General features: G+C 57.6%; 97 protein-coding genes, 3 tRNA genes and 1 pseudogene (2 of these 101 cut by a window edge). 54 read left to right on the top strand and 47 right to left on the bottom strand.

Features of this window, described 5'->3' with window-relative positions:
* The 3 genes in view from ACR1XV_RS15300 to ACR1XV_RS15290 are tightly spaced (each overlapping or abutting the next) and all read right to left on the bottom strand, a layout consistent with a single transcriptional unit that may run on beyond the window.
* A protein-coding gene (locus ACR1XV_RS15300) for a mandelate racemase/muconate lactonizing enzyme family protein (RefSeq protein WP_480532820.1) crosses the window boundary here: on the bottom strand, window positions 1-620 show its 5' portion. The gene continues 493 nt to the left of window position 1, outside the view; the window shows 620 of its 1,113 coding nt (coding positions 1-620); the start codon lies at window positions 618-620; its stop codon lies off the left edge, out of view.
* Entirely contained in the window at window positions 617-1,699 is a 1,083-nt protein-coding gene (locus ACR1XV_RS15295; RefSeq protein ID WP_480532818.1) for an alcohol dehydrogenase family protein, read from the bottom strand. Before ACR1XV_RS15295 ends, ACR1XV_RS15300 begins: the two co-directional genes overlap by 4 nt.
* Window positions 1,696-4,149 carry an FAD-dependent oxidoreductase gene (locus tag ACR1XV_RS15290; protein ID WP_480532816.1) on the bottom strand — a complete coding sequence of 818 codons (2,454 nt, stop codon included), beginning with the start codon at window positions 4,147-4,149 and terminating at the stop codon, window positions 1,696-1,698. Before ACR1XV_RS15290 ends, ACR1XV_RS15295 begins: the two co-directional genes overlap by 4 nt.
* A 65-nt stretch (window positions 4,150-4,214) precedes the next feature.
* On the opposite strand from ACR1XV_RS15290, the gene ACR1XV_RS15285 reads away from it, so the two are divergent.
* From ACR1XV_RS15285 to ACR1XV_RS15265, 5 genes are all read left to right on the top strand, one after another.
* Window positions 4,215-5,102 (top strand): MurR/RpiR family transcriptional regulator, encoded by an 888-nt coding sequence (locus ACR1XV_RS15285; RefSeq protein ID WP_480532814.1) that lies wholly within the window; start codon window positions 4,215-4,217, stop codon window positions 5,100-5,102.
* Complete coding sequence (locus ACR1XV_RS15280; protein WP_480532812.1) at window positions 5,099-6,199, top strand: aromatic ring-hydroxylating oxygenase subunit alpha; 1,101 nt, start codon at window positions 5,099-5,101, stop codon at window positions 6,197-6,199. The genes ACR1XV_RS15285 and ACR1XV_RS15280 overlap by 4 nt, the downstream gene beginning before the upstream one ends.
* On the top strand, window positions 6,196-6,585 hold the full coding sequence (locus ACR1XV_RS15275) for a carboxymuconolactone decarboxylase family protein (RefSeq protein WP_480532810.1): 390 nt from the start codon (window positions 6,196-6,198) through the stop codon (window positions 6,583-6,585). Before ACR1XV_RS15280 ends, ACR1XV_RS15275 begins: the two co-directional genes overlap by 4 nt.
* 81 nt (window positions 6,586-6,666) lie before the next feature.
* The gene (locus tag ACR1XV_RS15270; protein ID WP_480532808.1) at window positions 6,667-7,131 is read left to right on the top strand and encodes a hypothetical protein; all 465 of its coding nucleotides are present in this window, start codon (window positions 6,667-6,669) and stop codon (window positions 7,129-7,131) included.
* A 137-nt stretch (window positions 7,132-7,268) separates the two neighbouring features.
* On the top strand, window positions 7,269-7,790 hold the full coding sequence (locus tag ACR1XV_RS15265) for a 2'-5' RNA ligase family protein (protein WP_480532806.1): 522 nt from the start codon (window positions 7,269-7,271) through the stop codon (window positions 7,788-7,790).
* Between the two features lie 87 nt (window positions 7,791-7,877).
* On the opposite strand, the gene rplT is transcribed toward ACR1XV_RS15265, so the two are convergent.
* The 5 genes from rplT to pyk all read right to left on the bottom strand — a co-directional run bounded on the left by rplT (window position 7,878) and on the right by pyk (window position 12,336).
* Window positions 7,878-8,243 (bottom strand): 50S ribosomal protein L20, encoded by a 366-nt coding sequence (gene rplT, locus ACR1XV_RS15260; RefSeq protein WP_170658380.1) that lies wholly within the window; start codon window positions 8,241-8,243, stop codon window positions 7,878-7,880.
* Window positions 8,244-8,258: 15 nt separating this feature from the next.
* Window positions 8,259-8,459: a 50S ribosomal protein L35 gene (rpmI, locus tag ACR1XV_RS15255; RefSeq protein WP_010443552.1), complete on the bottom strand. Its 201-nt coding sequence runs from the start codon at window positions 8,457-8,459 to the stop codon at window positions 8,259-8,261.
* A 182-nt stretch (window positions 8,460-8,641) separates the two neighbouring features.
* A complete protein-coding gene (locus ACR1XV_RS15250; protein ID WP_480532804.1) occupies window positions 8,642-10,192 on the bottom strand; it encodes an alanine/glycine:cation symporter family protein in 1,551 nt (516 codons plus the stop codon).
* A 14-nt stretch (window positions 10,193-10,206) separates the two neighbouring features.
* Entirely contained in the window at window positions 10,207-10,644 is a 438-nt protein-coding gene (locus ACR1XV_RS15245) for a universal stress protein (protein WP_480532802.1), read from the bottom strand.
* A gap of 246 nt (window positions 10,645-10,890) precedes the next feature.
* On the bottom strand, window positions 10,891-12,336 hold the full coding sequence (pyk, locus tag ACR1XV_RS15240; RefSeq protein WP_480532800.1) for a pyruvate kinase: 1,446 nt from the start codon (window positions 12,334-12,336) through the stop codon (window positions 10,891-10,893).
* Between the two features lie 117 nt (window positions 12,337-12,453).
* Here pyk and ACR1XV_RS15235 point away from each other — a divergent pair, with 117 nt between their 5' ends.
* The 3 genes from ACR1XV_RS15235 (at window position 12,454) to ACR1XV_RS15225 (ending at window position 14,788) form a co-directional block, all read left to right on the top strand.
* Complete coding sequence (locus ACR1XV_RS15235) at window positions 12,454-13,191, top strand: N-formylglutamate amidohydrolase (RefSeq protein WP_480532798.1); 738 nt, start codon at window positions 12,454-12,456, stop codon at window positions 13,189-13,191.
* Window positions 13,192-13,264: 73 nt separating this feature from the next.
* The gene (locus tag ACR1XV_RS15230; protein ID WP_480532796.1) at window positions 13,265-13,579 is read left to right on the top strand and encodes a DUF1244 domain-containing protein; all 315 of its coding nucleotides are present in this window, start codon (window positions 13,265-13,267) and stop codon (window positions 13,577-13,579) included.
* Between the two features lie 90 nt (window positions 13,580-13,669).
* Window positions 13,670-14,788, top strand: a complete 1,119-nt coding sequence (locus ACR1XV_RS15225; RefSeq protein ID WP_480532794.1) for an ATP-binding protein — start codon at window positions 13,670-13,672, stop codon at window positions 14,786-14,788.
* On the opposite strand, the gene ACR1XV_RS15220 is transcribed toward ACR1XV_RS15225, so the two are convergent.
* From ACR1XV_RS15220 to dgcN, 3 genes are all read right to left on the bottom strand, one after another.
* Window positions 14,785-15,645, bottom strand: a complete 861-nt coding sequence (locus tag ACR1XV_RS15220) for a D-amino-acid transaminase (RefSeq protein ID WP_480532792.1) — start codon at window positions 15,643-15,645, stop codon at window positions 14,785-14,787. The genes ACR1XV_RS15225 and ACR1XV_RS15220 overlap by 4 nt on opposite strands.
* Window positions 15,646-15,655: 10 nt before the next feature.
* Window positions 15,656-16,621, bottom strand: coding sequence for an N-acetyl-D-Glu racemase DgcA (dgcA, locus tag ACR1XV_RS15215; RefSeq protein ID WP_480532790.1), 966 nt, complete (start codon window positions 16,619-16,621; stop codon window positions 15,656-15,658).
* Between the two features lie 88 nt (window positions 16,622-16,709).
* Complete coding sequence (gene dgcN / locus ACR1XV_RS15210) at window positions 16,710-17,711, bottom strand: N-acetyltransferase DgcN (RefSeq protein WP_480532788.1); 1,002 nt, start codon at window positions 17,709-17,711, stop codon at window positions 16,710-16,712.
* A gap of 294 nt (window positions 17,712-18,005) precedes the next feature.
* On the opposite strand from dgcN, the gene ACR1XV_RS15205 reads away from it, so the two are divergent.
* A complete protein-coding gene (locus tag ACR1XV_RS15205) occupies window positions 18,006-18,968 on the top strand; it encodes an L-malyl-CoA/beta-methylmalyl-CoA lyase (RefSeq protein ID WP_480532786.1) in 963 nt (320 codons plus the stop codon).
* 49 nt (window positions 18,969-19,017) lie between these two features.
* On the opposite strand, the gene ACR1XV_RS15200 is transcribed toward ACR1XV_RS15205, so the two are convergent.
* Together ACR1XV_RS15200 and ACR1XV_RS15195 are read right to left on the bottom strand one after the other, a co-directional pair.
* Window positions 19,018-19,596, bottom strand: coding sequence for a PA14 domain-containing protein (locus tag ACR1XV_RS15200; protein ID WP_480532784.1), 579 nt, complete (start codon window positions 19,594-19,596; stop codon window positions 19,018-19,020).
* A 109-nt stretch (window positions 19,597-19,705) separates the two neighbouring features.
* On the bottom strand, window positions 19,706-20,158 hold the full coding sequence (locus ACR1XV_RS15195) for an Lrp/AsnC family transcriptional regulator (protein ID WP_480532782.1): 453 nt from the start codon (window positions 20,156-20,158) through the stop codon (window positions 19,706-19,708).
* A gap of 72 nt (window positions 20,159-20,230) precedes the next feature.
* Here ACR1XV_RS15195 and ACR1XV_RS15190 point away from each other — a divergent pair, with 72 nt between their 5' ends.
* Window positions 20,231-20,824 (top strand): LysE family translocator, encoded by a 594-nt coding sequence (locus ACR1XV_RS15190; RefSeq protein ID WP_480532780.1) that lies wholly within the window; start codon window positions 20,231-20,233, stop codon window positions 20,822-20,824.
* Window position 20,825: 1 nt separating this feature from the next.
* On the opposite strand, the gene ACR1XV_RS15185 is transcribed toward ACR1XV_RS15190, so the two are convergent.
* Entirely contained in the window at window positions 20,826-21,659 is an 834-nt protein-coding gene (locus ACR1XV_RS15185; RefSeq protein ID WP_480532778.1) for an AraC family transcriptional regulator, read from the bottom strand.
* Window positions 21,660-21,782: 123 nt separating this feature from the next.
* On the opposite strand from ACR1XV_RS15185, the gene ACR1XV_RS15180 reads away from it, so the two are divergent.
* Complete coding sequence (locus ACR1XV_RS15180) at window positions 21,783-22,745, top strand: acetyl-CoA carboxylase carboxyltransferase subunit alpha (RefSeq protein WP_480532776.1); 963 nt, start codon at window positions 21,783-21,785, stop codon at window positions 22,743-22,745.
* Window positions 22,746-22,749: 4 nt separating this feature from the next.
* On the opposite strand, the gene ACR1XV_RS15175 is transcribed toward ACR1XV_RS15180, so the two are convergent.
* From ACR1XV_RS15175 to ACR1XV_RS15165, 3 genes are all read right to left on the bottom strand, one after another.
* Window positions 22,750-23,880: a lytic murein transglycosylase gene (locus ACR1XV_RS15175; protein WP_480532774.1), complete on the bottom strand. Its 1,131-nt coding sequence runs from the start codon at window positions 23,878-23,880 to the stop codon at window positions 22,750-22,752.
* Window positions 23,881-23,992: 112 nt separating this feature from the next.
* Window positions 23,993-24,640 carry a GntR family transcriptional regulator gene (locus ACR1XV_RS15170; protein ID WP_480532772.1) on the bottom strand — a complete coding sequence of 216 codons (648 nt, stop codon included), beginning with the start codon at window positions 24,638-24,640 and terminating at the stop codon, window positions 23,993-23,995.
* Window positions 24,641-24,670: 30 nt separating this feature from the next.
* The gene (locus ACR1XV_RS15165) at window positions 24,671-25,363 is read right to left on the bottom strand and encodes a M48 family metallopeptidase (RefSeq protein WP_480532770.1); all 693 of its coding nucleotides are present in this window, start codon (window positions 25,361-25,363) and stop codon (window positions 24,671-24,673) included.
* Window positions 25,364-25,463: 100 nt separating this feature from the next.
* Here ACR1XV_RS15165 and ACR1XV_RS15160 point away from each other — a divergent pair, with 100 nt between their 5' ends.
* The 6 genes from ACR1XV_RS15160 to ACR1XV_RS15135 all read left to right on the top strand — a co-directional run bounded on the left by ACR1XV_RS15160 (window position 25,464) and on the right by ACR1XV_RS15135 (window position 35,434).
* Window positions 25,464-25,790 (top strand): TIGR02300 family protein, encoded by a 327-nt coding sequence (locus ACR1XV_RS15160; RefSeq protein WP_480532768.1) that lies wholly within the window; start codon window positions 25,464-25,466, stop codon window positions 25,788-25,790.
* 138 nt (window positions 25,791-25,928) lie between these two features.
* Window positions 25,929-26,004: transfer RNA gene (locus ACR1XV_RS15155), tRNA-Ala, on the top strand.
* A 572-nt stretch (window positions 26,005-26,576) separates the two neighbouring features.
* A complete protein-coding gene (locus ACR1XV_RS15150; protein WP_480532766.1) occupies window positions 26,577-27,941 on the top strand; it encodes a hypothetical protein in 1,365 nt (454 codons plus the stop codon).
* A gap of 75 nt (window positions 27,942-28,016) precedes the next feature.
* On the top strand, window positions 28,017-30,188 hold the full coding sequence (locus ACR1XV_RS15145; RefSeq protein ID WP_480532764.1) for a KAP family P-loop NTPase fold protein: 2,172 nt from the start codon (window positions 28,017-28,019) through the stop codon (window positions 30,186-30,188).
* A gap of 124 nt (window positions 30,189-30,312) precedes the next feature.
* A complete protein-coding gene (locus ACR1XV_RS15140; RefSeq protein ID WP_480532762.1) occupies window positions 30,313-34,161 on the top strand; it encodes a hypothetical protein in 3,849 nt (1,282 codons plus the stop codon).
* A gap of 214 nt (window positions 34,162-34,375) precedes the next feature.
* Window positions 34,376-35,434, top strand: a complete 1,059-nt coding sequence (locus tag ACR1XV_RS15135) for an IS110 family RNA-guided transposase (RefSeq protein ID WP_480532760.1) — start codon at window positions 34,376-34,378, stop codon at window positions 35,432-35,434.
* Window positions 35,435-35,877: 443 nt separating this feature from the next.
* Here ACR1XV_RS15135 and ACR1XV_RS15130 read toward each other — a convergent pair whose 3' ends face one another.
* The 5 genes from ACR1XV_RS15130 to ACR1XV_RS15110 form a co-directional block, all read right to left on the bottom strand.
* A complete protein-coding gene (locus tag ACR1XV_RS15130) occupies window positions 35,878-36,003 on the bottom strand; it encodes a hypothetical protein (protein ID WP_480532758.1) in 126 nt (41 codons plus the stop codon).
* Window positions 36,004-36,517: 514 nt separating this feature from the next.
* Window positions 36,518-37,705, bottom strand: a complete 1,188-nt coding sequence (locus ACR1XV_RS15125) for a hypothetical protein (RefSeq protein ID WP_480532756.1) — start codon at window positions 37,703-37,705, stop codon at window positions 36,518-36,520.
* 16 nt (window positions 37,706-37,721) lie between these two features.
* Window positions 37,722-39,311, bottom strand: a complete 1,590-nt coding sequence (locus ACR1XV_RS15120) for a sensor histidine kinase (protein ID WP_480532754.1) — start codon at window positions 39,309-39,311, stop codon at window positions 37,722-37,724.
* A 610-nt stretch (window positions 39,312-39,921) separates the two neighbouring features.
* Window positions 39,922-42,435 carry an endonuclease gene (locus tag ACR1XV_RS15115; RefSeq protein WP_480532752.1) on the bottom strand — a complete coding sequence of 838 codons (2,514 nt, stop codon included), beginning with the start codon at window positions 42,433-42,435 and terminating at the stop codon, window positions 39,922-39,924.
* 114 nt (window positions 42,436-42,549) lie between these two features.
* Window positions 42,550-43,521: an endonuclease/exonuclease/phosphatase family protein gene (locus tag ACR1XV_RS15110; RefSeq protein WP_480532750.1), complete on the bottom strand. Its 972-nt coding sequence runs from the start codon at window positions 43,519-43,521 to the stop codon at window positions 42,550-42,552.
* Window positions 43,522-44,711: 1,190 nt separating this feature from the next.
* Here ACR1XV_RS15110 and ACR1XV_RS15105 point away from each other — a divergent pair.
* The 3 genes from ACR1XV_RS15105 to ACR1XV_RS15095 all read left to right on the top strand — a co-directional run bounded on the left by ACR1XV_RS15105 (window position 44,712) and on the right by ACR1XV_RS15095 (window position 54,750).
* On the top strand, window positions 44,712-45,245 hold the full coding sequence (locus ACR1XV_RS15105) for a GNAT family N-acetyltransferase (RefSeq protein ID WP_480532748.1): 534 nt from the start codon (window positions 44,712-44,714) through the stop codon (window positions 45,243-45,245).
* 99 nt (window positions 45,246-45,344) lie between these two features.
* Complete coding sequence (locus ACR1XV_RS15100; RefSeq protein WP_480532746.1) at window positions 45,345-46,151, top strand: hypothetical protein; 807 nt, start codon at window positions 45,345-45,347, stop codon at window positions 46,149-46,151.
* A gap of 142 nt (window positions 46,152-46,293) precedes the next feature.
* Window positions 46,294-54,750, top strand: a complete 8,457-nt coding sequence (locus ACR1XV_RS15095; protein ID WP_480532744.1) for a beta strand repeat-containing protein — start codon at window positions 46,294-46,296, stop codon at window positions 54,748-54,750.
* Window positions 54,751-55,207: 457 nt separating this feature from the next.
* Here ACR1XV_RS15095 and ACR1XV_RS15090 read toward each other — a convergent pair whose 3' ends face one another.
* The 3 genes from ACR1XV_RS15090 to ACR1XV_RS15080 form a co-directional block, all read right to left on the bottom strand.
* A complete protein-coding gene (locus tag ACR1XV_RS15090; protein ID WP_480532742.1) occupies window positions 55,208-55,405 on the bottom strand; it encodes a hypothetical protein in 198 nt (65 codons plus the stop codon).
* A gap of 78 nt (window positions 55,406-55,483) precedes the next feature.
* Window positions 55,484-55,792 carry a hypothetical protein gene (locus ACR1XV_RS15085; RefSeq protein WP_480532740.1) on the bottom strand — a complete coding sequence of 103 codons (309 nt, stop codon included), beginning with the start codon at window positions 55,790-55,792 and terminating at the stop codon, window positions 55,484-55,486.
* On the bottom strand, window positions 55,792-56,229 hold the full coding sequence (locus tag ACR1XV_RS15080) for a helix-turn-helix domain-containing protein (protein WP_480532738.1): 438 nt from the start codon (window positions 56,227-56,229) through the stop codon (window positions 55,792-55,794). The genes ACR1XV_RS15085 and ACR1XV_RS15080 overlap by 1 nt, the downstream gene beginning before the upstream one ends.
* Before the next feature lie 166 nt (window positions 56,230-56,395).
* Between ACR1XV_RS15080 and ACR1XV_RS15075 the strand changes: the two genes are divergently transcribed.
* The 5 genes from ACR1XV_RS15075 to ACR1XV_RS15055 all read left to right on the top strand — a co-directional run bounded on the left by ACR1XV_RS15075 (window position 56,396) and on the right by ACR1XV_RS15055 (window position 62,102).
* Window positions 56,396-56,617, top strand: coding sequence for a hypothetical protein (locus tag ACR1XV_RS15075; protein ID WP_480532736.1), 222 nt, complete (start codon window positions 56,396-56,398; stop codon window positions 56,615-56,617).
* Window positions 56,618-56,943: 326 nt separating this feature from the next.
* Window positions 56,944-57,351 carry a Tn7 transposase TnsA N-terminal domain-containing protein gene (locus ACR1XV_RS15070; RefSeq protein WP_480532734.1) on the top strand — a complete coding sequence of 136 codons (408 nt, stop codon included), beginning with the start codon at window positions 56,944-56,946 and terminating at the stop codon, window positions 57,349-57,351.
* On the top strand, window positions 57,351-59,474 hold the full coding sequence (locus ACR1XV_RS15065) for a Mu transposase C-terminal domain-containing protein (protein WP_480532732.1): 2,124 nt from the start codon (window positions 57,351-57,353) through the stop codon (window positions 59,472-59,474). The genes ACR1XV_RS15070 and ACR1XV_RS15065 overlap by 1 nt, the downstream gene beginning before the upstream one ends.
* Entirely contained in the window at window positions 59,467-60,432 is a 966-nt protein-coding gene (locus ACR1XV_RS15060) for an ATP-binding protein (RefSeq protein ID WP_480532730.1), read from the top strand. Before ACR1XV_RS15065 ends, ACR1XV_RS15060 begins: the two co-directional genes overlap by 8 nt.
* Entirely contained in the window at window positions 60,432-62,102 is a 1,671-nt protein-coding gene (locus ACR1XV_RS15055) for a TniQ family protein (RefSeq protein ID WP_480532728.1), read from the top strand. Before ACR1XV_RS15060 ends, ACR1XV_RS15055 begins: the two co-directional genes overlap by 1 nt.
* Before the next feature lie 716 nt (window positions 62,103-62,818).
* Here the strand turns inward: ACR1XV_RS15055 and ACR1XV_RS15050 are convergent.
* From ACR1XV_RS15050 to ACR1XV_RS15025, 6 genes are all read right to left on the bottom strand, one after another.
* A complete protein-coding gene (locus ACR1XV_RS15050; protein ID WP_480532726.1) occupies window positions 62,819-63,160 on the bottom strand; it encodes a hypothetical protein in 342 nt (113 codons plus the stop codon).
* Window positions 63,161-63,424: 264 nt separating this feature from the next.
* Window positions 63,425-65,059, bottom strand: a complete 1,635-nt coding sequence (locus tag ACR1XV_RS15045; protein ID WP_480532724.1) for an AAA family ATPase — start codon at window positions 65,057-65,059, stop codon at window positions 63,425-63,427.
* A gap of 8 nt (window positions 65,060-65,067) precedes the next feature.
* Window positions 65,068-65,841 (bottom strand): pentapeptide repeat-containing protein, encoded by a 774-nt coding sequence (locus tag ACR1XV_RS15040; protein ID WP_480532722.1) that lies wholly within the window; start codon window positions 65,839-65,841, stop codon window positions 65,068-65,070.
* Window positions 65,838-66,596 (bottom strand): hypothetical protein, encoded by a 759-nt coding sequence (locus ACR1XV_RS15035; protein ID WP_480532720.1) that lies wholly within the window; start codon window positions 66,594-66,596, stop codon window positions 65,838-65,840. The genes ACR1XV_RS15040 and ACR1XV_RS15035 overlap by 4 nt, the downstream gene beginning before the upstream one ends.
* Window positions 66,597-66,733: 137 nt before the next feature.
* Entirely contained in the window at window positions 66,734-67,003 is a 270-nt protein-coding gene (locus ACR1XV_RS15030; protein WP_480532718.1) for a hypothetical protein, read from the bottom strand.
* 191 nt (window positions 67,004-67,194) lie between these two features.
* Window positions 67,195-67,830 carry a recombinase family protein gene (locus tag ACR1XV_RS15025; protein WP_480532716.1) on the bottom strand — a complete coding sequence of 212 codons (636 nt, stop codon included), beginning with the start codon at window positions 67,828-67,830 and terminating at the stop codon, window positions 67,195-67,197.
* 222 nt (window positions 67,831-68,052) lie between these two features.
* On the opposite strand from ACR1XV_RS15025, the gene ACR1XV_RS15020 reads away from it, so the two are divergent.
* Complete coding sequence (locus tag ACR1XV_RS15020) at window positions 68,053-68,247, top strand: hypothetical protein (RefSeq protein ID WP_480532714.1); 195 nt, start codon at window positions 68,053-68,055, stop codon at window positions 68,245-68,247.
* A 635-nt stretch (window positions 68,248-68,882) separates the two neighbouring features.
* On the opposite strand, the gene ACR1XV_RS15015 is transcribed toward ACR1XV_RS15020, so the two are convergent.
* The 5 genes from ACR1XV_RS15015 to ACR1XV_RS14995 form a co-directional block, all read right to left on the bottom strand.
* Window positions 68,883-69,344: a BRO-N domain-containing protein gene (locus ACR1XV_RS15015; protein ID WP_480532878.1), complete on the bottom strand. Its 462-nt coding sequence runs from the start codon at window positions 69,342-69,344 to the stop codon at window positions 68,883-68,885.
* A gap of 959 nt (window positions 69,345-70,303) precedes the next feature.
* Window positions 70,304-73,894, bottom strand: a complete 3,591-nt coding sequence (locus ACR1XV_RS15010; RefSeq protein ID WP_480532712.1) for a hypothetical protein — start codon at window positions 73,892-73,894, stop codon at window positions 70,304-70,306.
* Window positions 73,895-74,048: 154 nt separating this feature from the next.
* Window positions 74,049-74,609 (bottom strand): hypothetical protein, encoded by a 561-nt coding sequence (locus ACR1XV_RS15005; RefSeq protein WP_480532710.1) that lies wholly within the window; start codon window positions 74,607-74,609, stop codon window positions 74,049-74,051.
* Between the two features lie 58 nt (window positions 74,610-74,667).
* Window positions 74,668-76,290, bottom strand: coding sequence for a DUF6538 domain-containing protein (locus ACR1XV_RS15000; protein ID WP_480532876.1), 1,623 nt, complete (start codon window positions 76,288-76,290; stop codon window positions 74,668-74,670).
* Between the two features lie 88 nt (window positions 76,291-76,378).
* Window positions 76,379-76,453 (bottom strand) — tRNA-Thr (locus tag ACR1XV_RS14995).
* A gap of 83 nt (window positions 76,454-76,536) precedes the next feature.
* Here ACR1XV_RS14995 and ACR1XV_RS14990 point away from each other — a divergent pair.
* The 15 genes from ACR1XV_RS14990 (at window position 76,537) to ACR1XV_RS14920 (ending at window position 85,573) form a co-directional block, all read left to right on the top strand.
* A complete protein-coding gene (locus ACR1XV_RS14990; RefSeq protein WP_480532708.1) occupies window positions 76,537-76,686 on the top strand; it encodes a hypothetical protein in 150 nt (49 codons plus the stop codon).
* 6 nt (window positions 76,687-76,692) lie between these two features.
* Entirely contained in the window at window positions 76,693-77,961 is a 1,269-nt protein-coding gene (gene murA / locus ACR1XV_RS14985) for a UDP-N-acetylglucosamine 1-carboxyvinyltransferase (protein ID WP_480532706.1), read from the top strand.
* Window positions 77,958-78,434 carry a DUF2948 family protein gene (locus ACR1XV_RS14980; RefSeq protein WP_480532704.1) on the top strand — a complete coding sequence of 159 codons (477 nt, stop codon included), beginning with the start codon at window positions 77,958-77,960 and terminating at the stop codon, window positions 78,432-78,434. The genes murA and ACR1XV_RS14980 overlap by 4 nt, the downstream gene beginning before the upstream one ends.
* Window positions 78,431-78,952 carry a GNAT family N-acetyltransferase gene (locus tag ACR1XV_RS14975; protein WP_480532702.1) on the top strand — a complete coding sequence of 174 codons (522 nt, stop codon included), beginning with the start codon at window positions 78,431-78,433 and terminating at the stop codon, window positions 78,950-78,952. The genes ACR1XV_RS14980 and ACR1XV_RS14975 overlap by 4 nt, the downstream gene beginning before the upstream one ends.
* A 60-nt stretch (window positions 78,953-79,012) precedes the next feature.
* Complete coding sequence (gene hisD, locus ACR1XV_RS14970; RefSeq protein ID WP_480532700.1) at window positions 79,013-80,314, top strand: histidinol dehydrogenase; 1,302 nt, start codon at window positions 79,013-79,015, stop codon at window positions 80,312-80,314.
* Window positions 80,315-80,411: 97 nt separating this feature from the next.
* Complete coding sequence (locus tag ACR1XV_RS14965; protein ID WP_480532698.1) at window positions 80,412-80,891, top strand: UPF0262 family protein; 480 nt, start codon at window positions 80,412-80,414, stop codon at window positions 80,889-80,891.
* 3 nt (window positions 80,892-80,894) lie between these two features.
* Window positions 80,895-81,353, top strand: a complete 459-nt coding sequence (locus tag ACR1XV_RS14960) for an arsenate-mycothiol transferase ArsC (protein WP_480532696.1) — start codon at window positions 80,895-80,897, stop codon at window positions 81,351-81,353.
* On the top strand, window positions 81,350-81,748 hold the full coding sequence (locus ACR1XV_RS14955) for a ketosteroid isomerase-related protein (RefSeq protein WP_480532694.1): 399 nt from the start codon (window positions 81,350-81,352) through the stop codon (window positions 81,746-81,748). Before ACR1XV_RS14960 ends, ACR1XV_RS14955 begins: the two co-directional genes overlap by 4 nt.
* The gene (locus tag ACR1XV_RS14950) at window positions 81,741-82,334 is read left to right on the top strand and encodes a GNAT family N-acetyltransferase (RefSeq protein ID WP_480532692.1); all 594 of its coding nucleotides are present in this window, start codon (window positions 81,741-81,743) and stop codon (window positions 82,332-82,334) included. The genes ACR1XV_RS14955 and ACR1XV_RS14950 overlap by 8 nt, the downstream gene beginning before the upstream one ends.
* Before the next feature lie 123 nt (window positions 82,335-82,457).
* Window positions 82,458-83,333, top strand: coding sequence for a carbon-nitrogen hydrolase family protein (locus tag ACR1XV_RS14945; protein WP_480532690.1), 876 nt, complete (start codon window positions 82,458-82,460; stop codon window positions 83,331-83,333).
* 92 nt (window positions 83,334-83,425) lie between these two features.
* Window positions 83,426-83,644 (top strand): translation initiation factor IF-1, encoded by a 219-nt coding sequence (gene infA, locus ACR1XV_RS14940; RefSeq protein ID WP_005978431.1) that lies wholly within the window; start codon window positions 83,426-83,428, stop codon window positions 83,642-83,644.
* A 10-nt stretch (window positions 83,645-83,654) separates the two neighbouring features.
* Entirely contained in the window at window positions 83,655-84,233 is a 579-nt protein-coding gene (locus ACR1XV_RS14935; RefSeq protein ID WP_480532688.1) for a Maf family protein, read from the top strand.
* Window positions 84,230-85,252, top strand: a complete 1,023-nt coding sequence (locus tag ACR1XV_RS14930; RefSeq protein ID WP_480532686.1) for a ribonuclease E/G — start codon at window positions 84,230-84,232, stop codon at window positions 85,250-85,252. The genes ACR1XV_RS14935 and ACR1XV_RS14930 overlap by 4 nt, the downstream gene beginning before the upstream one ends.
* Window positions 85,249-85,419, top strand: a complete 171-nt coding sequence (locus ACR1XV_RS14925) for a DNA gyrase inhibitor YacG (protein WP_480532684.1) — start codon at window positions 85,249-85,251, stop codon at window positions 85,417-85,419. The genes ACR1XV_RS14930 and ACR1XV_RS14925 overlap by 4 nt, the downstream gene beginning before the upstream one ends.
* Before the next feature lie 79 nt (window positions 85,420-85,498).
* Window positions 85,499-85,573 (top strand) — tRNA-Phe (locus ACR1XV_RS14920).
* A gap of 58 nt (window positions 85,574-85,631) precedes the next feature.
* On the opposite strand, the gene ACR1XV_RS14915 is transcribed toward ACR1XV_RS14920, so the two are convergent.
* The 4 genes from ACR1XV_RS14915 to ACR1XV_RS14900 all read right to left on the bottom strand — a co-directional run bounded on the left by ACR1XV_RS14915 (window position 85,632) and on the right by ACR1XV_RS14900 (window position 92,576).
* A complete protein-coding gene (locus ACR1XV_RS14915) occupies window positions 85,632-87,488 on the bottom strand; it encodes an SLC13 family permease (RefSeq protein WP_480532874.1) in 1,857 nt (618 codons plus the stop codon).
* 143 nt (window positions 87,489-87,631) lie between these two features.
* Window positions 87,632-89,314 carry a D-lactate dehydrogenase gene (gene dld, locus ACR1XV_RS14910; RefSeq protein ID WP_480532682.1) on the bottom strand — a complete coding sequence of 561 codons (1,683 nt, stop codon included), beginning with the start codon at window positions 89,312-89,314 and terminating at the stop codon, window positions 87,632-87,634.
* Between the two features lie 14 nt (window positions 89,315-89,328).
* The gene (locus ACR1XV_RS14905; RefSeq protein ID WP_480532680.1) at window positions 89,329-91,395 is read right to left on the bottom strand and encodes a TRAP transporter large permease subunit; all 2,067 of its coding nucleotides are present in this window, start codon (window positions 91,393-91,395) and stop codon (window positions 89,329-89,331) included.
* Window positions 91,396-91,523: 128 nt separating this feature from the next.
* Entirely contained in the window at window positions 91,524-92,576 is a 1,053-nt protein-coding gene (locus tag ACR1XV_RS14900; protein ID WP_480532678.1) for a TRAP transporter substrate-binding protein, read from the bottom strand.
* Between the two features lie 334 nt (window positions 92,577-92,910).
* Here ACR1XV_RS14900 and ACR1XV_RS14895 point away from each other — a divergent pair, with 334 nt between their 5' ends.
* Window positions 92,911-93,684, top strand: a complete 774-nt coding sequence (locus ACR1XV_RS14895) for a FadR/GntR family transcriptional regulator (RefSeq protein WP_480532676.1) — start codon at window positions 92,911-92,913, stop codon at window positions 93,682-93,684.
* 15 nt (window positions 93,685-93,699) lie between these two features.
* Here ACR1XV_RS14895 and ACR1XV_RS14890 read toward each other — a convergent pair whose 3' ends face one another.
* The 5 genes from ACR1XV_RS14890 to cobS all read right to left on the bottom strand — a co-directional run bounded on the left by ACR1XV_RS14890 (window position 93,700) and on the right by cobS (window position 99,400).
* Window positions 93,700-94,107 carry a DUF333 domain-containing protein gene (locus ACR1XV_RS14890; protein WP_480532674.1) on the bottom strand — a complete coding sequence of 136 codons (408 nt, stop codon included), beginning with the start codon at window positions 94,105-94,107 and terminating at the stop codon, window positions 93,700-93,702.
* A gap of 33 nt (window positions 94,108-94,140) precedes the next feature.
* Window positions 94,141-94,485, bottom strand: coding sequence for a DUF427 domain-containing protein (locus tag ACR1XV_RS14885; RefSeq protein ID WP_480532672.1), 345 nt, complete (start codon window positions 94,483-94,485; stop codon window positions 94,141-94,143).
* Window positions 94,486-94,549: 64 nt separating this feature from the next.
* Window positions 94,550-96,340, bottom strand: a complete 1,791-nt coding sequence (locus ACR1XV_RS14880; RefSeq protein ID WP_480532670.1) for an aminopeptidase P family protein — start codon at window positions 96,338-96,340, stop codon at window positions 94,550-94,552.
* Window positions 96,341-96,415: 75 nt separating this feature from the next.
* On the bottom strand, window positions 96,416-98,293 hold the full coding sequence (gene cobT, locus ACR1XV_RS14875) for a cobaltochelatase subunit CobT (RefSeq protein WP_480532668.1): 1,878 nt from the start codon (window positions 98,291-98,293) through the stop codon (window positions 96,416-96,418).
* A 120-nt stretch (window positions 98,294-98,413) separates the two neighbouring features.
* Entirely contained in the window at window positions 98,414-99,400 is a 987-nt protein-coding gene (gene cobS / locus ACR1XV_RS14870; protein WP_480532666.1) for a cobaltochelatase subunit CobS, read from the bottom strand.
* Window positions 99,401-99,663: 263 nt separating this feature from the next.
* Between cobS and ACR1XV_RS14865 the strand changes: the two are divergent.
* Both ACR1XV_RS14865 and ACR1XV_RS14860 read left to right on the top strand, forming a co-directional pair.
* Window positions 99,664-100,356, top strand: a pseudogene (locus ACR1XV_RS14865) (glycosyltransferase family 39 protein); the annotation flags it as partial.
* 51 nt (window positions 100,357-100,407) lie between these two features.
* On the top strand, window positions 100,408-101,151 hold the full coding sequence (locus ACR1XV_RS14860; protein ID WP_480532880.1) for a hypothetical protein: 744 nt from the start codon (window positions 100,408-100,410) through the stop codon (window positions 101,149-101,151).
* Between the two features lie 77 nt (window positions 101,152-101,228).
* Here the strand turns inward: ACR1XV_RS14860 and ACR1XV_RS14855 are convergent, their stop codons facing one another.
* Window positions 101,229-101,852 carry a DnaJ domain-containing protein gene (locus ACR1XV_RS14855; RefSeq protein ID WP_480532664.1) on the bottom strand — a complete coding sequence of 208 codons (624 nt, stop codon included), beginning with the start codon at window positions 101,850-101,852 and terminating at the stop codon, window positions 101,229-101,231.
* Window positions 101,853-101,959: 107 nt separating this feature from the next.
* Between ACR1XV_RS14855 and ACR1XV_RS14850 the strand changes: the two genes are divergently transcribed.
* The 10 genes from ACR1XV_RS14850 to ACR1XV_RS14805 all read left to right on the top strand — a co-directional run bounded on the left by ACR1XV_RS14850 (window position 101,960) and on the right by ACR1XV_RS14805 (window position 115,151).
* Window positions 101,960-102,214 (top strand): BolA family protein, encoded by a 255-nt coding sequence (locus ACR1XV_RS14850; RefSeq protein WP_480532662.1) that lies wholly within the window; start codon window positions 101,960-101,962, stop codon window positions 102,212-102,214.
* Between the two features lie 91 nt (window positions 102,215-102,305).
* Window positions 102,306-104,519: a hybrid sensor histidine kinase/response regulator gene (locus tag ACR1XV_RS14845; protein ID WP_480532660.1), complete on the top strand. Its 2,214-nt coding sequence runs from the start codon at window positions 102,306-102,308 to the stop codon at window positions 104,517-104,519.
* A 138-nt stretch (window positions 104,520-104,657) separates the two neighbouring features.
* Window positions 104,658-105,764: a cytochrome-c peroxidase gene (locus tag ACR1XV_RS14840; protein WP_480532658.1), complete on the top strand. Its 1,107-nt coding sequence runs from the start codon at window positions 104,658-104,660 to the stop codon at window positions 105,762-105,764.
* 11 nt (window positions 105,765-105,775) lie between these two features.
* Window positions 105,776-106,960, top strand: coding sequence for a cytochrome-c peroxidase (locus ACR1XV_RS14835; RefSeq protein WP_480532656.1), 1,185 nt, complete (start codon window positions 105,776-105,778; stop codon window positions 106,958-106,960).
* 5 nt (window positions 106,961-106,965) lie between these two features.
* Complete coding sequence (locus ACR1XV_RS14830) at window positions 106,966-107,535, top strand: arsenate reductase (azurin) small subunit (RefSeq protein ID WP_480532654.1); 570 nt, start codon at window positions 106,966-106,968, stop codon at window positions 107,533-107,535.
* Window positions 107,536-107,548: 13 nt separating this feature from the next.
* Complete coding sequence (locus ACR1XV_RS14825) at window positions 107,549-110,230, top strand: arsenate reductase (azurin) large subunit (protein WP_480532652.1); 2,682 nt, start codon at window positions 107,549-107,551, stop codon at window positions 110,228-110,230.
* Window positions 110,231-110,374: 144 nt separating this feature from the next.
* Entirely contained in the window at window positions 110,375-112,582 is a 2,208-nt protein-coding gene (locus ACR1XV_RS14820; protein WP_480532650.1) for a HEAT repeat domain-containing protein, read from the top strand.
* 15 nt (window positions 112,583-112,597) lie between these two features.
* Window positions 112,598-113,083, top strand: coding sequence for a plastocyanin/azurin family copper-binding protein (locus tag ACR1XV_RS14815; RefSeq protein WP_480522035.1), 486 nt, complete (start codon window positions 112,598-112,600; stop codon window positions 113,081-113,083).
* Window positions 113,076-114,320, top strand: coding sequence for a molybdopterin molybdotransferase MoeA (locus ACR1XV_RS14810; protein WP_480532648.1), 1,245 nt, complete (start codon window positions 113,076-113,078; stop codon window positions 114,318-114,320). The genes ACR1XV_RS14815 and ACR1XV_RS14810 overlap by 8 nt, the downstream gene beginning before the upstream one ends.
* A gap of 105 nt (window positions 114,321-114,425) precedes the next feature.
* A complete protein-coding gene (locus tag ACR1XV_RS14805) occupies window positions 114,426-115,151 on the top strand; it encodes a response regulator (RefSeq protein WP_480532646.1) in 726 nt (241 codons plus the stop codon).
* On the opposite strand, the gene ACR1XV_RS14800 is transcribed toward ACR1XV_RS14805, so the two are convergent.
* Window positions 115,148-115,343, bottom strand: the end of a protein-coding gene (locus ACR1XV_RS14800; protein ID WP_480532644.1) for an N-acetyltransferase family protein. The gene runs 323 nt beyond the window's last position; 196 of the gene's 519 nt are visible here — the last part of the coding sequence; its start codon lies beyond the right edge, outside the window; the stop codon is at window positions 115,148-115,150. The genes ACR1XV_RS14805 and ACR1XV_RS14800 overlap by 4 nt on opposite strands.

Raw genomic sequence — 115,343 nt, 5'->3', positions numbered from 1 at the left:
GCCACTCGGATCGCATTGTCGACGCGCCAGCCCTGATTGGCATCCGCCATCGCCGTTTCCCCGGCGTTCAGCAGCGGCACGGTTGCGCGTATCCGGTCGATATCGGCCGCCCAATCGCCGCCGACCTTGATCTGGAACTGGCGATAGCCCTGATCGCGATAGGCATTCATCTCGGCGATGGTTTCATCCGTCGTTTTCTGCGGTGCGACCCGATACATCGGCGCGCCGTCGGTCAGCTTGCCCCCCAGCAGCATCCAAACCGGCTGGTCGCAGGCCTGCCCGAGGATATCCCAGCAGGCCGCATCAAACGGAGCCTTGGCGTAGCCGTGGCCCTGCACCAGGTGATCCATCAGCTGCTCGATCCGTGCGACCTGTCGCGGGTCTTCGCCCAGCAGGTCGGGGGCGATCAGTTTTGCCAGCGCCGGAACACCCTGAGAGTGGGCGATCATGTAGTTTTCACCGCAGGGCGTGAACTCACCACTGCCTTGCAGACCCGCGTCGGTGTCGATGACTACCACCGAGGCTGTCGCCGTTTCGATCGCATTTTCCGCGCCCCAGACATATGCGCCGCCCACATAGGGCAACGCGGTCTGGTATATGCGGATGCGGGTGATTTTCATGGGATGACCACGATGTTGCCGGTGTGTTTTTTGGCGATGAACGCGGATTGCGCTTGGTGCAGATCGCGCAGCGGATAGGTCGCGGCGAGGGCGGGTTTGACCTCGCCCGCCTCGATGTATCGCACGAGGTTCTGCATGACCTCGGGGTCGATCACGGTCGAGCCGGTGAAGGTCAGATCGCGCAGATAGAAGGTGCGCAGGTCAAAGTCGACCATCGGCCCGGCGATTGCGCCAGAGCAGGTATAGCGCCCGCCGCGTTCGAGGATGTCGATGAGTTGCGGCCAGTACGGCCCGCCCACGACATCTGCGAGGACGGTGACCTTTTCATCGCCCAACGCGGCGCGCAGGTCATCGGGCGCGCGGGGCAGAATGCGGTCGGGGCCGAGCTTGGCAACGTCGGCGTGTTTGGCCTCGGACGCCATGGCGATCACCCGCGCGCCGCGGCGTTTGGCCAGTTGCACTAACGCGCCGCCCACGCCACCCGACGCGCCGGGGACCAGAACCGTGTCGGTTTCCCTGACATTTGCGCGGGTCAGCATGCCTTCGGCTGTCGAATACGAGCAGGAGAATGTTGCCAGTTCCGCATCCGACAGGGGGGATTGGATCGCAATGGCGTTGCGTGCCGGGATGGTGGTGTATTGCGCGAACCCACCGTCTCGTTCCGAGCCGAAATAGCCGGTCTTGTCTTTGTTCTGGGGGTCCGCCGGATCGCGCAGCCAGCAATCGGTGATCACCCGCTCGCCGATGCGGTTTGGATCGACGCCTTCGCCAATGGCGACGATCTGGCCGCAGACATCCGCGCCCTGAATGTGCGGGAAAACCAGAGGCGCGCCGCCCCATGTCGGGTCATCTTTGCCCACGTCGTCGAATGCGCCTCCGGTCGTGGCATCGCTGACGGTTTTCGAATACCAGCCGGATCGCGTGTTCACGTCGGTGTTGTTCAGCCCGCAGGCCCCGACTTTGATCAGCACTTCGCCCGGGGCGGGGGTGGGGCAGGGCCATTCCTCGTGCCAGACCATCTGATCCAGATCGCCGTGGCCCATCGTGACCATGGCTTGCATGGTCGCGGGTTGCGTCATTGCGCAGCCTCCAGCACGGTGTCGGTACGGGGCAGCAGGCTTTGTGGGTCATAAGCGGGTTCGGACAGGACGCGCGCGGCGCGAGGGGTGCCGTGGATAATGACCTGCAGTTCGGTGCCTGCCGCAGTAGCTTCGGGTTTGATGTAGGCAAAGGCGAGGATTTTTCCGACCGTGTGCCCATAGGCCACGGATGCAATCGAACCGACGACGCGCCCGTCCAGCAGTACCGCTTCGCCGCCATGTCCGTCGATCTCTCCGTCCGGTTCGATTTCGAGATAAGCGCAGATCCATGGCAGGTTGGTGTTCAGGGTTTTGTCCTTGCCCAGATAGTCTTTGTCGGTTCGGGCAAAACGCAAAACGTCGGCCTCGGCGAGCGTCACCTCGTTGGTCAATTCTCCGGCGCCTTTGAAGCCTTTCTCCATCCGCATGACATTCATCGCGAAGCTGCCGTAATCGGCGATCCCATGCGCCTCACCTGCAGCCCAGAGCGCGTTGTAGACGTCCAGACAGGCGTCATTGGGCATGTGCAGTTCCCAGCCAAGCTCTCCGGCATAGGACATCCGGAAGGCCCAAATGTCGTGACCCGCGATCTTGATCTGCTGCGCTGAAAGCCAGCGAAAACCGGCATTGCTAAGGTCAGCATCTGTGCAAGCGCCCAACACGTCGCGCGACCTTGGCCCGTTCAGGGACAAGGCCGACCAATCGGCGGAAAGCGCGGTGATCGTGACATCTTCTTCGTTACGCTGTTGCGCCAGATGATCCAACAGGCGTTGTTCGAAGAATGCCGCACAGACGAGGTAATAGCGGTCCTGCGCCATACGCACGACGGTCGTTTCCAACTCAATCCGACCCCGGCGGTTCAGCATATGGGTCAGGGTGATCGAGCCGTCTTTTTGCGGCATCCGGTTCGCGGTCAGACGATCCAGCAGATCATAGGCATCCGGGCCCGAAACCTCGACCTTGGTGAAGGCGGTGACGTCCATGATGCCGACCCGTTCGCGCACCGCCTGAACCTCTTGCGCGACCATGTCGTCGGCTGGCGTTCGGCGGAAGGAATAATGATCCTGCTGTGCCACCCCGTCGCGGGCGAACCAGCGCGGGCGCTCGAAGCCGTAGACTTCTTCATGCACAGCGCCCTTGGATTTCAGCACCTCATGCAGCGGCGACGGTTTGATCGGACGACCCGCCAACCGGTTGAAGTGTGGGAAGGGGATTTCGTGACGCAGGCAGTAGTCCTCCTCGGCCTTGATCACCTGCCAATCCTTGGTGGCATAGCTGCCAAACCGGCGCGGATCATATTCGCGCATCGAGATATCGGCGGCCCCATGCACCATCCATCGCGCCAACTCGCGCGTCAGGCCCGGCCCCCAGCCGATCCCGATCTGCGTGCCGCAGCAGCACCAGTAGTTGCGCACACCCGGCGCAGGACCGATCAGCGGGTTGCCATCGGGTGGATGGCTGATTGCGCCGTGTACCTCGCGCTGAATGCCCAGTTCCGCAAAGATCGGCATCCGGTTCAGGCTTTCCTCGAGCCACGGCATCACCCGGTCGTAATCCGCATCGAACAGCCAGTTCTCGTAATCCCACGGGCAATGGTCGTGCCAGACCGAGTTCGGGTTCTCTTTCTCGTAAATCCCGATCAGGCCACGCTTTTGTTCCATCCGTATGTAGCCCGACACCTTTTTGTCGTCGCGGATCACCGGCAGTTCCTTGTCCAGAGCCTCGAATTCGGGCACCGGTTCCGTCACAAAGTAATGGTGCGTCATCGAGGTCATCGGCAGTTGCAGGCCCGACCACTCGCCCATCTGCCGCGCATAGGTGCCGCCGGCGTTGACCACATGCTCGCAGGTGATCGTGCCTTTCGGTGTTTCAACAACCCATTCGCCGCTTTCGGCCTGCGTGATGTTCGTCGCCTGACAATGCCGGATGATCCGAACGCCTTTCTGACGCGCGCCTGCAGCCATCGCCATCGTCACATTGGTCGGGTCCACGTGGCCGTCGTCGGGCGTGTGCAGCGCGCCGAGCACACCGTCCAGATTGTAGAAGGGATGCAACTCAGCCACGCGATCCGGGCCGACAAGCTCTATGTTGAAACCCAGCGAGCGGCCCACGGACAGGGTATGGCGCAGCCAGTCCATCTCATCCTTGGTATAGGCCAGCCGGAAAGAGCCGCAGCCATGCCATGTCACGGCCTGTCCGGTCTCGGCCTCCAACGCACCGGAATAGAGGCCGATATTATAATCGACGCATTTTCCCAGACCAAAGCTCGAGGTCGAATGGGTGATCTGCCCCGCCGCATGCCACGTGCTGCCGCTGGTCAGTTCGGCCTTTTCCAGCAGCACGGTCTCTGCGCCCCAGCCTTCGTGCCCAAGGTGGTAGGCAAGGCCCACGCCCATCACTCCGCCACCCACAATAACCACGCGTGCGTGGGTCGGGAAATCAGATGCCATCGGATCACTCCTCTGAGTCGATTTTGTCTCGACAGCGTAAGCAAACAAAAGTACCATCGTCAATCATGAATGGGACAAATGTATCAAGATCGATTCTCGAACGGTTGGCGGATGAACTGTCCGAGCTGACGCCCGAGGCGCGCAAAGCCGCCACCTACGTGCTGGAAAACCCCCGTGACGTGGGGGTTTCTACCGTGCGCGAGATTGCTGAGGCCGCGAATGTGAAGCCCAACACCATCGTCCGCATGGCGCGGCAGGTGGGGTTCGAAGGGTACGAGGATTTCCGCGTGCCATTCCGCGACGCGATCCGGCGCGGGCAGGCTGATTTCCCCGACCGCGCCCGCTGGCTGCAGGACATTCGCAAGTCCGGCAATATGGGTGGGCTTTATGCCGATATGGTTCAGGACGCCCTGCGCAATGTCGAGGAGACCTTTGCCAATATCTCGTCCGAACAGTTGAAAGCTGCCGCCGAGGATATCTGGAACTCGCGCAATGTGTTTGTGCTGGGCGTGGGTGTGAACAACTCGAACGCGCGGAATTTTGTCTATCTGGCCTCGACCGGAATGGTGCAGTTCCATGCCATCCCACGCCCCGGATCAAATCCGATCGATGATCTGGCATGGGCGGACAAGCGCGATGTCCTGATCGCCATGACCTGCAAACCCTATCGCAACGAGGTGGTCGAGGCGGTGCAGGTCGCGCGCGAGCAGGGGTTAAAGATCGTCGGCCTATCGGACAGCCCGGCCAGCCCGATCCTGCGCGCGGCGGATCATGGCTTTGTCATCTCGGCTGATACGCCGCAATTCTTCCCATCCTCGGTCAGCACGGTTGCCCTACTGGAAACGCTGCTGTCCTTCGTGATCGCCGTTGCCAGCGATGAGATCGTCGAGCGGGTCGAGACCTTTCACAAACGCCGCCATCAGCTTGGCCTTTACCACTCGGAGGACACGTGACAGCTCCCATCCAATCCCTCGCAGCCCGGTATTACACAGATCCCGCCGTGTTCCGCATGGAAACCGAGGGGTTGCTGGCCCGTACATGGCAATTCGGCTGCCACGCCTCTGAACTTGCCGAACCGGGCGCATACGTCGCGTTTGAAGTCGCCGGACAGGACCTGTTTGCCATCCGGGGCCGCGATGACAAAATCCGCGTGTTCTACAATGTCTGCCAACACCGCGCGCACCAACTGGTCGAAGGCACCGGGACGACGCGCGTCGTCGTCTGCCCCTACCACGCCTGGACCTATGAGTTGACAGGAGAGCTACGGGCCGGGCCGAACCTGAAGGCGGTTGAAGGGTTCGACAAATCCTCGGTCTGCCTGAACGAGGTGCGCAGCGAAGAGTTTCTGGGTTTTGTTTTCGTCAATCTCGACCCCGATGCCGCGCCGATGGACGATTGGTTCCCGAACGCGCGCGCCGAGCTTGAGGAATGGGTGCCCAACTGGGCCGATCTGAAGCCGCTGGAATGGGTCGAGATACCCGAGCTTTGCAACTGGAAGGTGTCGGTCGAGAACTACTCGGAATGCTACCACTGTTCGCTCAACCATCCGACCTTTGCGAACGGAGTGGTGAAGCCTGAAACCTATGACATCCAACCTCAGGGCATGTGCCTGCGTCATACGACCGAATGCCAGAGCCTTGAGAACATGACCTACGACATTCAGTCGGGCTTTAAACACTTCGATGAATATTCCAGTTGGTTCCTCTGGCCGATGTTCTCATTCCAAGTCTATCCGGGGAACGTGCTGAATACTTATCACTGGCGCGCCGTGGACGCCGATCATGTGGTGGTCTGGCGCGGCTGGTACACGGTGGGCGGCGTGGACGATCAAAAGATACGCCAACTCGCGGCGCAGGATCGGGCAACCACGGTGGAAGAAGATATCCGGCTGGTCGAATCCGTACAGCGCGGCCTGCATTCACGCGGCTATCGCCCCGGCCCGCTGGTGATTGACCCCAAGGGCGGAGTGAATTCAGAACACCCCGTCATGCATTTGCAAAAATGGATGCGCGACGCCATCGACGAACAGCCTCAGAGGACCGGATCATGAGCACATTTGACGAAGACCTGTTCCTGAAAGGTCTTGAGCAGCGCAAGGCGACGCTGGGCGCGGAATACGTGGAAAAGAACCTCGCAGCTGCCGACGATTTCACCCGCCCGTTTCAAGAGGCGATGACCGCCTGGTGCTGGGGCTTCGGCTGGGGAGATGACGTGATCGACGCGAAGACACGGTCGATGATGAACCTGTCGATGATCGGCGCGCTGGGCAAGATGCACGAATGGGAGATCCATTGCCGAGGTGCGATCAACAACGGCGTCTCCACCGAGGAAATCCGCGCCATCATCCACGTGATCGGCATCTATTGCGGCGTGCCGCAGGCGCTGGAATGTTTCCGCGTGGCGCGCAAGGTGCTGGAACAGGCACCCGACACCTGACGCGGGAAAACCCCACGCTTGCCTAATCCGAACGGGTCGTTAGCCTGAGACCACCCCCTCGCGTCAAAGGAGACCCGCGCCATGTTCCGCCACCTCGCCCGTGCCCTGACCCTTGCTCTGGCCATGACCGTCGCCCCCGCCGCCTATGCCGACGACGGCGGCGGTTTCCCGCAGATTGTCGGCACTTGGCATGGCACCTATCTGGTGGCCTTCGCCAAGTCGAACCCCAACCACGAAAAGGGCCTGCTGAAAACCGAGATGGAGCTTGAGATCACCAAGCTCGACGGCAACCTGATCACCGCCACCAACCGCTGGCGACGGATCGGCGACACAGACTGGATCGTCGAAGAGGCCATGGGTACTTTCGCGCTCGACGATCCCACCCGCTTTGTTCTGGCCGAGGCAGGGATTTCCGGCGATGACGTGTCCTCGGGCATCTTCAACGGCGTGTATCTGGATGACGTCCTGATGGTTACTTATGCCGGGCCAGGCACCGGCGTGGCGTTTGCTGCGCAGTTGGTGAAGAAGGACGATGCCAAGAAGTAGCACCAGCTAGGTCTATGCTGCGACGGTCAGCAGCTAATCTTGCTTTCTAACGGAACGCTGAGGCTGATGCCTACAATGTCGGTATTGCGGACTTTGTTGCCGTTGAGTATTTGAAATCAACGCGTCAGTATCCCGCAATGATATACGTCTTAGCTTATCCAGAGTTCGAACCATCTTGCGCTGGCCGCATTCGAGGCTTCCGGGCGAGACATGAGCCTCAAAGATCTAAAATTGTTCCACCGCACATCACCTTGGTGTTTGGAGTTAAGGGCGAGTACTTACAGACCATTACTGAGTTGGTCGAGGCCGCTTCGAGACAAACACACGAATTCCCTATCGCGTTCGACGGCCACGCAATCGAGTTTGACCCCTTTGAACAGAAATACAAAATTTTCCTTCTTTGCGGCGATGGAAGTTGCACCTTGAGTGCTTTGCACAATCAACTCTATGACGGGGAACACCGTGCGGAGCTTAGCTCAACGCATACGTTTCGACCGCATATGACAATAGCGACTTATAATGAGCGTGCAGAAATCGAGCGAGTAGACGTCTCGGATGCTGGTGAGCTTCCGGTTTGCGGAAAACTGCGTGCCTTAGAGATAGTGCGATTTTCTAACGGTGAGCTATCGACACTCAAGTCAGTCCCGCTTCGCCAGTAGGTATGGGCTCAAAGCGGGCCTGACCATCCCCAAACAAAAAGCCGCCCCAAGGGGACGGCCTTTCATTCACTGTCTCTCGAAAGAGGATCAGGCAGTCAGGGCTGCCTGAGCTTTGGCGACGATCGCGCCGAACGCTTCCGGTTCGTGCACGGCCAGATCAGCCAGAACTTTGCGGTCCACTTCGATACCGGCCAGGTTCAGGCCGTTGATGAAGCGGGAATAGGTCAGAGCCTCGTCATGCGAACGGACAGCAGCGTTGATACGCTGGATCCACAGCGCGCGGAAGTTGCGCTTGCGGTTCTTGCGGTCGCGGGTTGCGTACTGGTTGGCCTTGTCGACGGCCTGGGTGGCAACTTTGAAGTTGCTCTTGCGACGACCATAATAGCCTTTTGCGGCCTTGATGATCTTCTTGTGACGGGCGTGAGTTACGGTTCCACCTTTAACGCGGGACATCTCTCAAATCTCCTCTTAGCGGTCGTAGGGCATGTAGCCCTTGACGATCTTTGCGTCGGGGGCGGACAGGGTGGTGTTGCCACGGGCGTCGCGGATGAACTTTTTGGTCCGCTTGATCATGCCGTGCCGTTTGCCGGCCTGGCCAGCAAGGACCTTACCGGTCGCAGTCACCTTGAAGCGCTTTTTGGCGCTCGACTTGGTCTTCATCTTAGGCATTTCCGTCTCCTATTCTCGGGTTCGGTTTCGGACGCGACTCGGCATGCCATCTCGGCCGGTCACGCAACAGATGCGCCGTTTACGCAAGTTCGATCATACTGGCAAGGGGGTTTCGACCAGAATCTGCGGAATCCGCAACGGTCAGGCACCGGGGCAGCTGCGGGCCGCCCCGGTGAATTGGTTTAGTGTTCGAATTTGCGGATCTCGCCGCTTTTCAGCCGTTCAGCGTAGGATGCCAGCTCCTGACGCACCACTTTCATCAGGAAGTAGAGCGCGAAGACGTTCACAACCGCCATGGCAAAGATCGCCGCGTCCGAGAAGTCGATGACCGGGCCAAGGTTGGCCGCCGCACCGATGACGACGAAGACGCAGAAGATGATCTTGAAGACCAGTTCCTTGGTGTGACCTTCACCGAACAGGTAGGTCCAGGCCTTGAGGCCGTAATAGGACCAGCTGATCATGGTCGAGAAGGCGAACAGCACCACCGCAATCGCCAGAACGTAGGGGAACCAGCTAAAGGCGCTTGCGAAGGCGGCCGAGGTCAGGCTGACGCCCGAGTTGCCGTCAACGGTCGCAATCGCGTTGCCCGCTTCGTTCAGCATGTAGTTGCCGGTGTCCGGGTCGATGATCAGCTGCTGGGTGATGATGATCACCAGCGCGGTCATGGTACAGATCACGACCGTGTCGATGAACGGTTCAAGCAGCGATACAAAGCCCTCGGTGATCGGTTCCTTGGTCCGTACAGCCGAGTGTGCAATCGCCGCAGACCCAACGCCCGCTTCGTTCGAGAACGCCGCACGGCGGAAGCCCTGGATCAGCGCACCGACCATGCCGCCTGCAACGCCCAGACCGGTGAAGGCACCTGCGAAGATCTGACCAAAAGCCCAGCCGATCTGGTCTGCGTGCATAATGATGATGACCAACGCGGCCAGCACATACATCACACCCATGAACGGCACGACTTTCTCGGTCACGCTGGCGATGGATTTCAGGCCTCCAACGATCACCGCAAAGACGATGCCGGCAAAGACCAGGCCAGTGATCCAGCCCGGATAGTCTCCGACGATGCCCGCGATCTGCTGGTGCGCCTGATTGGCCTGGAACATATTGCCCCCGCCCAACGCGCCAAGGATACAGAAGATCGAGAACAGAACGGCCAGTATCTTACCGCCCGGCAGGCCCAGCTCGTTGAACCCTTTGGACATATAATACATCGGGCCACCCGAAACGGTGCCGTCTTCGTATTCGTTGCGGTATTTCACGCCCAGCGTACATTCGGTGAATTTCGACGCCATGCCCAGCAGGCCCGCGACGATCATCCAGAAGGTTGCGCCCGGTCCTCCGATGCCGACGGCCACCGCGACACCGGCGATGTTGCCAAGACCAACCGTGCCCGACAGCGCCGTGGCCAGCGCCTGAAAGTGGCTGACCTCACCCGCGTCGTTGGGGTCGGAATAGTCACCCTTGACAAGGCTGATCGCATGGCTGAAGAACCGCAGCTGCACGAAAGCGAAATACAGTGTGAACACGGTGGCCGCGATCACCAGCCAGCCCACGATCCACGGGAATCCGGTTCCCGGGAAGGGGGCAAAGATAAAGCTGACGAAGGGGCCGGTGAAATCGGCAAAGGCCTGATTGATCTTTTCGTCCAGACCCGGCGCCTCTTGCGCAAGGGCAGGGCCAGCGGCAAAGGCCGCAGCGGCGACGGCGCCGAATTGTTTGAGCATTCTCATTCTTGTCCCTCCCTTCAGTTCACGACCGTGACCGGCACATCGGCATGCATGACCAGATTCTGGGTCGAGCTGCCGAACAGGCGTTTCTTGAACCCGTCTGCCGAGGCCCGGCCCACGACGATCTGCGACCCGCCATTGTCGACCGTGATCTTGTTCAGCGTTTCCGCCACATCGCCGTGACGCACGATGCCATGCGCCTCGAACCCGGCGGCTTTCAGCGCATCGACCGCGGGTGCGATGATACGCGACGTAGCCAGTTCAACCTCTTCTTCGCGCCGCTTGTGACGCAGGGCGTTCTCCTCAGGGGTCTGGAAAGTGAAAGGGGACCATTCGATGACGTAAACCACCAGCAGTTCGCATGTTCCGATCCGCCCGGCCATGTCTTTGGCAAAGGCGATCGCGCGCTCTCCGGTTTCTGTCCCGTCCAGTCCTATGACAATTTTCGTTGTCATCTCGTTCCTCCGTTATTGTTGATTTGGCCGGGGCCCTCGCCCCCGGCGGGGCAGCCGGAACCTGGAACTTGTTTGAGTGGACTGCCCCGGGGTCAAGTATCCCGGAAAAACACGGAAAAACAGAGAGATAATTGCAGGATACAACCGGTATTCATGTAAGTATTTGTAAGTAAATACTATTATTCGCCCAAAATATGGGCAAATAGGTGAGTCTCACAGTGAAATATAATTCTGAGGCCTCTGGGATCAGCCCGGATCGGTGTTGTAGATCAGCCGCTCGTCGCAGGGGGCGATGCGCAGAATGTTGGTTGTGCCGGGGACGTTGAAGGGGACGCCCGCGGTGACGACGATCTGATCGGTCTCGGTGGCGAACCCTCCGGCGCGTGCAACCCGCGCGGCGCTGACCACTGCACCCTTGAACCGCTCAAGCTCGGGCGTCATCACGCAATGGCAGCCCCAGCTCAGGCACAGGCGGCGGGCGGTGCCGGTGGCGGGTGTCATGGCGATGATCGGCACGCCGGGGCGTTCACGCGCGGTCAGCAGCGCGGTTGTGCCGCTCTGGGTGAAACAGCAGATCGCCTTGATGTCGGTCTTTTCCGCGATCTCGCGGGCGGCGGCGACGATGCCATCGGCCACCGAGGTTCCCTGCGCCGTGCGCGACGCGGCGATGATCTGCGCATAGGTCGGATCGGCCTCGACCTCGATGGCGACCCGGTTCATGGTCTGCACCGCCTCGATCGGATAGGCACCTGCGGCGGATTCCGCGCTCAGCATGATCGCATCGGTGCCCTCATAGATCGCGGTGGCCACGTCCGAGACTTCGGCCCGGGTCGGCATCGGGCTTTCGATCATGCTTTCCAGCATCTGCGTCGCCACGATGACCGGCTTGGCCTCGGCCCGGCATTTGCGGATCATCCGCTTCTGGATCGGCGGGACCGCTGCGATGGGCATCTCTACCCCAAGATCGCCACGGGCCACCATGATCCCGTCCGAGGCCTCGAGGATCGCGTCGAACGCCTCGACGGCGGCGGGTTTTTCCACCTTGGTCAGGATTCGGGCGCGCTTGCCGACCAGTTCGCGGGCCTCAAAGATGTCTTCGGGTCGCTGCACAAAACTCAGCGCCAGCCAGTCGACGCCCAGCTGGCAGACAAATTCCAGATCGTCGCGGTCCTTGGCCGACAGCGCCGCCAGCGGCAGCACGACATCGGGTACATTGACGCCCTTGCGGTCCGAGATTGTCCCGCCCACCTCGACGGTGCATTCGGCAAAGTCCTGACCGTAATCCTTCACGGTCAGGCGAATCTTGCCGTCATTGACCAACAACCGCGCGCCGGGTTCCAGGGCGGCAAAAATCTCGGGGTGGGGCAGGCAGACGCGGGTCGCGTCGCCGGGGGCCGGATCAAGGTCCAGACGGAAATCCGCTCCGGCCTGCAATTCTTCGGCGTCATTGGCAAACACGCCGACCCGCAGCTTGGGGCCCTGCAGGTCCGCCAGAATCGCGATCGGGCTGTCCAGATCCTTTTCCACTTGCCGGATGATGCGGTGCCGTTCGCGAATCTCGTCATGGCTGCCGTGGCTCATGTTCAGGCGAAATACATCCGCCCCGGCCTCGTGCAGGGCGCGGATCATGTCATAGTCATTGGACGCCGGTCCCAGCGTCGCCACGATTTTCACATTTCTCAGGCGTCGCATTGGGTCAGCTCTCCTCAAACGTCTCATGTTACCGCAAACAGTCCTTGGCCTGCTTATTGCGCAATTCCCTTTCCGAGGCAACTGTCCTACACCTGCATCAAACAAGATGACAGGCTCATGACATACTCTCCGTTTTTCGTGCACGGCGCGGATCGCCCGTCGCGCTGGCTGATTACCTGCGATCACGCAACCAATATGGTGCCGCCCGACATCAACGGCGGCGATCTGGGCCTGCCGCGCGAGGATATGGAGCGTCACATTGCCTATGACGTCGGCGCTTATGAGGTCTCGAAACATCTGGGCGAGCTTCTGAACGCGCCCGTGATTGCGGCCAATTTCTCGCGTCTGGTGATCGATCCGAACCGGGGCGAAGATGACCCGACGCTGGTGATGAAGCTCTATGACGGCTCGATCATTCCCGGCAACCGCCATGCGGACGCCGCTGAGCGCGAACGCCGCCTGCAGATGTGCTATCGCCCCTATCACGAGGCGCTTGCGGAACTGGCGGCATTGCCCCATGCGGTCATCATCTCGATGCACTCTTTCACGCGCCAATTGCGCGGACGCGAACCGCGCCCGTGGCATATCGGCGTGCTGCATACCCCGGACGAGCGGTTCTCGCGCCCTTTGATCAACCGGCTGCAGGCCGAGGACGATCTCTGCGTCGGCGTCAATGAACCCTATACCGGCGTCCTGCCCGGCGATGCGATCGACAAGCACTGCACCACGTTCGGGCGGCCCAATGCGCTGATCGAACTGCGCAACGATCTGATCGCGGATCATGACGGGCAACGGCACTGGGCCGAGCGTCTGGCCGTGATCCTGCAGGATGCGTTGTCCGACAGCGGGCTTTAGCGGCTTTTGTTGAAACATCGGGGGCGGGTTGCTACCTCAGACGGGAACACGCCCAACAAGCCGGAGCCCTGACATGGACAAGCAAACCGAAATCGAACTTCAGGCCGCCGCCTTCCGCCGGTTGCAAAAGCATCTGATGGAAGACCGCACCGATGTGCAGAATATCGACATGATGAATCTGGCCGGGTTCTGCCGCAACTGCCTGTCGCGCTGGTATCAGGAAGCCGCCAACGAAAAAGGCATCGAGATGGGCAAGGACGAGGCGCGGCAGATTTTCTATGGCATGACCATGGATGAATGGAAGGCCAACTATCAGACCGACGCCAGCGCCGAGAAACAGGCCGCCTTCAAGGTCGCCTTCGAAGAGAATGTGGGGAAAGAGGGCTGATCCCCGAGTTCTCTTGACCGTTCCGGAAAGTATCCTAAAGTATTCCTTTCAAGAATACCTCACCCCAACCCCGGGTAACACAGGATACCGATGAGCCAGGACCATCACATTCCGCGTCCCGACGAGGCCGCCTTGATCGCGGGTCTGCTCAACCCTGACCCGCTAATTGGCGAAAGCGCCGGGCTGTTTCTGGCCGCCCCGCGCCGCACCGGCAAAAGCACCTTCCTGCGCCGCGATCTGACCCCGCTGCTCGAAGGTCAGGGGCGGTTCGTGATCTATGTCGACCTCTGGGCCGACCGCAGCAGCGATCCCGGCGCGCTGATCACCGCTCGTCTGGCCCGCGCGCTGCAGGATTGCGACTCGCTGATTGCAAAGCTGCGCCGCAGGGTGCCGTTCTCATCCATCGGGGCGCTGGGCTTTAGCGTGAACCTCAAGGCCGCCGGCGCGTGGGAGGGCACGATCCCAGACGCGCTGATGCTGCTGTGCGAGGCCACCGGCAAGGATGTGGTCCTGATCGTCGACGAAGCGCAGCAAAGCCTCGCGACCGAGGCGGGCCGCAACGCGATGTACGCACTGAAGGCGGCGCGGGATGCGGTCAATCAGGCGGGGTTCGAGACGCGGCTATATCTGGTCATGACCGGCTCGCATCGCGACAAGCTGGCGGCTCTGATCCACAACCAGCAGGCCCCTTTCTTCGGCGCGCGCGTGCGCGATTTCCCGAAGCTGGGGCAAAGCTATACCGCCGCCCTGACCGAACGGATCAATGCGCGGCTGGCCGAGGATGCGCAGGTTTCGGCAGACACCATGGATGCGGTGTTCGAAGATCTGGGCCGCCGCCCCGAAATCCTGAACGACTGCCTGCGCGATCTCATTCTGGAAACCACCCCCGGCGATCAGGCGCTGCGCGCCATCGCCGACCGGAAGAAAGTTCAAATGCGCGAGGCGCTTCTGGCTGAGATCAGCACCCTGACCGACCTGCAACAGGCCATCCTGCGCAAGATGGCCGTGGATGGCATCGACTTTACCCCGTTCACCGACGACACCCGGCAGGCGCTGGCCGGTGACCGCAAACCTTACAGCAAGGGTGGCATCCAAAAGGCGCTGGACGTACTGCGCGACAAGGGGCTGGTCTGGCGGCCCAGCTTCGGCAGCTATGTGCTGGAAAATGCCGACCTCGCGCAGGCGCTGCGCGAGGAGGCGCGGGGTTAGACCGCCGCTTTCAGGCTTTCTTCCAAATAAATCTCGCGCAGGCGCTTGGCGATGGGGCCGGGCGTACCTGCACCTAGCTTCTCGCCGTCAATCTCGACCACCGGCATCACAAAGGTCGAGGCCGAGGTGACAAAGGCCTCATCCGCCTCTTTCGCCTCATCGATGGTGAACAGCCGTTCCTCGACCACCATCTGCGCCTCAGCGGCCATCCGCAGCACCGCCTTGCGGGTGATGCCGTGCAGGATGTCATTGGACAGCGGGCGCGTGACGATCTTGCCGTCCTTCACGAAATAAGCGTTGTTCGAAGTGCCTTCGGTCACATACCCATCTTCGATCATCCACGCGTCATCTGCGCCCGCCTTCTTGGCCATCATCTTGCCCAACGAGGGATACAGCAGTTGCGTTGTCTTGATATCGCGGCGACCCCAGCGGATATCGTCGATCGAGATCACGCTGATCCCCTTCTGCGCCGCCGGGCTGTTGGCCAGGCCGGGCTTGTTCTGCGTGAACAGCACCAGCGTCGGCTTGACGTCATCTGCCGGAAAGACGAAATCCCGATCCCCATCGCTGCCGCGCGTGACCTGAAGATACACCATGCCCTCGTCGATTTCGTTCAGCTCGACCAGCTTGCGGTGAATATTCAGCAACTCATCCTTACTGCAGGGCGCTGCCATGTCCAACTCGTCCAGCGAACGCTTCAGACGCACCGCGTGACCGTCAAAGTCGATCAGCTTGCCGCCCAGCACGCTGGTCACCTCATAAACGGCATCCGCCATCAGAAAGCCCCGGTCAAAGATCGAAACCTTGGCCTCGGTCTCGGGCAGGTAGTCTCCATTCACGTAAACGGTGCGGGTCATGTTTGTCTCCTCAACCCCAGAGCTCCACCTCAGGCGGATGCACCCCGGCGTCATCAAAAATCAGCGGTGTAGTGCGGTCTTCGGCCAGAAGAAGCGGCCCGTCAAGGTCCGTTACCATCGCCCCCTGCGCCAACAGCGTCGCCGGAGCCATCGCCAGAGAGCTTCCGACCATGCATCCGACCATCACCCGATACCCCTCGGCCAGCGCGGCGCTGCGCAACTCCAACGCTTCGGTCAGGCCGCCGGTCTTGTCCAGCTTGATGTTGACCACATCATATTTGCCCTTCAACGCGGGCAGGCTGGCACGGTCATGACAGGATTCGTCCGCACAGACAGGCACAGGCCGCTCCATCCCGATCAGGGCGTCATCATCCCCGGCAGGCAAGGGCTGTTCGACCAGCGCCACGCCCAACCGCACCAGATGCGGTGCGAGGTCGGCATAAACCTCGGCGCTCCAGCCTTCGTTAGCGTCCACGATGATCCGGGCATTGGGGGCCCCCGCGCGCACGGCTTCAAGCCGCGGCATGTCATCGGGCGTGCCCAGCTTGATCTTCAGCAGAGGCCGATGCGCGTTCTGCGCCGCCTGCGCCTGCATCGCTTCGGGCGTGTCCAACGACAGGGTATAGGCGGTAATCTCTGGCCCCGGCACCGGCAGCCCGGCCAGATCCCACACCCGCTTGCCTGCCCGCTTCGCCTCAAGATCCCACAACGCACAATCCACCGCATTGCGCGCGGCACCGGCAGGCAGCAGGTCCATCAGCGATTGGCGCGAAAACACCTCGGGCAGAGCTGCAATCTCGGCCTCAACCGAGGTTAACGTCTCGTCATAGCGCGCATATGGCACGCATTCGCCCCATCCCTGATGCGCCCCGTCGGTGATCCGAACCGTCAGCACCTGCGCCTCGGTCCGGGACCCGCGCGAGATGGTGAACACCTGCGCCAGCCGAAACACATCACGAGAGACTTCAACCTGCACGCGCCCGCTCCTTCATCTTTTCCCAAATACTCCCGCCGGAGGCAGAGATTTTTCGACGAAAAATCTCCTCCCGCACAGACCGTTCAAATCATATCGCAGCCAGCGCGTCGACCAGCTTGCCCGAGCCAAAGCGGAACGGGTCAGTTGCAGGCAGGCCCATATCGGTCTCGATCTGCGCAAGATATGCCACGGCGTCTTCTTCGCTCATATGCTGGGTATTCACCGACACGCCCACAACCTGACAATCCGGATTGGCGACCCGCGCCAATGTCAGTGCCATATCGCGCAACGCCTCCAGCGAGGGCTGCTGATATCCCGGCAGACCCCGCATATGCGTGCGCGTGGGCTCATGCGACAGGATCAACGCGTCGGGCTGGCCCCCATGGATCAGCGCCATGGTCACGCCCGAATAAGAGACGTGAAACAGTGACCCCTGACCCTCGATCAGGTCCCAGTGATCGTCGTCATTGTCCGGGGTCAGCCATTCCACCGACCCGGCCATGAAATCCGCAACAACCGCATCCAGGGGTACCCCGTCGCCTGTAATCAGAATGCCGGTCTGGCCGGTGGCCCGGAAGGTGGATTTCATGCCGCGCTTGCGCATCTCGGCATCCATCGCCATGGCCGTATACATCTTGCCGACCGAGCAATCCGTGCCCACAGCAAGACACCGCTTGCCGGTCCGTTTGACTCCATTCGCAATCGGATAGTCGACCTCTGGCACCCGCACATCATGCAGCTTGCGCCCGGTGGCCTCGGCCACAGCGACCAGATCGGGTTCATCGCGCAGCAGGTTGTGCAGGCCCGAGGCCAGATCAAAGCCCTCTTCCAGCGCCATGACCAGAACCTTCTTCCACTCCTGGCTGATCACGCCGCCCCGGTTGGCCACACCAATGACCAGCGTCTTGGCCCCGGCTTTGCGCGCTTCGACAAGGTCCATGTCTTTCAGACCAAGATCGGCCTTGCAGCCGTCCATGCGGTACTGCCCCACGGCATTCTCGGGCCGCCAGTCCCTGATGCCCACCGCAACCTTGGCAGCCAGCTGGTCAGGCGCATCCCCCAAAAACAACAGGTATGGTGTCTCGATCATCGCGCAGCACTCCTTCGCTTCCGCTCCAAGCTAGAGAACCGATTTGACGAGCGTTTCTCGAATTCTCTCTGCAATACGAGCAATGACGCAAAAATATTGCGCGCATGGCAGAAAATGCAGGAGAATGTTCGAGGTTTTTAAACTGATCAAACTTTAAGCAGCATCTATGGCTCTCCACCTGTCTGTGCTGCATGCGCATTGCCGCATCTGCACAATCCCGCTTGCGCGCATGTGCGCAATTTAATATCCCATCACCATGAGAAGGCGCAATTTCATTACTCACGCGAGGTCCAGATGAGTTTCCGTATCCAACCTGCCGCCCCGGCACGGCCCAACCGCTGTCAGTTGTTCGGCCCCGGCTCGAACCCGAAACTGTTTCCCAAGATGGCTGCCTCTGCGGCGGATGTGATCAATCTCGACCTCGAGGATTCGGTGGCCCCCACGGACAAGGACGCCGCGCGGGCCCACGTGATCGAAGCGATCAATACCGTCGACTGGGGCAACAAGCATCTCTCGGTGCGGATCAACGGTCTGGATTCGCCCTTCTGGTACCGCGACGTGGTGGATTTGCTGGAACAGGCGGGCGACCGGCTGGATCAGATCATGATCCCCAAGGTCGGCTGCGCGGCGGATGTCTATGCGGTCGATGCGCTGGTCACTGCGATCGAACAGGCCAAGGGCCGGACCAAGCCGGTCTCGTTCGAGGTCATCATCGAATCCGCCGCCGGTATCGCCCATGTGGAAGAGATCGCGGCCGCATCCCCCCGGCTGCAAGCCATGAGCCTCGGGGCCGCAGATTTCGCGGCATCGATGGGGATGCAGACAACAGGCATCGGCGGCACGCAGGAAAACTACTACATGCTGCGCGACGGGCAGAAACACTGGTCCGACCCGTGGCACTGGGCGCAGGCCGCCATCGTTGCCGCCTGCCGCACCCATGGCGTGCTGCCGGTGGACGGGCCGTTCGGCGATTTCTCGGATGATGAGGGCTATATCGCGCAAGCCCGACGCTCGGCGACGCTGGGCATGGTCGGTAAATGGGCGATCCATCCCAAACAGATCGCGCTGGCCAATCAGGTCTTCACCCCCTCGGACGAGGCGGTGTGCGAGGCACGCGAAATCCTCGCCGCGATGGAGCAGGCCAAGGCCAATGGCGAAGGCGCAGCGGTCTATAAAGGTCGTCTGGTCGATATCGCCTCGATCAAACAGGCCGAGGTGATCGTGGCGCAGTCGGAACTGATCGCAGCCGGAGGCTGAAAATAAAGCGGCGCCCGAAAGGGCGCCTCCTTTGGATCAGATCACCAGATCAGCGACCGAACACATCGTTTGGGGTCCAGGTGAAACGTTCACCCTTCTTACCCGATTTCATCATCAGGCACGAGGTTCCCAATTTTTGAAAATAAACAATCTTCAATGGGTACCAGCCAGCCTTTGGCACTTCGACCTCGGTGCGTTGATTGGCTTCACACCCCTGAATACCACTGACGCGGCCTATCTCTTGGCCGCCAACCCAAGCTTCTATCCCGTCATTCGACCAAGTTTCGAGATCATAAACACCGGGTGAGTCGAAGCGCATATAGCCCGTTACCTCGGCAGCAACGTTATAAGCTTCGTCGGATGTCATGACATCCTCACCCTTATAGGTGTCGGCATAATCCAATCCCCGCAATGGTTTTCCAGGCTGCGCTTTGGAAAGAAGTTTTTTTGCCTGGTTTAGATCGCGAATCTTCTTGTGTTGATTGCCTGTAGCAAAGTACTTAACGTCCAGCCCGGCCTTGGGGCTGGGTTGTGGGTTGGCGGGCTGCAATTTCAGCGGTGCCGCTATGCTGCCGCTGGCAATCATCGCCAAAGCAGCCACAAACGCTCCGGTCTGTAGAATTTTCATGGTCATCTCCCCAAGTTTGTGCAGGTTTCCCCGGCTGGCGACCTCGTTGATATGACACTAGGCGGTGAAAACTGACCTCGCAAGATGGTTGGCCTTCACAATCCGGCGCTCAGGCGCGCATGTCCTTGGGTGATCCCATCACCACATATGACGTGATCGAGGTCACATGGGGCAGGGTGCCCAGCACCTCGGTGTGAAAGGTCTTATAGCTGGGCAGATCGGCGCATTCGACGCGCAGCAGATACTCGATGGTGCCGGTGATGTTGTGGCACTCCACCACCTCGGGGGCCTGTTGCAGCGCCTTTTCGAACCCCTCCTGCGCCGCCTTGGTATGCTCGCCCAGCCCCACGCCGATATAGGCCACAAACCCCACGCCCAGGGCCGCCGGGTTCAGCACCGCCCGATAGCCCGAGATCACGCCCGCCCGCTCCAACTCCTGCACCCGGCGCAGGCAGGCGGACGGAGACAGGCCGATCCGTTCGGCCAGATCCAGATTGCTGATCCGCCCGTCGCGGGACAGTTCGCGCAATATCTGGCGGTTTAGGGCGTCGATCTTAGTCATGTGTTGCTGAAAATCGGATATCCTGCACAAAAACGCAATTTCATTTTCGGGATTCAGCGGGATAGTCCGCCCATGACCTACGATATCCTGTTGGCCCTGATCACCTTCGCCTTTGTCTCGTCGATCACGCCGGGGCCGAATAACCTGATGCTGATGGCCTCGGGGGCGAATTTCGGATTTCGCCGGACGGTGCCGCATATGCTGGGGATCGGGCTTGGGTTTACCTTCATGGTGCTGCTGGTGGGGGCCGGGCTGGTGCAGGTCTTCAACCGGTTCCCGGTCAGCTATACGCTGCTCAAGATCGCCTCGGTCCTGTATCTGCTGTATCTGGCATGGAAGATCGCCCATGCCGCGCCCGCGCGCGACGGCGATACGACGGGCAAACCCATGACCTTCCTGCAGGCGGCGGCGTTTCAATGGGTCAACCCCAAGGCCTGGGCGATGGCGCTGACTGCGACCACGGCCTATATGCCGGGCCATACCATGACGGCCATTGCCACCGTCGCGCTGATCTTTGGCGCGATCAATCTGCCCTCGGTCAGCGTCTGGACGGCTTTGGGTCAGCAGATGGCGCGGGTCCTGACAAACCCGCGCCGGTTGCTGGTGTTCAACTGGACAATGGCAGGGCTGCTGGTGGCCTCGCTCTATCCGGTGCTGTGGCCCTGAATTACTTCAGCGGCAGGCAGATTTCGGTCAACAAGTCCTCGGGCGCGGTATCGCGCGGATCGTTGAGGTAGATCTCATAACACGGCTGATCCGCCGGTTCCTCGCCCGATGCGGGCAGCCAGTTGCCAAAAAGGCTGTGATAGGCTGCCTCAAGCCCCGCATAAGGCCCCTTGTAGGTCAGCACGGCGGTCTTGCCGCCCGGGATGGTCAGGTCCTCCATGCCGTCGGGCGTGGCCTCGCCCCGGTACTCGGCCCCGGCATAGCTGCGCAACTGGTCTGCGGGCACGTCGTCGGGGCTGTCGAAATACAGGCCGATCACCGGCCCGACCTCAGGCCACAATTTGCGGGATTCGCACAAGGCCCCGAACGCCTCGAAGCTTTTGCCGATTTCGGCATAGGGGCCGGTATGCGGCAGGGCGACGACGCGACGGGTGGGTTCTGTTCGTGTGGTGACGGGATGCATGGGATATCCTCCGGTTTTGAACTTTGGATTGGCGGGCAGAAACTGACCCGCGCTGCGAAAGGCGGCGGGGCTTTTGCCATAGGCTTCGGCAAAGGCCCGCGCGAAAGAGTTCAGGTTGGGATAGCCGACATCGGTGGCCACTTGCGCCAGGGGCCTGTCCGACTGCACCAGCCAGCACGCCGCCCGGTGCAGCCTGATCCGGCGCACTGTCTGCGCGCAGGTCTCGCCGGTCAGGGCGCGAAACACCCGATGCCAGTGAAACCGCGACAGGGCGGCCACATCGGCCAGCGTGTCCAGAGACAGATCGCCCGCCGGGTGATCATAGATATAGGCCAGCACGCGCAACACGCGATCTTCATAACTGGTGGCCATCGGTATCCCTTCCGTCTTCCTTGCCCCTCTCAGGGTGCATATCTCCCATCCACAAATCTTGCTGAGTTGCATCCCGGGCGACCTTTGGTCATATAGCAGGGAACTTCCGCGTTGAGAGGCGTCATGACCCAGTATCTGGATTTCGAAAAACCGCTGGCCGAGATCGAAGGCAAAGCCGAAGAGCTGCGCGCGCTGGCCCGTGCCAATGAAGAGATGGACGTGGCCGAAGAGGCCGCCGCGCTGGACGCCAAGGCCGCCAAGCTGCTGGACGAGCTGTATGCCGATCTGACCCCCTGGCGGAAATGTCAGGTGGCGCGCCACCCCGAACGCCCCCATTGCAACGATTATGTCGATGCGCTGTTCACCGAATTTACGCCTCTGGCCGGGGACCGGAACTTTGCCGACGATCTGGCGGTGATCGGCGGTCTGGCACGGTTCAACGACCAGCCGGTGATGGTGATCGGCCATGAAAAAGGCAGCGACACCAAATCGCGGATCGAACGCAACTTCGGCATGGCCCGCCCCGAGGGCTATCGCAAAGCTGTGCGCCTGATGGAAATGGCGGGTCGCTTTGGCCTGCCCGTGATCACCCTGATCGACACCGCCGGGGCCTATCCCGGTAAAGGGGCCGAGGAACGCGGCCAGTCCGAGGCGATCGCGCGGTCGACCGAGATGTGCCTGAAGATCGGGGTGCCTCTGGTCTCGGTCATCATCGGTGAAGGCGGCTCGGGCGGTGCGGTGGCATTCGCAACCGCAAACCGCGTCGCGATGCTGGAGCATTCGGTCTATTCTGTGATCTCGCCGGAGGGCTGCGCCTCGATCCTGTGGAAAGATGCCGAGAAGATGCGCGAAGCGGCCGAGGCGCTCCGTCTGACCGCGCAAGACCTCTATAAACTGGGCGTCTGTGACCGGATCATCACCGAACCCAAGGGCGGGGCCCATCGTGACCGCCCCGCAACCGTCGAGTCGGTGCGCGCAGCCATCGCCGCCATGCTGAAAGAGCTGGACGGCAAGGATGCGGCGGCCCTGATCAAGGACCGCCGTCAGAAATTCCTCGATATCGGCTCGAAGGGTCTGGCGGCCTGAGCCGTCAGCCGCCCAGACGCCGCAGCAAGTCAACCGATGGCGTGCCGGTCACGGCCATGCCATTGGCGCGCTGATAGCCGCTGATCGCGGCCTCGGATTTCTTGCCGATCACCCCGTCCGCGCCTTGCGTGTCATACCCGGCGGCGGTCAGGCGGCGCTGCAATTCCTTGCGATCCTCCAGCGTCAGCCCGTTCTCATCCGGCCCGAACGAGGCCTGAAACGGCGCGCCCCCGGCAATCCGGTCCGACAGGTGGCCGACACCAATCGCATAGCTGTCCGAGTTGTTATAGCGCTTGATCACCTGAAAGTTGCGGAACACGGCAATGCGCGGCCCGGGCGTCTGCGGCTGGAGCACGGCGACCGGCGTGCCGCTGACCGTACCGGCCTCGCCCCCCCAAGGTTGCCCGCGCACCCAACCGGCGCGCGCCAGATAGGCCGCCGTTGACGCCAGCGAATCCGCCGGATCCTCGGACCAGATATCGCGCCGCCCGTCGCCGGTGAAATCCACCGCATAGGCCAGATACGAGGTCGGGATGAACTGCGTATGCCCCATCGCCCCGGCCCAACTGCCGGTCATGTTGGCCGGGCTCGTGTCGCCCTCCTGAATGATCTTAAGCGCCGCCACCAATTGCTTTTCAAAAAACGCCCCGCGCCGCCCGTCATAGGCCAGCGTCGATGTGGCCGAGATCACCGGAACATCCCCGCGCCGCGCGCCATAGCGGCTTTCCAGCCCCCAGACGGCAACGACCACCTCTTTGTCGACGCCATACTGCGCCTCGATCTGCGACAGGGTGCCCGCATGGCGCACCATCATCTGCTTGCCGGTGCTGATCCGCTCATCCGAGGCGGCAATGGCCAGATAATCCTCGAGCGAGCGTTTGAATTCGACCTGATTGCGGTCGCGCTCGATCACCTCGGGCAGATAGCCTGCGCCCTGAAAGGCGCGGGTAAGCGTGGTCTGCGAAATACCCTGAGACGCGGCGCGGCCCTTGAAGCTGGCAACCCACGCGTCCCAACCTGCGTTGGGCACCGGGCGCATCCGCGACGCGGGCGCGCTGGCCGGAGTGCCGCCGCCGGAACAGGCGGCCAGAAGGCTTGCCCCAAGCCCGGCGGAAAAGGTTCGACGATTGATCATGACTGAAATCTGCTCTTGTTGTGATTTGCCCTCAGGATAGCTCAGCCCGGCCGTTCAGGCCAGAAGTGCCGCGTGCGAAATCAACAGAACAGAAGGGTGGGCGATAAGCCGCTCAGGTCACCAGTAGCCGCAGCCCCTGCGTCACATCCGACCGCACCGCCAGCCGCAAACCGGGCTCGTCCCCGGCCTTGAGCGCGGCAATGATCAGACGGTGGTGATGCGGCGGTTCGGTGCGCCGCAGCCGCCCGTAAAGCGCCCGCATCGTCGGCCCAAGCTGCAGCCAGACGGTTTCGGCCATGGCCAGCATCGCCGGAGCTTGCGCGCGCAGGTACAGGGTGCGGTGAAATTCCAGATTGGCGCGGATATAGCCCACCGCATCGCGCTTGGTGACCATCTCGGCGACGCTCATGTTGATGCTCTGCAACCGGTCGATCAGCGCGATATGCGCGCGCGGCAGGGCGCGACTGGCCAGTTCGACCTCAAGCAGCGCCCGCAGCGCCGCCAGTTCCTCGATCCGGTCGCGGCTGAGTTCCGGCGTCGACACCCGCCCCGAGGTGGACAGAAACAGCGCGCCCTCGGCCGCCAGCCGCCGGACCGTTTCGCGCGCAGGTGTCATCGAGACACCGAATTCCTTGCCGATCCCGCGCAGGGTCAGCGCCTGACCGGGCGCGATCTCGCCATGCATGATGCGCGAGCGCAGCGCGCGATAGACGCGATCATGGGTGGCGGTGTGCGAGTCGGCGGTGCGTGGGGTCAGCATGGGTTTATGTGATCACAAATCCCGCGCAGGTCAACCGCTTGCCTCGAACCGGTAGCGGTGCAGATGGATGCCGTTGTCCCGCAGCCAGCGGCGCGGCGTCTTGTAAGGGCCATAGATCCGCTCGACCTGCGCCCAGAAGGCGGGGGAGTGGTTCATTTCGGCCAGATGGGCCACCTCATGGGCGGCCACGTAATGCAGCACGTCGGGAGGTGCCAGGATCAGCCGCCAGGAAAACATCAGCCCCCCCGCCGAACTGCACGACCCCCAGCGCGAGCGTGTGTCCCGCAGGGTCAGGGTACTGTAGGGACGGCCCAGTATGGTGGCATAATCATCGCAGGCCCCGGTCAGCCGATCCCGGGCCAGCTCTTTCAGGAAACGGGCAAGGCGGCGGGCCTCTGCCCCTTCGGGCACGGCGATTTCATCGGCCCTCAGCTCGACCCGACGCCCCTTGGCGGGAACGATTCGCCGGTCAGTGCCTTCAACGGGAATGGATTGCCCGAACTGGACGGTGGCCGCTTCGGGCCGGTCCTGCAGGTGCCCCCTGATCCAGTCTTCTTTCTGTTGCGCGAAACTCAGCGCCTCGGCCTCGGCGACACCGGTCGGGTAGGTCAGCGTAACCCGCCCGTCCAGTTGGGAAATCCGCAAACTGATCCGCCGCGCGCGCGCCGATTTGCGCAATGTCAGCGGCACCGGAGGCCGTCCCGGCAATGCGTGTCGCCCCATGGGCCGATCTCCTTCGCGCAAAGGCTTTGACAGTGCCTGCCGCATGTGGCAGGTGACCTGAATCATTGTTGAGATTCACCTGATATCAAGGGGATTTGATATGCCCAAGGAAGAATGGGGCGTAAAGCGTGTCTGCCCGACCACCGGCAAACGCTTTTACGACCTGAACAAGGACCCGATCGTCAGCCCCTACACGGGTGAGGTCGTGGAACTGGAAACCGGCAAAAGCCGGATGATCGCTGCTGATGCGGAAGATGCGGCCTCGGTCAAAGCGCGCGAGGCGTCCTCGGACGAGGATATCGTGCTGGACGATGACGATAATGTCGATGTCGAGTTGGACGATGATCTGCTGGACGACGATGACGATGACGGCGACAACGTCTCGCTGGACGACATCAAGGATATGTCGTCGGAAGACGAAAACTGACCGGACCAGAGGCGGCCTCTGCCGCCTCGTTTCCTGCCCGGGTCGGCGGCAAACTTTTTCACCGTTTCCGCTTTTTGGGCTTGAACTCACCTGCGGCGTCTCATAAACGTCCGTCCACCGCTGCGGCGGTACCTGCATGGGGCCTTAGCTCAGTTGGGAGAGCGCTTGCATGGCATGCAAGAGGTCAGGGGTTCGACTCCCCTAGGCTCCACCAAATCCCTGACTGGAAAATTCGCCATAGTTCTTCCGTTAATTCGCGTGTTTCTTCCATTTTCTGGCTGACGCGACCTTTTGTATCCAGTACGCGATCCAACTCTGCATACATTCCGTCCGGCAGTATTGACCGGCGCGAAGTGGCTCGTTGAAGTTGAGAACTGCGAGATTTTTGTTGATTTTGCGCTAGATACGCTGTGCATCGACATGAATACGCGCGGAACCTCTGAAAGTTCGCAATGCTCAAGTCGTTAGCGCCTATCGTAGGTTATGAAAGCGGCGTGGTCATAGATTGCTCCCTGAAATAAGGTCGATAAGCCCAGAAGCACCACTTAGAAAGTTGAGTATTATAGCGACATGGCCACAGAGCTGCCTTTCGCTGCGGTCGCCAAAATCGTGCTGTGAGTGCGAATTTACCTGTTGGGAGGGCGGGTTGCGGACATTAGCTGCGCGTGCGAAGAGCTTAAGTTGACGGGGATGGAACCGGACATTCGACTCCTTCCCTGTCCGCAACTTGCCCCGGCGAAAGAACTCATCCAACCAGGACGCGGGCTGTAGTTGCTGCGCCGTCGAATGCCTCACTTTGCGAGTTCAAGGGATATCAATATCGAACAGTTTCTCACCTGGTTGCGGCAAGCCTTCAACAATCGTGAAATAGCGATTGGCCTGTGGATCATCCTTGGCCTTTTGTTTTGTTTAACTAGGGAAGATCTCCGAAGGAGCCTCTGGAGCGTCGCCAAGGCGCTGATTGCCCCAAAGCTGTTGCTGTTCTTCGGCATTGTTGCTCTCAATGTCGTCGCACTGTGCTGGCTGTTGGCAGAAGTCGGGTTGTGGTCAAAGACCCAGGTGCCACCCACTGTTTTGTGGTTTGTAATGGGCGGCAGCGTTTTTGCCGGTCGAGCGTTGCAATCGAAGGAAGATGATCAGTATTTCCGCAACCTGTTTCGGAGCAGTTTGAGGCTCGGCGGTATCTTTGAATTTATCGTGGTTGCCTACACTTTCAGTCTGACGACCGAGTTGCTTCTAACCCCTGTTCTCTTCTTCTTGGCAGCTATTCTGGCTTTCGCGGGCACAAAACCAGAATACGCGAAAGCGATGGTCCTTCTGGAGTTCATCCTGGCTGCCTTTGCCATCGTCTTAGTCTGGAACTCAGTGTCATCGATTTGGTCACAGCCAGATATCTTCTTCACGACTGATACAGGTCGCAATTTCGTTCTCCCGATCGTGCTGACCATCGGAAGCATACCATTGTTCTATCTAATGTTTTGCTACTCGCATCTTGAGCAAGCCCGCATTCAGATTGATCAAAAGACCTTTCAGTCTGACGACCTCAAAGGGTTTGCACGTAAACGCTTCTTTCTGATCTTCCCGCTGCGTCCCTGGCTTCTGCAGCGGGCAACACGCCAATTCCATACACTCCCTGCAAAAACCAATGCAGATGTGGACCGGATCATCGCCGATATTCTGGACTACGAACGAAACGAGGAAAACCCACCGACCGTGGACCAAAGGCTAGGTTGGAGCCCTTTCGAAGCCAGAGACTTCCTTAGAGAGCAGGGATTGAGAACAAACGACTACCACAAGGGCCACGATGAATACTGGGCTAGTTCAGAATATGTCGAGCTTGATAACCATATCCTTCCGAACAAGGCTGTCTTCTACATCGAGGGACAAGAAGGCGTCGTTACCACGCTCAAACTGACCGGGAAGTTCATGGATGGTTTCGACAGCAGAGAAGCAATCCAAAAGCTCAAAGTGATCGGTGCATTACTTTGCGAAAAAGCTATCGGGCACGGTGACATCGCAATTGATTCACTAATTCCAAATTCTCAAGTGTTTGAAGACGAAATGACCATCGATGGGACGACAATAAGGGCTTGGGGTGAACGGTATCCGAGCGACAGGGGCTTTGAAGTCTTCCTGACAGTATCTCGATGAGCATCAGTCAAAGCACGGCCTCCGTTTTTCTGAGAATGGCCATCCTCTGTGGGGCACAACAACACGAGATATGTCATGAGTAACTTTGACGATGTTCCAATCAACACCCCCGACAAAGATCGATTTGGGTTTGACCCATTCGCTAGTGCCATCAGCGATTGCATTCGTAGTGTCGAGAACCCGCTTGGCAGCGTCGTGGCGATCTATGGCCCTTGGGGCTCTGGGAAGAGCAGCGTTATCAATCTCGTCTGGCACCATCTTGCGAATGATGCACCCGAACTTGATGTGATCAACTTTCCAGCGTGGATGTATAGAACCGAAGACGCCCTGGCCGTGGGTTTCTTCAAGGAACTCTATGCTGGGCTCTCACCCGTCCTTTCGGACCAGACAAAGGCCGCTGGAGCCCTTCGCAAGTTGGGAGCGAACCTTGCAGGCGCAAGCAGCCTTGCGGGTATGGCTGTGGGCTTGTTTGCAGGGCCGTTGGGAGAGAAAGCAACGACTGCAACCCTAGACGCTATCGGTGGCTTCATAGAGCAGGGTGAAACTGCGGAGGACCTACAGGCAACCCTAGCAGACGCCCTTCATGAAGCAGGGAAGAAGTTCCTCGTCGTTATTGATGATCTGGATCGCCTTTCGCCGGAGGAGGCGCTGGTCATCTTCCGGTTGGTCAAGTCAGTAGGACGACTTCCAAACGTTATGTATCTCTTGGCCTACGACCGCGAGACCACTGAGCAGGCTGTTGCACGTCGGTTTCCGTCTGAAGGTGCGCATTACCTTGAGAAGATCATCCAGGCGGGGTTCGAGCTTCCTCAACCCGATCAATCACATCTGAACGTCATGATGGGTGAGGTGCTGGATGGGTTGGCTGCTGATCTACCTGAAATTGATCCAGCCGAGTTTGGTAATTTGTTCCATTCCATCGTGGTGCCGGAGTTAAAGACACCAAGGGATGTGTTGCGGTTGGCGAACACGCTTTCGATCACGATCACTCCCATCAAGTCAGATGTATTTTTACCGGACTTTGTCAGTCTTGAAACTCTGCGCGTATTCCGGCCAGCGGTCTACAGGGCAATAAGACAGAACAAATCAGCCATCCTGAACGCTGGTCAGAACGATAGGTATGACCAGCGTGATGCCCGCTCTGCACAATACACATCAATGCTTCTCGGAAGTGAGCCTGAGGCTGACCTTGTGCAACTTCGGGAAGCCCTCATGAGACTGTTCCCTCAGTTGCAAAATGTCTTCGCGAACATGTCGTATTCCGGCACCAGGGAATGGGCCCGTCATAGGCGGGTTTGTTCTACCGAGCACTTTGACACCTACTTCCGATTTTCTGTCTCCCCCAAGACGATACCAAAGGCAGAACTTGACTACCTCCTTGATGACGCGCGAACAGTTGAAGAAATTCAGGATCGTGTTCGGGAGGCAATTGCGATCACTCAAGCCGAGGGGCGAACCAAAGCCTCCTATATTCTTGATGAGTTGACCACTCATGGCCCCAACATTTCCTTCGAACAAGCAGAAAAACTCCTGACCGCTTTGTTTGGTATCGCCGATGAATTGTTCGTCACACAAGATGAGGAGCGGGGATTCGGATTTGGGGACAATAGATTTCGATTGCACTGGTTGCTACGTTCAATCCTGAGGGATCGAACTACTTTGGATGTGCGGTCAGGTATTCTTGAGAGAGCGATGCAAAACGCGCCACTGCAATGGCACCTGGATTTCAGTAATTCTGCCTGGGAAGACTATCACCCGAGCAACCCTGATCGTGACCTTTCGCCAGAAGCAGAAAAAATCACGACTGAGCACGTCGCAGAAAAGCTTCAAGGACGGTCATTGGATATGCTTCGCTCAGCTGCAAACGATGGCACTTTGCTGTCGGCAACGAGGCCTGCCCGATTGCTCTTCGACTGGGATCGATTGCAACCAGATGGCTCTGACGAAGTGATGGCTTTCACGGCGAGGGCTATGCAAGACGACATAAAGCTCTGCCAACTTGCGTCTGCGTTTTTGGGCAAGTCTTACAGCCACGGAATGGGGGGCTTCGGAGGCGCACCTGGCGACTTGGTGCATCGCGAGAATGATCGCGCCCAAATCGATGGTATCGACCGGATCTTGGATATGAGTGTGCTCCAAGTACGGTTAGCCGAAGCTCTTCAGAACGAGAACCTTGATGACGGGAAAAAATCCTCTATCAGACGCTTCCTGGATGCATGGAAAAGACAAGACGCTGGGGAGGATTGATAGCACTAGGGGCTTTCAAGTCCGCAGATGAGCCTGTTGTTCTAGTCGTTCGCTCTTCGCTTGCACCACTAGATGTTGATATTGCAACATGCTATTTCGCCACTTGTTGTATGGGAGCGCTGAAATGGCTATTTTTGACATTGAAAAGGACGACTTACTTCGGCTGTCCGACACTCTTCTGGAAGAGTTGATTGCACGGCTTGCCGAGGCTGAAGTTGCAGTGCACGGCCATAGCCCCGCGAATGTCAGTTGGTCGGGCTCCATCAAAGCCCCTGACGAGGGCATCGACATCCAAGTGCAGGTAAACGCACCAGAATTGGATACGGGCTTCCTTGTTCGCCCAGATACGATACTCCAGTCTAAGAAGGACCCGATGCCGAAGTCGGCCATCTTAGGAGAGATGTTGAAGGGCGGAAACCTAAATCCAACCATCTCACACCAATCTCAGATTGGCGGTAGCTACATCATTGTGAGTCTAGCTGACGATTGTTCGCCTCCGATGAAGAAAGATCGCCTTGATGCGATGCGGTCGGCTGTTGCGAGTGACCCAAACAAAGACAACATCCACCTCGACTTCTTCGACCGTTCCAAATTGGTCCAGTGGTTACGACAGCATCCATCAGTCTTGCTTTGGGTGAAAGGCAAACTCGGCCAGGGCTATTCGGGCTGGCAACCTTATGGAGCTTGGAGCAACCCACCGAAAGGATCAGAAGACACGCTCATCTCTGCCCCAGGCGTTACGGTGCATGTGCCAACAGAACGGGGTCAGAAGCTCTCGATCGAAGACGCCATTGAGCCAATGCGCCGGCTCATCCGCACATCAACTAAGGCAATCCGCATCACAGGTCTTTCCGGTGTAGGAAAGACAAGAATTGTTCAAGCGCTCTTTGACGAGAATGTCGGTTCTGACCCTCTCGACCGAACGATTGCCATCTATGTCGATACTGGACAAGACCCTGATCCCTCAGCATCTGCAATGCTGGGTCGGCTGATTGCTGAAGAGCGTCGGGCCGTGATGATCCTCGACAACTGCCCACCCGAACTGCATTCGATACTGGCAAGCAAGGCGTCGGCTGCAAGCGGTCATGTCAGCCTGATCACAGTTGAATATGACATTAGAGACGACAAGCCTCAGACCACAGAAGTTATCCATATCGAGGCCCACGGACCAGATGTTGCCGAGGGACTTCTTTTGCGGCGATTTCCGGCGATCGGCCAAGGAAACGCACGAAGGGTAGCTGAGTTCGCTGATGGCAATGCCAGAGTAGCATTAGCCATCGCAGAGCAGGTTGAACAACGTGAGAGCCTTGCCAAGCTTTCGGATTCTGAATTGTTCGATCGACTCTTCCAACAGCGGAAAGGGCAAGATGGAGACCTCCGCGAGCAGGCTGAAACGCTGGCGCTGGTGTATTCGTTCTCTGTGGTTGATCCAGAGGTTGGTCAGAATGAACTGGATATCTTGGGCTCGATTTCAGGCCATTCCAAGGCGCAGTTGTTTCGAGCGGTGAAGAAGCTTGCAGAACGCCATGTTGTGCAGAAGAGAGCGCATTGGAGGGCAATCCTGCCCCATGCCGTTGCTAATCGATTGGCCCATTCGGCGCTGGAGAGTATCCCTGTAGAGACCCTGAGAACGACGTTTGAAGCGCCCGGCAACAGTCGGCTGCTTATGTCCTTCGCTCACAGGCTTGGCCTGCTGCACGATCACCCAGTGGCAAGAGAAATTGTAGTGGCATGGCTTCAACCGGACGGGTTTTTAGGGCGCGTGTCGGATCTCGATGAAAACGGATCGAAGATACTGGACTACATCGGTCCAGTCGCGCCAGACCTGCTGCTGGACAGAATACAGGCGGAGATAGAAGCGCCCGATTTTCAAGGTCTTGAGCCTATCCATAGTCCGCGCAGAGCCACTATATTGAACTTGTTGCAATCCATGGCATACGAGCCCATAGCCTTTGACCGCTGCGTAAGGCTTCTTATCCGAGCCGCTGACTTCGAGGATGAGGCAACAAGCTACGATTCCATCAGAGAAAAAATCATTAGGTTCTACCAAGCATATCTGTCTGGAACACATGCGACCTTGGAACAACGGGTAGGTCTGCTGGAGGAGTGCATCCATTCCGAAGAGCCGTTGCGGCGGTCGTTAGGGCTAAGAATGCTGTCTAGAGCCCTAGAAGGTTCCCACTGGAATGGGTTGGGCTTTAACGACTTCGGCGCCAGGCCAAGAGACTACGGATATAGACCAAACTACAATCAACTCGCGTCTTGGCGCAGAGCATTCATTGATATTGCTGTTCGGTTGGGAACTGGCAACGACTCGGGCATAGTCGACTCAGCGAGGTCCACTCTTGCACAAAAGTTCCGTGGTCTATGGCGCCAACAAGCGATACACAATGACCTAGTTAATGCTGCAAGAGCACTTCATGCCAAAGAGCCTTGGGCGGAAGGTTGGGGGGCGATCCGCTCGACCATCTACTTTGACTACAAGAAAGAGAATTCAGATCCAAAACCGATCCCGAACAGCCTGATGGCACTGGAAGCCGATCTCGAACCGCACGATTTGTTGCCAAAGATCAAGACATACGTCTTAGATAAAGGCAGAAACAACTGGGCTCTAGACGAAGAATTTGATCACGATGACCCAAACAAGTACTCAAAAGCAGAAGAGCGACTTCAAGCCAAAGCCCTTCTGTTGGGTCAAGACTTCGCACATTCGGAAAACGGCCTAGCAGTTCTAGGTCCGGCGCTTTTCCAGACAGATTGGATGCCGAACAGAGCAGCTTTCGGTCGCGGTCTTGCAAAGGGCGCCGCCGAATTGCAGGAGACATGGCAAAGCCTTGTCGCTCATCTTGAAGCCCAGGAAACTGAAAACTTCAATTATTCGGTCCTTTGTGGATTCCTCGAAGAGGTTGATAGCGTCGATCCAAAACTGGCGCAACGGCTGTTGGACCAGTGTGCAGACCACCGCCTCCTTTGTCAGGTCATAGTGGGGCTACATCCTGCCAGGAAATTTGATGAAAGAGATCTTGAACGATGTCTGGCCGTGCTAGAATATCCAAATGTAAACGGGTGGATGTACGGAGATATCCTATGGCAGGATACTTACGCGGCCCTTCCCAGTCACCGGATCATTGAAGTCGCGAAGCGTCTTCTTGCGAAGCCAAACGGCGATGACGTCTTGTTGGACGGGCTGATGATGAAACTCCATGGTGCAGATAGCCAATTGGATACACTGGGACGTGAACTACGGCGCCTTGGGTTGGTTGCCGCAACCCAGCGTATGCTCAGAGATCACAACGACCCAGGCGGATCGACTGATCATCGGATGGAGTGCGTTGTTCCGGCCGCACTTAGGTTCGAAGGCAATGAAATGGAGAAAAATGCCTGGCTCGACGCCATCTTCAAGATCGTTGATGAAAGACATGGCAATCTTCACGCCTTCGAAGGGGCAATTAGGAAAACTGTCGTTGAGATGCTAAACGATTTTCTTAATCGTGTATTTGCCGGTGACGAAGAAACACGCGAACGGCGACGCTTCTTCATTGAAACTGGCGGCATGGACCACTTGCCTCTTGCCCACGTTGATGTCCGCGCGCTCATCTCTTGGTGTGAGAGACAAGAAGACAATAGCATTTGGTCGGTAGTTGGCTCTAGTCTCGAACTATGGCAAAATGACGAAGAAGCTGGTACCGTAGTTTTGACTGACGCTGCTATGAGGTTCTTGGAAGCCGCTCCCGATCCGCGCAGTGTTTTGAACGGCTTTGCCAACCGATTGGAACCTCGCAACGGGTGGTCAGGCACTCAAGCAGATAAAATGCAACCAAGAGCAGATGCTATTCTTGCTTTAGCTTCGCATGCTGACGCGGAAATCGCAGGAGCTGCTAAGGTAGTTGCAGGCAAGGCACATGAACGTGTTGAGCTTATTCGGAGAAGTGAGCGGCAACGGGACGAAGCCAGAGAACAGACTTTTGAATAGCGCTTTCAATACACGGAAACTGGCTAAACCCTTTTGATAGCTGCTCATCACAGGTGGCTGACCAACTCCACATTCTGCACTTTCAGCAAACGGCAGCTATGCGGGATGCAAGTGCAGTATATGAGAGCCCAATCGAACGTTCGCTAATGGGATGTACCGGCTGCTTCACCCAGCAGGTTAGGCTCTGCCTATTTCTGCAAACTGGAGAAGTAGCATGGCAAAGAACGACTTTGATGAGCTGATGTCGATCGGCATCGATATTGGCAAAGACACATTCCACATCGTGGGTTTCGATCCGTTGGGACAGCGGGTTTTGCGCAAACAGATCAAGCGTCTTGCGTTGGTCGCGACATTCGACAGGCTGCCGCGCTGTGTCGTGGGCATGGAGGCGTGCTTGAGCGCGCATTTTGTCAGCCGGACACTGCGAGAGTTGGGCTTCGAGCCCCGGATCATTCCGGCGATTTACGTGAAGCCGTTCAGCAAGGGACAGAAGAATGACTACAACGATGCAGAGGCAATCGCTGAAGCCGCGCTTCGACCGAATCTGCAAACGGTTTCCGAGAAGAGCCAGGATCAGCTCGACCTGCAGGCATTGCACCGTGTCAGATCGCGCTTGGTGTCGCGCCGGACGGCGACCATCAATCAGATCCGCGCCTTCCTGATTGAGCAGGGCATCACGGTACGGAAGGGGCTGCGCGCTCTGAAAAACTCGTTCGAGACGATCCTTGAAGAGCGCAAAGACGAGATATCGCCACGGATGCGGTCGATCCTAATTGGCCTCTACGGCGACTGGATGTGGATGGATGATCGGATCGAGAAAATATCCGCCGAGATTGAAGAAATCAGCCGAACCGAAGAGAATTGCGTCAACGTCATGACAGTGCCGGGCATTGGTCCAATGATCTCAACGGCAATGGTCGCGGCGATTGGTGAAGGCGAGGCCTTTGATCGCGGACGTGACTTTGCGGCCTGGGTGGGTCTGGTTCCCCGGCAATACAGCACCGGGGGACGAACGGTTCTCGGACGCATATCGAAGCGCGGCAGCAGATATCTGAGGATGCTGTTCGTTCAGGCGGCTAAGATCATCATGATGCGGCCACATCGTTGGCCAGACTTCAGCTTCGGCAATTGGTTGGTTCGTGCTTCAGAGCGCATGCATCGAAACAAGGCCGCCGTCGCCCTTGCCAATAAACTGGCGCGCATGGCTTGGAGTATACTGAGATACAAAACGGCGTTCGACGCCCAGAGAGATGAGGTTGCTGTCGGCGTCTAAGCCGAAACAGCCCAAAGGAGTTCGCGATAGATCGAAAGCATGGAACGGAAAAACTACGCCCCCAGAGTCTGACGGCCCATTAGGTCATCATCGACCTGTCCGCTAATGAGATCACGGTGCGAGCGTAACCCCAACAAGGCCACGACCCGCGTGTCGATCAGTAGGCCGGATACATATGAGCGACTTCCGAGAACATGCGAAAAATCATTTGCGAACAGCAGCCGGTACATACATTTGGGCCGATGGCTGGGTCGTGGCAAGCGAGGCAGGGGCTTATGCTGCAACGCCTCCGAAGTCCGCTACGAGCCCGACCCGGTCATCGCTTTTTTGTGCTGCGTGCACTCCCAGCGCGAAATTCACTGCAAATGCATAGACTCGAATGCTGTACTGCGCAGGGAATAGCAGCCATTCGGGCGCTACGCGGCGAGAATCGGCAGGACAACTCACGCGTCGCGCAATTTTCCCGACTTTATGGCAAAGACCGCTTCATTGTAGATACCTGTCTGAACGCCCAGATTACTCGGCGGATTTTCTGTCCCGTAGACGCCCTTGTTGTTGCTCTTCTTCATAGAGCACGCCTACAAGATCCCACGAGGTCACCACCCGTCAGAACCTAAAATGTATAGAGCCAGAATTAGATTATTCCTGATAGTGTTCGAAAACACAACTGTGGGTGTCGAGGCTCCCTCTATGAATTCCACCAGACCCTAACAACAGTACCCAGCGTAACGGGCTTTCGCTCGGACAAATTTAGATCCTCGACACCAAAACCAAGCCACTTTGGAGCCTTGATTGTCTTGAGGACAGGAATGGTTGCGAAACCAACTGCGAATGCCATTGCGGCGGGCCGAGCTGTCGGAACCTCAAAATTCAATGGAACTATCGTGGTATCTGAAGGTGTACAAACGAAGCTTGCAAACACTCCCACCAAAACCGAAGCTAATGGGAAGACAAGGAACTTGAACTGCTTCGAAGAGCGTATCTCACCGGACAAGACTTCACCTGCAACTCGGTTCCTGCGTCCATTATCATACTCGTACAGCCAGAACCCCAAGATTCCAATTGGCACAAACCAAACAAACATTAGTTGTCCTCAGCCACTTCGATTCTGGAGTCACTCGAGGACAACGTAACCCGAAGATGATTTTTTACATAAAGATCGCGACCAAGCAGGCCCCGCGAACGATAAACGCACATATCTCTATCACCAGTCGGGTTTTGACAGGTTGATGAGCACCGAATTTGCAGATCAGATGTTGTCCACGAACTCACGATCAAACCTGGTACATCCACGGAATGTCCAGGGCCCTTCTCTCCCTGTACTCTCTCAGGGTTCTTTAATACCGAAGTTAGGGCAATTTCCTTTGCAACGTGCTCGGTACGATGAAGCCACAGGCCAAATGGAACAGGGTTGACGATGCGAGCGTTCCCAACTTCGTTTACGAACGCCTCACTAAATATAGAAGTGTCTGCGCCAGTATCGAAGTGGATAGGACACTCTTGATCCCCAAACACGAGAACCGCGTGAGGATAGTCGCGCACTCTATCTTTCCGATTGGCACTATGGCAATCAAGATCATCAAAACGGAAATCCGACCTGAAAACGTATGGAAAAATGCCCTCGCTGCCGTACTTCGAAACCAACTCATTGGCATCTGGCAAGTGGTCATTATCGGTAAATATTTCAACTTCCCTATCGTCATCTGAGGAAACGATGACCATTACCGCGCCTTCTTCGAAGGCGCTAGAAATAGCCTGTCGATTTTGTTCGCCAACGCTTTTGAGCTCAACTTCGAATTCATCGAGCGACATTTGCGATATGCGTTCGAATTCGTTCTGATCTTCAGCAATATCTTGCAGCGAGTCCCTTGGATCGTCGCTAGTAAAAAAATTGCCTATCTTTTGGCTAAGATCATCCCAGAACTCGCCAATTCTGTCGAAATCAGGAAGATCTTTCTCCAAGAAACCAACAGCATTGTTTCTCCGAGCGTCTACGATGACCTGCCTCGCCCGCACTTTGGGGGGAAGGTAGGCCGTATGAAAGAGCGTTCGCTTGTTTTTCTTGTTTTTCAGGCGATCAACTACTGATTGGCCAAGCCGAGAGTTTTTTCCGATTTTATTGTCAACAATAAAGTTGTCATACTCATCGAGGTCAGCGTTCCGGACTTCATCTTCTGTCGAAGCAAAGAAAAGCCTTATACCTTGGGCTTTTAGGCGCGAGATCAGTTCGCGGAACCCTTCAGCGTGATCCTCAATCCAAAGCAGCTTCACCTCGAAAACCCTTAAATTAATAGCTTCTTACTTTCGCGGTGAATTCTGCATACTTGCCCCATTCGGAATCCACCACCGGAATGTTCCCATGCTTTAAGCATATTGCGTGAATAATTGCCAGCCCTAGACCTTGACCACCCACATCGCCACTGGTTGTGAAGTGAACCTGAAAAACCTTCTCTAGATGTTCATCTGGAACACCGACGCCGTTGTCTTCGCACACGAATACGAGTTCAGGCCCAACGTCCTTGATGGTCAACTTGATTTGGTTCTTCTGGGCTCTATTGGATTTTTGCCTTAGAGATTGGATCGAGTTCCGCATGAAATTATTGCAAATGGAGAGCACATCTTCTTTGTTCGTTCGATACATCCGTTTGTTGAGATCGAATTTTACCGAGGCATAAAAGCCAAGATCTTCCGCTTCTTCGATGTGGGCTTGTATCTCTGTTTCGACAACAGACTTAAGGTTGAACTTTTCGGTGTCATCTCGTTCGCGAGCGTAAATCAGCTCGATGTACTCATTAGCCATCACAAATGAGTCCTGGTGTTTTAGAAGCCGCCTCTTTGACCTTTCTAAATATGTGCCAGCCGACTTGAGCGACTTCTGCAAGTTTTCATTGTTGTGGCCATACACTCTAGCGTCAGAGAATGACTGCGCCACCGATAGAAAATTTGCCTTTAACTCGTGAAGATCAACCAGAGTTCTAACTGCGCTATCGTGAAAAGCGCGAGCTTCGACAGATTCTACCGCGATCCCTGTTAGCTCTAAGTTCCTCTTCTCAAGCTTCCAAATGTTTTCATAGTAGCGTATCACAAATTCGCATAGAAATTTGTCGATGTCGGTCGTTCCGTGGGGACGCTTGTAAAACACGCCGATCACACCACTGGCGTCTTCATTGTTGTCACTGAGGACTGGGAAAAGGAAGAATGACCTTAGTCCTTCCCTAAGTAACTCTTGCTTGTAAGTTACGTTCCTACTTTCAGTTTTGAGATCATCGACGGTAACCGATTGAAGCTCATTCAACACCGTTGTCGCTAGGCTATCCCCAACGGCGAGACCATAGCCTTTGTGGTTTACTGAAACGAGCCGATCATTCTTTTTCTCCCATGCGATTACCTTGTTGCAGTAAAGCCCTGCTGAGATTGTTTCAGCTATAACATTTTCTACGATGTCACCGTGCGGGTTGCTCATACTTCGAAAAAAATTCAGGTGGAATTCAGATTTTTTCGAATTCTCCATTGTGCGAGTGACGTCGTTTGCGAAGTCTATTATATGTTCTTGGAGTGGAAAAATTCGGCCAACTAGCCAAATATACCCCACTCGGTTTCTGAAGTTACCCGTTAACTCAATTGCTTCCACATTATCTGGTAACTCAAGTGAAACACCATCTTTTAAGTGTTTCTCAATAAGGCGCTGAGCACTTGCGGCGAGCGCATCTGGTGTGCCTTTTTTGGCCAAGTAAATGCTGTCCGGATCTCCAGCGTTTTGAGTTCCTTCTTGTACGACAATTGTCAAACCTATAGCATCGAGATCGAAATGAGATGACAACAAGGTCATGTAGCGACGAAAGTCCGCTGCCATAGTTCCTAGTGCATTTTTCTTCAATTGCGCCTCCCTTAGAATGGCCTAAGTCTAGGCCGGAGGACTATGTGCGACAACCATTGCTGTATCCGCATTGTCCCGCACCACCGCCATCTCTAAAGCGCCTGGGAAGGTCCGTTTTGCGCAGTTCGCGTCACGCTGCATTTGCGAACGCCGAAAGTACCACTAATAGCAAGAAAGGGCTCAACTCTCCCACCCCATCTTCACCCAAAATTTCGCAGCACGCCCCGTATCGACAGTTTAGGGTCTACAATGCCCTAGAGGATTGCCTTGCACTCTAACTGCGGTGCTTGCCAGTGGAACGGCTAGCGGTGAGTGACTACCGAGGCTACCACATGGCTCCAAAAATTGGTAAAAATGTAGCCCCTATTGCCTGAATTGCGTTAGCTCTCATGTGCGCATTTTGCCATGTCGCTCAACTGGTAGGACTCGAAACTGCGCGAGCACAAGAAGTCCTGATTGGTAAAAAGCCTACCTTTTGTTTCGACCTCGAGACCGAGAGAAAGTACAAACAAGGAGCAGAGTTCTGGCTTCTGCTATACCGAACTCAATTTAGATCCGCTCTCAATTCATCTTTCAGAAAAACGCAATGTAATCATATCTGCCACGTCACTCAACAGGCACCGGGCCAGGCGCGGCAGACCAACTCCGGGTGGTCAATAAACGGATTGCGGTTGCCTTGAACCTGCTCCACGCGGTCATTTCGCTCGCGTTCCCAATCGTCAACTGGGTCGTTACGATGCCAATCACCAAACTGCTCGATACCATCGACAGCGAGTTCGTCGATTTCGCCTGCTCGGCCAGGATACATCGTATAGAAGTAAAAGACTGCACGGGCGAGATCCCCTTTGTGGGATTCAGGCGGCTCAAATTCGGTACGCGTGTCTTCGGAGTACAAGTCGATGTCTTCTGTTGGAGACTGTGTTTTTATCGTAAACCGATTATCATCGGCAAGCCCGTACCAACGCGTCGTGACTGCATCGGGGATTTCAGCGAATGGGTCTGATCCACGGGCCGAGTTTACGTCTTTGTGGGTCGGGAACAGGTGCAGAATGTCGCTGCGCATGGGCTCAGCTTTTCTGAACCAACTTTGCGGGATCGTGTGCTCAGGGTTAATTGGATCTAGAAATGTCACGTCCCGCGCTTCCTGATGGAATCCGGTGTAGACGCCGTAGACGCGCCCGTCATCAGCAACATCTACAAATGAGTACATCGCCCGTCGCGCGTTGTCGTAGCCTTGCGGAACATGATGGCCGTCATACCAGTTGTCGCGGAGCCATTCGCGAGTTTCGGTATCATTGAGATGATCCGGCGGCATCGCGGGTGCGTCCATCGCCCCCGCTTTATTTCGGATAGCGTTAGCAGAAAGCAGCGCATTCCCGTCAGCGAGCGGAACCAATGGTTCGTTTCTCGAAACCACGGCCAACAGCGGATCATGATCACTGGCCTTAGCGAGTTTTCCTGCATTGACGTATGTTGGAAGAAGCGAGGTTCGATCCTGTAGGGCGGGTGAGACGAGAACGTGATCGTATGCCTGTGCTTGGCCCTCAAATACATAAGAGCGGCGTGCTTCTACAGGAAGGGAATACCAAAGGTTAGAGAGGCCAAAGTCATTCTCAAGTAGGCCCAATTCGCGTTCAAAATAGTGCGCGTTAAAGTCACCAAGCACCATGACCAGCGCGTTGGCATCATCTTGTAGGAGTTCCGATACTGTCGAACCCACGACCTGAGCCTGTTTCCTTCTTACAGCGGCCTTGGCAACCGCGGGTGGTTGGTTGGAACCAAAACTCGGGTCGCTTCCGCGCCGTGACGAAAAGTGCACATTGACTACACTTAGAACCCCAGCGGAGGTCTCGAATGTGGCCGTTACTGGCTTACGGCTTCCAGCGAACGCACCATCTTCATCAAGAATACGGTAGGCGCTATCGGCGACCAATCGGGCGCGATTAGGGTCGTACAGGAATGCATTTCGGATGTTGCCGCCAGGTTGTCCGCCGTCTTGATCATCGTCTGGAGGAAAATCGACAAAGTCGTAGTGCGGCCCACCTTGGGCTAAAATGGCTTCGGAAAGGGTTTGAAGCGTTTCACTGGCGCTAGTGACAGGTGTGTTTTCTGCACCGTCGTTATCCTGAACCTCCTGCAAAGCGACGATTGCAGGCGAGTCTAAAAGATCGACGATTTGCACCGCAATGGCATCGAACTTACCTGAGCCAATATCGTCATCTATGTCCCTCTCCCTTGGAAGGACTTCGATATGAGGATCGAGGTTTTGGACATTGTAGGATGCCACCGTGACGACCGACTTATTCGGTACTTCAAGTGCTGGGTTAATACCTGATGGCGCCGACGTCATATCTCCTTCGATCTCAGTTGCGAAAACGCGGTAGTTTCCAAAGTCGTAGGAAAGGATCCCGGTGATATCCCCCAGTCGGGTCCCGGCCTCAATTTCTGAAAGCCGGCCGATTAACTCAAAATCCACCAACATTCGCTCCGGATTGGCATCGTCTTCCGACAAGGTAAGCGCGTACCTGTCAACAAATGAAGTCGATGCCGATCCGGCTGAAGGGAGTATCCAAACTTCTTCGTGGTGGCTCATGGGTGAAAGTGCGATGGCATCTTTAATCGTCACTCGCATGCCCTCGAGTTGCTCGTAAAAATCAATGCCGTCGTCGTCAGGATCAAACTGGCTGAAACTGTCATTATCAATCACTTCAGTCGGTGGATGGTTTTCCGTTTGACTAATTTCAACCGGTTCAGGCAAAGGATTGTTGGTCGACAGAACTTCTATTGAGGGATTTTTTATCTGAGTTAGTGACAACTGATTAGGCCGAGCGAACTCTACCAATTGACCATTCACTCTAAGCATACTTCCAACCTCTACGGACGGCGCATCCATGGTGAATACAAACAACCCATCACTGGTGAGCGAGTTTCCATCTGGATCACCCTGGACAAAAAAACCGTTGCCAACGACCGCGGTTACGAGACCTTCAGTTTCCACAGTTTGGTCCGCGTAGGCTGAGCGATGTTGATCCCCTTGCAAGACAGTAATCTCTTGGGCCGTTGCAGCAGCGGATGTCAGCGTTAATGCTATGGAACCAACAACACCAATTTTCTGCCTATTCATGGTTTCCTCACCAAACTAATTGAATCTCTAGATCGAAAGAGAGCGCACTATTCACGAACGAACGACCATCGACATTCAGTCCGAGGGTGTTCTGTGAAGGTTGAATCCAGGAGCCTAGTCAATCGTGATATCAATACTGATCGGGCAATGATCGCTTAAGCCGTTGCGGTTATCCGCTTCCTTGGATTTTTCAACATCTGCTCTCGTGAACCTCCGTTCCCAAAACGAGCCATCCACAAACCAATCTGCAATCCGGATATCCATAAGTATCCAATCTATTGGCTCAACACTGCGCCCCAAGCGCGTAGGGCACTTTCGAGTCACTGATGCAGGATGAGCTGTCAAATACGGCTCGTTCAGGTCACCGTTGTTCAAAGCTCGCCATGCTTCACCTTCGAATTTGAACTGTCGAAAGCGACGGTTGAAATCACCAACGATGAAGAACGGTTCTTCAGATGCAGCTTTGCTTTGGATCCAATCCGCCAACGGCTGCATTTGCTTCCAAAACAACTTGCAGTCTTCGGACGGGTCGGTGGATGGGTTATCATCGTCTGAGCAACTTGATTTCAGGTGTACTGACATCACCCAGAAATCCGTGCCATCAAACGACAAGCGTGCCGCAGTGCCCGCTCGCGTAGGATTGCCATCATCATCAACGACAACAAGATCTGTTAAGTCTTCTTGCTCAACAAAGGTGACGCCGCTGTTTTTTCTGACCGCGATTGCCGTGTAGATGTCGTTCTTAGCACCCGGCGCATTGTCGCCTAGATGGCGAGAAGACATCACTAGATCGTATTCCGAAGGGGGAAAGATCCGTTCCGCGGCAGCTTTGGTCCCAATCTCTTGCAAACCAATTACATCAGCGTCTGCGCCTTCGCCTGATCCAAATTTAGATCTGTATTTCGTTAAGAGCTCATAGTCCTCGGTAGTTCGACTAGTTCCCCAATCAAACAGCTCCACTCCCTCTTCGTGATGCAAATTTTGAATGTTCCAAGCACCGATCCGCAGAGTGTCAGCCGAAGCTGGGGTGGAAATCATCATCGAAATGCCTGCAAACGTAGCTAAGCTTCGAAAGGTCTTATTCATGAAAATGGTCCTTCTAAATCAATGGTCATCTAAATCTGCGTAGTAGCTCTGTGCTTCAATCGGTATGGTCCGATTGGAGCCGCAGCCACATTGATTGCAGCATTGCGATTATAACTTTCATTGTAGGCGGCAATATCCGTTTCGGGTTCTCCGGCTAATCAAACCCTCCTGTTAGTCTCGGTATAGATTTTGATTCTGTCCAAAAGTAACATGAGTAAAAGGCTGATTATGAATAAAATTAATGCTCTCCATTAAAAACTATCGACACTGGTTCCATTCGAGCAAGGAAAATCAATAATCATTCGCGGATCCACTTTCGATGAAAATCCAATGGTCCTCATGGAAAGCAGCGTAGGCGCTCTGGTCTTATGTGAAGCGATCTACGGTTGGGCAATCAGTTCAAGTTCTCGTCAGAGTTTTTCCGCCGCCACTGAAACGACCGATCTCCTTCGAGACGGAGAAGTCTGCTGGATTCACATGCTTTGCATTGTTATCAAACCATGACACGCATGGTATGGCCTGGAAATCTCTCGACCCATTGAGGAGCGGATGGTTGCCAGAGCTGCCAGAGAGTGTTCATTCCGCACCCGAAGCACAGTTCTGTGCACGTAACTAAACAGGAACGTCGCAGTATGGGTGCTATGTGAAGCGATCTCTGGTTGAGTTAGCCGGGTAGAAACCATTGCGAATAAGACCCAGAAATGTCGGCTGATCGTGGCAACTTGCTGGGTTCTTTTCTGGTTCACCCCGGTGTCAAGCCTGAATTGGCTAAGTTGACGCGACTGCTGTCGTCGGATGGGGGCATCGGTTGGCTTAGGGCATGTTCGCACTAGGCTTACTCTAGTGGCCGATTGTTGCGGTGAGGTGATGGTTTCAGTTTGACAACAATATCAAAATGTCTGCGGAAGCGAAACACCAGTCAAAAAGACGGGAGCGAGGATCAGTACATGTTAGCGCTCGAAACCAACCTCAGTCCGTTAATTTACGCGTGGGCGACCGACTGAACCCGAATCGTCAGTTGCACAGTTGCCGTTGGCTTATTGCATTTATGAAAAGGGTTATTTGGTATTAACCGTACTAAATGCTAAAAACATGCTGCGGAAAAAACGTTACTTGACACAACGTTAACGGGTGAAACTACAATCAATCAGTTTTCAAGCGTACATTTATATTGGACAGTGAGAATATCAATGCCAGTTGCAAATTTGCCTCGTGACGTTCGAAGGCCAGTCCGCAAACACAAACAAAAACATATTCTTATTTCTGATGTTGTTGAGGATGATAAAGCGGCAATGCTGAGATTTTGCCGGGCAGCGCATGCGGAAAGTATCTTCAAGGAAATCCCGTTTTCCGAGAGTAAGTTTGAGAAAATATTTCAGAATGTACTCCAGAACCCGGAACGGAACCTAGGTATTAAAGCCCAACTTGAGGATCAGGTCTTAGGGGTCCTCTATTGCAGCTTGGGTGGCTACTTTATCGGAGACGGAGCAATAGTTGCGAGTGTCAACATGATCAACATCGAAAAACGAACTCGTTCGACGGTTTTGGGGGGAAGAATAGCCGTGAAATTGGTTCGGCATCTTGAGGGCTGGTCAAGATCAAAATCGGCTGACTTAATTTTATTCTATGTCACATCAGGAGAAGCTCTACCTCGCACGGATCGATTTTTTCGAAAATTTGGAATGACAACTATTGGCGGAAACTATGGCATACGTTTGAGTTGAAGAGTTTCTCACGCCGCGCAGAGTATAAAGGATGCTGAGAATGTGCGGCACCAACCTAAGTCCGACTAAAATTTCACGGCAGAGTAAAGAAGGCCTTGCATGAAGATTTTCAAGGTTTCCTTGTTGGTGGCGGTAGCTTCTTCAATTGGGGAAATTTTTTTTGGAAATCTGGCTGACTCCGAGAAAGACATCTCCAATTTAACTTGGGTGCTTCTTTCGATCGGTACCGTGTGCTTCTTTGTTTCAGGGCTTTGTGTAGCAACATTAATAATTTCAAGGATTGCCTTACTTTTTTATTTGAGCGTGTGCAAAACTGAATTGATGGCGATCGCCAACACCAGTGCCTCCAAAGCGATCGATAAAACAGTATGTCTGATGGGGGCGGGTCGGAATGTAATGGAGATCAAGAAAATGCGTCAATTGATATTTACCATACCCGTTTGCCTGCTCTTTGCCTGTTCGGAGAGCGATAGTCCCGCGATCACTAGTTTTCAAGAGTATCCAAGCGGTTGCTCTACAGGCGCGTATCAGACGTCTATCTCGAGTCACTTGGGGGAGTTTGCTCCAGGCTTAAATAGATCGGACGTCGAAAATGGTATTCGCAAAATCGCCAATACATTTTATGAACAAATCGACGCTCTTCCAAACCAGAATTGTAATTTTAATGCTGAGGTCTGGTACTCCATAGGATACTCAAAATCTGATTTACCAATAAACTTTGAGATTAGTGCAGATAAAAAGGGCGTTTGCGTTAATGCGATCGACGAAGTTGCCCAAGTAACGAGCGAATACCCGTCTCATTGGCGCAAGGTTGAAGATCATCCGGTGCTGAAGCGTCAGAGAGTCTTTGATGCCCTTTGTTTTAGCGAAACTGGTAATTTTAGGGGATATGTAAAAAATGAATGAAAATTATACAATAAGTGTAGGCGCATTAGACCTGAGAGTTGCCGGGGTCCCAACTCCATTCCAGCACACTTCCGTAGAGTTTCATACTGAAAGCGGTATTCAAATAGGTGAAGTGCACGGATTGGCAACATCCAGAGACGGTGTGGTCAAGGCATTTGGTTTCGGGATAGCTGGTGACAAAATCAAAGTTCACATAAATTCCTATGATCGTTTTTCATCTTCGAAAACCCTCGACGTGGTAGATGTAAGACCCGGAAGTCAACTTTCTCACGATCTGGCGTTAGTTGAGGCGACAAGAGTTGCAATAAACTCAAAGAACATTTCTTACGGTGGCGGTGCAAAAAATAGCAACAGTGCCACGGCGACTGTTCTTTCTGTTCTCGGGATCGATCCGCAATCTGTTCAGGGGATAGGGGTAGGAAGAACTCCTGGTGTCAACCTTCCTCTCCTAAGTGATGAAGAAGTAGAACAAGTTCAGACGATATTCGGGAATGCCGACTACAACTCAATTCAAGGTGAGATCAAATCAATTACCTTCTCCCGAGAGGGCCATGCGGTGGTTGAAACAGAAAACGACGGTTCTTGGACGCCCGAAGGCTGGGATTCGAATGGCGATGGTAGAGTTGACAACCGAGACGACGACTGGGGTCCCACAGATCCTCCACCCGTTAGACCAGCTGATTTAGTGTTGCAGCATGAAAGCAACAGTGAATCACCACTTGCCCCAACAGACTCGCCACGACCTAGATTGCGACCTGAAACGACTCCGCAACCGAGCAATGACACTCGCCCAGAAGGCAACAGTGGAGGTTCTGATCTAGCGCCTACAAACTCACCCAGACCCAGAGCTCGAGAAGATCGCGACAGTGGAGGTCGAGACGGTGGCAAACCTTTGATCCTCGATCTCGATGACGACGGTATCGAACTGACTGAGTTGCAGAATTCAACCGTCTTTATGGACTCCAATGGCGATGGCCTTGACAACCGCACAGCTTGGGCGGGCGACGGTGACGGCGTTCTCTTCTTCGACGCTGACGGAGATGGGACGATCTCGGAGAAGCGGGAATATGTGTTTACGGAATGGGATCCAACGGCGACGAGCGATATCGAAGCACTGCGGGCGGTGTTTGACTCCAACGGCGATGGGGTCTTTGACGCGAGTGACGATGCCTGGGGTAACTTCAAGGTTCTGGTGACGAATGCGGATGGCTCGCTGGAGGCGAAGACGCTGGATGAGCTGGGGATCACCTCGATTGATCTGACGGCGGATGCGACCAATATTGAACTGCCCGATGGCTCGGTGATCACCGGCAAGACAACCTTTACCTACTCGGATGGCAGCACCGGGACTGTGGCGGACACGATGCTGGTCTCGGACACGACCAGCTACCGGATCGAGGAAACGGAAAGCGTTGATGGAAGTGGCACGCGCACACAACTACAGACCGGCTATGCGGCAGATAGCACAATTGCCTTTGTGATCACCTCTGTGACCACGGCGGATGGGTTTTCAATCACCAACAGCTATGACACCAATGGCGACGGGGTTGTGGACCGGTTGCAGACCATCGTGACAGTCACCAACCCCGATGGCAGTGAAAGCGAGACGGTCACCAATGTGCGGGGCTCGGACCTCGCCACAGGCATTCTGCTGAGCGAGACAAAGACCACCACCAGCGCTGATGGCAATACGGTCACCATCGAACGGGATTCCACCGGTGGCGGCTGGTACGACCAGACCGAGGTGCGCACGACCCATGCCGATGACAGCATGACCATCGTGACCACGGATCGCGATCCAAACGGAGGGGTGATCCGCAGTTCGACCGAGACAGTCTCAGCCGACGGGCTGACACGTATGGACGCGATTGACGAAGACGGCGACGGGATGGTGGATTTGACCATCACCCATAGCATCGTGGTCAACGCGGATGGCAGCCGGTCGGAGACGATTGAGCACTTCAACCAGGACGGCTCGCTGCGTAGCGCGGTGACCGAGAGTGTCTCAGCCGATGGGCAGACCAAGACCATTGCCCGCGATCTGGATGGCGACGGGGATGTGGATGTTCAGGAAGAGCTGGACATTGTGGTGAATGCGGACGGAACCACGGACTCTACCCTGACCGTGAAGAATGGTAATGGCAGTGTGCGCAGCTCTACGACGCATAGCCAGTCGGACGATGCGCTGACCAAATCTTCGGCAGTGGATCAGGATGGCGATGGTGATGTTGATCTGACCACGGTTGAGGCCACGGTGATCCATGCCGATGGCAGCCGCGAGACCGAGACAGTTTTGACCAATACGGATGGGTCCGTGCGTGCCAAAACAAAGGTCACGCTGGGCAGCGATCAAGTCAGTTCCGAGACCTGGGTGGATCACAATCAGGATGGCATCTTCCAGAGCACCGACCTGAGCCGCAGCGTGACGGTGGACGGGACAACCGGAGACCGCACCACAACCAGTTGGACCCGTAATGCGGATGGCTCTTTCAGCGCTCAATCTATCTCCGTCTCCAGTGAAGACGGTCTTGTGGTGAACACAGAGGTCGATGCGGATGGCGACGGGGATACTGACCTGTCGATCTCGGATGTGACGGTTGAGAATGCGGATGGCACCTCGACGCGGACGGTCACAGAAACTGCACAGTCAGGTGCACTCAAAAGCGAACAGGTGGTGACGACCAGCGCGGATGGTCTGACGGTGACTACCCTGTCGGATGTTGATGGGGATGGCGTTGCAGATGGCAAGTCTGTCTCGGTACAAGCCTCCAATGCAGATGGCAGCACGTTGCACACCACAACCAGCTATGCGGGAGATGAGACCACGTTGCTGGGCGAGACCACTGTCTCTCAGAGCGCAGATCGCCGCCTGACGATCACCACCAGCGATGCCAATGGCGATGGCGCGACGGATATGACCTTGCGCTCGGAGAAACACGCTGATGGCAGCATGACCGAGCTGGAAACCCGGTTCAGCGCCGATGGCACGACGCTCTCCACCCGGCAGACCGATGTCAGCGCGGATGGTCTGACAGTCTCGGTCGCCAGTGATCTGGACGGCGATGGAGACACGGACACAACCTCGGTTCAGGCCACGGTTCTGAATGCCGATGGGGGCCGCACAACAACCAGCACGGTCCGCAATGGCGATAGCAGCCTACGCAGCCAAATGGTGACCACCGTCAGTGATGATGGATTGGTGGTAACCACAAGTGAGGACACCGATGGCGATGGTGTCTTCGAGCGCAGCATGACCCCGACCACTGTGCTGAACGCGGATGGGTCCAGAAATACTACTGAGGATGTGCACTCCAGCGATGGCAGCTTGTTGTCGCGCTCGGAAACCACCATCAGCGATGATGGGCTAACGGTTGAGGCGCGCGCCGACACGGACGGGGATCAGGCTACGGATATCGCCACCATTAGCGTGACGACCCTCAACGATGATGGCAGCACCACTGTCACGACAGAGGTCACAGACGTCACCGGTGTGAGCGATGTTATGCGCTCGCGGGTGATCACCACCACCAGCGACAATGGCCGTGATATTCTGGAGACCACGGATATCGATGGCGATGGGGACGTGGATATGCGCGTGCACCGGGTCATCGGCGATGACGGTCATGTCACGATCTCTGAGAGCGAGCTGAACAGCGATGGGTCTCTGCAGAGCCAATTGGTCTCCGAGACCAGCGACACTGGGCTTGAGAGCACCACGCGCTATGATGCGGATGGGGATGGCACCTATGAGCGCCGCATGGAAAGCACAACCGCGCTCAATGCGGATGGCTCGACCACGCAAACCGTTGAGGAAAAGGCAGAGGACGGCTCGGTCTACCGCCGCACGGTCACCGAGACATCTCGCGATGGTTGGACCACCACCACGCGGGAAGACTGGGACAATGACGGGGATGATGATCTCACCACGACACAGGTTTATGATCTGAGTGCTGCAGGCGTTGAAACCACAACCGTCACCCACACCGCCGCGGATGGATCCACGCTCAGCACGGATACAACCACGGTCAGCGCTGACAAGCGCAGCACAACACGCTCCGTCGATGCCGACGGCAATGGTGTCGATGATGTGGTGTCGACTGCAAATGTAGCTGATGATGGCACACAAACGCGCCAGAACCAGTATTACGACGAAACTGGCGCTCTCATCGCCAACACGATCGCCACAGTGAGCGGTGACGGTTTGACGATCACAACGCGAACCGACCGCAACGGCGATGGGACGGATGAGCTTGTCGCGACTGCAACCACAGTGCTGGGCACTGACGGTAGCCAGACCGTAACCACCGACTATACCGATGGCAGCGGAGCGCAGCTGGCGAGAACCGTTGCGACCAGCAGCGATGATGGGCTCAGCACCAGCTGGAGTGCTGATCTGGATGGGGACGGAACCAATGAGTTTGTCACCACGGGGTCCACTGCATACGAGGCTGACGGTGATGTGGTGCAAACTGCAACAACCACAGATGAGGCGGGTGGCACGCTTTCCAGTGTCACCACAACAACCTCCGGGAACGGATTGAGCATCGCGACACAGACCGATCTGGACGGAGACGGTGCAAATGATCTGACCCGCACCCGCACCGTTGAGGCCAACGGAGCCTGGAACCAGACTGAACAGCAGTTCGGCTCTGGCGCTTCTTTGGTTCATGACATCTCCACAACCCAAAGCGCGGATGGGCGGACCAGTACCATAGAGATTGATGAGGATGGCGACGGGAACGCTGACCGGGATGTGATCATCGCGATTGATGAAGACCGCACCACAACATCGACCTGGCGTGATCTTAACACCGCAGCGGCGGCTTCGGCCATCATTACCGGAATCGAGAGCGCAAATGGTTCAGAGCTTGAGTACGCATTCGATCTGGATGGAGATGGAACCTCAGAGTTCACGCGCGCAACCGATATCAGCTACGACGCTTCCGGGGCCCGCATTGCGCAGCATACCGAGACCATTGGATCAAGGCTGGGCTTCGAAGAAACGGTGACGACATCCTTTGATGGTCTGCAGCAAACTGTCGAAACTGACATCGACGGTGACGGGGACACAGACACCACGCAGATATCGACAACAACATTACATGATGATGGTCGCCAGACATCGAATATCACTGCGACCTATGCAGACGGCGGTATCAAGTCCACGCTGGTTCGAGAGACAGCGGCAGATGGACGGACAGAGACGGAAACCCGTGACTATGATGGTGATGGCAACACTGATGTTGAGGTGACATCTACAATCGCGGCGGATGGAAGCCTCACCCGTACTGAGGAGTCCTTTGACGCGGAAGGTGCATTGGTCACCACGCGCACGACTGAAGTCTCTGCCGATGGGCTGATTACGACCATCACCACCAACGACACCAGCCTCACCATCATCCGTTCACCGATCGGCAATGGCAGTTACGAGACCAGCTATTCCAGCGATGACCTGAGCTACACAAGCTCACATCACGTCGATGGGGCAGGCCTGGAAACCTGGACCCTGCAACACACTGAGGGTGGCGTGACCGAAACGTTTGAGGTGTGGCTTGATCCAACCATGAAGGCGCGTGTGATCGCGGAGGCGGAAAGGCTCTATGACACGCTTCTGGATCGCAATATCGATCGGTCAGAGGTCGAGACGCTCATTGTCCATGTTCAGGATGGTGAGTTGGACATCGAAAGTCTCGCTGATGAATTGATCCAGTCCGATGAGTTCGAGATGCGCTATGGCGAGATGAGCGATGCGGCGTTTGTCAACCAGATCTATTTGAACACATATGGGCGCGGGGCGAGCTTGGATGAGTTTGCGGATGATCTCGCCAACTTAGCTGACGGAACCGTGACACGCGCTTTGCTTGCGGCTGTGATTTCGGAGAGTTCAGAGCATGTTGTCATTGGTAACGGGCACATGTCGACGAATAATTTCGACGTCTTCCTGAATCCGGCTCAGGCGGAAAGGAGCATTGATGATGCCTACCTTTCAGCAACAGTAGCAGATCTCGTCGCTGTACTTTATGGAACGCAACTTTCCGATGTAGCTAATAACCTGTTGATGACACGCATGCATCAAGGTCAAGAATCCATCCAAGGGATTGCAGCGCGGCTTGCGAATGGAACCTCGGATGTTGTTCCAGATAGCTCCATTGATCTGTACGACATGACGGATTCTGAGTTTGTCACACACGTGCTCCAAACTGCTTTTGGAAATGCACCATCAACTGATGATGTTACGGCTTGGTCCACGATACTCACCGGTGATCAATTGTCGCGCGGAGAGTTTGCCCTCATGATCGCACGAAGCACTGAATATGCGGCCTCAGGTTCCCTTTCCTATGCCTCTTCAAATGTGACCAGGATAGAAGCGGGCGACTCCCAAAACTTTACTGTGGGATCTCAAGCGATCGACGGTGTATTCGGAGATGATCGGAATAACTCGATTAACGGATCTGGTTCGTCTCGCGATCTGGAGCTTGAGGGTAACGGTGGCAACGATACGCTGACGGGGGGCAGTGGATCAGATTTCATCTATGGCGGTGCAGGTGCTGATACAATCAGCGGCAATAGTGGAAATGACTACCTCTTCGTTGACTTCGCAGATCTGACATCGGGCAGCATACAAGGCGGCGCAGGGTTTGACACGCTGCAGGTGTTAGACACACAGGCTGTCACAATAGTGATGCCGGATCACAGCGTAGAAGCGGTTTACAGCGGAAGTGGCGACGATGATATCCGCGCCGCCGGTTACAGCTATGGAGTTCTGATTTCCGGAGGTGATGGCGATGACGTGTTAAAAGGTGGCGATGGAGCTGATCATATTTACGGCGACAATGGCAATGACGATATCTTTGGCGACGCAGGCGATGACTACATCTTCGGCGGAGATGGAGACGACATTATCGATAGCGACGACGGTGATGACTATGTATATGGCGGCGCAGGAGACGACCGAATTTACGGCTGGACGGGGGCAGACCTACTCAACGGTGGGGAAGGGTCTGATAGAGCAGACTATGCTTGGTCAACATCGGGGGTCACCGTTGATCTTACGAATGGAACTGGATCCGGTGGGCATGCTCAAGGTGACACATTCGTCGATATTGAAAGTGTTTATGGTAGCAGTCACGATGATGTCTTAACCGGCAATGCTGAAAACAATGTCTTCTACGGAAGAGCGGGTAATGACAGCCTCCACGGAATGGGAGGCGATGACCGGCTTTATGCATACACGGGCGCAGAACTATTGGATGGCGGAGCTGGTATCGATATCGTCGACTACTGGGCATCCAATGCCGGCGTGCATGTTAACCTGTCAACGGGTTCGGTGTCAGGGGGGCACGCACAGGGCGATACCATTGTCGACATTGAGAAGGTTTATGGTGGTGATCACGACGATACGCTGATTGGTGATGATGGAGATAACTGGCTTTGGGGAAGAGCCGGGAATGACACGCTCCTCGGTGGGGATGGCGATGACAACCTTTATGCATATTCTGGTGTCGAGGTTTTGGATGGTGGCTCAGGAGTCGACTTTGCTGACTACTGGACCTCGGATGCTGGAGTAAACATTGATCTCACTACCGGCACAGCTTCAGGTGGCCATGCACAGGGCGATACACTCATAGATATCGAGGAACTTGGAGGAAGTGACTACGACGATACTTTGACTGGAAATGAGCTAGACAATTACTTGAACGGCCGAGAAGGCGACAACAATCTCTATGGCAAAGGTGGCGATGATTGGCTGGTAGCTGGTTCAGGCGTAGATTTTATCGACGGTGGAACAGGGAATGATCAGGTCGACTATCGCTTCTCTGATAGCGGGGTAACCGTGAACTTATCGACAGGTACGGCGTCCGGTGGGTTTGCGGAAGGTGATACCCTAGTCAATATTGAGCATATTGATGGAAGCCACTTCGACGACATTTTGACGGGCGACGAGCTAGACAGCGACATTTGGGGCGGCGATGGCGATGATATTATAAATGGCGCTGAAGGGAACGATTGGCTCAAGGGCGACAACGGCAATGATAATCTCTTCGCCGGTGCGGGCGACGACATACTGAATGGCGGGAGCGGCGCTGATCATCTAGACGGTGGTGCAGGTTTGGACGAAGTAGAATATCTCTGGTCCGAAGCTGCCGTTACTGTCAATCTCGCTTTGGGCTTGGGTTCAGGCGGATATGCTGAGGGTGATACCTATTTTGGTATCGAGAATGCTCGCGGTAGCGAATTCGGTGACACGCTCATCGGTAACGCAGCAGATAACCGCCTTTTTGGTGATTTTGGTGATGATAAAATTGAGGGTGGCCTCGGAGCCGACACAATCATCGGCGGCGAAGGAAACGATTTGTTGACTGGTGGTCTCGGTAGCGATGATTTTGTCTTTGGTGACAATTTGGGATCTGACACTATCCTGGATTTCGAAGATGGTATTGACTCGATCCGTATCGAGATCGCCGGCCTCAGTTTTGAGGATCTAACAATCGTAGACGTCAATGGTGATACTGTAGTGACCGTGGGTGGCCACGGATCTGTTACATTGGAAGACATTGATTTTCTCAATTTGACTTCAGAAGATGTTTCGTTTGTCTGACTCATCTATCGTGACATTTGGCTGGCAGATATCATCTAATCTGCGTATGTTTTGCTTTGGGTTTACCTTCCGTTCTGTCGCACTCAGTTTTGGTGTTTATGATTGGGGGTTTGTCTGATATCATTGTAGTGACTGCAGAGCGTATATTTGGTGTCTATTGCGGTTGCCTGTTTGCAATTTTTTGATCCCCCGTTTCTCAAACCTCGCAGTGAACGGTTTCAGTTGGGGAGGATAAGGCTAACGGATTCGACAGTTTTTTGATCACTTCTGACGATTTTGCCTACCAGATCGTGTGAGGCGTTTGCATCTCCGGGAAATACTCTGAAGAGGAAGCACCGATAAACTCGTGTATTCGACTATCACTTCCCCCCGATCATCGAGAATATGCTTGTTTACATTCGGTAGCTGGCTTTGTCATTTCTGAGAATCCGCAAAATTGCGGTATCAGCCTACTTTCCTACATATTGCCCCACATCTCGTTCAAGTAAGCTTTCATATCAAAGTCGGGATCAATCTCACCAATCTCATCTGCGCGCTTCAAAATAGGTTCTATACGCTTCAATAGCGTGTCACCTTGTTCGAGTTCTGTAAGTCTTTCAAGCAGGGCTTGTCGAAGGGCTTCGTTCCCTTCGCCCGTTTCGCTTAACTTGGACATCCTCCGACGAATCTCGAACAATTCTGTATTGAATAACTTCGGCATTTGAACAGGCTTTCTGATCGACAAGTGCGGGATCTACTGGTCGTGAAGTGCTCCGAACCGTCTAATTGTACGACGTTGGAGGAGGTCAGTAGCTATTGCCCACAAAACTGCGACGGCCAGCATCAGCACACCAAAGCAACCACATACAAACAGTATGTTCTCCACGAAACTTGGCACATAGTTTTCACTGGTGTTACGCCGTGCAAACTGACCGATCGCGAGCCCCAAACAAACCATGTAAAATATATATAGCCAGTCATTTCGGCGCTGCAGTTTGATCAGTTCCTGTTCCATCACCAGCAGTTTGACTTTAACAAAGTCAGTTTTTTGTTTCAGGTGCATCAATTGGCCCTCAGTAGATCTACCCAAATCTGAACGTCGTCGATAGGTATCGATTTGCCTTCGAGCAAGGCTGCTCTCCATCGAGATACAATTGCTTTGAAGTGCTCAGTTGATAGCCGGATTTTGCCGTCTGTCAGGTACTCATAGAGTTCAGTAGCGAACTGCTCAACTTGAGCATCAAGCCCATTTAGATCGCTCCGGCCTAGACCTCTCATCAGCCAGTTTAGATCGACATTGTAGAGCTCAGCAACACGCACCAACGCCTCCATTGGCGTACCACGATGCCCGCGCTCGTAGTGGTAGTAGGCACGGGCTGATACATTGATACTTTTGGCGAAAGCCTCTTGGGTGAGTTTGTTTTCACCCCTGACTATTGCCAGACGCGCTGCTGTCTCCTCAATTACTTCTTTGTCTAGAGATTTCTTCTTCAAGCCCATGCTGAAATCTTATGCCAACCTCCCTCATATTGCCAGTCGCCAGTAGAATTCCCTCTCTCATATCCATAAGTTGCCGAAATTTTATATTGATTCGCACATTTGTGCCGGGTTAAGAGTTAACAACAGCATCTAGCAGTCGAACCATATTATCAGTGTAGAGCAGCGCATGGGTATCGACATTGAAAAACACGATTGGATCAAGCGGGAGTTAAAATCCCGGAACGTCAGTTTTGCTCAGATAGCATCGGAGCTGTCGGTATCTGCGAGCGCCGTCACAATGGTCAGTCAGGGACGCCGGTGGTCTGAAACCATAGCCACGGCTATAGCCGGTAAGCTCGACCTTCCAGTTGCAGAGCTCTGGGACACACCCAAAAAAGGAGGCAAATGATGACTAGCCCAGATGAATAAAGCCCCTGAGTCTAAGAAACTCAGGGGCATTATATTTAGGTATCAGTTTTCGACTTCCGATACCTGAATCTTCCCCCTTTTAAAGAACTAAGTCAAGCGAAAGCAGAGGTTTTCGCACCGATTTCGCTTGGCTGATCACAAATCAAAAAAAACGAAAAGGCATCCGGCTTGGGCGCTTGGGACAAGTTCGCGCAGTCCGGATGAATGAGGCAGATGACGCAATCAAAATTCTATCGACCACCTCTCGCGAGCGTGGCGTCGCGAAAGATCAATCTACGCTCAAAAGGCCATTCAAGTGGGTTCTTGATGCTGGCAACGCCGGCGAGACCTTGGTTGAGGCAGATATTCTACGAAAGTATCAAAGAGAAATACTTCCTGATGCAAACCGCAGCAAGAGAAGATCTCGTTGATATTGTCGAGCAACCACCCGCAATTTCATTCACCAAACCTGACGGGCGAAAAGGTCACCATACGTTCGACTTCCTTGTGAAACTATCGGACGGTTCGCGGATTGCAGTGGCTGTAAAGCCGTACAATCTTGCCGAACGCCAAAACCTTCGAAACCTGCTCACACATGTCGCCGCAGCAATGCCAAAGACATTCGCAACCAAAGTCTTCCTGGTGACCGATAGGGATCTGAACGCAGATGCCGCCCGAGAAGCAGGCAGAACATTGACGCTACGCAACCGTTCTCTGATGCAGGAGGTGGCGTAATGGGTATTCCTTTTCATATACACAGTTCGGCCCTCGTCACTCTATTTGGCCGTCCCGGTCGGATTATTGAAACCGATGGCCAAGGATACGTCTTTGAGCACCTGGAAACCTCAGGGCTGACCGAACGCATCACCTTCGACGATTTCAAGCAGCTATTGGAGACCCCCAATCTGCGCATAGAGCATGCTCACGGTGCAATCGGCAGTCGGGTTCTGGAAGAGAAACATGGATCGAGTTCCGTTTTCATATTCTTGCCTCCCGAGGAACAGATGGAGGTGCTTTGGAGTCAGGCGTGCTGTGACGCCTTTCTTGCCAGGTACATGAATGGCAGCGCCAAGAAGACGGATGCTTCTATCAATGCAAACCGGCCACAGCTTCGGGATGATGCAGAAGTTCGATTTGGAAGCGCGTATGAAAACGCGAAACTGCGCGCGGGCGATAATATGTCTGGCAAGAAGTTTCCTTCATCCAGAACTCTTCGAAAATGGTTAAAGGCCTACGAGAGGGCAGGCTACCGGATCGACGGGCTTGTTCGTGCGTATCATCGCTCTGGGAATAGATTGCAGCGGTTTTCACTCGAAGAAGCCGCACTGATGATGCAAGTCGTTGAGCTCTACGCGTCCAAACAGAAACCGACGCAGAAAAAGGCGATCAAGCGTACGCAGGATCTGTTCCACTCAGAAAACGCCGGGCGTCAGAAAAACAATCTGGCGCCGTTGAGGGTTCCAAGTAAGACGAAGCTGCATTCGGTCATTAAAGCTCAGGGCGCATTCTATCTTAAGGTCAGAAGGGACGGGATCGCCGCTGCAAGGAGAGAGTTCACATTCAAGAGCAAAGGTGTTCAGGCCCATTTCCCATTGGAGCGAGTCGAAACCGATGAAAACAAGCTCGATGTCATCAGTTTTTTTGCGTCAACCGGCCTTCTTGATGTTCTTCCTCTTGAACGCATCAGGCAACTCGAGAAAGGGCGACGTTGGCTCTATGCCTACATCGATTGCGCAACTAAGTGCATTCTATCTCTGCATATAGCGGAAAGCCAAGGCGGAGAAGATGCAGTTCGCAGTCTCCGGAACGTCCTTAGGGACAAGACCGCAATCGCAAGGGCATTTGGTTGCAAACACACTTGGGAGATGCGAGGTCGCCCATTTTCCATAGTGGCTGATCATGGTACAGCGTTCCACTCTGAGGTGTTCAATCTGGCGGCAGCGTCGCTCGGTATTGGTGTGGAACATCCGCCACTAGGTCTGGTGCATTTCAGAGGCACTATTGAAAGTAGTTTCAAAACACATGGGCATCTTCTGATGTCGCATCTAGTGGGGCGAACGTTTTCGAACACCAAAGAGCGTGGTGACTATCCATCAAAGGATTTGGCTTGTCTGTCTGACGATGAACTAATTGGCCTCATCATCTCTGTCATGATCGATATCTACCACCATCAGCCACACGAAGCTCTGGATGGTTATACACCAGCACAGATGTGGGAACGGATGTCCAAGGCGAACACGGTGCCAGTCCCACCGGATGGGCACGAAATTCGGGCGGCTTTGGGCCATGTGCATGAGCGCGCGGTGAATAATGCAGGTGTCACGTTCGCCTGTATTAATTACGAATGTCCAGAATTGAGAGACGCTTTTCTGCAGTGCCCCGGGCAGAAAGTCACCATACGCGTGGACTACGAAGATCTGGGTTGGATCACGGTTGACCTAGGTGACCGGCGTTTCGCAGCCGAAGCGTGTTGGGACGTTTTCAAGGGAATGTCGCTGATGGAGTGGAAAGCTGTGAGACGCGAAATTCTAAAACGCAAATCAGAGAACGAAACCATAAATCGTCAGACCGTCATCGATACGTATGCCAGAATAGACAGCACGGTTAGGACTGCAATGCTTCGCGCAGGCGTTACTCTTAACGAGGCGACGGTCGAAGACGTCGAGCGTGAAAATCGGCACCTGAGGCTTCCCTTAGAAGAGCAAAGCCAAGATCCAGATGCATCGCTTTCCAATCTGATTAACCCACCTGCCGCGCCTACCGATCCCTTCGCAACCGCGCATGAAATCAAACCGCCTTCTGCGGACAATGGGCCAAAGCCCCGAGCAGGGAAAAACTGGGAGTTTGATGATGAATGATTTTTCCATGCCCCAAAAGGACCTGGAGACTCCGGAGATCATGAGCAAGTTGTCGGCGCGTTTCGCTCGGCATCACCGGTTTGAACACCTTGAACAAACGTTTGAGCGCCTTTTGGCGCTCAGACTGGCTGATCTGCGGGCTGGCCGATGCCAGGAAGCTATGAGCCTGGCATTGATTGCGGCGACAGGCAGTGGCAAGACAACGGCTGGCAGGCGCCTTGTCCAACGCGCCAATCAGCGGCTTTTGGTATCCGACTTCCCAAACGGCAAAATAATTAGTCTGACGATACCATCCCCAGCGACGCTAAAGTCCGTTGGTATGAGTATATTGAGTGCCCTTGGCTATGATCTGAAGACAGACCGAAAGATCTGGTACATCTGGGATCTTGTACGCCTACACCTCGCGGAAAATCAGGTTCTGTTTCTTTATCTCGATGAAGCTCAGGACCTAAAGAAAAAAGGCCGACGGAACGAGCTGCCAGAGATCGTCAATACTCTGAAATCGATCTCTCAGGACCCGGATTGGCCTGTTGGTTTTTTGCTTTCTGGTACCGAAGACCTCAAAGAGATCATCAATCTGGATACCCAACTGGTACGTCGCATGAAGGCCATCAGATTCGAACCTCTGACGGTGAGCTCGGACAGCCTCGACATGCTGACTTTGATCCAGAGTTACGCATCAAAGGCCGGTCTCTCGTTCAATGCAGAGGAACGAAATGACGATCTGGGCAAAAGGGTGCTTCACGCCTCTGCTTATCAGTTTGGCCTGGTTATCAAGTTGTCACTATTTGCCATTGAAGAGGCGCTTTACGCAGGTGACACGGAGTTGGATTGTCACCACTTCGGCAGGGGGTTCACGACCTGGAAGGCGTGCAGAGACGCCTTCAATCCCTTCCTAGTCCCTGACTACCTCCAAATTGATACGCAGCGATTGTACACCGACGAGGAGGATTTCTGATGCGCACAAATCCTCTTCCACTGACAATTGAAGCAAAATCCGGTGTGAGTGCGACATCACTGGCTTCTGAGCTCGCGCGTCGAAATGGCGCGTCGCGGCTGATAACCTTCTGCTCAGATATTGGAATTGACTATTTTCGTTTGGCGAACGGCGAGACATATGAGGTTGAGAAAGTTGCCACTCTGGCCGGTGCGGATGCCTCGCAACTGATCAAGGATACTCCCCGGGTCATACGAAAAAACTGGTTTCAACTAGGCCAGGAAGAGATCAAGTTCACAGCGTTTCGGCGTACGACACCAAGGATTTGCCCAGTATGCGCCAAGTCAGCGTATGCACATGATCGAACGAAATCGGTATTTCAAACCGGTCTAGCACAACTATCTTCCGTGCGTGTCTGCATGAAACACGGCTGCCTTCTGGTTGATCTCCCGCCAGCGCCCTCGAACAAAGACCACTTCGACATCGCCCAACTTGGGATTGGATACAAACCGACTGAACCGCAGCTCGTTTCCACCGTTGATTTACCACTAGAAACTTACATTCGACAGAGGATCCGAGGTGACAAAGCAGATCGTTGGATTGACCAACTGCCGTTTCACGTTGCGACGCAGACTGCAGAGTATTTTGGGTTATTGCTTCTGAAAGGCTCGGACTTCCGGCGGCAGGATGCAACGCCAGAAGATTGGTTGAAAGCTGGTCGCGTCGGCTACGGCTGTCTGAAACGCGGACCTGAGACGATGGTAGAAAAGCTCGAAGAATTGGAAAACAGGCGACCAAACGATAACTCCATGTATCGCTCGCGGTTTGGTGTTTTCTTCAACTGGCTGCGCCACCGAGACGACGACAGAGCCTTCGATCCAATCCGAGACCTGGTGCGGGACTTCATTTTCGAAACGTACCCAATCCCGAAAGGCATGCAGGTCCTTGGCGTCGAAAATCCCAAGCGTCGATTCCACAGCTTGCAAACCGTAACCAAAGAAAAACGGCTCAATCCAGCACAAACAGGGCATTCGCTTTTGAAACGCGGTTATGTCCGCAGGAACAACAGCGGCCATTTCGAGCTTGTTCGTTATATTCCAGAAAGCGTTGCTGCAGAAGTCGCCTATGAGTTACGGCGTGTTTATGGTGCCAAACGAACGGCAACTAAGCTAGGAGTGACCCGCGCCGTTCTGGATGACCTCACAAAGCATGGCTTGATTGCCCGCCATTTCCAGCATCAGGGGGCGGTCCCAGCCTATCACAGTGAGGAAATCTGGCGTTTTGCAAAGTCGGTCACCACAAATTGGCAACCATATTTTCACACTGAGGGCGTCGAGAAATGGGTTTCGTTTCAGGATGCTGCCAAACGAGCCAAGTGCGCAACGTGGCAAGTGCTGGCAATGGTGATCAAGCATGGCCTTCCCGTCACAAACCCGAAGAAAGGGAAAACGTTGCTATCCGATCATATGATTTGCCCCAAAATGGTGCAGACGGTCTTCACGAAACTCGAAGCTGGCAGAACGACGTTGCTTCGAGCAGGTAAGAAGCTTGGCTGCAATACTGAAACGATTGAAAACCTGATCGCAACTGGCAAGCTCCAGGAAACGCCAGCTTACGCACGGCGTTGGGCACAGAAATTCCGCACTGTGGAAAATGACAGTTTGGCGACGCTGATCGGCGTTCAGCACTAACTTTCTTTGACCGGATCCTTGCTGGGCTGGACTGTTTCCAGCCCTTTTTTGCGCCTGCAATGGAAGAACTATGCTGAATTTGTGGAAGAACCCGTCGAGCATTTTGGATCGCCGGAGGCGAAAACCTCAGCAAATTAGCATCTGCAATGGAACAACTATGTTGAATCGTCCACTGACAGTTCGACCAGTCTGACTGCACCGAAGTGGTGTGGTGTAAGCTGCAGCTTGCCACGTATCCCTCACCTTTCAGGACCTGCATCCGCGAGTTCCGCCAAGCGCCTCTGGTCATTTGCTGCCCAAACCGGGCTGCATAGTGGCGCGAAAAGCGGGTCGAATCGTCTGGGATCAGCGGAACGTCGCGGGAACAGATTGCACGGATTTTGCACGCATTTTCCGTGCAGTTCATCGCATTTTGCTGCGTTTCCCAAAATACGGCGAACGCCAATTTTCGGAAAATCGAAAACCTGGAAAACGTCGAAAGCCCCTGTTCTTCAAGGGTTTCTAGCGTCTATTTCTCGGGAAATCATGGTGCTGCTGGAGAGAATTGAACTCCAATCTGGCAGTCACAAGGCCCTTATTTTCATGGCGTTTCTAACGCGCCACCTTGATTTGGATGTACCAGTTGGGTGAACCAAAAGTCAACGGCCTGAACGTGCAGGGCGTCGAGCCTATAGATATTTCCGGTGGCAGCGTTGCGTTCGATGGTGTCATGCCGCTTAGCGACTTAGGCAGGATAAATACAAGGCATTAAGCATTCTGAGGCGGTCAGGCGAGGTGCCTGCATCGCTGACGAAATAGCCATCAACAAAGCTAACCGCTATTTTATGGGCTGTGGCTTCGCTTTGCCCGTCTCTGAGGGCGGTGGAGTATTTCGCCGCGTAACCGCTCGCAACCGTCCGCAGTTTCCCGTCCGATATGTCTGCTTGCTGCTTGTCCCGTGCGCCAACCATGCACGAAATCATTTTATTCGTCGTCTCTAAATAGGTGTCTGCCTTCCCGGCTGTTGCGATGGTGCTGGCCAATAGTATTGCTGCTGTAACTGCCTGTGTTTTCCGCATGTCCTGCCTCTAATTTTGTGTGCTTGGGGGCGATGCTGCCTGGGCCCCTCAATGTCTGATCTGGCGTAGCGGAATTATCACTCCACTACGTATGCTCACCACTTAAACGGTCACTATCTGGTATGATACAACCGTTTTCGAAATCCTTCAGTGTGCTTTGGCTGTACCCGCGCTAACAGGTTCCTCATAGGCATTGAAGGTGCCGCACTGCATGGCAGGTAAACCTATTCGGAGACTGCGACTTAAATCAGTCGCTCAGGTGTCCTACTCCCGCATCGCGGTCTTCAAGTCTCCCAGCTTGTCAGCTAGTGTTTTGCGTAGCTCAGGATCGGCTGTTAGGCGGGACAAAACTGCCTTTTCATAGTCTTTGCGCCCTGAGAAACGGAGTGCCTTGGCGACTTCATTTAGGACGGGGCTTTCTCGGACTTTGTATCGTGAGATGATCGCGTCTAAATCGCCGTCTTCTACGCAACGCTCAATGCGTTGGATTTCGCCGGGAAGCGGAGAGGGGATGGTAATTGTTATTTCCTTATCACCTGATTTCGCAATCTCAGCTCTTTTCGGAAGTTGAGTAAACACAGCATCGCGCAACATCCGCTCGCTCGTGATACAAGCTAAGTGGTGTCGGGTTTCTTTGCTTAAGGCGTTGAGAGCGTTCGAATAGGCATCTGTGATCAGTTGATCCGCATTGATACCCAAAGTCTCGCCCTGTCGTTGTGCGAGCGCGACGATCATCTCTCGGCAATAGTATAGGCTTTCGACCGAGTAGAAGGGAACTGGGAAAATCATCTGGGCTTGGTACTCGGCTGCTTGTTCCGCACTCATTCCATCGCCGTCAACCATACCAAACGCCGCTGCATGATGAACTTCATTACAGCTTCGCAATCCAAGAACTGCGCGAATGACCTCGGTGCAGGTTTCTTTAGATCGCACAGATACCTGTGGGAACAAAAGCGCGTACAATGGCTGGTCCAAACTTGTGGCGTCGCCCTCAACGAACATCAACTTCCGTCTTGCACCGAACAAGTCTACCCGCAGAGCTTCTGGTATCGCTGATGTGTCTTCTAGTATGTCGATATCCCAAGTGCGAACTTGATCACCTTGCCATTCACACCCGCGAACAAGTATTGCTGTGGCGTTTTCAGAGTGCACAGCGGTGTCAAGCTCGTGCGTTGATACTACGAAACTGCAGTCTGGTCTTTCTGCCATCAACCCGCGCAGTAGCGGAACAACGATGGCTGGGTGTAGGTGTAGCTCTGGTTCGTCAATGATAAACACCGTAGCAGGTTCTGCGCCCAGTACGTCGCTGGTGATCGTCAGAGCGCTGCGTTCCCCATCGGACATCTTGGCCAAGCTAAACGTGTTCCCATCGCGAAGTGCTTTTAGTTCGCCCTCAATGATGGCGAAGCGAACTTCCAGATTGCCCCGCTCCATTAAAGCGTTCAGCCGATCTAGCGGCGAAATGTTGGCCTGAAGCCTTTGTATGGCAGCTGCATCTCGACCGTATTCTTTGATCTCTTCAAGTGCATCCAACTTGTACTGTGTTTCGATCATCTGCAGATTGTATACGACCTGTTCGTTTCTTTGAGCAGCGCCATATGGTCTGTATCTGGCGTCAACCTGTCGATCCGCGTTAATGATGTTCTTGCCGGTTTGAATAGCTTGCAGCGGCGTCATTGAGATGTTGTCGTGTGCGAATTGTGGGTACCGAGACCCTGGAATGTACTTCACTGGTTGCGGTAGGCTTCTGTACATCCACTGCACTAGTGCAGACTTCCCGGTGCCATTGCGACCCAGTACATAGACCACTTTTTCTGGGGCAATCGCGAACTGCTTCGTACCATCAGTTGAGGGGGGGTTGAGAGTTTGTTCTCGACGCGGATTTACCTGTTCGTTCATATGTCTACCTATGTGGGGTTTTGATAAAGCCGCTCCAACGCTTTCCAAAGTTCTCTCTTGTCGAACCTAACGGATGTACCTTTCAGGGCGTCATTGGTTTCTTCGGTATCAACGATTTCCGCTAAGCTTTGGTACCACGCTGCAGCAAGCGAATCCCGAGCTTGAGAAAGGCGATCAGCGATTGTGGAGGCTGCGAAAATCGTGGTGGCCTCACGCCTTGTACGTGAGCGTGACTTCGTGAATTTCTTGGTCAGCAATCGTTCACCAGCCTCAACCACTTTGTAGAGTTGGTGTGGGGTGAGGTTTGCAGGAAGGAAATCCAAGTAGTCCAAGAAAGCCTGCATAGTATCAGCCGTGTTGGCGGCGTTAACAACAAACGAAACCACATGATCAGTTTTGCCGAACTTGTTTTCTAACTCAGTCAGTGACTTTTCCCGCGCCTCGCTACTGGTCGCGACTTCGACTTCCCTCATTAGCTGCACAATCGGAATGTCACGCGCTTCTACCCAGTTGATCTTTGCACCGTCCAGCACGGTGGTTGGGTCTATCAGAGTGCGTTCGTCTTTGGCGCAGCCACGCAGGTCGCTCCCGCTAAAGTCGAAACCGCGCAGATCAGCGCCGCAAAAATTGAGATCGCGAAGGTCCGCGTATGTGAAGTCACTGATTGGGTCCAATCCGGCGAGCCGTACAAGGCGGTCGAAACGCATGTCGTTACTGGACAGCACTGCCTCAATGGCGCGTTCTTCATCTTCGGTTAGGTAGTCCTCAACAAGCCGCGTCATACTTCGGTCCACTCAGATTTGGAGACAACAACAGTGCCTTCCCGGCTTCCCTGAGGGATAGCGGAGGCTTCTCTCCGCAATGCTTTTTCAAGCACTTTGGCAATGACTGCATCCTTATTGTTGCTCAGGCTGAAGAGTTTCCCCAACGCATTTCCTTTGGTGGGTACCACCGTTATGTTTGATCGCCTTACCTGTAACTCCGCAGCCAACGACAGTCGGTTGCCTCCAGACCTCTTCTGCAGACGGCAGAGTGATCCGCCGCTCATTGCTGACCCTTCCAAAGCTGGGCGCTGTGAGCTGCCGACGGGTGGCGCTTTCACCTTCCAAGCGTTGTTGGGCAGTGCAACCACTGGGAAGTGAACTTTACTCGCTTGCAGCAAATGGTTCTGTGTCTTACCAGCACCGCCGCGCAAAGTTGCTTTGGTCGACAAATGTCCGCTCAAATGTGGGGATGCCTCAAGCGATCCGCCAACTGACGCCTGCGTTGTAACCGTTGTTTCTTCGGACGTTGCCGCTATTTCAACATTACCGAAATCGCACCCGAGGGCAGTTTCCCAACCTTCCAGATAGAGTTGAAGACGTGCTTCCGAAATCCCTACGCGATACTCCCGATCCTTAAGGCAGACTTCAGCGACCGAAAACCTCAATTGGCTTCGAACGTCGAACTCATCGCCGTTTGGCATGATGGCTAGCCGAAGCTCTGCAAGCTCTGTCAGCGGGTTCTTTTCGTTCTTACGAAACTCTGGGTCGTTCAACTATTTCTCCTTGGACTACAGCTGATTGAAAGGGGCGCGTTTGCGAAATCTACGGCTGGCACTGTCGAAATGATACTCATCAAAAGCAGAGAAGAAACAAGGTGAGATGTGATAGTGCGGCTGCGCTGGGTTCTCAACTATTTGGGGTCTGGAGACATTCCAAGAAGCCGGTTTGCCTTCGTGCCGAAGTGCCCCAACGCAATCAAGGTGAACATCCCGGCCAAATAGAATACGAAGAGCATTACAAATACAAATGGTACACTCTCCTGCATCAGTTCAACATATACTCTGATGGCTTCACTGACGCCGATCTTCTGCTTCAGCATTTGGTAAATACACCCAACGGTAAAGCCCAGTGGTACAGCTACTGCCGCGACCTTCAGTTGGGTCTTGGTATCGGCACTCATTCGTAATCCCTTCTGTTATCGTCGCCATATCAAAGGGAATTAAATGGGCAGTCAATGGGTTATCCGACGAGCCTTTCCAGAACTCGCTTCACATGAGCAGCAGACCATTTGCCGCCATGCGCCACGTGAGCGCCAGCGATCTTCGGCTACACTTCGGGGATGTTAAAACAAATCGTGAAAGAGAAATAAGATCAAAGACCCCATTTGGCTAAGGCTGCCTGTGCAGCTGCTGGGTCAGCTCTGATCCGCAGGACAGTCTGCCGTGTTAGCGTGGTTGCCTTCGCGATTTCTGAAGCGCCTGCGCCCTTAGCCAGCATGTCTACAACGTCTGTGAGCGTTTCCCTGTCGTAGCTGGGTTTCTTGCCACGGTACTTGGTTTCGTCTTGCCGTGCGGCCTCTATGCCCGCCTTCTGGGCCTCCTTCGTTGCTTCCGCCTGTGCTTGAGCTGTCGCAGCCATAAAGGCTATCAGTGCGTCTCTCACGGCTTCCTGCATGGGGTCTGTTGTCGCCCCGTCGAAGGTGAGGTTGTTGATCACTGTCCGCACAACAACACCCTGTCGCATAAAGTGCCTGATAGTGTCAGTAACGTCTTGGTAGTTGCGGCCCAAGCGATCCACCCAACGGACCACCAACGTGTCACCGTGGCGCAGCTTATCGTACAGCCGCTTCCCCTCGGGTCTTTCCTGAAGGGTAGTGCTGATACCTGAAACCCCGTGGTCGGATACCACCTCGTCGATCTCAAACCCAGCAGCTTCAGCTTGCGCCCGCTGATGGCCAAGCGTCTGGTCAGCAGTCGAAACTCGTGCGTACAGGATAGTCTTGCTCATGTCGTCCTCATGTCCGTTTAGGTGCTGTACGTTGATAGAGGTGTACGAATACACAAGTCAACCCTTACGGACAGCTTTTGCCGCAGTCATCTTGATGTACGTGGAGGTATACCCTTGCGGACAATAAAACATATCACTGTGGGTGAGTCACTCTGACTCAGTGCAGTTCTGGAATGCGCGGCGTAGCGTCCACGGCAATCGAACTCGAACGAAGGAAGACCCATGAATACCTACACTGTCGCACTGCCGTTCATTGGTGCAATCACGATTGAGAACAATGGCTCGCTGTTGCCGTTCAGCCGTCCGCTACTGGAGCGTACAGGGACTGGTCCTGAGGGCGCTGGAGAGCTGAAGCTATGCACTGGGAAGGTGCGGGTGTACCTGACCCGTTGGTCTTCCTATCAGCGCCACGTGTGACACTCTCAAGTTGCTGAGAGGGGCGGAAGCGCCCCCTCTACTTATTCCGGGTGGAAGCCAGTGCCTTATATGGCTTCGAAAAGGACTGCCCTGCACACAATGCCCATGACGCTTATCTTGCTGGATGCACCCATTCGCCTATACTGAAAGCCCAAGTAGCTGACAGGGTAACGCGCATGACTGGACTGCATAAGCCCACGACCGTTGCTGATCTGCAGGCTGAGACAGCGCGGCTCCAACGGGAAACAGACAGGATCACCAATCAAAACCCGATCTTGCCATTGCTTGCGGGTGCGGCTTGGACCTTGTTGATTGTCGTTCTCGTGGCTCTCGTGGATGGTTGGCTATAGACCATCCCGCTACCCCCACCCCCGGTCAATTCTCCTAGCCACACCCACGGCGCGGAGGCGAAGGGGGGAACGCTTTGTCACCGGATGTATATTGAGGCTTTCAGATATTTGACCCCTAAATATCCCGACGCTTCCTGCGCTCTCTCCTCAGCTCCCACCTGTGATCAAGCCACCGCCTAACCAGTGGGTCTCCGATCCGGCAAGTGAGGGCGACAAAGAGGGCGAGCGGGATCAGTGCGAATATCTCAGGCATGGAGCCAAAGAGTGCTGAGGGGACAGCCACTGTCAAGACACACCACATCGCATACTGGGTTCACCAGATCGCCGCTGAGTAGCCCTATAGAGCGATGGGCAGTGTTGACCCACCAGAGCATCTAACGCGCCTGTGTGAGTCTCCCTGTGGCTAGCTGGCAGCACGACGCGAGTGACCCAGTCTTGGAATGGGCGAGCTTCAGGTTTGTCAGAGCGCATGATGAGTTTGTAGAGGCCGCTCTCGGACACCTGATACATCATGCGCATCATGGCCCGACCGTCACAGTGGTGTACTTGCGTAGGATGCTTACTCACCTCACTTGGGTTCAGTGTTGTGAACCGCGAGGGTGAGAAACAGACTTTGTCTGTGCGCTTGTCGATAGCAATACCAAGAGTACGGCACACATCCATGGCCACGAACCAAGGCTCCCCGTCACGGTCGATAACTCGGATGCTGTTGCTGTTGAAATCAAAGGTTGTCAGTGCATTTCCCATTTGCTCGGAGAAAGGCATGTTTCGTGTTTAACCCCTTCTCGTCTTCGCTGATGGCGATTGATTTGCGGCCACCTGAACCTAAGCTGAACTTAGTTTTTGCGTCCGCAGCCAGAGGCTGGACATTGAAAGAGAAGTTCGTGAGGCGGGGAGGAGTCTGAACTTTTGAGACCCATTGCCCCTGCCAAAGTTATCTCGATTAACCTTGGTTTTCTGGTCTATGTCGATAGCCTTATGGCCTGAGCTTTGCCCATCGCTGTTTCCCTTGACCAGTTCAATCGGATTTAACTGGAGCTGATCTGGTGCCAATGATTTAATCGCCAACGTGAGACCGGGCTGTTATTCAGTTGACGCCGTATCAACTGTTGTGACCCGCGAAAGAACTGCGGGTGAACCTTCTCCACAGAATTTACCTACCTCGTCAGTGCTTAAGGATGGCAAACTCAGCTGCGCGAAGTGTTCATCTGATAAACCCTTGCAACGTCGCTTGCGCATAAGCTGGCAACTGCGACAAGACCCACACCGCGTCAAACAAAAAAGCCCCCCAACGAAAATACGCTGGAGGGCTGTAGCTACATGCTAAAAACTAGCCACGGGGCTGGGTCATCCTCTATGGCTGTAACTATAGGAACTATGACTATGAGGTATAACGGGGGAGGGAGTTAGCCACAGGAAGCCATATTCAAGCTTTGGGCATAGCTACAGCTATATTGCTATAGGATTATACCGAGGGGAGGATGTAGCCACAGGAAGCTACAGGCAAAGCGTTAGCATAGCTATAGTATAGCGGGGGCATTTATCAATGGTGGAACCTATTTCTAGTCCATTGTTTTTAAACACTTTTCACGTATTCGTTTCCGCACCCGGAATCCCGCCTCGATCCACCGCCGAAACCGTCTGCGATGTGCTGAAGCCCCCCGCCGAACAGCGGAAGGCCCCTCTATTATCATGGCCAAACCGGGTCACTGATTGGCGAGATTGCCGTAGGCTTCCATCCCTGAGTGCCGACGCCGCGCATTCCGCGAAAGCTCCTGCTGCTGCGACCGTACCTGCTGTTTGATCTCAGGATATTCCTTCAGCAGCTCAGCTCTGGCTTTCTCCCGATAGCCCGTAATGACTTTCTGAACCAATCGGATGCGCGGATCGACTGTGGGGTCTGTCACGTCCGTAGGAAGCCGCAGATACCTGTCGCTTTCGAACAGTTTTTCCAACCGCCCATGCAGGGTGTAGCTACCGATCTTGATTGTGCCGTGTAGCTCATTGAGACGTGCGTACTGGCTCGCATCCAGTTCGACACCCTGCACCTTCCTCGTAGGGGCGCTGAAGCTATACTGCAGCCCCGTCAGCTCATCGAGTACCTTGTCCTGTTTCCAGTCACTGGTGATGAACGGGTTGGACGCGGCCACAGCTTCGCCAAGAGCCGACAAGCTGGACGGTCCCCAGCCCGACGGGTACGCAATGGGTTCGCCTGTAATCCACGAGCGCCGCGCTGGCAGGTCATCAGACAAACCCGGCACGGTGTTGCGCAAGCTGTCCACAAGGCTGCGGACTTCCCGCATGTACGGGTCATGCTGCTTCCTTGCTTCCCGCATGGCGGAAGAGAACGGGACCATTGAGGAGCCGTAGCTGTTGACCGTGGACTGACCCCACCGGGCTGGGTCTTCCATAGCCTTCACGGCGGTCTGGATGCCTGTCAGATATGACTTTGACCCGAGGTTCTGCATCAAGCCGACCGTGGCAGCGAGAGCAACATCTTTCATGGTCATCTCGTCCAGCTCGCCGCCGATCTCCGCGACGTCTGCAGCGATGCCGAAGACCATGGCAAACGGATCAAGCCGCCTGTACTCGATGTAGCGGACGCTGCCGCCATCGCCCTCAATGCGGAAGCTGTATGGACGCCATCCGGTTTCCAGCAACCGCGCCCGCTGTTGTGGGTCTTTCGGCCCGGTGCCAGTGATGCGTCCTTCCAGAGCTGCCATGATGGCGCTGCCCCAGATCAGACCGCCAACGACTTGTTTCCCGCGAGCTGCAGCTGCACGAGTCCCACCCGCCGCCAGTTCTTCACGCCAAGTCTTCGAAGCGTATTGCAGGCCCGGTGTGGTTTGCGCGAACTGGACAATGATGTTGGTGGGGGTGCGTACGAACGGAACAATCAACTTCAGCCACGGATGGCGGTTGCTCATGTTCTGCAGGTTCCGAGAGAATGACCCCTGCCGCAGTTCGTTTGTGAAGGTGGTTTCCCGAGCGACGTTTAGGCTTTCCAGATGACGAGCTGACCCGTCCTTGTTGAAGCCTGTTTTCATCCGATCAGCGACCCATTTGCCAGCCTGCTCTTTGGTGATCTTGCCTGACTGGATCAAATCAAACGCTTCCACGTTCAGCTTGGCGTAGAGGTCTGCCCGGTAGTTGAGCTGTTTGAAGAACTCGTCCCCAGTGGACAGCAGGCGCGACGGAATGCGGATACCAGTCCCAATCCAGTTGATTGCATTGCGGACCACTTCGTTGTCGCTGTTGCTTCTGATCGCATGAGTGTTGACCCCATTGGCTTTTAAGATCGCGGCCTCTGGGTCAAGGATGTTGCGGCCTTCCTTCAAAGCCTTGAGCGCCATTCGAGTAGCGTCACGAACCGCGATGTTGAGACCAGCATAGTGCTGCACCCCTTCACGGATGGCTTTCTGATCCAGCCGCGCCATCCCGCCAGCGATCTTGTAGGTAGGCAGTGCCACAGACTGCAGCATGTTGCCCGTGATGTTGGCGATCTGGGTCTTAGGACCAGACAGGATGGAATTGATCCAGTACTCCTGCAGCACCTTGCCAGCGGACGTTGACCCCTCAGCTGCCTTAACCACACCAGAGACCCCTTGTATTTCATTGGCATCCAATACAGACCGCGCCATCTGCTTGATTGCATCGGCCCCACCCGCATCAGAAATAGCATTCTCGTGCTGCCGGATGATCTCCGACCGGGCCAGTTGCTGCCCCGTGATCGCGTCAGTGGTACGAATGCGACCCGCTGCGGTGGTCTGAGCTGCCCCGGTGATAACGCTCTTCAGGTTCGCTGAGGTCTCCACCATCCGCGACTGCATAGCCAGGAATTTGGTCATGTCAGCATCGGTCGCGTTGCCACTGTCGATCTTGTAAGCTAGCCGCTCGACTTCACCGGCCAGCGACTGGACTAGACCCTTTGCCGCTACAACCATGGATTGCTGCTGTTCAGCGTCCTGAGCCATACGCGCCAGTGAGCGGTCCAGCACTGCAGGATCGACGTCTACATAGCCAGCAACCACTTTCCTGCTGTCAGCGACGATCTCAGCGAACGTGGTGGGCTCTTTGATGCCCGCCCTGTGTATGCTCTCGGTTGCCATGTTCATGACATCCTTCAGTTCCACATCACTGTCCCAAGTGTTGAAGTTGAAAAGGTCGCCATCGGGGGAGCGGTTGGGGTCTGGGAATGATCCTCCCCGTCGCATGACCATCTCACTGTACAGGTTACGCTGAAGAGCGTCTGTGTTAACAGGGGCGCTGGGCGTTTGGGGTTCGGCCCGAGCGGCTACTACGCTCGCCGTTGATGACACCTCGCCATCTTTGGCAACGGGCTGTTGTCCAAGCTGATCGCCTCCCCTCAGATTAGGGTCAGTTGTCGCATCAAACAGGTCGAGCTGTAGCTCATCCACCCGCTCAGCGGCTTCGTTCATGATCTCTGTCGCGGCCTTCTCGTCGCCAGCGTTAGCCAGCGGCTTAGCCCGCTTGTAGGCACGGAAGACGTGCATGATACCTTCCATCGCCACGCCCAGCCCCAAGCCTTCAACAGCGTTCTTCAGCTTCCCTTCAAGGATGCTGTCGTCAGCCTCAGCTTCCAGCAAGTCGGTCAGTGGGTTCTGCAGTGCCGGGACGGATTGCACCAGATCGGACAGGCGGTTCTCGTGGGCGTCGAACGCAACGAAGTCAGTGGCCGCGCCTTGGGTGAGACCCTTGACCGCTGCGCCTGTCTTGGTGGTGGCCTTGGCTAGCTTCAGCGATCTGCCGACAGCGCCATAGCCAGCGACGAACTGCGTGACACCACGGACCATACCGCCCGCCATAGTCTTGTTCTTCTCGACTTCAGGGAGCGACACGGTCCCTTCCTTGCCGAAGAGGTCGCGGGTCTGCCACTCGGGGATATCATCGCGGGCCTTGGCTTCGCCTTGCGACAGCCACTCGAATCCGTCGTCCCCTGTGTAGTAGAGGTCGTTGCCACCAGTGATCGCATTGCCGAGGCTTTCGCCAGCCCACTGGACCGTCTCTCCGATCTCTTGAGCCCCATCACGGACACCACCGACGACAGCCCGGTAGGCTTCTTCAAGAAAGCTAGCGCCTTCTTCAGTCTCTGCCGACACCTCGACAGCTGCCCCAGAGGTTTCCCCCTGAGGCTCGGCTGAAGTGGGCGCAGGCTGAGCTGCCGGGATTACGAGCATCCCGTTCTCATCGAACTGCAGCCCATTGGTAGGAGTGTCAGTGTTGGTTGTGTCTGGGACCACGATCATCCCGTTTTCGTCGAATTGAATACCAGTCATAGGTTTCCTTTGTTCATTCGTCGCGCGACATTTGCCCACAAACGAAAAACCCCCACAGTCCGAGCGGGACAATGAGGGCGGCAAGGGGCGCGACTTGATTTGGTTGGCTCATCAGATGGGGAGCATCGTATAACGGGCCATGGCTTAAACGCGGCTATTTTGCGCGAGCTGCAATCATCCTTTGGCGAGCGATCATCAGTGTACGGTCTTCAAGTTGATCTAGCGCCTTGTTGACCCAAACCCTGCCATTATCGGTCAGCTTGTGACGGTGTCTCTTGCCGTCCTTGTATGCCACGATGAGACCCGGTGCTGCTGTTCCCCCGCCTTTCTTAGCACCCAGTTTTTTGAGCGTCTTGTAGATCGTGCTTTGTACCATACCAAATTTCTCTTGGAGGTACCTTGAAGTGCATCCCGGCTCATCAGCGATGGCCAGCAATACATGGGTGTTCAACAGTGCTTCAACATCGCGTCCAAGTGACAGGCTGGAAAGTGCTGTACACATCGGCCCCGCCAAGTCGCTAATGATAACTTCGTCCTTTGTATGTTTTGGTTTTGTCATGGATTGCCTTTCGATATTCGTGAATTTTTGCCCGAGCGTTTCGGGTGTTAAGCAATGGTGGAACTTATTAATTTCCGACGGAATAGATGTGAGGCCCGCCTGTATATCGGACAGGTTCTCCGCTCGTTGGCTGACACCAACGTTATATTGATCCACGGAGTATCGCGCGTTCTTGCGGTACCTTCATCGGGCAAGCGGAAACTTCTGACCCGCTTCAGTTCCCTGTGTCTAGGTAGCTGGGAACAAGCGCCATTTGTTCAGCCAAGCCGGGGAGCATTGCTTCGCTCTTACCGTACCCTTCGTCCGAGCTGCCCCGTGTACGTCCCGTGATGTAATTGCGAGCGCTGTCTTGCATCCCTGCGGACAACGCCATGTCTTCGAAGAGGTGCCGCCAGCCATGGTTAGGCTGCAGTTCTGCGCGAGTGATCTTTAAGGTTCTTCTGACCCAATCCCGTACTTTCGACTGGCTGGAAGCAGCAAAGAGGCGGCATGATTGGTCACCCTTTGCAGCGGCCTTTTTGCTAGCCACGAACTTCAAGAAACCTTCACTCAACACATCATCATGGATAGGTACGCGCCGTTCGCTGTGTTGGTTCTTCAGCGATCTTCCACCCATGGTAGTCAGCCGCATGAACCAGCGCCCGCCGACTTCGAATATGTCTTCTGCTCGTAGCTGTGCAGGCTCGTTGATCCTTGCACCACTATAGGCGCAAAGCCACGGGAGCCATCGCGTCTCATCGCTCAATGACTGATCGCGTGTGGCAAGCAGAACGGCGCGGGCCTCTTCAAGACGGAATGTGCGTTCTGAACTTGGCACTGCTGCTGCCTCTGGCCTTTCTACCAAGTCAACTGGGTTTCCTTCAGGGAAAAGTGAGCCGAACGATTGTCTACGTCCGTACTGCACCAAGGTTCTGAGGTTTTGGATGCGCTGGGCAATTGTGTTGTTGCTGAGCTTACCTTCGTCCAGCATCGCTCGTTTCCACTGGTCTACTTCTTCAGTGGTTAATGTGCCGATGGTCTCGTGGCCTCTGAATTCGCGGAACTCTTGGATTACCGTTCGCAGCTTATCCTCAGTGCCTTTCTTAACTGGAACGGCATCCTTCCCTTGCGCTTTATCCTTGATCCGTTGATCGAGTACATCTGTCAGGGTTTTCCCCGTGCCACCCTTTTCGCGGTCTATTTCCTGCGCCCTTGGCACTGCGAATGCTGGGTATTTGTCCGTCTGACCGCTATCCGAGTAGTCGCCCAGCGATTTCGCCTTGTTAACCGTCGCCGCTTCGTTCATCGCTGTGGACAGGTGGCCGAGCAGTTTTAACCGTGACGGCGTTGTTATGCGTAGGCTATGCTTGCGCAGTATCGCATCAGCTAGGCCTCCGAACCGCGCTTCCAAGGCCTCTTGTGTTTTCCCTGCGCCATCAACCTCCACCTGTAGATTATTGACCAAACCCCTCTGAGCCAGCGCGTTTCTCTTCAGTGTGCTTTGCCACAACTGAGGTTCGCCGGGGTTTTCGTCAAAGCCTTCCACAAACGCAGCTCGCACTTCACCAGCTAGCGCAACGGCTTGCCTGTGACTTAGCTCGATAGGCCCAATCCTCAAGCTTTCCCAATGCGCCTCAACTGCAGCTAAGGCAGCGGGAAACAGCCTGCGGGCTTCCCTTATGTCCTTTGTGCGTAGTGATGTCTTTGCGTGTGTCGTAATCTTGCGCGTGACAGTGGTTTCACCAACTGGGATATTGACGAACGTCCCCTTGGCCTTCTCAGTAAGATCGGCAGGAACTGTAATCCAGACATAGTAGTATCCGTTGTCCCGCAGCATCGGGTTCGGCATCATTTTCACTCGCTTCAATGTACCACCTCCATGTACCAAACACGGCGGCGCTGCACCCTTAGATACAAGGGCAACCATAAAAACAAGGGCGATTGGATGGTGCTGCTGGAGAGAATTGAACTCTCGACCTCTCCCTTACCAAGGGAGTGCTCTACCTCTGAGCTACAGCAGCATCGTGGGCGGGTGATTAGACTCAAACGAAACGCGGCGCAAGGGTGTCTGGACGGTTTTTTACGTCTCCTGTAGAGAAAGACAATGGCAGACAAAAATTCACCCAAAAAACACGGCAAATCCGGCGAAACGCGCGAAGACCGCCTCAAGGCGGCGCTCAAGGCGAATATGGCGCGGCGCAAGGCGCAGGCCAAGGCGCGGGCGACGGGCAAGGCCGGCAAGGACGAGGGATAAGAGCAGATGGATTCGATTCTGGTGACGGGCAATGGCCCGCTGAACGGGCAGATTCCGATCGCGGGGGCCAAGAATGCGTGCCTCACGCTGATGCCTGCGACGCTGCTCAGCGAAGAACCGCTGACGCTGACCAATGCGCCGCGACTAAGCGACATCAAGACCATGACCGCCCTGTTGCAATCGCTGGGGGCCGAGGTCTCGGCGCTGCAGGACGGGCAGGTGATCGCCATGTCCAGCCACGATCTGACCAGCCACGTGGCCGACTACGATATCGTGCGCAAGATGCGCGCTTCGAACCTTGTGCTGGGGCCGTTGCTGGCGCGGTTCGGGCAGGCGGTTGTCTCGCTGCCCGGCGGATGTGCCATTGGCGCGCGGCCCATGGATTTGCATGTCGAAGGACTGGAGGCGCTTGGGGCCGAGATCGAGCTTAAAGACGGCTATCTGCACGCCAACGCCCCCGGTGGCCTGAAAGGCGCGGTGCATGAGATGCGCTTTGCATCCGTGGGCGCGACCGAGAACATCGTCATGGCCGCCACGCTCGCCAAGGGCACCACGGTGCTGAAAAACGCGGCACGTGAGCCCGAGATCGTCGATCTGGTCGAATGCTTGCGCAAGATGGGCGCGCAGATTTCCGGCGAGGGGACTTCGACCATCGAAATTCAAGGCGTCAACCGCCTGCATGGCGCAACCCATCAGGTCGTGACCGACCGGATCGAGCTGGGCACCTATATGCTGGCCCCCGCCATCTGCGGTGGCGAGGTCGAATTGCTGGGTGGTCGGATGCGACTGGTTGAATCCTTCGCGGCCAAGCTGGATGCGGCGGGGATCAATGTCACGGAAACCGAGAAGGGCCTGAAAGTCGCTCGCAAGAACGGGCGGGTTCGGGCCGTGGATGTGGTCACCGAACCCTTCCCCGGCTTCCCGACCGATCTGCAGGCGCAGATGATGGCGCTGATGTGTACTGCCGAAGGTGTGTCCGTTCTTGAAGAGCGTATTTTCGAGAATCGCTTTATGCACGCCCCTGAACTTGTCCGTATGGGCGCTGAAATCGAGGTTCATGGCGGCACCGCCACCGTGACCGGGGTCGAACGCCTGAAAGGTGCGCCGGTTATGGCGACGGACCTGCGGGCCTCGGTCTCGCTGATCCTGGCCGGGTTGGCGGCGGAAGGCGAGACAACCGTCAGCCGGGTCTATCATCTGGACCGCGGATATGAGCATGTGGTGCGCAAGCTGGAAGGCGTGGGCGCAAGGATTGAACGGATCAAGGGCGAATGACAGACGCAAGTTTTCACGACGGGCGCGAGGCGCCGCTGAACCTCGGGGCCGAGGATGCCGATGACCTGCAGGTGATTGCAACACTGACGCAAGACGCGATCTTCCCGGTGACCGAGATGACATGGCAACCGGCCCAGCGCCGCTTTGCCCTGTTGCTGAACCGGTTCCGGTGGGAGGACCGCGACGCCGCCACCAAACGCGGCCGCGCGTTCGAGCGGGTGCAGGCGGTGCTGATGTTCGGCTCGGTCCTGTCGGTGGCCAGTCAGGGCATCGACCGCAGCGACAAGGACATGATCCTGTCACTGTTGTCGGTCGATTTCGAACCGGCCGAGGATGGCGCGGGCCGGATCCTGCTGACGCTGGCCGGCGACGGCGCGATTCGTCTGACGGTCGAGGCGGTGGACGCCACGCTCAAGGACGTCACCCGCCCTTATATCGCCCCCTCGGGCCACGCCCCGCATCACCCCGAGTGAACAACAAACGCGGCATTGCGCAGGCGTTCCCGGCCCCGCCCGGCGGCGTCGACCTGCGCCGGGCGACCGTGTTCGACGTCTTTGGCATGAGCCGCGTCCTGACCCGTTCGATCCGCGATCTGTGCCGGGCCGATCATCTGGATGATCCCGAAAAGCTTGGCCAGTGGACCGCCAACAAGGACCCCGCCAGCATCCGCAGCTGGATCGACGGCGGGGCAGAGCTGTGGGTGGCAACCCGGGCCGACGAGGTCGCAGGGGTCGGCGGATTGCGGGCTGGCGGAGAGGTCACCCTGCTCTATGTCGATCCCGATCACACCGGGCGCGGGCTTGGCTCTGCGCTGCTGACCCGGATCGAAGATGCCCTGCGCGCACAGGGCTGCACGCAGGCGCATCTGCACGCCACAAAAACCGCGCATGATTTCTATCTTGCGCAGGGGTGGCATGATCACGGCGACCCCGCAGACTGGAATGGCATCCCCCAATTCCCGATGCGCAAATCGCTGCACCCCACGGGCTGAGGGTTGAGGACACCCCGCTCGGGCGATAAGACCCGATGAAACGCCTTTCGGAGTACCACCATGCCCGTTTTCCTCGACACCACCGCGCCCGATTTCGAGCCCGCGTTTCAGGCGCTGCTATCAGCCAAGCGTGAGGACAGCCCCGATGTGGATGCGGTTGTGGCGCAGATCATCGACGATGTGCGGGCGCGCGGCGACGCGGCGGTGATCGAACTGACCGCGAAATTCGACCGGCTGGAGCTGAAGCCCGAAACCATGGCCTTCAGCGCCGATGAGATCGCTGAAGCCGTCGCGCAGGTCACGCCCGAGGACCGCGCCGCACTGGAACTGGCCGCCGACCGCATCCGCGCCTATCACACGCGCCAGATGCCCGAGGATCAGGAATGGACCGACGCCACAGGCGCAACGCTCGGCTGGCGCTGGTCGGCGGTTTCGGCGGCGGGTTTGTATGTGCCGGGTGGTCTGGCCTCCTACCCGTCCTCGGTGCTGATGAACGCGATCCCGGCCAAGGTGGCGGGGGTTGGGCGGCTGGCCATCGTCGTGCCCACGCCGGACGGGCAGGTGAACCCGCTGGTCCTGCTGGCCGCACAACTGGCAGGCGTGGATGAGGTCTATCGCATCGGCGGCGCGCAGGCGATTGCCGCGCTGGCCTATGGCACCGACACCATCGCGCCGGTCGACAAGATCACCGGGCCGGGCAACGCCTTTGTCGCCGCCGCCAAACGCCGGGTGTTCGGCAAGGTGGGCATCGACATGATCGCGGGGCCTTCGGAAATTCTGGTGATCGCCGACAAGGACAATGACCCCGACTGGATCGCGCTGGACCTGCTCAGCCAGGCCGAACATGACGAAAGCGCGCAGTCGATCCTGATCACCGACGACGCCGGTTTTGGGCAAGCCGTTGCGCAGGCGGTTGAAAAACGCCTCGAAACCCTGCAGCGCCATGCCATCGCGGGTGCAAGCTGGCGCGACTTTGGCGCGGTCATCACCGTGCGCAATCTGGACGAGGCCGCCGCCCTGTCGAACCGCATCGCCCCCGAGCACCTCGAGCTTTGCGTGGCCGACCCCGTGGCGCTGAGCCTCAAAACCATCCACGCAGGTGCCATCTTCCTTGGCCAATACACACCCGAAGCCATCGGCGATTATGTCGGCGGCCCCAATCACGTCCTGCCCACGGCCCGCTCGGCACGGTTTTCCTCGGGCCTCAGCGTGATGGATTTCCTCAAACGCACCACACTCAGCCAGATGACGCCGGCAGCCCTGCGCGCCATCGGCCCCGCCGCCGAACAACTGGCGCGCTCGGAAAGCCTTGAGGCACACGGCCTGTCGGTCACAGCGCGCCTGAACCGGCTGAACGACTGACGTGACGCAAAGACTTTGGCACCGTGCGCTTTGGCACGTTGCTCAACGAAATCCGTTGTTATAGGTCTGTGCAGACGCAAGGATTGTGACCGTAAAGATGACCCGCATCTCGCATATCGAACTGGATGACCGAAACCTGCCCCCGCCGACCCCCGAGATCGAGCAGGAGCGAAAGGTCGCCATCTATGACCTGCTGGAAGAGAACACCTTCACGTTGCCCGTGCGCGATGAACGTCCTGCGCCCGAGGGTCCTTATCACGTGCAACTGTCGATCCGCGACAAACGGCTGGTCTTCGACATCGCAACCGAAGCCAGCGAAAAAGCGGCCGAGTTTCACCTGTCGCTGGGTCCCTTTCGTCAGGTGGTCAAAGACTATTTCCAGATCTGCGAGAGCTATTTCAACGCGGTGAAAACCCTGCCGCCCAGCCAGATCGAAACCATCGACATGGCCCGGCGCGGCATCCACAACGAAGGCAGCCGTGTGTTGCAAGAACGGCTGGATGGCAAGGCCGAGATCGACACCGACACCGCCCGCCGCCTGTTCACGCTGATCTGCGTGCTGCATTTCGGGGGCTAACGGGTGAGGCCGCTGCCGCAGTCGGTCCTGTTCTGCTGTGACCATAACTCGGTCCGCTCCCCCATGGCCGAGGGCATCATGAAGAAATTTTATGGCACCGGCACCTATGTGCAATCCGCCGGTGTGCATAACGATCTGGAAATTGACGGGTTCTGCATCGCGGCCTGTCAGGAAATCGACGTGGAACTGTCGCGCCACCGCTCACGTTCTTTCGACGAGATGGAGGAATGGGGCGACGACCTCAGCTCGTTCGACCTGATCGTTGCGCTGTCGCCCGCCAGTCAGCGAAAAGCGCTGGAACTGACGCGGTTTTTTCACCTCGATGTCGATTATTGGCCAATTATGGACCCTACCGGACTGGGCGAGACGCGGGAACAGAAGCTACATCACTACCGTCAGACCCGCGATCAGATCATCTCGCATCTGAAAGACCGCTGGGGTGAACCAACGGAGCGACCATGAACCCGACCGTCAAAACCTATTTCGACGCTTTCAACGCCGGTGATGTCGAGGCGATGCTGGCCTGCCTGTCCGACGACGTGGCCCATCACGTCAACGAAGGCCAGATCCGCGTCGGAAAAGAGAAGTTCGCCGCCTTTTGCGCTCATATGAACCGCTGCTATCGGGAAAACCTGACCGATGTCGTGATCTTCGAGGCGCAGGGCGGTACCCGCGCCGCGGCTGAATTCATCGTCAACGGCACTTATCTGGAAACCGACGAAGGCCTGCCGCCGGCGCACGGCCAGACCTATCGCCTGCCTGCCGGGTCCTTCTTTGACCTCAAGGATGGCAAGATCACCCGCGTGACCACCTTCTACAACCTCGCCGACTGGACCAAACAGGTCTCGAATGGCTGAGATCACCGACGTCCGCCCCCTGACCGGCGCGGCGCTCGGGGCCGCGCTGGATGACGTGGCCCGCCTGCGGATCGCGGTGTTCCGCGACTGGCCCTATCTCTATGATGGCGATCTGGCGTACGAGCGGGACTACCTGCAATCCTACCGTGACAGCGACAAGGCCATCGTCGTTGGCGCGTTTGACGGGGGCAGGCTGGTCGGTGCCTCGACCGGCGCGCCGCTGACCGATCACGCTGATGATTTTGCCGCCGCGTTTGCGGGCAGCCGGCTGGACCTTGGCGATATCTTCTACTGCGCCGAATCCGTCCTGTTGCCGGGCTACCGCGGGCAGGGCGTCGGGCATCTGTTCTTCGACCAGCGCGAGGCACATGCCCGCGCTCTGGGCTTCGCCAAATCTGCCTTCTGCGCCGTGCAGCGCCCCGACGACCACCCGATGCGCCCCACCGACTACCAGCCACTGGACCCGTTCTGGCGCGCCCGCGGCTATGAACCGCTGCCCGGTGTGGTGGCGCAGTTTTCGTGGAAAGATGTGGACGAGACCAGCGAGAGCCAGAAGCCGCTGCAATTCTGGATCAAGGATCTATGACGTCCCACCCCGGGGCCCCGGAAACTTCAAAAGTTTCCGCCCCGATTTCATTCAATGAAATCGCCCCAGCAGCAGCGATGTGATACAGCCCAAAATCATTAACCAGTCCAAAGGCCCGCGCCCATGAAAATCGCAACCGCTGCCTACCCCCTCGACTGGCTCGACAGCTGGGCGCAATACGAGGACAAGCTGGACCGTTGGGTGTCCGACGCGGCAGGGCAGGGGGCCGATCTTCTGGTGCTCCCTGAATACGGCGCGATGGAGGTGTCGACGCTGGACGGCCCGGCGGTGGCAGGTGATCTGGAGCGCTCGATCCGGGCAGTTTCCGAGCGGATGGAAGATGTACAAAACATACATCAGCGCCTCGCAAAGACGTACAAAACATACATTTTGGGCGCATCCGCCCCCGTCATCGACGGATCGGGCCGCCCGGTGAACCGCGCCGCATTCTACGCGCCGGACGGCCGCTTGGACCATCAGGACAAGCAGATCATGACCCGGTTCGAACGCGAAACCTGGGACATCGCCCCCGGCGGTCCGCTGAAACTTTTTGACACCGCACTGGGCAAAATCGGCGTCCTGATCTGCTATGACAGCGAGTTTCCTCTGCTGGGCCGCGCCCTGCAGGACGCCGATCTGATCCTTGTCCCTTCCTGCACCGAGGCGCTGTCGGGTTATTGGCGCGTCCGCATCGGGGCGATGTCCAGAGCGTTGGAAAATCAATGTGTTACGGTTATGGCTTCGCTGGTCGGCAACAATGACTGGTCCGAGGCCGTAGACCAAAACACCGGTACCGGCGGCGTTTTCGGCCCGCCTGACAAGGGCTTTCCACCGACCGGCGTGCTGGCCGAAGGCGCACTGAACCAGCCCGGCTGGACCTATGCCGAGGTCGATCCGGCCGCCATCGCCGCCGTCCGCGCCGACGGCCATGTGCTCAACCGCACCCACTGGGCCGAGCAGACCCCCCGGGTCAATTCAGTCACAATATCCTCCCTTTAGGCGATTCCGCCCTTGAAATAAGGGCGAAATAGGCTCATTTAAGCGCACACCGCCCGCAGATTCTGCAGGTGCAACGTAACTATGGAGACAACATGGCCAAGGAAGATACGCTCGAATTTCCCGGTGTCGTGAAGGAACTCCTGCCTAATGCGACGTTTCGGGTCGAGCTGGAAAACGGCCATGAGATCATCGCACATACGGCAGGCAAGATGCGCAAGAACCGCATCCGTGTTCTGGCCGGCGACAAGGTGCAGGTCGAAATGACCCCCTATGATCTGACCAAGGGTCGGATCAACTATCGCTTTAAATAACGCCTGACACATGGCGTTTATCCTCGGATCGGGCAGCCCAAGGCGGCTGGACCTGCTGGCGCAGCTTGGCGTGCAGCCCGATGCCATCCGTGCCCCCGATATCGATGAAACGCCCCTGAGGGCCGAGCTGCCGGTGCCCTATTGCAACCGCATTACCCGGGCGAAAGTGCAGGCGATTCAGGCAGATAGAGATGATGTCACCCTCTGCGCCGATACCACCGTAGCGTTGGGTCGCCGCATTCTGGGCAAGCCTGCCGATGCGGGCGAGGCGGCGGAATTCCTGCACGCCCTGTCCGGCCGCCGCCACCGGGTCATCACCTCGGTCGCCGTGCGGCGCGGCGACAGGATCCTGCAACGCGACGTGGTCTCGCAGGTCAAGGTCAAGCGCCTGTCGGACCTCGAGATCAACGCCTATCTGGCGACCGGCGACTGGCAGGGCAAGGCCGGGGCCTATGCGATCCAGGGCCCCGCAGGCGCGTTTATTCCCTGGATTTCGGGCTCATTCACCGGCATCGTGGGTCTGCCACTGGCCGAAACGGCCACCCTGCTGCAGGGCATCGGCTATCCTTTGTATCGCGAGGTCACATGAAGGGCCGCACCATCGTTCTGGACCATATCCAAGACCGCGAGGCCGCCGCGCTGATGGTGGATGGCGCGCTTGACGATTTCCTGATCACCACCGACCTGCCGCCCCCCGGCACCATCTATCGCGCCCGCGCGGAACGTCCGGTCAAAGGGCAGGGCGGCATGTTCCTGTCCACCCCTGACGGCCCGGCTTTTCTGAGGCAGGTCAAAGGGTTGTCCCCCGGCGCCATGTTGCTGGTGCAGGTGACGGGCTATGCCGAACCGGGCAAGGCCATACCGGTGACCAACCGCATCCTGTTCAAAAGTCGCTATGCGATTGTCACCCCTGATGCGCCCGGCCTCAACATCTCGCGCAGCATCCGCGACGAGGACCTGCGCGACCGCCTGCTCGAGATCGCCCATGAGGAGATGGAGGGCAGCGCCCATGGCTTGATCCTGCGTTCGTGCTGCCGCGATGCGGACGCCGCCGAGATCGCCGAGGATATCTCCGCCATGCGGGCGCAGGCCGATCAGGTGCTGAACGACGAGGGCACCGGCCCCGAGACCCTCAGCGAAGGCGACGGCCCCCATATCCTGGCCTGGCGCGACTGGACCGACCCGGCCGAGGTGGTAACGGCCCCCGGCGGGTTCGAGGCGCATGGCGTGCTGGACGCGCTCGATGTCGCCCGTGGGATCAGCGAGCCGCTGCCCGGCGGAGGACATCTTTATATTCAGCCGACCCGGGCGCTGGTGGCGGTGGATGTGAATACCGGCTCGGATACCTCTCTGGCGGCAGGAACCCGCGCCAATTTCGCCTGCGCGAAGGCTCTGCCGCGGGCGTTGCGGGTGCGCGGGCTTGCGGGCCAGATCACGCTGGATCTGGCGCCCATGCCCAAGAAAGACCGCCGCGGCTTTGAAGCCGCCCTGCGCGCGGCCTTCAAGGCCGATCCGGACGAGACCGTCCTGGCCGGCTGGACCCCCCTTGGCCATTACGAATTGCAACGCAAACGGGGCCGCATCCCCCTGACGGAGGCGTTGAAATGAGCTGCCCGATCTGCGGCGACAAGACCGTCCGCCCCTTTCGTCCCTTCTGCTCGAAACGCTGCGCGGACATCGATCTGGCCAAATGGCTGAACGGGGCCTACGCGGTTCCGTCGCAGCGCGAAGAGGACGCCGAACCCGACGACCCCAACCCGCCGCGCCCGCACTGAAAAAATCTGAAAAAGCCTCTGGACACCGCCTGTGGCAAGTCATAGAAGGCCTCCACCCGACGGCAAATGCCGTTCCCGTGCCCGGGTAGCTCAGGGGTAGAGCAGTGGATTGAAAATCCTCGTGTCGGTGGTTCGATTCCGCCCCCGGGCACCACTCCTAACCGCAACTATGATCTTTAGCCGTGCGTGCCGCCCGGGCGTCTTGTCAGCGCTCAATACAACAAGTTCAGCATCAGCAGCGACACGATCAGGAACAGCACGGTCATGACGCCGCCTGAGCGGACGAAATCCATCACCTTGTAACCCGCAGGCCCCATGATCAGCGCGTTGACCTGATGGGTAGGAATGACGAAGCTGTTCGAGGTCGATATCGCTACGGTGAGGGCAAACACTGCCGGATTGGCCCCCGCTGCCACGGCGATGGAAACCGCCAGCGGGACCAACAGGACCGTCGCACCGACATTCGACATCACCAGCGAAAAGGCGGTTGCCAGAATGGCCACGCCCGCCTGCAGCGACCAGATTGGCCAGCCGTCCAGCAGAACCATGATCTGCTGTGCAATCCAGGCCGCCGTGCCGGTGTTCTGCACCGCCTGACCCAGCGGGATGAGGCAGGCCAGCAGGAACACCGTGTTCCAGCCGACGGCGCGATAGGCCTCGTCGACGCTGAGGACGCGGGTCAGCATCATGCCCGCAGCCCCGGTCAGCAGGCACAGCGACAGCCGCACATCGGTGAACAGGATCAGCGACAGCGACAGGGCGAAGAACCCAAGCGCCCAGCCGACTTTCTGCGGGCGCAGCTCGTCCTGCGGGAAATCCGAGGTGACGACAACGAAGTCCGGGTCGCGCTTGATCCGCATCAGGTTGTCCCAGCGGGTATGGGCCACCAGCATGTCCCCGGCGTGGAACTCCTCGAGCCCGATCTGGGTCGACTGGTGGGTGTCGGTCTCGACATGGCTCAGGGTTTCCTCGCCGCGGTGAATGGCCAGCAGCGACATGCCGTAGGTCTTGCGGAACAGCAGCTCGCGCGGGCATTTGCCGATCAGCTTGCTGTCGGGGGTCACGACCACCTCGGCGATGCCTGCATTGGTGGCGGCGAATTCCTCGACAAAGACATCCAGGTCGGGCAGCACCGTCAGTCCGAATTTCTGCGCGAATTCCTCGATCACCCAGCGCCGCCCGATGATGGCCAGCCGGCAGGGGGCGGCGATCTCGGCGGTCAGGACCTGCACCATCGAGGTTTTGCCCCGGTAGAAGGTCGAAATGATATACAGGTGATTTTCATGGTTTATGTCGGCCAGAATCTGCCCCACCAGCGGGCTGTCGGCGGGGACGACGACCTCGAACACATCGGCCTTCAGCCCGTAGACCCGCTGCAGATATTCCTGCGTTCCCTGCCCGGTGCCGGTGTTCTCGGACCCGGCATCGCCCGGTAGCACCCATTTGCCCAGCAGCAGGAAATACCCGATCCCGGTCAGGATCAGCGCGGCCCCGATCGGGGTGACGGAAAACAGGCCGAACGGCTTCATCTGCTGGGCCTCGGGCAGGCCGCTATTGGCGGTCTGGATCAGGTCGTTCAGCAGGATCAGAGGGGACGATCCGACCATGGTCATGGTGCCACCCAGAATGGCGCAGAACCCCATCGGCATCAGCAGCCGCGACAGCGGGATGCCCGAGCGTGACGAGATCCGGCTGACAACCGGCAGAAACAGCGCGGCGGCCCCCACGTTTTGCATGAAGGACGAGATCACGCCGACGGTGCCCGAGATGATCGGCAACACACGGTTTTCCGAGGTGCCGCCATATTTCAGGATCACCGCCGCGACCTTGTTCATCAGCCCGGTCTTGTCCAGACCGGCCCCCACAATCATGACCGCGATGATCGAGATGACCGCGTTCGAGGCGAAGCCGTCGAACAGATGCGGGACATCGGCCAGATTTTCCAGCCCCGGCGCATAGCTGAGCAGCCCGACAAGCACCAGAACCAGAATGGCCGACAGATCAATCCGCACGATCTCGGACACGAACAGGAAAACCGTAAACGCCAGCAGCGCGCAGACGACGCCCATCTCGAACGAAAAGGCCAGTTGTTCCAATGCGCCCCCCGGTTGGTCTGCTCAAATGCGTAATTGATATGTCTAGGCGATCACCCCTGATTTGTCATGGATTTTCCGCGCGCTGCCGCCACTGTGTTGTCGTGCGGGGGCGCGGATCAGCGATAATGCTTGTTGCGGGACATCTTGCCGATGCCGGGGTTCAGGCTGTTGGTCGGGTCGACCGATTTGTAGAACGCCGCCAGATCGGGCTTGGCGGGATAGAGGTGTCCGACATTGTGCTCGGCCGGGTATTCGGCCCCGCGGCGATCCAGAATCTCAAGCATCGCGGCCTTCAGCGCCTTTGGGTCGGCACCTTTCTTCACCACATAGTCCTGATGCAGGACGTGGCACATGAAATGGCCGTAATACAGCTTGCTGACCAGTTGATCGGTCAGTTCGGCAGGCAGTTCTTCGAACCAGTCCGCGTCGTTGCGGCGCAGGGCGATGTCCAGCGCGATGATGTCTTCGACCTCATGCGCGTGCACTTTCATATAGCGGATCGCGGCCCCGGCAGCGGCAAAGCGGTGCAGACCGGCGATCTTGGCCTCGCGCGGGTCGCATTCGAAGAAATCCAGCTGTTCGTCATCCACCATCTCGCGCAGCAGGGCGCGCGCCTCGTCAATGCCGCCGTCGCGCATTTTCAGGATCAGGTGGTGGGGATAGCGTTCGCGATAGGCCCGCATCCGTCGGGGCAGAATATCGGGCCAGAAGCGCATGGCGAACTGCATGAACCGGTCGGTGAAATTCGCCAGCCCCGGGATGCTTTCCAGCCGGGCATCCACTGCGCCTTTCAGCGCAAAGAAGGTCGGCAGCCGGTCCGTGCCCAGCTTGTCGATCATCACCATCGTGTCCTTGCCGTAGCGGTCCGAGATGTCGAAGACCTCTTCATGCATGTATTCGGCGCTGACGGGCAGGGTGTTGAAGCCCGACAGGATGCGGCGTCGCAGTTCGGTCAGGGCGCTGGTCTCTTTGGCGCCGATATAGAAGGTGCGCTCGGCATCGTTCTTGGGGTAGGTGTCCAGCCGGACGGCGAAGACGGCGAGCTTTCCGGCGCAACCCGCAGCCTCGTAAAGGCGTGACTTGTCGGCGTTGAAACGCGCGGGCGTATCGGCGTCCACATTGCGCACGCGCCGGGCATAGTCGGTATCTGAGGCTTTGCGGTTGTCGGTCTCGATATCCGCTGCGCTGAAATCGCCGTTCTGCAGGCGGGTCAGGATGTCTTCGGGGCTGTCGCCCAGATTGATCCCCAGATGGTTGACCAGCTCCAGCTGGCCGTCCTGCGTGATGCGGGCATGCAGCGACAATTCGGTATAAGACGGGCCGCGTTCGACCAGCGACCCGCCCGAGTTGTTGCACACCCCGCCCACAACCGAGGCCCCGATGCACGAAGACCCGATCACCGAATGCGGCTGCCGCCCGATCGGGGCCAGCAGCTTTTCCAGTGCAAACAGGGTGCTGCCCGGAAAGCTGATCACCTGCTTTCCGTTATTGATCAGATGCAGATCATCCATCCGCCGCGTATTGATCAGCACCACGTCGCGGTCATAGCGGCCCTTGGGGGTCGAGCCTTCGGTCAGGCCGGTATTGGCGGCTTGCATGATGATGATCTTGTCGGCGGCGACACAGGCCTGCAGCACCTGCCATTGTTCCAGCAGCGTTGCGGGTTGCACCACCGCCAGCGCATCGCCTTCACCCGATCTGAACCCCCGGCGAAACCGCCGGGTGCTGCGGGCCGAGGTCAGCACATGCCGCCGCCCGCAAATGGCCCGAAGACGCTGGATCAGATCGGTGTCGGTCATCGCTCAGCCCTCCGTCAATACGCGACCGAGGGCAGCCACGTGGCCAGTTGCGGCCAGAGGAAGACAAAGAGCAGACCGGTCAGTTGCAGGATCACGAACGGGATGATGCCTTTGTAGATATCGGTCAGCTTGATCTCGGGCGGGCAGACGCCTTTCAGATAGAACAGCGCGAACCCGACCGGAGGTGTCAGGAACGAGGTCTGCAGCGTCACCGCCACAAGGATCACGAACCAGACCAGCGCAGGCTCATCCATGACGCCGAAGCCTTCGATATCCAGACCCAGCCCATTCACGATGGGGCGCATCAGGGGCAGGACGATCAGCGTGATTTCGATCCAGTCCAGCACGAAGCCCAGCAGGAAGACAATGAACAGGATCATGAAGACGGTGCCGTTGGGGCCGAAACCTGTGCCCTGGATCATCTCTTCGATCAGAGCATCGCCGCCCAGTTCGCGCAGGACGTATGAGAATACGGTCGCGCCAAGGAAGATCGCAAAGATATAGGCGGTGGTGTTGAACGTGGCTTTCAGCACGTTCAACAGTTTCGCCAGAGTCAGCTTGCGGTAGCCAAGGGCCAGCAGTGTCGCGCCCAATGCGCCCACGCCCGAGGCTTCGGTCGGTGTGGTCAGGCCCGCAAAGATCGAACCCAGCACCGCCAAGATCAGCGCCAGCGTCGGCAGAACGGCAATCAGCACGTCCTTGACGGCGGCCCAGTCGGGGCGGGTTGCGCCCTCGGGCACGGGGGCCACGTCGCGTTTGATAAGGGCGATCACGAAGATATAGGTCAGGTACAGCGCGCCGATGATCACGCCGGGGAAGACGGCGGCCATGAACAGGTCACCCACCGACAGGGCCATCTGGTCGGCCATGATCACCAGCATGATCGACGGCGGGATCAGGATGCCCAGCGTGCCCGAGGCACTGACCACACCAGCGGCCAGCGAGGGGCTGTATTTCTGCTCCATCATCGAGGGCAGCGACAGCACGCCCAGCAGCACCACCGAGGCTCCGATGATGCCGGTCGAGGCGGCCAGAATGATGCCGATCATCGTCACGGTAATGGCCAGCCCGCCGCGCACCGTGCCGAACAGGCGCTGCATCGAGGTCATCAGACGCTCGGCCACACCGGATTCGTCCAGCATCAGGCCCATGAAGATGAACATCGGCAGGGCGACCAGAACGGCGTTGGACATGGTGGCATAGACCCGGTTCACCACCGCGCCCAGCGTCAGGTAATCCAGACCGGTCAGCGTTTCTTCAAGCCCGGTCCAGTTCATCATGCCGTTGTCGAACAGATAGGCCAGCCCGCAATAGGCCACGCCAACACCCGCCAGCGTCCACGCGACCGGGAAGCCGGTGAACAGCAGCGCGATGAAGGTCAGGAACATGGCGATGACCAGCTTTTCCTCGGTCGTCTCGACCAGAAAGGTCAGCGCGGTTGCCACCACGGCAAAGCCCAGCAGCGCCCAGATGATCAGACGCAGGCCCTTGCCCTGACGTTCTTCGTCCAGATTGGCGAACAGGGCGTGGAAATCGTGGATCAGCCGCGCGCCCGCCGCCAGCGCCAGCAGGATAAAGCTGGCCGGGATCACGCCTTTTAGCGCCCAGCGGGCAGGCAGACCGGTGGGGCTGTCCGAGGATTCATTCACCCGCCAGCTTTCGTAGAAATAGTCATACCCCTGATCGATCATCAGATAGATGAATGGCACCAGCAGGGTGAAGATCCCGATGATCTCGATGATCCGGCGCGCCCGCTGGCTGAGCTGCATGTGCAGCAAATCGACCCGTACATGGCTGTCGGTGACCAGCGCATACGAGATGCCGATCATCGTCACCAGCCCGTAGAAATGCCACTGAATCTCGTCCAGCTTGGGATAGTTCTGGTTCAGCAGATAGCGCATCGCCACTTGCGACACGATGGCGGCCACCAGCAGCAGGTTGGCCCACATGACAACATGGCCGACTGCCTTGACGCCATTGTCGATGGCAACGGCCAGTTTCTGGCGATCGGGTTCGCCATGTTCAAGAAGGCTCTCATAGACTTCAATCGGGTCGTCCTGATGACGCGGGGTCTCGGCCATTGTCTCCTCCTCGAGAGTTAGGCGGTGGGGACGTGAATGCGCCCGGGAGTGTTCGGAAAAGGTCGAAAATCAGAAGGGTCTGAGGGCGGCGGAAGGATGCCGCCCCCAGATCAGCGCAAGGGATCAGATCACTTGCGCGGGAGGAACGCGTTCTCTTTCCACACGGCATAGCCGTCGCGGAATTCGTTCATGTCGGCCAGAACCTTGGCGAAGAATTCGTCGTTGGCAGCCTGCTCGGCGGCAACTTCTTCCCAAGTGGCGCGGAACGTGTCCAGCATCTCGGGCGACCACTGCTTGATCTGAACGCCGTTGTTTTCAACGTTGTCCAGCAGGGCGGCGTGCTGGATCGCTTCGCCTTCGGCAAAGCTGTCGGCCATCGACGCCTTACAGGCGTTTTCGATGATCGCCTTGTGCTGGTCGCTGGCTTCGTTCCAGACGTCCTTGTTGATCATCAGCTCGAACACCGTGGCCTGCTGGTGCCAGCCGGGGAAGTAGTTGTACTTGACCAGCTTGTGGAAGCCCAGACGCGCGTCGATGGCAGGCATCGAGAACTCGGTTGCGTCAATCGCGCCTTTTTCCAGCGCCGGGAAGATCTCACCACCGGGCAGCAGCGAGGTGGCAACACCCAGCTTCTGCATCACTTCACCACCCAGACCGAAGAAGCGCATCTTCAGGCCGTTCAGATCTTCGGGGCTGTTGATTTCGTTGGCGAACCAGCCCGAGGTTTCGGGGGCGATGATCGCGCAGGGGATGACATGGACGTTGAAACCGGCCTGATCATACATCTCCTGATACAGGTTCATGCCGTTGCCGTAGTACAGCCACGCCATGTATTCGCCCGCCTCGGGGCCAAAGGGCACGGCCGAGAACAGCGGCGCGGCCGGGATCTTGCCCGCCCAGTAACCGGCGGTGGTGTAGCCCGAGTTGATCTTGCCCGAGGACACGGCATCCAGAATTTCGAACGGCGGAACCAGCTTGCCGGGCTCATAGACCTTCATCTTCAGCGTGCCGCCGGACATCAGGTCCAGCTGCTCCGCCACGCGCGGGATCGGCGAGCCCAGGCCGGGCAGGGCGGTCGAAAACGCAATCGGGGTTTTCAGCAGCATCTTGTCTGCCGCGTGGGCAACCGGGGCGGCCAGCAACGAGGCTGCAACGGCGAGCGATGTCAGGGTGGTTTTCATAAAGTTCTCCTCCAGGATCTTTGTGGTCGCCGGACCGACAGCCGGAAGGTCCGGCGTGGCGACGATCTGAGAGGTAAATATTTTTTACCATGCGATATAGTCAACAACTTTATTTACCAATTATGGCGATTTGCCCACCCGGTGAGCGCCCGCGTTCTATAGGCGAAAAATGGAGATTTTGGAGCAATTTCTCATATTATTATTGTTTTACAGCGTGATGTAGATTTCCTCCATGTCCGTAGTTCTGGGTATTTTTCCTTGCAAAATGTCGAAGAATTGGTAAATTTTGTGAACAACTAGAAATTTGTGATTTCTGGCACACAGCGGAGCCGACATGAGCAATAACAGCCCTTTTGAGCCCATCGGCCACGAATCAATCGCCGATGCCGTGGTCGAACAGATCGAGACGATGATCGTCGACGGCATCCTCAAGGAAGGCCGCAGATTACCCTCGGAGCGCGACCTGGCCGAGGCGCTGTCCGTCTCGCGCCCCAAGCTGCGCGAGGCGCTGCATATCCTTGAGCAACGGGGGCTGGTTTCGGTGCGCCATGGCGAGGGCACGTTCATCGCCTCGCTGACGGGGCGCGCGATGTCACCGGCGCTGCTGTCGCTTTACGCCCGTCATGGCGACGCGTTCTATGACTATCTCGAATACCGGCGCGAGCAGGAGGGCTTTGCCAGCCGCCTCGCCGCGCAGCGGGCCACGCAATCCGACAAGGAACGGCTGAAAGATATCATCGACCAGATGCAGGCCGCGTGGGAAAACGACGATGCCGAAGCCAGTGAAGAGGCCGATTTTCGCCTTCATGCGGCAGTCGTGGATGCCAGCCAGAACACCACACTGATTCACATGATGGCGTCGGTCTATGATCTGACCCGGCAGGGTGTCTTCTATAACCGCCGGTTCTTGCGCACCATGGATGGTTCGGGCGCGTTGCTGCTTGCGCAGCACAAGGATATCGCGCAGGCCATTTTGGTCGGGGAACCCGAGCAGGCCGAAATCGCCGCCCGCGCACATATGGATTTCGTCGAAAACTCGTTCCGCAAAGGGCAAGAGCAGCAGGCCCGCGAAGTTCGCGCCTCGAAACGGCGACTGCTTTCGATCTGACCCTCTGGGGCGGGCTCAGTCCGGGTGATCCGCCCGAAACAGCGCCCAGGCGTCCTGCGTCGTGCCATCGGGCTTGGTGCACATGCCCACCTGACCCTGATCCGCATCCTCGATCCGATAGCTGCCACCGATCTCGATGCAATAGGTCGCGGCCGGGTTCGCGAGCCTGACAAAGCTGTCGCTTTTCTGATCGGCGTGGTTTTTGCGGTAATAGGTCCAGGCATCCATGCTGGTGCCATCGGGCAGCTGGCAGATACCGGTCTGCCCGTCCGCCCCGTCGCGGATGCCATAAAGCCCACCCTGCGCGATGCAATAGGTCGCCGCCGGATTGGCAAGGCCGGTATTGGCCAGAGCGTCAGCCGGGCTCAGCATGACAAAGGCAAGTGCCGCAGCCGGGCCAGAGACGTTCGGTAGCAGTTTCATCATATCCTCCTCGCAGATGCGCCCCGGCGCCGGTCAGAGCTGTTCCACCTTGATCGACTCGCCAGGATAAAAGGCCAGATGGTCCTTGATCTCGGCCACGGCGTCGATCGGGCTTTCATAGCTCCACGCGGCGTTTTCGCTGACCGAGGATCTGTTCACGATGGAAAAATGCGCCGCATCCCCCTTGCCCGGACAATGGGTGGTCTTGTCCGTCCGGTCCAGAAAGGCCATGGCGATATCGGCGCGCGGGAAGTAGATCACCGGGTCCTTGCCGCTTTCCAGCAGTTCCAGCGCATTGCTGGTCTCGCCCAGAATGGCCCCGCCCGACCGGACGCTCCATTTGCCGGCTGCCTTGCGGATCGTGATCTGATTGGTCATGTCTGCTCCTTCCCCTCGTCCTGTGCGGGCATCCTCTTTGCCCGGCCTGTGTAACAGCGCGGTGTCAGACCGGCGCGGTTGCGGCATCCAACCACAGTTGAGCGTCTTCGCCCAGCCTTGGCCGGATTTTTTCCGCAACGTCGCGGTGATAGGCGTTCAGCCAGGCGCGTTCTTCGCGGGTCAGCATGTCGACGACGATCAGGCGGCGGTCGACGGGCACATAGGTCAGCGTGCGCCAGTTCAGCATCGCGCGCTCGGCGTCGCCGCCGGGCAGGGCAGGGGCCTCTTCCACCACAACCAGATTTTCCAGACGGATGCCAAAGGCCCCTTCGCGATAATATCCCGGCTCGTTCGACAGGATCATGCCCGGCTCCAGCGGTACATGACTGACCCGCGACAGGCGCTGCGGGCCTTCATGCACGCTCAGATAGGTGCCGACACCATGGCCGACGCCGTGGTTGAAATCCTGCCCCGCCAGCCACAGCGGCAGCCGCGCGACGCATTCGATATCGCGCCCGGCCATGCCGACCGGCCAGCGCAGCATCGACATGGCGATCATGCCTTTCAGCACACGCGTGAAACAGGCTTTCTCCTCGTCACCAACCTCGCCGATGGCAATGGTCCGGGTGATGTCGGTGGTGCCATCCAGATATTGCCCACCACTATCCAGCACCAGCAGATGACCGTTCTCCAGCCGGCTGTCGGTCTCGTCGGTGACGCGATAATGCATGATCGCCCCGTTCGGTCCGGTCCCCGCGATGGTATCGAACGAGATATCCTGCAGCGCATTGTCCCGGCGGCGGCTTTCCTCAAGCCGGGTCACCACCTGCGTCTCGGTCAGGCTGCCCGCGGCCTGCGCATCCAGCCAACACAGCAGCTCGACCACGGCGGCCCCGTCGCGCAGATGCGCCTCGGCGCTGCCCGCGATCTCGGCGGGGTTCTTGCAGGCCTTGGGCAGGGCACAAGGATCACCGCCCTCGGCAAGCCGGTCCCCAAGCGCATCGGCCACGATCTGCGGCAGGGTGCCCGGATCGACCTGCACGCGGCCCGCCAGCGCTTCGACCGCGGCCAGAAACGCCTCGGGCGGGTGCACCGTGACCCGGTCGCCCAGATGATCGGCCACCTCGGCCAGCTTGGCGGCGGCCATGAACAGATCCACCCGACCGTCGCCGTGCAGAATGGCAAACCCATGCGCCACCGGGTTGTACCCGATATCCGAGCCGCGAATGTTCAACAGCCACATGATCGAATCCGGCAGCGTGATCACCGCCGCCGCACATCCCGACGCCCGCAGCCCCTCGGCCAGCCGGTCCATCTTGCTGTCGGCGCTTTCGCCCGCAAACTCGATCGGATGCGCCTTGACCGGGTTCGTCGGCGGCGCGGGCTGGTCGGGCCAGACCCGATCCACCAGATTGTCACACCGCACCAGCTCGATGCCGCTGCCCTGCAGATCCTTCTGCGCGCCCGAAATCTGCCCCGCCGCATGCAGCCACGGGTCAAACCCGACCTTGCCGCCGTCGGGCAGCTGTTCCTTCAGCCACGCGCTCAGGCTGACATCGGGCCACGGCACCGGCGTGAATTCCCCGGCCACCTGCGCCTTGACCTGCGTGCGATAACGCCCGTCAATGAACACACCCGCCACATCGCGCAGCGCCGCACAAAACCCCGCTGACCCGGTAAACCCGGTCAGCCACGCCAACCGCTCATCCCGGGGCGCCACATATTCCCCCTGATGCGCATCCGCCCGCGGGATCAGAAACCCGTCCAGCCCGGCGCGCGCCATCTCCTCCCGCAGCGCCGCCAGCCGCGGAGGGCCCTGTTCCGGACGTGCGGTCACTTCAAAGCTCTGGAACATATCACACCTCATTCAGCCAGAGGCCCGCGCCCCTTCATCTTTTCAAAAATACGCCCGCCGGAGGCAAGGCCAGCCCTAGCTGGCCTTTTTGATCCCCATCACCCGCGCCCGTGCGCGGGGGTCGCTGTCAAACAGCGCGGCCAGCTGTTCGGTCATCGCACCGGCCAGTTGTTCGACATCGGTGATCGTCACGGCCCGGTCGTAATAGCGGGTCACGTCATGCCCGATCCCGATGGCCAGCAACTCGACGATCTTGCGCTTTTCCACCATCGCGATCACATCACGCAGATGCTTTTCCAGGTAATTCGCCGGGTTCACGCTCAGCGTTGAATCATCGACCGGCGCACCATCCGAAATCACCATCAGGATCTTGCGCGCCTCGCGCCGGGCCAGCATCCGCCGATGTGCCCATTCCAGCGCCTCGCCGTCGATGTTTTCCTTCAGCAGGCCCTCTTTCATCATCAGGCCCAGATTGTCGCGCGACCGCCGCCAGGGCGCATCGGCCCCCTTATAGATGATGTGACGCAGATCGTTCAGCCGCCCGGGCTGCTGCGGACGGCCATCGTTCAGCCACGCCTCGCGCGCCTGCCCGCCCTTCCACGCGCGGGTGGTAAAGCCTAAAATCTCGACCTTCACATTGCACCGTTCCAACGTCCGCGCCAGAACATCGGCGCAAATCGCCGCGATCGAGATCGGACGCCCCCGCATCGACCCCGAATTGTCCAAAAGCAGCGTCACCACCGTATCGCGGAACTCGGTATCCTTTTCGACCTTGAAGCTCAGCGGCGTGGTGGGGTTGGCGACAACCCGCGCCAGACGACCGGCGTCCAGAATGCCTTCCTCGCGGTCGAACTCCCAACTGCGGTTCTGCTGCGCCTGCAACCGGCGCTGCAGCTTGTTGGCCAGACGGCTGACGGCCCCCTTCAGCGGCTCAAGCTGCTGATCCAGATAGGCCCGCAACCGTTCCAACTCGGCCGGTTCCGCCAGATCCTCGGCGGCGATCTCCTCGTCATAGGTGTTCAGATACACCTTGTAATCCGGATCAGCCTCGGACGCAGGCTGCGGCGCGGGCGGCTCTAACGGAGCCTCCCCTTCCGGCATCTCCGTCTCCTCGCCCATCTCATCCTCGGCCATCTCGTCCATCGAGACCTGGGCCTGCGCCTGATCCTGCTGTTCTTCCTGCGTCTGTTCGGGGTTGGCGTCTGCGTCCTGTTCGTCCTGATCATCCTGCCCGGTGCTGTCGGGATCGGGTTGCTCCTCGGCGTCTTCCTCGGCCTGATCTTCCTGCTCGTCATCCAGCTCATCGGGGTCATCGCCCAGCTGGTCGCCATAGCCCAGATCCTTGATCATCTGCCGCGCAAACCGGGCAAACGCGGCCTGATCCGACAGGATCTCGTCCAGATTTTCCAGCGTCCCGCCAGCCTGCTCCTCGATGAAGCCGCGCCACAGGTTCATGACATTGTCCGCCGCCGCAGGCAGCGCGCGCCCGGTGGCCAGATGCCGGATCAGATAACCCGCTGCCGCCGACAAAGGCGCATCCGCAGGCTGCTTGCACTGATCATAACCCCGCCGGACCGCCTCATGCCCGATCTTGACGTCGATATTGCTGGCGGTGCCGGGCATATCGCGCGCACCCATCGCCTCGCAGCGGGCCACTTCCATCGCCTCATACAAATCCCGCGCCATATCTCCGGGCGGGGCATAGCGCGCATGAGTGGCATCATCATGATACCGGCGCTGCAAGGCCAAGGCATCCGCCGTCCCGCGCGCCAACAAAACCTCGTCCCGAGTCATCCGGCGGCTGACCTGCGGCAGCCGCATGGATTCCCCCGACAGACCCGAAGGATCAACGGTATAAGAAACACTCAGCTCGGGATCATCGGCCATGACCCGCGTGGCGTCGGCCAGAGCCTTCTTAAATGGATCAGCAGGGTTGTCGTTTTTCTGAGCCATGTCCCAACGCCCTTCCTCAACAAGCGATCCGGCACCTCACCGTGAAACCGGATCCCCCTTCATCTGGCCATAAATATCCCCGCCGGAGGCATTGCGCCCGGCACGGGCGCAAATCAGGGCTTAACCCAAGCTTGCATTCGCAGCACTTTCCGGCAGTTCCTCGTCGAAACACCGCTGATAGAACTCGGCCACGGTCTGACGCTCCAGCTCGTCGCACTTGTTCAGGAACGACAGGCGGAACGCATAGCCCACATCGCGGAAAATCTCGGCATTCTGGGCCCAGTTGATCACGGTCCGCGGGCTCATCACCGTCGACAGGTCGCCATTCATGAAGGCCGTCCGGGTCAGATCGGCCACGGTGACCATCTGGCTGACGGTCTTGCGGCCTTTCTCGGTGTTGTAATGCGGTGCTTTCGACAGCACGATCATCGTCTCGGCATCATGGCTGAGGTAGTTCAGCGTCGAAACCAGCGACCACCGGTCCATCTGCGCCTGGTTGATCTGCTGGGTGCCGTGGTACAGGCCGGTCGTATCGCCCAGACCCACGGTGTTCGCGGTGGCGAACAGGCGGAAATGGGGGTGCGGGGTGATGATCTCGTTCTGATCCAGCAGGGTCAGCTTGCCGTCATGCTCCAGCACGCGCTGGATCACGAACATCACATCCGCCCGGCCCGCATCATATTCGTCGAACACGATGGCCACGGGGTTGCGCAGCGCCCAGGGCAGAATGCCCTCGTGGAATTCAGTCACCTGCTTGCCGTCGCGCAGCTTGATCGCGTCTTTGCCGATCAGGTCGATCCGGCTGATATGGCTGTCGAGATTCACACGCACCGCAGGCCAGTTCAGTCGCGCGGCGACCTGTTCGATATGGGTCGATTTCCCGGTGCCGTGATAGCCCTGGATCATCACCCGGCGGTTATGGGTGAACCCGGCCAGAATCGCCAGCGTGGTCTCGGGGTCGAACTTATAGGTGTGATCGATCACCGGCACCCGGTCGCTGCGCTCGGCAAAGCCCTTGACCGCCATGTCGCTGTCAATGCCGAACACCTCACGGACCGAGATATCCTCGGTGGGTTTTGCGTTGATGTCGATCGATCCGTCCGCCATGCGCCTAGTCCTTATCCTTTGGCCCGCTCACCGGGTCTGAACCCGTGTGTGGTGCAACATATTGCGGGCAAGGGCAAGGGAAAGAGGGCTTGTTTGGTGCCCCTCAAGACACCGAAAGCTCAGATCTACCCCAAGGCGATTCTGGGCGGCCAATAACAACTGCCAGACGGGAGAGAACCATCAATGGCAGTTTGGGTTGCGGTTGGCAGTTATCTGGGTGATATGCAAAACGTGTATCGTTCGCAAAAAAAATTAGACTCAAGGTGATTGAGGTGCTCAACAGAAGGGCTGAAGCTTTCCGAAACCGACATCTCGGATCCGAAACATTTTGGTGGTGGGTCCTTATATTAGTTGCGGCCGGGCTGCGGCTGGCGCAACTAGATAGCGAAAGCCTTTGGAACGATGAGCTTTCCAGTTGGAGGCGCAGCGACGTAGGCTCGCTCGGCGAAGTGATTTCAATCGCCCGACAAGACGTTCATCCTCCCGGATATCAATTGTTTCTGTACTATTGGATCAAGATATTTGGGGACAGCGCGGCAATGCTTCGATTGCCGTCAGTTATTGCAGGTATTTGGAGTGTCGTATTTATGTATGCGTTCGCTCGGCGATTCTACTCCATTCGCGTTGCGTTCCTGAGCGCATTCATATTAGCAGTCTCTTGGACGCCAATTTATTATTCGCAAGAGGCACGCGCTTACTGTTTTCTTGCGCTGGGTTCGATCGCGACATCGTATTATTGGCTAAAGCTATTCGTCGAATCCAGATGTTCTGGAGAAGAGGCATCACGAGCAGATGTTTTATCGTTTGCTTTTTGGTGCTTGGCCACTTCGTATGTTCACTATTTCGGAGTTCTTCTGGTAAGTCTATTGCTGTCTGGAGGGTGTATCATTGGCACACGATACCGGACACTTCTAATGCCGTCCCTTTTGGTGTCAGCTATCGTAGCGCTCGCATTTGCCCCTTGGATATCTGCGCTACTGGCTCACACCGGGAAGTCTCTGGGGCACATGGATGCGCCTACAATTAGCTCCGGGGTCAAGGAGTTATTAGACTTTGCGCTTTACCCGCTGGAGCCGAACGGGTGGATTGCAGGTGTAGTGTTCCTGGCCTTCTTGGTTCTGGCGGCCGTTAGAAAGACACCCAGCGCAGGTTCGCAACTCGGTGGTTTTCCTCTGCAACGCGACATTTATTTGTTGTGTTGGGTTGTATTGCCAGTTTCGGGGGCGTTTGTAATTTCTCACACGCTGACACCTGTTTGGAACGAGCGGAACTTAATAATAGTGTTGCCGCCGATCTACCTGATGCTTGCAGTGGTTGTGTTTTCAATTCCGAATCGGATTTTGGCGACCCTCGCGGCGGTTTTAGTTTCGCTCGCTATAGCTTTTGGAACATTTGGCGAAGAAGGATACTATAAGACCCTTAAGAAAAGACAGACTCGCGAGGCGTTGGAGTTTACTTGCCTGAATTATGGTGGCGAGACGGTTATTTATTACGCCTCGAGCCCAAGATATCTGCAATACTATTCAACAAATTGTCGTGTTGGAGAAAACCTCGTTGGTCGCCTCGGAAAAGCGGCGGACATAGAGGGATTTGAAAAACTAGTAGCTGATCGGAAGCTGGATCAATTCTGGTACGTGACAATACATCGCAAGCCCGAAAGGGAGTTCTCTCAGCATCTCGAAGCGAATTATACCGAATTGCTTTCAAAGGAGTTTAAGGGCGCTCGGGCAACGTTGTTTCAGGTGAAGTAAGAGATTCCGACACAACAGCATCCTGCAGTTTTCGGGAGGGCCAAACTGACAACTTCTAGTTCGAAGGTATCTCCGGCTTACTTAAAACTCCGGCTGTCCTTGATCTGATCCCACGCCCAGACCACTTCCTGCAGCTGTTCTTCCTGTGACCGGTCGCCGCCGTTCATATCCGGGTGCAGCACCTTGATCAGCTTCTTGTAGGCCTTGCGGATCTCGGCCTTGGACCAGCTGTCCTGCGCCTCGAGGATCTCGATGGCGCGGCGTTCGGTGGGGGGCAGGCGGCGGCCGCCGGAATTGGCGCGGCCGGGGTTCTTGGTGGCGTTTTCGCCCAGAACCTGATGCGGGTCCTCGATGCCCAGACGGGCCCAGGCGCGGGCCTCGGGGTCGCCCATGGGCTTGGTCTCACGCTCCCAGACCTTGTCCTTGGACCGCTGCGCGTTCATCTCGGCCTCGGTGGTGCCGTCGAAGAAATTCCACTTCTGGTTATATTCGCGCACATGCTGCTGGCAGAACCAGAAGAAGTCATCCAGCACATCCGGCGCCTTGGGCGCGCGGAACTTGCCCGCCTCTTCACAGCCCTCATGATCGCAGATTCGCACCGAGGTCTCGGACGCGCCCGACATGCCCCGGCGCCCGCGCGGCTTCTTTTTCTTGGCGCTGGACACGGACATATCGAACCCGAAGGGATCTGATTTTACCATCTGCTCAACCTCACAAAGGCATCTTTTCGACTCGGAGGCAGCAGTTTAATCTAAGCAGCCGAAAGTAGAAGAGGGGGGCGGCAATTAATTTGCCGTTGAGCGTAAAAATGACCGTGACCGACGAAATCCGCACCCGCCTGCAGGCGGCCTTTGACCCGCGCGAACTGGAGGTGGTGGATGACAGCGAAAGCCATCGCGGTCACGCCGGTTATCAGGAAGGCGGCCAGAGCCACTTCAACGTCCGTATCCGCGCTGCTGCCTTTCAGGGCCAGTCGCGCGTCGCACGCCACCGCGCGGTGCACAAGGCGCTGGGCGATATTGTCCCCCGCATTCACGCGCTGGCGCTGGATATCGACGCCTAGCCGCGCGCAAGGGCCGCAGCCCGTGGGCATTGCGAAAGCGCGTGGTCCGGGGCAGAACCGGGCCACGCTCTGACCCAAGGCTGGCACCAGGATGACCGACGAAACCGCATCGCCCCGGAACCATCCCAGACGCCTTCTGGCGGTGGCGTTCGGCATCGGCATCGCCTTGGTCGTGATCCTGTCGGTGTTTCTGTATATGTCGCGTGAAACCGGCAGCCGGATCGGCGACATGCGGCAGGCATGGCAAAGCTATTCGCTTGAGACGACGCCGCGCGGTTACTGGATTTCCGATATCCGCGCCTATTTCGGCTATGGCGGGCTGATCCACAATTTCAAGAATTACGTGCTGCGGCACGACCCCGATTACGGGCCGACCCTGCGGCTGCAATCGCGCAACCTGCTGGCCACGATCGAGGCCTACCGCGCCGCCAACCCGGCCCCCGCAGAGCTGCAGGCGCTGCAGCGGATCGAGGACGTGGCCCACGAATATATCGGCAACGTTCCCCGGATCGAGGCCGGCATCGCCGCCGGTCTCAGCGCCGAGGAAATCGACACGCTGGTCCGCGTAGATGACAGCGATGCGCTGGCGGCGCTGGCGACGCTGGAACAGCTGTGGATCGCCGAACGCGACCGCAGCCTGTCGGCCATGGTCCAGGCGTTTTCCGATGGCGAGCGGCTGGTGCGCAATTTCTCGGTGCTGCTGGTGGGGCTGATCGTGGTGGTCGGTATCATCGCGCTGCTGACCACGCTGCTGATCGCCAATATCCTGCGGACCAACCACCGGCTGCAGGCCGAACTGACCCTGCGCGAACAGGTGGAGCTGGCCGAGCGCAAGCTGGCGCGGGCGGTGGAACAAAGCCCCGCCTCGATCCTGATCACCGATACCGACCTGAAGATCGAATATGCCAACGCCAAGTTCTTTGACCTCAGCGGCTATGCCCCCGACGAGGTCTATGGCCATACGCCGCGCATGTTGCAGTCGGGCTATTCCGGCCGTGGCGTCTATGACGATCTGCGGGACAGCCTGCAACAGGGGCGCAACTGGTACGGCGTGTTCCGCAACCTGCGCAAGGACGGCACCCACTACTGGGTGTCGACCGCGATCTTCCCCCTGGTGGGGCAGGATGGGGCCATCACGCATTACATCGGCATCGGCGAGGACCTGACCGAGGCGCGCCGCACCAGCGCGCAATTCGCCCAGGTGCAGAAGATGGAAGGCGTCGGCATCCTTGCAGGCTCGGTCGCGCATGATTTCAACAACGTGCTGATGAGTATCACCGGCAATGCCGACCTGATCGAGATGGATGCCGATGGCGATGCGGACATCCAGACCTCGGTCAACCATATCCGCATCGCGGCGCGCCGGGCGCAGGCGCTGGTGCGCAAGATGCTGACCTTTGCCCGGCAGCGGCCCCGCAACCCGACCCGTGGCGATATGGTCAAGGCCACGCAAGAGGCGCTGGACCTGATCCGCGTCTCGGCTCCGCCCAATGTCGAAACCCGGTTCGAGATCGAGCTGGAACCCGCCTTTTCCGATTTCGACGGCACGCTGTTTTTCCAGACCCTGCTGAACCTCTGCCACAACGCGTTCGAGGCGATGGGCGATCAGCCGGGCGAGGTGGTGCTGACCCTCAGCCAAGCGCCGTGCGACCAGCTGGACGATCTGCCCGACGACGCGGTGGGCGTGATCCGGCTGGACGTGCAGGACACCGGTCCGGGCATGTCCGACGAGCTGCAGCAGCAGGTGTTCCAGCCGTTCTTTTCCACCAAACCCGTGGGCAAGGGCACCGGGCTGGGGCTGACCATCGTGCGCAACTCGGTCGAGGAATGCCATGGCCGCGTCGAACTGCACTCGGCGCCGGGGCAGGGCACGCGGTTCAGCCTGTATTATCCGCTGATGCCCGCCCTGACCCGGCAAGAGCAGGCCGAGGTCGCCGCCATCACCGGGTCCGAGCATGTGCTGCTGGTCGATGACGACGAAAATGTGCTCTATATCACCCGCACATTGCTGACCCGCTATGGCTACCGGGTCGAGGCCTATTCGGACCCTCTCAAGGCACAGGCGGCGTTTCTTGAGGCCCCGGAAACCTATGACGTCATCGTGACCGATCTGAAGATGCCGGGGCTGATGGGCACCGCCCTGATCGACGCGGCGCGGGTGGTGCGGGATGATGTTCCAGCGATTCTGATCAGCAGCTATTTCGATGACATGGAGAACCCGGCGGCTGCCAAAAATTTAATCATGGCTCAGAAACCCGTTGAAATACAGGATCTTGCGCGGTTCATCCGGTCTTTGGTCGCCTAGGTTTCGTTACATTTCTTAACATCTCTTCACAGACCTTAATCTGGATCAAATCCTCACGAAACAACTGCCCCCTATGTTGCGCCATGCCGGTCCCCGGCCACGCCGCGAAGACCGGACTAGCGATAAAGGGGCTTTTAAATGACAACCAAAGCCAGAACATGGTTCTCGGCGCTGTCGACAGTTTCATTGCTGTCGATGGCCGTTGCGTTCCCGGTTCACCAGGCCCAGGCAGAGCAGCCGGGCCCGGTAGAAGCCATTGAGTTCGACCCTGCCAAGGCGGCACTTGGCAAACGACTTTTCTTTGATCCGCGACTGTCGGGCGACGGTGCGCTGGCTTGTGCCAGTTGCCACCAGCCGGAGAACGGGTTCACCGACGGGCAGGCCCTGTCGGACGCCTATACGGGCAACCTGCATTTCCGCAACGTGCCGACGCTGATCAACAGCGCCAAGCGCGCCGCGTGGTTCCATGACGGGCGCATAGGCACCAACCTCAACGACGTGACCCGCGAAAGCATCACCGAGACCTATTCCATGAACATGGACATGCGTCTGATGCAGGAACGCATCAAGCAGGACCCGGTCTATGTCGAGATGTTCGAAGCCGCCGGATTTGGCGAGCCGTCGAACGGCGGTGTCCGCAACGCGATCCCGGAATATCTGAAAACGCTGATCTCGCGGGGCGCTCCGTTTGATAGTGGCGAGATGTCGGACGAGGCCAAGGCAGGCTATGAGCTGTTCAATGCCAGCGGCTGTAATTCGTGCCACTCGGGCGAGCGGTTCACCGATGACCTGCCGCACAATATCGGCGTTGGCGACAATCCCGACATCTGGGCGGACCCGACACGTCACATCACCTTCGTGACGATGATGAAGTTCCTCGGTGTTGAGAACTACATGAACCTGCGCGCCGATCCCGGAGCGTATATCCGCACCCACACCGCCGACACCTTCGGCACCTTCATGACCCCCACGCTGCGCGAGCTGACCTATACCGCGCCGTATATGCACAACGGCACGATGGAAACGCTCGAAGACGTGGTGGCCTTCTACAACGCCGGTGGCGGTGATGATGAGAACAAGGATCCGCGCATCAAGCCGCTTGGCCTCAACGAGACCGAACAAGCACAGCTGGTGGCCTTCCTGAAGGCACTGTCCGGCGAGCCGCTGACTGGTCCTGACTTCGTCGCCGAGGAAATCGATACGGACTATGCGCCGATCGAAAACTGGCGCGAAACGACAAACTGAGGAGTGGACCCATGAAAGACCTTAAGTCTTACCTTTCAGGCACAATCGCCACCGCTGCCTTGTTTGCCGCCATCGGTTCGCAAGCGTTTGCTGCGGACAGTATCGCGATTGAGGCCGGTATCGGCGGGGCAGATCCTGACCCCGATGCGCCGCTGGTGGCGCTGGGCGAGCCGCCCATCCCGCTGGACAACCCGCAGACCGAGGCCAAGATCGAACTGGGCAAAATGCTGTTCTTCGATCCGCGTCTGGGCGGGAACGAGACGACGCCTTGCTCGGCCTGTCACCTGCCCGATGTGGGCTGGGACGTCGAAGCGCCGATCTCGTTCGGCTATCCCGGCACGACCCACTGGCGCAACAGCCAGACGGTTGTGAACTCGGCCTATTACGGCAAACTGTTCTGGGCGGGTTCTTCGAAAAGCCTCGAAAGTCAGGCCAAGTCCGCAGCAGGTGGTGCGGTTGCCGGGAACGGCGAGGCCGACATGATGGAGGCCCGTCTGGCCTTTGTCCCCGAATATGTCGAACGCTTTAACGACGTCTTCGGCGATCAGTGGCCGCGCATCGGCAACGCATGGCGGGCCATCGCCGCGTTTGAACGGACCATCGTTCAGACCGACACGCCCTTCGACAACTACCTGCGCGGGGATGATGCGGCGCTGACCGACGAACAGAAACGCGGGCTGGAGCTGTTTACCGGCAAGGCGCAATGTTCCGAATGCCATAATGGCGCGCTGTTGTCGGATGAGAAATACTACAACACCGGCGTTCCGCCCTATAGCGGCTGGGAAGATGACGGTCTGGCGCAGATCACCTTCCGGTACGAGCTTTATTCCAAAGGCTCGACCGAAGATTTCTACCGCCACACCAAGGACGACCCCGGCTTCTATTTCCGCACCAAGGAAAAGGCTGATCTGGGCAAGTTCCGCACGCCGAGCCTGCGCTACACCCTCTATACCGAACCCTACATGCATAACGGCATGTTGGAGACGCTTGAGGACGTAGTGGAATTCTACAACCAGGGCGGCGGCGAGAATGAATTCGCAGCAACCAAATCCCAACTGATCCAGCCGCTTGGCCTGAACGATCAGGAAAAGGCGGATCTGGTGGCCTTCCTGAAATCCCTGTCCGGTGACGAGATTCTGGTCGAAGAACCTGATCTGCCGGATTACCAGCCGCTTCCCGCGGCAGCAGAGGAGTAAGCGTCATGAAAGATCATAACGCAACCGGATGCAGTTGTACGGGTGAGGCCAAGAAGGCCTGCACCGTGAACCGCCGCCAGTTCCTGTTCGCCTCGGGCGCAACAACCTTTGCCGTGATGGTGGCCATGCCCACCCGCCACGGTCAGGCCGAACAGGTGCCCGCATTAGTATCGACCTATCCGCGCAAGCTGATCGGCAAACTGTCCGAACTGGAACAGGATGTGCCCGTAGAGTTCTACTACCCCGATGAGGGCGACTATTCGGACTCGATCCTGGTCAAGACCGGCGTGGAAAGCGGCGGCGGCATTGGTCCGCAAAAGGATGTTGTGGCCTTCAACCTCACCTGCACCCATCAGGGCGGGTCGATGTATGACAGCTACAAGCCTGAACATAAGGTGCTGGGCCCGTGCCCGCTGCACCTGTCCACCTATGACGTGACACGGCACGGCATCCTCGTCTCGGGGCAGGCCTATCAGTCGCTGCCGCAGGTCCTTTTGGAACTGGACGGTGACGATATCTACGCCGTTGGCATGTTCGGCCTGATCTACGGCCGTTACGACAACCTCATTGCATAAGGGAAACGGAATCATGGCAACCCCGTATTACGTACCCGAAACCAACGTCCCGCTGCCGCCCAAAGGGGCCGAGGTCATCTCGACCGCCTGCGACTACTGCATCGTGGCCTGTGGTTACAAAGTCTACCGCTGGCCCGTGACGGCCAAACCCGGTGGCCCCACCGCGGACGAAAACGCCTTTGGCGAGGATTTCCCCGTTGCACCTTTGGGTGCATGGGTCGCGCCGAACCAGCACAATATCGTTCTGCATAAAGGTCAGCCGCACCACGTGGTGATCATTCCTGACAAGGACACGCAATACGTCAACACTGACGGCGACAGTTCCTTGCGGGGCGGGTGTATCGCGCAGAAATGCTATAACCCGCAGACACCGACACGCGACCGTCTGAAGACGCCGTTGATGCGGATCTATGGCACGCTGATGCCGGTTCCGTGGGATCTGGCTCTGGATGTGGCGGCTGAGGTGGGCAACCACGTCATCGCCAAGCACGGCACCAATGCCTATGGCGTGAAAACCTTCAGCTATCAGTATATCGAGAACACCTATGCGATCTCGAAATACGCGCTGCGCCATATCAACACCGCGAACTTCACCTTCCACGACACGCCGTCCGACGTGACCTCGACGCCCGGTTTCCGGGATGCAGGTTTCGACAACTTTGGCCCGTCGTATGAAGACTGGCGCGATGCGGAGACCCTTCTGGTTTGCGGCACCGACCCGTATGAGACCAAGACCATCCTCTATACCCAGTGGATGATGAAGGGGATGCAGAACGGCCAGAAAGAGATCTATCTGATCCCGCGCCGGTCTGCTGGTGTGGCCCATGCAGAAAAGATGGGCGGTCTGCATATCGACGTTCTGCCCGGTACCGACCTGCTGGTCGTCAACGCCATCGCCCGCGTCATCGTGGAAAATGGCTGGGAAGACAGCGACTGGATCAAGAAATGGGTCAATAACAAGTGGGAGAGCTCGTCCGGCTTTGGTCAGGGCACCCGGAACACGCCATGGCAGTGGCGGACGACCTGGGGCAAGTTCCAGACTGCAGGGTTTGAGGACTGGAAAGAGTGGCTGCTGTCGCAGGACGAGTTCTCGCCCGAGAACGCAGCCGCCATGGCCGAAATCGACGTGCAGAAAATCTATACTGCCGCCGAATGGCTGGCCAAACCCAAGGCGGATGGCACACGGCCCAAAACCTCGGTCATGATCGAGAAAGGGTTCTACTGGTCCAACAACACCGGCAACACGCAGGCGATTTCCGCTCTGGGCATCATCTGTGGCTGTGGCGGTCGTCCGGGTCAGGTCATTGGCCGGGCCGGTGGGCACCAGCGGGGCGGCGTGAAGGGCGGGAAATACCCGCGCAACAAATCGCCCGAGAAACTGCCCGGTCGCCGTCGCCGTGCCATGGATACCGACCGGTATCTGATCGCAGGTCATACCCGCATGGCACACGTGATCGGCACCACATGGATCCAATCCATGTGCGGCAGCCAGCAGTTGGCCGATAAGTTCGAGGAACTGACCGTCCGCAACCCGCACCAGATCGCCAGCTTCGACAAGCAAGAGATGATCGACACGCTGAAGGCCCGTGCCGACAGCGGCGGTATGGTGGTGATCAACCAGGACATCTATCTACAGGATCCGATCGGCAACCGTTACGCCGACATCGTGTTCCCCGCAGCGACCTGGGGGGAAGAGGACTTTTTGCGCGCCAACGGCGAACGCCGCCTGCGGCTGTACCAGAAGTTTTATGATGCCCCCGGTGCGGCCAAGCCCGACTGGTGGATCATTGCGCAACTGGCACAGCGGATGGGCTTTGACGGGTTCGATTGGCAGAACTCGAACGAGGTCGCGGAAGAGGCCGTGCGCTTTACCCGCGGGTCGCGCAAGGACTTCCACGCGGTGCATCGTCTGGCCAAGAAGGAAGGCAAGACCCTGCACCAGAAGGTCCGTGAGTTCGGCACCGATGGGGTGCAATGCCCGGTCATGCTGGATGCCGATGGGGTCACGCTGATTGAAACCAAGCGTCTGCACGACACAACCCGCGAACTGCCCGATACCGGTGCGGCTGGCGCGGATGTGTTCAACAAGAAGCTGACGCATTTCAACAGCCAGACCGGCAAGTGCAACATCCAGAAATCGCCTTGGAATCTGTTCTCGGACTATTGGGAATGGCTGAAACCCAACAAGGAAGAAGGCGAGTTGTGGGCGACCTCCGGTCGGATCAACGAACGCTGGCAGTCTGGCTTTGACGACCGTCGCCGCCCGTATATCGTGCAGCGCTGGCCGGAAAACTGGGTTGAAATCCACCCCGATGATGCGGCCGAGCGTGGCATCGAAAGCGGCGACTATGTGATGGTCTATTCGGAACGCGTTCCGGGCAACAAGACCACGCTGCTGGGTGTGGAAGGCGACGACTTCCAGTTCTCGAAACTGATGGAGAACGGGCATATCGAGCTGACCAAAGCGGCGATCACCGCCGTGGCCATGGTCACGCCCGCCATCAAGAAAAGCGTGGTTTACATGGACTTCCTGCACATGCAGCAGCCCGCGAACGCGCTTGAGGGCCGGATCGTCGACTGGATCAGCGGCAACTACAACTACAAGATGGGCGTTGCCAAGCTGCGGAAACTGGGGCCGAGCCCCTACAAGACCTCGTTCCGCACGATGTCCTTCGCGCCGCGCGACATCGCCTGATGTCTTTCCGGGGGGCGGTCGCCATGCCGCCCCTCGGGTCTGGTCCCACTGCAGAAGGGACCACATGGAAGGCAGGCTTCGGTTGGGAAACCTGCCTTCCACTTTCACCCAACCTGTCCCAACGCAAAACATGGCAGACCCGATATGACACTGAAATCCGATACCGCCCTGCGCGATGAGGCCGCTGGCCTGTTTTCCGAATATGCGAAATCCGACTATGACGTGGTCCGTTTGCGCGCCATTCAGGCCCTGACCGCCATTGGTGCCGCCAACAGCCCCGCACTGGTCGAGGCGCTGCTGGACGATGACGAAGACGTCCGTCAGGACGCGGCGCAGGCGCTGGGCGCGCTGGGCGTGCAGGACGCAGCACCGCAACTGCTGGAAAACCTGATCCACGATCCCTGCGGTGAGGTGAAGCTGGCCTGCGTGACCGCTCTGGCCGAATTGAAGTCCGAAGATGCCGCGCCCTACCTGCGCACCCTTGTCACCGGACGCGGCGAGGACATCACATGGGATGAAGACGAGCTGCACCAGGACGAATGGGACGACTGGCTGGACACCCAGATCGCAGCCATCAAGGCGCTGGGTCGCATGGGCGACGCTGCCGCCATTGAGCCCATCGTCATGGCGCTGATGGACGAAGACGGGCAAGAGCTGGGCGATGTGGCGTGCGAGGCGCTGGGCCGGATCGGCCAGCCCGCCGTGCCGACGCTGGGCGTGTTCGCCCAATCCCAAAACCGCCGCCTGCGCCACCGCGCCCTGCGCACGCTGGCCACCATCGGCGGGGCCGAGGCCGAAGCGATCCTGCGCAAGGCCATCGCCGACAAGGACGGCGCCGTGCGCCTGATCGCCTATGAGGCGCTGATGCCCGGCGATCCGGCGTTGGTCGAACAGGCGCTGACCGATGCGGTCGAGGATATCCGCATCGCGGCCCTGACCCAGTCCGGCTTTTCTGAACCCGAATTGCTGGATCGCATGATGCGCGACCCCGGTGCCAAGGTGCAACTGGCGCTGCTCGACCGGCTGGACCGCGACACGCCGATCACGGATCAAGAAGACCTGCGTTGGCAGGTACTGGATTTCCTCGCCACCGGCCAACAGCCCGAGGTCTCGGCGCAGGCACTGGGTCTGCTGGCGGCGCTGGCCCCGGACTTGGTGGCCGATCGCCTGAACGCGCTGTTTTCGGTCGATGCGGACGACCTCAAGGCCGAGCGCATCCAATGGGCCATTGTCGACGCGCTGGCGACCTCGCCCCTGCGCGAGGCGGCAGAATGGCTGCAACGCGCCTGCCGCGCGCCGTTCCGGTCGGTGCGGCTCAAGGCCGTGGCCTCGCTGGCGATGATCGTCACCGATACGAACCGTCCGCATGTGAACCAGCAACAGGGCCGCGAATTACTGCTGTCCTTCGCGCTGGCCCCCATGCCTGTGACCGCCGAGGAAACCCCCGAAGCAGAGACCCCGCAAACCGACATCGCCGCGCTGGAAGAGGCCGGGCTGGACGTCTCGGAGGGCGGCGAGAACGGCCCGACCTCAAGCCTCGGCGCGATCCTCGGTCACGATGCCATCGCCGCCGAGATGACGCAGGAGGCCGAGGAGGATGAGGTCCTACCCCTGACCCCGCGCGAACAGGCGCTGCTGGCCAAGGCGACCCGCCACCCCAAACGCCGCCGCGTCGCGCTGGACGACAATGCCGAAGCGCTGGAGCGGGAAACCCGTCTCTCCGCCATTCGCCTGCTGGGCGAGGTGCCGGGGATGCAGATCATGCTGGCCCAGATTGCGCAGGACCCCGAGACCGAGATCGCGCAACAGGGCTTCTCGGCACTGGCCGCTGCAGTCACGCGTAACGGTGTGGAACTGGAGCACGACCAACTGGTGGACCTGATTACCAAGGGCCTGTCGCACACCGACTCAAGCCTCTCGCTGCAGGCGCTGAAACTGCTGCAACAGGCTGATCTGCCGCCGCAGGACAGCCTGCGCGGCAAGCTGCGGGCGATGGTGAAAACCGGCGATACCGCCTTCCGCATCGACGCCATGCAGATCCTGACCCGCTGGGACGACACGCCGGATGTCGCACGCAGCCTGCTGGATGACGTCTCGGCCCCTGTGCGGCAGGCGGCGATGCGGCTGTTGTCGGAAACCGCGCCCGATCAGGCCGGTGCCGCCATCGTGCCCTTCCTGCTGGCCAACCCCGAGCAGCGGATCGTGACCTATGTCAATGACAGCGCGCCTGCGGTGGTGTCCATTGGCCGCCAATTGCTGACCGAACTGCGCGACGAAGACCGCCGCGCGCAATGGCCGGTGATGATCAGTGCATTGGCCGACCTGCTGGGGACCGACTCCCGGGCGGCGTGAACCCCGGAGGGACAGATGAACATATCGCTGAAACTGACTGCGGCGATCCTGGCGGGGGCGATGGCCTTTGGCCCCGCCGCACAGGCCGACGACCTGCCTGAGGTCGCGGTGGTGCATCAGATCATCGACCTCAACGCCGATACCCCGGCCCATGCGTTCCGGTTCGAACCCAAGTTCCTGCAGGTCCCTGCAGGCGCAACCGTGCGCTTCAAGGGCTCGACCGGGCGGCATACGGTGACCGCCATCACCCGCATGATCCCCGTCGGTGCGCGCAGTTTCGAGATTCGCGGCAAGCCCGAGATGGACCTGACCTTCGAGAAAGAGGGCGTCTACGGCATCCGCTGCCGTGTGCATGGCCGCCACGGCATGGTGATGCTGCTGGTCGTTGGCGACCCCAGCTCGAACCTCGAAGAGGCCAAGGCCTACCTGCCCAAGCTGGGTGAGGCCGAGCAGGCCGGTTTCGAAGAACTCTTCGCCTATATGGAGGCCCAAAATGGCTGATGGATGCGCCTGCGACCGCCACGCCCATATGTACCTGACCGTTGACGACGCGCTGCGGCGCGGGCTGTCCGTTGCTGACCCCCTCACGGACACCGAAACGCTGCCGCTGACGCAGGCCATCGGTCGGGTATTGGCCGAGGATTGCTCCAGCAAGGTCGACATGCCCGCCTTCGACAATTCGGCGATGGACGGCTACGTGCTCCGAACCGCCGATTTGGGCGAGGGGCCATTGTTCGAACTGCCCGTCGCCGGGCGCATTGCCGCCGGAGACAGCGGCGCACATGACGCGCCCCAAGGCAGCGCCCTGCGCATCTTCACCGGCGCGCCGGTGCCGCCCGAATTCGATGCGGTGCTGATGCAGGAAGACTGTGACGCGACCTCGGATCGCATCCGCTTCAGCCGCCGCCCCAAACCCGGCCAGCATATCCGCCGCGCGGGCGAGGACCTGCAGGCTGGCGCGCCCATCCTGCGGCGTGGTTGCGAGATCACCGCGCGCGAAGCCGCCGCGCTGGCTTCGTCGGGATACGGAGAAGTCAAAGTCTACCGCAAGCTCAAGGTCACCATCTTCTCGACCGGTTCCGAACTGCGTCAGCCCGGCGAAGACCTCGGCCCGGGCCAGATCTACAACTCGAACCGCTACATGCTGCTGGCCTTGCTGGACAAGCCGTGGATCGACCTGACCGACCGTGGCCCCGTTGTGGACAGTCCCGCCCTTCTGGAACAGGTCCTGCGCGAAGCCTGCGAGACGTCCGATCTGATCATCACCACCGGCGGCGTCTCGGTCGGCGACGAAGATCACATGCCGCGCCTCTTTGCGGAGATCGGCGGCGAGGTCGATGTGATGAAGGTTGCCATGAAACCGGGTAAGCCGATCATGTTCGGCCGCCGCGGCGATGCGCTTTACGTGGGGCTGCCCGGAAACCCGGTCTCAGCCTACGTCACATGGCAGATTATCGGATCGCAGATGATGGCCCGCCGCGCAGGTTTGCACCGCGTCCATCGCACCCCGGAACATGCCGTGCTGGCCGAGCCGCTGGAACGCCGCGCCGGACGGCAGGAGTTCCGCCCCGTGCGTATCGAAGGGACTGCGCCGGATGGCACGCCCCGGCTGCGCCTGATGGCGGCCTCGTATAGCGGGCGTGTTGCATTGCTGGCGCAAGCCGATGGTCTGGCGGTGATCCCGGCGGAAACGGAAGAACTGCCGGCGGGTCACGCGCTGGACTTCCTGCGGTTCTGAGCGGATCACGATCCGATGTCCCCTTCGGTCTCGTTCTTGCAAGATCAAAGAGCCTGCGGCTACAAATACCCCGCGCCAGCCCAACATGCCCGCCCGGAAGTGCCTATGATCAAAGAACATATCCTTGTTGTCGATGACGACCCACAGATCACCTCGTTCCTGCAACGCTATCTGGAAAAGCAGGGCTGTCAGGTGACCTGTGCAGCGGACGGCACCGCCATGGATGCGGTGCTTGCGCGGGAAGAGGTTGATCTGATCCTGCTGGATATCGGCCTGCCGGGGCGCAACGGGTTCGACATCACGCGCGAACTCCGGGTCAGTTCGAACATACCCATCATCGTGCTGTCGGGTCGGGATGAGATTTTCGACCGCGTCGTCGGGCTGGAATTCGGGGCCGATGACTATATCACCAAACCCTTCGAGGCGCGCGAGGTGTTGGCCCGCATCCGCACCGTCCTGCGCCGCGCCCGCCCCGAGGACAAACCCGTCAACGGGGCCGAGATGCCCCTAATCATCTTCGGCGACTGGGTGCTGAATGTGAACGAACGCACCCTGACTGCGACCGGGGCCGAAGAAGCGACGCCCCTGACCACCACCGAGTTCGACGTACTGCAGGCCTTTGTCACCAACCCGCATATGGTGTTTTCCCGCGATCAGCTGCTGGACAAGGCCCGGGGGCGTGAAACCATCGTCGGTGACCGCACCATCGACGTCCACGTCGCCCGCCTGCGCAAGAAGATCGAGCCCGACCCCGCCGCCCCAACCTTCATTAAGACGGTCCACGGCATTGGCTATTGCTTTGCCGCCAATGTGCGCAAGACGGGTGGCTAGGTCAGGTCCTTATACATATACGTCGTAGGCTCCAGCCGGTCGTCAAACGGGTTGCGGCAATAGTTTGGAATCTCTCCGGCAATCTCAAACCCCAGCGATTGGTACAGCAGGCGCGAGGGGTCGCTGCTGCGCGTGTCCAGCACCAGCATGGTGCGCCCCCGCGCCTTGGCGCGCGCCTCGAGCGCGCCCATC

The sequence above is a fragment of the Ruegeria sp. AD2(2025) genome (assembly GCF_056542385.1).
Note: the sequence above shows the minus strand (reverse complement) of the source record. Positions and strands in the feature narration are given on the sequence as shown.

Coding starts and splice junctions, on each gene's coding strand:
- ACR1XV_RS15295 (WP_480532818.1), bottom strand. CDS start 1,699: ATGACGCAACCCGCGACCATGCAAGCCATGGTCACGATGGGCCACGGC.
- ACR1XV_RS15290 (WP_480532816.1), bottom strand. CDS start 4,149: ATGGCATCTGATTTCCCGACCCACGCACGCGTGGTTATTGTGGGTGGC.
- ACR1XV_RS15285 (WP_480532814.1), top strand. CDS start 4,215: ATGAATGGGACAAATGTATCAAGATCGATTCTCGAACGGTTGGCGGAT.
- ACR1XV_RS15275 (WP_480532810.1), top strand. CDS start 6,196: ATGAGCACATTTGACGAAGACCTGTTCCTGAAAGGTCTTGAGCAGCGC.
- ACR1XV_RS15270 (WP_480532808.1), top strand. CDS start 6,667: ATGTTCCGCCACCTCGCCCGTGCCCTGACCCTTGCTCTGGCCATGACC.
- ACR1XV_RS15265 (WP_480532806.1), top strand. CDS start 7,269: ATGATATACGTCTTAGCTTATCCAGAGTTCGAACCATCTTGCGCTGGC.
- rplT (WP_170658380.1), bottom strand. CDS start 8,243: ATGTCCCGCGTTAAAGGTGGAACCGTAACTCACGCCCGTCACAAGAAG.
- rpmI (WP_010443552.1), bottom strand. CDS start 8,459: ATGCCTAAGATGAAGACCAAGTCGAGCGCCAAAAAGCGCTTCAAGGTG.
- ACR1XV_RS15250 (WP_480532804.1), bottom strand. CDS start 10,192: ATGAGAATGCTCAAACAATTCGGCGCCGTCGCCGCTGCGGCCTTTGCC.
- ACR1XV_RS15245 (WP_480532802.1), bottom strand. CDS start 10,644: ATGACAACGAAAATTGTCATAGGACTGGACGGGACAGAAACCGGAGAG.
- pyk (WP_480532800.1), bottom strand. CDS start 12,336: ATGCGACGCCTGAGAAATGTGAAAATCGTGGCGACGCTGGGACCGGCG.
- ACR1XV_RS15235 (WP_480532798.1), top strand. CDS start 12,454: ATGACATACTCTCCGTTTTTCGTGCACGGCGCGGATCGCCCGTCGCGC.
- ACR1XV_RS15230 (WP_480532796.1), top strand. CDS start 13,265: ATGGACAAGCAAACCGAAATCGAACTTCAGGCCGCCGCCTTCCGCCGG.
- ACR1XV_RS15225 (WP_480532794.1), top strand. CDS start 13,670: ATGAGCCAGGACCATCACATTCCGCGTCCCGACGAGGCCGCCTTGATC.
- ACR1XV_RS15220 (WP_480532792.1), bottom strand. CDS start 15,645: ATGACCCGCACCGTTTACGTGAATGGAGACTACCTGCCCGAGACCGAG.
- dgcN (WP_480532788.1), bottom strand. CDS start 17,711: ATGATCGAGACACCATACCTGTTGTTTTTGGGGGATGCGCCTGACCAG.
- ACR1XV_RS15205 (WP_480532786.1), top strand. CDS start 18,006: ATGAGTTTCCGTATCCAACCTGCCGCCCCGGCACGGCCCAACCGCTGT.
- ACR1XV_RS15200 (WP_480532784.1), bottom strand. CDS start 19,596: ATGAAAATTCTACAGACCGGAGCGTTTGTGGCTGCTTTGGCGATGATT.
- ACR1XV_RS15195 (WP_480532782.1), bottom strand. CDS start 20,158: ATGACTAAGATCGACGCCCTAAACCGCCAGATATTGCGCGAACTGTCC.
- ACR1XV_RS15190 (WP_480532780.1), top strand. CDS start 20,231: ATGACCTACGATATCCTGTTGGCCCTGATCACCTTCGCCTTTGTCTCG.
- ACR1XV_RS15185 (WP_480532778.1), bottom strand. CDS start 21,659: ATGGCCACCAGTTATGAAGATCGCGTGTTGCGCGTGCTGGCCTATATC.
- ACR1XV_RS15180 (WP_480532776.1), top strand. CDS start 21,783: ATGACCCAGTATCTGGATTTCGAAAAACCGCTGGCCGAGATCGAAGGC.
- ACR1XV_RS15175 (WP_480532774.1), bottom strand. CDS start 23,880: ATGATCAATCGTCGAACCTTTTCCGCCGGGCTTGGGGCAAGCCTTCTG.
- ACR1XV_RS15170 (WP_480532772.1), bottom strand. CDS start 24,640: ATGCTGACCCCACGCACCGCCGACTCGCACACCGCCACCCATGATCGC.
- ACR1XV_RS15165 (WP_480532770.1), bottom strand. CDS start 25,363: ATGGGGCGACACGCATTGCCGGGACGGCCTCCGGTGCCGCTGACATTG.
- ACR1XV_RS15160 (WP_480532768.1), top strand. CDS start 25,464: ATGCCCAAGGAAGAATGGGGCGTAAAGCGTGTCTGCCCGACCACCGGC.
- ACR1XV_RS15150 (WP_480532766.1), top strand. CDS start 26,577: ATGCCTCACTTTGCGAGTTCAAGGGATATCAATATCGAACAGTTTCTC.
- ACR1XV_RS15145 (WP_480532764.1), top strand. CDS start 28,017: ATGAGTAACTTTGACGATGTTCCAATCAACACCCCCGACAAAGATCGA.
- ACR1XV_RS15140 (WP_480532762.1), top strand. CDS start 30,313: ATGGCTATTTTTGACATTGAAAAGGACGACTTACTTCGGCTGTCCGAC.
- ACR1XV_RS15135 (WP_480532760.1), top strand. CDS start 34,376: ATGGCAAAGAACGACTTTGATGAGCTGATGTCGATCGGCATCGATATT.
- ACR1XV_RS15130 (WP_480532758.1), bottom strand. CDS start 36,003: ATGAAGAAGAGCAACAACAAGGGCGTCTACGGGACAGAAAATCCGCCG.
- ACR1XV_RS15115 (WP_480532752.1), bottom strand. CDS start 42,435: ATGAATAGGCAGAAAATTGGTGTTGTTGGTTCCATAGCATTAACGCTG.
- ACR1XV_RS15110 (WP_480532750.1), bottom strand. CDS start 43,521: ATGAATAAGACCTTTCGAAGCTTAGCTACGTTTGCAGGCATTTCGATG.
- ACR1XV_RS15105 (WP_480532748.1), top strand. CDS start 44,712: ATGCCAGTTGCAAATTTGCCTCGTGACGTTCGAAGGCCAGTCCGCAAA.
- ACR1XV_RS15100 (WP_480532746.1), top strand. CDS start 45,345: ATGAAGATTTTCAAGGTTTCCTTGTTGGTGGCGGTAGCTTCTTCAATT.
- ACR1XV_RS15090 (WP_480532742.1), bottom strand. CDS start 55,405: ATGTCCAAGTTAAGCGAAACGGGCGAAGGGAACGAAGCCCTTCGACAA.
- ACR1XV_RS15085 (WP_480532740.1), bottom strand. CDS start 55,792: ATGCACCTGAAACAAAAAACTGACTTTGTTAAAGTCAAACTGCTGGTG.
- ACR1XV_RS15080 (WP_480532738.1), bottom strand. CDS start 56,229: ATGGGCTTGAAGAAGAAATCTCTAGACAAAGAAGTAATTGAGGAGACA.
- ACR1XV_RS15075 (WP_480532736.1), top strand. CDS start 56,396: ATGGGTATCGACATTGAAAAACACGATTGGATCAAGCGGGAGTTAAAA.
- ACR1XV_RS15070 (WP_480532734.1), top strand. CDS start 56,944: ATGCTGGCAACGCCGGCGAGACCTTGGTTGAGGCAGATATTCTACGAA.
- ACR1XV_RS15065 (WP_480532732.1), top strand. CDS start 57,351: ATGGGTATTCCTTTTCATATACACAGTTCGGCCCTCGTCACTCTATTT.
- ACR1XV_RS15060 (WP_480532730.1), top strand. CDS start 59,467: ATGAATGATTTTTCCATGCCCCAAAAGGACCTGGAGACTCCGGAGATC.
- ACR1XV_RS15055 (WP_480532728.1), top strand. CDS start 60,432: ATGCGCACAAATCCTCTTCCACTGACAATTGAAGCAAAATCCGGTGTG.
- ACR1XV_RS15050 (WP_480532726.1), bottom strand. CDS start 63,160: ATGCGGAAAACACAGGCAGTTACAGCAGCAATACTATTGGCCAGCACC.
- ACR1XV_RS15045 (WP_480532724.1), bottom strand. CDS start 65,059: ATGAACGAACAGGTAAATCCGCGTCGAGAACAAACTCTCAACCCCCCC.
- ACR1XV_RS15040 (WP_480532722.1), bottom strand. CDS start 65,841: ATGACGCGGCTTGTTGAGGACTACCTAACCGAAGATGAAGAACGCGCC.
- ACR1XV_RS15030 (WP_480532718.1), bottom strand. CDS start 67,003: ATGAGTGCCGATACCAAGACCCAACTGAAGGTCGCGGCAGTAGCTGTA.
- ACR1XV_RS15025 (WP_480532716.1), bottom strand. CDS start 67,830: ATGAGCAAGACTATCCTGTACGCACGAGTTTCGACTGCTGACCAGACG.
- ACR1XV_RS15020 (WP_480532714.1), top strand. CDS start 68,053: ATGAATACCTACACTGTCGCACTGCCGTTCATTGGTGCAATCACGATT.
- ACR1XV_RS15015 (WP_480532878.1), bottom strand. CDS start 69,344: ATGGGAAATGCACTGACAACCTTTGATTTCAACAGCAACAGCATCCGA.
- ACR1XV_RS15010 (WP_480532712.1), bottom strand. CDS start 73,894: ATGACTGGTATTCAATTCGACGAAAACGGGATGATCGTGGTCCCAGAC.
- ACR1XV_RS14990 (WP_480532708.1), top strand. CDS start 76,537: ATGGCAGACAAAAATTCACCCAAAAAACACGGCAAATCCGGCGAAACG.
- murA (WP_480532706.1), top strand. CDS start 76,693: ATGGATTCGATTCTGGTGACGGGCAATGGCCCGCTGAACGGGCAGATT.
- ACR1XV_RS14980 (WP_480532704.1), top strand. CDS start 77,958: ATGACAGACGCAAGTTTTCACGACGGGCGCGAGGCGCCGCTGAACCTC.
- hisD (WP_480532700.1), top strand. CDS start 79,013: ATGCCCGTTTTCCTCGACACCACCGCGCCCGATTTCGAGCCCGCGTTT.
- ACR1XV_RS14965 (WP_480532698.1), top strand. CDS start 80,412: ATGACCCGCATCTCGCATATCGAACTGGATGACCGAAACCTGCCCCCG.
- ACR1XV_RS14955 (WP_480532694.1), top strand. CDS start 81,350: ATGAACCCGACCGTCAAAACCTATTTCGACGCTTTCAACGCCGGTGAT.
- ACR1XV_RS14950 (WP_480532692.1), top strand. CDS start 81,741: ATGGCTGAGATCACCGACGTCCGCCCCCTGACCGGCGCGGCGCTCGGG.
- ACR1XV_RS14945 (WP_480532690.1), top strand. CDS start 82,458: ATGAAAATCGCAACCGCTGCCTACCCCCTCGACTGGCTCGACAGCTGG.
- infA (WP_005978431.1), top strand. CDS start 83,426: ATGGCCAAGGAAGATACGCTCGAATTTCCCGGTGTCGTGAAGGAACTC.
- ACR1XV_RS14935 (WP_480532688.1), top strand. CDS start 83,655: ATGGCGTTTATCCTCGGATCGGGCAGCCCAAGGCGGCTGGACCTGCTG.
- ACR1XV_RS14930 (WP_480532686.1), top strand. CDS start 84,230: ATGAAGGGCCGCACCATCGTTCTGGACCATATCCAAGACCGCGAGGCC.
- ACR1XV_RS14925 (WP_480532684.1), top strand. CDS start 85,249: ATGAGCTGCCCGATCTGCGGCGACAAGACCGTCCGCCCCTTTCGTCCC.
- ACR1XV_RS14915 (WP_480532874.1), bottom strand. CDS start 87,488: ATGGGCGTCGTCTGCGCGCTGCTGGCGTTTACGGTTTTCCTGTTCGTG.
- dld (WP_480532682.1), bottom strand. CDS start 89,314: ATGACCGACACCGATCTGATCCAGCGTCTTCGGGCCATTTGCGGGCGG.
- ACR1XV_RS14905 (WP_480532680.1), bottom strand. CDS start 91,395: ATGGCCGAGACCCCGCGTCATCAGGACGACCCGATTGAAGTCTATGAG.
- ACR1XV_RS14900 (WP_480532678.1), bottom strand. CDS start 92,576: ATGAAAACCACCCTGACATCGCTCGCCGTTGCAGCCTCGTTGCTGGCC.
- ACR1XV_RS14895 (WP_480532676.1), top strand. CDS start 92,911: ATGAGCAATAACAGCCCTTTTGAGCCCATCGGCCACGAATCAATCGCC.
- ACR1XV_RS14890 (WP_480532674.1), bottom strand. CDS start 94,107: ATGAAACTGCTACCGAACGTCTCTGGCCCGGCTGCGGCACTTGCCTTT.
- ACR1XV_RS14885 (WP_480532672.1), bottom strand. CDS start 94,485: ATGACCAATCAGATCACGATCCGCAAGGCAGCCGGCAAATGGAGCGTC.
- ACR1XV_RS14880 (WP_480532670.1), bottom strand. CDS start 96,340: ATGTTCCAGAGCTTTGAAGTGACCGCACGTCCGGAACAGGGCCCTCCG.
- cobT (WP_480532668.1), bottom strand. CDS start 98,293: ATGGCTCAGAAAAACGACAACCCTGCTGATCCATTTAAGAAGGCTCTG.
- cobS (WP_480532666.1), bottom strand. CDS start 99,400: ATGGCGGACGGATCGATCGACATCAACGCAAAACCCACCGAGGATATC.
- ACR1XV_RS14860 (WP_480532880.1), top strand. CDS start 100,408: ATGGATGCGCCTACAATTAGCTCCGGGGTCAAGGAGTTATTAGACTTT.
- ACR1XV_RS14855 (WP_480532664.1), bottom strand. CDS start 101,852: ATGGTAAAATCAGATCCCTTCGGGTTCGATATGTCCGTGTCCAGCGCC.
- ACR1XV_RS14850 (WP_480532662.1), top strand. CDS start 101,960: ATGACCGTGACCGACGAAATCCGCACCCGCCTGCAGGCGGCCTTTGAC.
- ACR1XV_RS14845 (WP_480532660.1), top strand. CDS start 102,306: ATGACCGACGAAACCGCATCGCCCCGGAACCATCCCAGACGCCTTCTG.
- ACR1XV_RS14840 (WP_480532658.1), top strand. CDS start 104,658: ATGACAACCAAAGCCAGAACATGGTTCTCGGCGCTGTCGACAGTTTCA.
- ACR1XV_RS14835 (WP_480532656.1), top strand. CDS start 105,776: ATGAAAGACCTTAAGTCTTACCTTTCAGGCACAATCGCCACCGCTGCC.
- ACR1XV_RS14830 (WP_480532654.1), top strand. CDS start 106,966: ATGAAAGATCATAACGCAACCGGATGCAGTTGTACGGGTGAGGCCAAG.
- ACR1XV_RS14825 (WP_480532652.1), top strand. CDS start 107,549: ATGGCAACCCCGTATTACGTACCCGAAACCAACGTCCCGCTGCCGCCC.
- ACR1XV_RS14820 (WP_480532650.1), top strand. CDS start 110,375: ATGACACTGAAATCCGATACCGCCCTGCGCGATGAGGCCGCTGGCCTG.
- ACR1XV_RS14815 (WP_480522035.1), top strand. CDS start 112,598: ATGAACATATCGCTGAAACTGACTGCGGCGATCCTGGCGGGGGCGATG.
- ACR1XV_RS14810 (WP_480532648.1), top strand. CDS start 113,076: ATGGCTGATGGATGCGCCTGCGACCGCCACGCCCATATGTACCTGACC.
- ACR1XV_RS14805 (WP_480532646.1), top strand. CDS start 114,426: ATGATCAAAGAACATATCCTTGTTGTCGATGACGACCCACAGATCACC.